Here is a 115,343-nt window from a genome sequence, read left to right on the forward strand (position 1 = left end):
TTCATGGAACAAAAGATCCGGCACTTCCTTATGAACATGGACTTGCTCTTGCAAAAGCTATTTCTCATGCTAAATTAATAGCTCTTGAAGGTACAGGACATGAAGTTCATAGTGAGGACTGGGACCAAATTATCGAAGCAATTGTAGGGGTTAGCTCTTAAAAGTAAAAAAAGAGAAATGAAGACTTCAAAGCGCTTTTTCAAGAAAGCTTTGGGGTCTTTTCATATTTCAAAATTCCTTTCTTCTACTAGCAGTTGACAAAAACGTTTTCTATAGCAAAGGGTATTTTGTACAAAAGGACCTACACCTTTTCAAGACAGCCTATTTACGATAAACTAATAATTCATGAAATATCCACATAAGGGTATTAAAGTAAGAAAATGGAGGCTTTTTATGAAATATTTTAAGGTATTTTTTTGTTTAATCTTATTACTCCTAGTAGGCATAACCGGCTGTTCTCAAAAAGAAGAAGTTACAAGCATTAATACTGTTGATGTAAAAAAGCTTAAAGAGCGTAGCGGAACTTATGTTGGAAATAATTCTAACGGGGTAGCTATCGTAAGGGACTTGCCTGGAGGAGAAACATTTAAAGAAATTGATTTACATAATAAAACGCTAAAAATAACGTATGGTACTAAAGCGGGCTCTCTTTCAGAAGTTGAAACGTTAAAATATTGGTTTGACGGTAAGAATACATTGGAGAAAAACTTTCTTTACAATGCTATTTATTTAGCAATATTAGTGCCTAATGCTCAAGGTTACAGTTTTAAAGTAGACAATCAAAAATTCTCAGTATCTAGAGAAGAAATGGAAGAGTTTATTTCTGGCAACATTAAAACTTTACCGGATAGTAATAAATTATTTGATAAAGAAGAAGCACAGCAATTTATAGATGACAATAAAAAAAAGATAAATAAAACAGTTAAATCGGCAGCTATTCGAGAACATTTTTTTAAGAATGTTCCGATAGTAAAAGAATAAAAGGTTGAGACATAACGAAATGAATCCAATCTAAAGATGAAAAACTAGTATACATGAGGTGAATCGCTGGTGACACCGCAGTTGATTTCCGTGCAAGGCTTTGCTTTCCGCGGGCGGCCGCTGAGCCTCCTCGTCGCTTGCGCTCCTGCGGGGTCTCACCTGCTCCGCTTTCCCCGCAGGAGTCTTCGCCTTGCCTTCCAATCACCAGTCGGAAAAAGCTTGGGTTAATCACTCCAAACTCTTTTTTCTATAAAGAAAGAAACCTACTACCGCTCCAAGTGTAGCTATAACTACACTAAAACGAATGAGATGAATAATAAAATCAATAAGTTTTAAATAGGTTGTTTCTGTTACACCATCACCGACTGATTCAACTTCTTTATATGGAATCACAAAGAAACCTAATGATCCTCCTAAAATAAGGCCATAGAAAAAACCTTTTTCTATAAATTTCAACAAGAAATTCTCCTCCTTTCAAACATGCTCATTTAATGAGTTATAGCATTCCCTATTACTATTAAAAGGCATTTATTTATCTTTCATAAAAAATGTTTTATCATGAATTTTATTACATATAATCTATATATTAACATATTTACAGATTAAAAAGGAGACTAACGTATAGTCTCCCTTTCTATAAAAGTTTAATAACTTTTAAAAATTGTATTTAGTTAAACAGTCTTTCAAATTAAATAAAAGCTCCAGAAAGTCACGAAGCAAGGAAGCTTTTCACAGCAGTTAAAAAAGCGGATAAGTTTCCTGCGTGCACCTCATGTCCAGCCCCTTTTATCGTTACTAATTTACAATTTGGAATGCGTTTAGAAACTTCCTGCAACTTATCTTGAGGGATATGGCTAGATCCTCCTCCTATGATAAGAGTAGGTGCAATTATCTCTGTAAGACTTCCCCACCATTTAGGATTCGGGTTGTTCAACTGTTGAAGAATTGAAGGTACAACCTCCCAGTCAAATGGTAGAGAGCCAGGAGGTTTAGAAGGAATTTCGAACTTCTCTCCTGTAAAAGGTGGAGGTGTATCTTCAACAATTAACCGTTTTACCCTTGATGGAAATGTCTCGGAAAAAAGGTAGGAGACGGTGCCACCCATAGAATGACCCATTAACGTAAAGCGCTCTAATTTCAGCGCATTTACAAACTGAAGCAAGTCATCACACATAAGTTCAAACGTATACGTGCCGGCTCTCTCGCTTCCACCGTGTCCTCTTTGATCTAAAGCTAAAAACCGATATTCCTTTCCTAATGCAGCCGCTACTTCGTCCCACGATTCTGCACTCATTCCTAAAGCGTGAAGTGCAACAATGACAGGTGCTGAAGCTTCGCCCGCCTCTCGATATTGAAATGTTAAACCATTTAGTTTAATTTGATTTACTCGCATTTTCAAATTAGATCAACTCCTAACTCAGATTTCACCAATTAAAATCTAGTTTATTAATGTTCATCTATATATTAGTGAAGGAATGAAGATTTCCTTCACCTCTTATCTTATTGGGAAAGATATCAGATTATTTTATGTATCCTGTGTAATTCTTTAGTCGGCATAATGTACCTAGAGTTTTTCACTTTCTGTACCTATATAATTTAAACCAAAAGTACTGCAAGCCAATTGAATAAACGATTGTAAAGGAAGAGACATAAATTTATCTTTATGCCAAAACATTTGTGTATAAAGGGTCGTATCCACTTTAGTACAAGCCAATTCTTTTAATATTCCTTTCTCAAGCTCTCCTTTTACCACTACTTCAGGCAATATCGCAATACCTAAATCCAACATCACACATTGCTTAATAGCTTCCACACTTGCAAATTCAAATTTAGTGGATGTACAAATACCCGCCTCACGAAACAAGTTTTCCAACACTACGCGATATGAACAACCTGATTCGGTATACAAGAGAGTCTCATTTTCAAGCTCTTCTAAGTAGATATCCGTTTTATCAGCTAAAGGATGCTGAGGAGAAGCAACAATTTTTAAGTCTTCTGCAACAAGACATTGTGTATGTAGATTTCCATCATGATGCTGAATAGGCTCCATTGTAAAGGCGATATCAAGAGTGCCGTCTAGTAGCTGCGCTCTTGTTTGTTCTTGAGAATAAATAGGTTTAAAAATCATTTTAACCTTAGGAAATTGATCCTTAAACTCTTTTAATATGGGAGGCAATCTATAGGTACACTGGCTTTCAGAAGATCCAATAATAAGCGTACCCGAAGGCTCCTCCACTCCACTTACAGCGTTTTTTGCTTCCTTAGTCAATTGAATCATTTTATCTGCGTATCTTTTAAATTCTCTACCTGCCTCTGTTAAAACCAAGCGTTTCCCAAGACGTTCAAATAAAGGCGTTTCAAGTTCATTTTCAAGAGCTTTTATTTGTGCGGTAACGCTTGATTGAGCAAAATTCAAAATTTTAGCCGTATATGTAAAATTTAAATTTTCTGCAGCTGTTTTAAATGTAATCAGTTGTTTTATTTCCATTTCCCTCACCTCTATGTAATCGGATATTCCGATTGATTCAATCGGAATGTTCATCTGTAACGATCGTTAATTTCATTATAAAATATGGTAAATCAAACCACAACATACTAAATACAAAGTGATAAGGGGAAATCATAATGAATATAAAAAAAGAAAATACAAAGGAATCGATGAGTTTAACACAAAAAGATACGAGTAAAAAAGATTTCAAATACTACTGGAATGAAATTATTCGAGCGCTTATCGTGACTAAATAATTAGAGCCAATCAATTATATGTTGCTTAAAAAAGCTATATAAATTAAATTCACGTACAAGCGTTTCAATGTAAAAACAATAGCCCGCTAATTCTGAATACCTTCAGAGTTAGCAAGCTATTAATCTAATAAATTTATAGTCATGTTTATTCGTTTGAATCCAACCTAAACTCCGCAATGTCCTTGTCATCTTGGGAGATGATAAGCGTACCTTTTATCTAACACTTCATGGTGTAATTGAGCTTCGATATGGTATTTAGAATACCTAAATCTAATTGTTAATGTTCTTGAGACAAAGCAAAATTAGAATAAATAAAAGTACTCGTGCTAATTATTATTATCCATAAATAAGCTGTTTCCTCCCTTTTTTAGTTTTAACACGTTTTTTGTACATATGATAATGTATCAAAAACGAATAGACATATTGAAAACAAAAAAGCTACTGGTATGTGGGACAGTCTCGTCCCACATACCAGTAGCTTTTTTAATTAAAAATCGTTGTATTCCTCTAAATCATCATCATCTAATGACCCAGATAATTGCTCTAGATCTGCAACCTTACCTTCTTTGAAGGTTTGGTGGCTTTCTGAAGGCTTCTCTTCTATCTCCTCTTGTTTACTCACAAACCCGTTGGACTGAGCTAATTTCTTTAATTCCCGTAGTTCGGAATTGATATGTTCAAGAAGTTCTTCTGTTCTGTGTCCTGCTTCTACTTGATTGGAAGATGAACTATGAAGGTCACGAACAATTAGAGATGAAATATAGTCCCCTAATTTTCGAGACTTTGCATATTTTGCAAGTATATCATAGACTTCATCACTCAACTGATTAGTTTTAATCGTAAAGGCGTTTTGACGCTCTGACATGGTTATCACCTACGCTGTTAGGATTTAACGGCTTTCTTCTCGGCTTGTTTCTTTTGAAGGTACCCCATGCTTCGGATTTCTAAGCCGAATAAATTTAAGTGACGGCTATCCTCAGGCACTTTATGATATTTCTCTGTGCGTTCTTCGCCAATTTTTTCACGCATGCTATTCATAATCGCTACTTCTAGTGTAGGAGCGACACCGCCACTATATACATATTTTCGGATTTTATTTGCTGGTGGTGGGGCGACATCATTTAACTTAGCTAGTAAGATCTCTACATAATCTCTTAGAGAAGATTTGATTTGAGCTGTTAAATCAATGGATTCACCTGTGTTTTCATTTTTTAGTTCAAACTTTTGTTTGCTGTAGTTATCTAAAATAAATTGATCAAAAGCGCGTAAATCGGTAAACAACTCTGGGAATTTCTCTTTTCGTAACTTATCGATATGTGCTAAGTAGGGAATACCCTCGATACTTTGGAACGATTCACGACTGTTCGCAGCCTTCAACCCTTCAGGTAAGATTACAACATCAATGGATCCTCCACCGATATCGATCATTACGGTTTCACATTCCACATATTCATTAGCATCTTCACGGTCTTGAAGCGTTAGGTCTTTCTTTAACGCAAAACGTGCGATTTCACCTTCCTTTAAACAAACACTTTCTTCCACAGATACTTTTAATTCTTTTTCAAATCCTGGGGTATGGATATAAAAAGTGTGATCACCAACAAAGCGATTTGCCATAGCCTTTTGCGCTTCACCAAACGTACTTTCTTTTTTTAGTAACCAAATTGGTAACATTGTAGAGAAATAGTCAATTTGGATGTTGTTGTCCTTTTGATCTTTTGTGTGTAACGCGTGGTAGTATGCAACGGCAGCTAAAAATGTTACGTATGGAATATGACTTGTAATTTTATTATGTAAACGATTGATATGATTGTTTGCTAATTGTTGGCTGGCGGCAATGTCACCCACTAAGAAATAACGTTCTTTTTCTTCCTCTCCAATGGTTGTAGATAATAAGATACGCTTTTTAAATTCCTCTGGTGCTGTAACAGCATCTGTGAAGAATGAATCAGCAGCTTCTTTTTGGAGTTCTACTACGTTGGTTTGGAAATCAAATAGATATCCATCTATGATATTCATATCGACTGAGTTCCCACAGTCTTTATTAAAACGTGAAATTTTCATCTCTATACACCTCTTTTTTTAGTTGAACTTCTGTTGAACTTATTATACAAAAGAAAAGGTAGATTTTCAATCCTTCAGTTCAACTGATTTATCATCAAAAACTTACACATATCAACAATTTTTTTATCTAGTTGAACTTATTTCCGGATTAGAAAAACAGTGTCAGGAAAGTTCTTTTTCGGGAATAAGAAAGTCGGAAGTAGAGATTCTGGTGAAAAAAGAGGTTGAGACAAAAGTATTTTAGATGAAGTAAAAAACGAGCTATTGATCAAGCGATTAGTAGTTTGTTTTTTTATTAAGCTAAACGCAGACTTCATTTGTTTAGGTCTTTCTAGCAGTTGATTGAAGGGGAAGACAAATACTCCTGGTGGAAAAGCGGAATGTATCAAGATAATATTTATATTCGTTAAGAGACTTAAAATCTTGTTTGACAATATTAGATAATACTCACCTTTTTTGAACTACCTTTTTCATTAATTGACTTTTATGATCTTTGTCTTTAACTATAATATAATTCTCTGTTCCTTTTACTGAATAGATTTCTGAACCAACTGTAAAATAGTTTGATTGATTATTACCCGCGGGCATTTTAGTTGCTTTGGTTTCCTTTTCTATTGTCCCTATTTGGTCTCCTATTTCTTGTGTTTGATCTAATTTATCTTCTGTTCCGTTATATTCCTTGTTTTCAACTACAACAATGATAGCAGAAGAACTCTCTGTATTCGTCCCTAAACTTTCTTGATTACATGCAGTTAGAACGATTAAATAAACTACTGACAGAAAACTAAGTGTTCTCTTCATAATAAGTGGCCTCCAGAGATCATTTATTTTCCTTACCCTTTAATTAAAATTGACATTAGAGGATATACCAAGTTCAGTGACTTATCACAATGTATTCGAAAATAAAAAATCTTAAAAGGTCTATTAAACAAATTTCTCATGATCCTCAACATAAAAATCTACATAACCGCAGCTGGAACAAACATAAGGTATTAACTCACTATAATTATGATTATTAGTTAATACGCTGCTTGGCGTTTTATTTACACCTAAACTTCCAGGTGATGATTGAATACGAGCTTTGGTTAAAGTTGAATTACATTTAGAGCACTTTTTGCTGTACATACATATCACTCCCTCTATTTCATAACATCATTTCTATTTTCTACAGTACACGCTTGTTAGCTTTAAAATTGAAAATTAGCCATATAACTTGAATAATCAAAGGGAAAATAAATGCAATCAATAAAACAATAAATGCCAACAATTTCAGCTCTAGTGTTTGGGTAACACCCGCTCCATCCACTTCTCTTGTCCAGACAACAGCTGTTCCTACGACGAAAAGTATGATCCAAATTATATTAGCTATCCACCAGGAAATCCATCGTCTTTTCACATCATCACTCCTTTCAATTTAAGCTGCATCTTTCTTTATTAATTCCCAGATAAGAGCAATGGTAGAAATAGCTCCACCTACCGCAAAGAGATAAGAAGAAAACGGTATTGTTTCATGTATGAATAAACCTCTTACTCCATAGAAACACAGGATAATAGTGCTGATTAAACCAATCATAAGCCGAATATTTTTATTAATTGTTTTCTCCCCCTTTAGGCTTCTCTTTGCACCTGATCCTTTATCATAAGTCCAAATAAAGCGAAGAAGTTCAACACAATCAGCAATCCATAATAAAAGCCAAGCCCTTCAAAAAATAAAGAAAGAATGGGAAATATTATAGTTTCAAAGCCAAACAACATAATAATAAGTCCAATTCCTTTAGCGAGCTGCTTTTCATCCTTAGGTGTAAATATCTTTCCATATCCAGCAATAAAATTAGTACTACCTTTTTTCCATACACGTTTCCCAATATAAATGATTAAACAGCTTACTAGACTTATAAATAATAATTTCAACACCAGACATTACACCTTCTTTACATACTTCAATTTAACATATATAGTGTATTTTACCATAATCAATAAACAAATATTATGTATTAAAGGTGGACTCACAAAATACAACACTGTAAAATATATACATACTAATTTTGGAGGTTTTTGTTTGTTAAACTTATGCTTAGAGCTGGGTGAGTAAGCTTCCTTAATTAATGTGTGCATAAAGGAAGCCCCATTTATGGAGTATAAAAAGCGGTAATTTAGCAAGTTGATAGGAGACTCTAAATGGATATCTTAATTAAACAAGAACTCACTGAAGAATATAATGAAACTGAAAAAGTTGTGAAAAGCGCTTTTTTAAATGAAGAATACAGCGATAAGAAAGAACATTTACTTGTGAAACGAATTAGGAAGTCAGATGAATTTATTCCTGAACTTTCACTAGTCGCATTAAATCCGAATGCAGCAGATATTATAGGCCATATTCTTCTATCTAAAATAACAATTATAGATGGTGATAACGCTACCGTTTCTTTAGCACTTGCTCCAGTTTCAGTTGCACCTCAGTATCAAAAACAAGGAGCTGGGAGCCAACTAATACACGCTGCGTTAAAACGCGCAAAAGAGCTTGGTTATCATTCAGTAATTGTTTTAGGGCACAAAGATTACTATCCTAAGTTTGGATTTAAACCAGCTACCTCATGGAATATATATGCTCCATTTGACGTGCCTGAAGAATTTTTTATGGCCATAGAGTTAACAGAAGGATCTCTAAAAAATGTGCAAGGTGTTGTACATTACTCAAAATCTTTTTCAGAGTAAGCACTAAATGATTAATTAGGTTTTACGTAAAGGCTGCCTGGAAAGTAATTTTATAGTATTTTCTATGGGCAGCCTCTTTTTTATTTACCTGATATTATTAAAGCGGTGGATTTTCCACACCTAAATGAACCCAATCTTCTTTTGGAGGCCCATAAACTCCAGCAGGTTTTAGGCCTGCTTGACGCATAAGAATGGTAATTTGACCTCGGTGATGAACAATATGTTTGATTAGTCCCATTAAGATTGTGGCATTTGATTGGGTTCTTCCGAACGCTTCTTGCGTGTGTTCTAAAGATTCGTCTGTCCATTGCTGTTCGATAATTTTAGCAGCATGAGAACTTACATTTTTAAAGGTTATAGCGATTTCCTGTGCTGAAGATGGAACGCTTGCTGTACTTTCAATTCTGTCTATACTTAATCCGAATTCAGTTAGGTAATCTGGAATATTTGTTGTAAAATGCCAAGCAATTCTCCCTAACGTACGCCCTTCAGGATACACTTGTTGTTTCAACGAATCATCTGTCAAGCTATCTAAAACTTTTTGAGTCAGCATGGCTTCGTTGTTCCATTCTTTGATAAAATCTGAAATGGTATTATACATCTAAAAGACCTCCCAATATAAATCTAATCTAAATCAATAACTAAATAATATCATAGAAGAAAAATAAGTTGGCTTATTTACTAAAGGAAGGAGACTTTATGTTATTTAAAGCTACCGCTCAAAAAACTGTTGTTTATCCTTTATTACTTTTAAATACTTTATTACTCATTCAAGCAGTTCAACATAAAGAACTTGCCTTTTTACACCTTTTGGCTATCCTTTGCTTGTTTCTTTCCCTTTTTCTCCGATATGAATTTCAGATAGACAGAGATACTTTAACCTATAGAATATATATATTATGGTTTAAAGTATATGCAAAAACCGTTAAACCCAGGGACATTAAAAGAATTGCATTTAAACGGTTAAGTTGGAAATCAAAATTAGCAGTAGTAAAAGTAGAAAACGGGTGGAATATGCGAATAACATTATTTAATCCACCAAATGTTTTTAAGGAATTAGAAACATTTGCACATGAATATGATATAGATATTAAAAAAACAGCAGATTATAAAATTCTAGAAAAAACATCTTGAATGTCACTGCGTTTTGGATACCTTATACGTATATTTTATAAAAAGACCGCATAATCAGCAGTTATTCATTTCTAATTAAGCAGCTTTTGGACCTCTTTATCGCTACAAAACATTGGTAAAGAGGCCTTTTCCTAAGCCCTCAAAGTTTAAACACTTTGCCCTCCTTACTCACATCAACCTCAAGCCCTATTTAAAAATAGACTCCAAGACCATTTGTTTTAACATTATTTGGATGTATAATTCGGGTATAACGCTTTTTAAGAGGTGATAATTCTGTATATATCGAAAAAGCTTGGCATTTTAAGCTGGTTTGCTACTTGCTTGTATTTTTTAGTTGAACCTTTCTTTATTTTGACTTCAACTGCTCCCTACAGTTTTTTACATCACGCAATGAGTGATCTTGGTGTAACTTCTTGTGGAAACTACACCTATTCAATTGCACCTCATGAAATTTGCTCTCCTCATCATTTCTGGATGAACGTATTGTTTATTATAAACGGATTGACACTTTCAATTGGTGTTTTGTACATTTCACAAAACCTAAAGAAAACGAGAAAAAGCCAACTAGCAACAGCTTTTATTCTTATATTAGCTTTAGGTAATATTGTTTCAGGCTTTATCCCGGCTGATATTAATTTATTTTGGCATTCAATACTTGCTCAGCTTGGCATGGTTACTGTTTTAGCCGGTCTTTGGATGTATGCATCATCTTTAAGCAGCGGCAAGTATTGGACTTATGGCTGCTTAGTCTCCTTACTAGTCATCCTTATACTCATTATGCTTGTATTTTTTGTTCCTATGCCTACCGGTCTGCTGCAAAGGTTATTCTATTTAGTAATCTTTATATGGGGCACCGTGCTTTCCTTTATGTTAAACAAATAATCCACTATCACTCCGTTTCATATGAGCTTACAAGACTATGTTAAACTAGCCGGAATTTCAAATAGCAAAAAGTCCATAGAGGCATTCCCTATGGACTTTTTGCTATTTTGTTAAATAAATTCTCTTAATAATTCTTTAGATTTCTTTCCGCTAAAACCAAAATAATTGCCAATAAGTTTGACGTATTCTGTGTAAGTAACTTTTCTATTTAAAGCAGTTTCCCACCATCTCTGTGGATTATAATAACGACTTCCACTAGAACAATAGGTTAATTGTATTTGGGTATCCTCAAATTCTTTATTAAAGTTTTTTTCTACCCTTTTCATATGATAGTTTGAAGAAACAACGATAGCGGATTGAAAGTGATAATTCATCATTAGCTTTTTTGTAAATTTAGCATTTTCCGTAGTACTTGTAGCGTGATTTTCTAATATAATTGAATCCTTAGGTATTCCAGAGTCTTTGGCTTGATGATAAAAATTATTCTCTTGGCCATTCGAAAGGATTAAATGAGCCGCATAGCCTTTTTTATATAATTCAATTCCTTTCTCCAGTCGATCATTATCACCACTTAACACAATAATCACGTCAGATTTTACAGGCTTTTCGTTTACCACAAGCTCTTTCCCGGCAAACAGAAAAAAAATAATCCCTAATCCTAGCAGAAATATACTAATTTTTATCCTTTTACCTTTAATTTTTTGCATATAGACCCTCATTTAAAAAGTTCACTTCATATCGTATCATAAAGCTCAATATTCATAAAAATAAAAAGGTAACCTTCAAAAAACTTTAATTCTTACCCCTTGTTCTAAGCCTTTTCGTTCTTGCTAACTAGTACTTTTTAGTTTATTAGAGAATAGACTTACTTCCTAAATAACGAGGTGCCCAGTAAGAATTGCTTAACGATGCAATAGTTACACCAGTTGAACTTCCAGCATGAATAAACTGCCCGTTTCCAATATAAATTCCAGCGTGTGAAGGACCTCCAGTAGTATCGAAGAATACGATATCTCCAATATTCGGAGTAGATGTACTTTTTCCTGACTGATACAAGGTGGCTACTGTTCGCGGTACAGTTACTCCACCTCCATTTTTAAATACATAATAAATGAAACCACTGCAATCGAAACCATTTGGAGAAGTTCCGCCCCAAACATATGGCACCCCTATGAATTTTTTAGAATAAGCCACAATATCACTAGCTGTCGCTTGCGTTGAACTATTAACAGTTGAAGAACCAGTGGCGCTAGTAGATGCGTTATTTAAGGCATTTAAAGTAGCTGGACCTACTATTCCATCCACAGCTAAGCCATGATCCCGTTGGAAATTCATAACGGCAGTTTGAGTAATTGTGCCAAAATATCCTGTTGGTGTGGCGTTAAAGTAACCTTTTTCCTTTAACAGCTGCTGTACTTTTTCAACTTCATTACTAGTCATTCCATATTTCAGAAGTGTACTGCTTGTAACCGCACTTGTTGAATTAGCTATTAACGCTTGATATGTATTAGGTCCCACCATAAAATCACTTGATTTATTAGGAGGTAATTATTTATTTTGTCATATAAAGTATAAATATACTTATAATGGTTAAATCTGTTGTTCTTTACCTCATTTATCTTTTTACTTATATGACGCCAAATCTTGAATATAATAAAACACCTTTCTATAATGGTGAACACCAAAAAGAAAGATAGGATGCCAGCGTAAAAAGACAGGAGGAATAATGTGAGCAAATTAATGTTTTTGAAGCGCCGGTTTAAATACTTACTTATTAAACTATTAAGATTAAAAGATCATTCACATAAAGTTGCGCTAGGTTTTAGTCTAGGTTCTGTTGTGAACTTTGTTCCTACCTTTGGATTTGGTCTTATACTATCCGTAGGTTTAGCCAAATTATGTAAAGGAAACAGCATAGCAGGGCTCATTGGTGGAATGTTTTTTATGTGGGCCTTTCCGTTGATGTTTTACTTGAATACAGTAGTTGGAGGATATATATTCCCAATCGATCTTGGTCAAACTTTACTTCAGAATACAGATGAAGATTTAGATAATTCACTAGAACTAGGAGCAAAAATAGGAAAGAATTTTTTAACAGGTATGATTCTTAATAGCTTCTTATTTGGAAGTATACTCTATATTGCTAGCTACTATATTATAAATCAGTACAGAGGCTTTCTCTTACACTACATCTCGAAAAAGTGGATAGTAAAAAAATCCTACTAAACAAATGGATTATTAGCTTGATTTCAACCTTTATTTCTAATTGTAAATCAATATAATTTATATAAAAAAAACCATTAACCTGAACATTTCTTCAAAAGGCATAGAGGTAAATTAGCCCATAATTGATACCTGTGGTTACCAACTGTGGGCTGAGATACAACCTTTGTGTCTGCTTTAAGATGCATATGGAGGAAATAAGGATCTGCTCTTACTCCTTTATTGAAGATAATACAGTCTGTTTCAACCATTTTTTTCGATTTCTTTGATCGATTATCCATTGATACAAACTTTGTATACCTAGTATCAAAGAGATGATGACCCCGCTAACTGCAAGGATTAATGCAAAATATTCTACAGGTACCATTTTGTATCATATCGCTCAATAGTAAACCTCATATATATTTTTCTTTGTAAGATTGCATTCAGTTTAAAAACTTAAATACAGTAAAACAGCTCCACATAAAAATAAGTAGCCATACTATGATAATAATTGAACCCGCAACCCAGTTTTTATGCCTCTCGTTTTGAATGAGATCTTCTGCTTTTATTGTGCAGTCCTCTATTACACTTTTAGGTAACATCTTCAAAGCAATCATAATTCCTAAAGGAACTATGATTATATCATCAATATATCCTAAAACTGGTATAAAATCAGGAATTAAATCAATTGGACTGAAGGCATACGCAACAACACAAGCAGTAAATAATTTGGTATACCAAGATACTCGTTCATCTTTATAAGCTAAGTATAAGATAAATAGCTGTTTTTTTAACTTTTTAGCCCACAGCTTTAATTGATTAAGCATGTTTCCTATTCTCCTTTTAGTAGGGTTTTTAAAAAAGTATATCAGGAGATGGATACTTTTATTTTGCAACTCAATAAAACATTGCATTTATCATTAATTCGGCGAGAATTTGGCTTAGCGACACTATTTTTAACTTCCCTAATTTATTGAAAAATGGTAAAAAACGTTGCTGTAGACCCACATGCAATTCGCTTGATATCATTAATTCATCTCTTATAGGTGGTGAATTTATTGAATTCTTCAAAAATTGCTTTTCTTTCTGTTATGAGTAACTCTCTTCTGGTTGTCTTAAAAATAGTTGTAGGCGTCTTTACAGGTTCAGTTGCAGTTATATCAGAAGGTATTCATTCGTCTCTAGACTTAGCAGCTTCCTTGATTGCCTTTTTCTCTGTTCGAATATCTAAAAAGCCGGCTGACAAGATCCACCGATATGGACACGGAAAGGTAGAAAATATCTCTGGAACCATTGAAACATTATTAATCTTTGTAGCAGGTATTTGGATTATCTACGAATGTATTCACAAACTCATGAACCCCGAACCAATTAAACTTCCTTTCTTAGGGATTCTTGTTATGCTGTTTGGGGCAGTAATTAATTTTATTGTCTCAAAAATCGTTCATAAAACAGCTAAAGAAACAAAATCCATGGCGATGAAATCAAATGCTCTTCACTTGCTGACAGACGTTTATACTTCACTTGGTGTGGCTATAAGTTTATTCCTTGTAAATCTCACTGGGTGGTATGTTTTAGATCCGATTATTGGAATTGTGCTAGCCATCTATATCATTATTGAGGCCTATAAATTAATGAAAGAATCATTTCCTCCTTTATTGGATGCCAGTCTATCGGAAGATGAAGAACGGGTTATCTTAAACATTATTAATTCCCACAAACAAGAGTTTATCGAATACCATAACTTTCGTACAAGACGGTCTGGTCCAAGCGAATGGATTGACTTTCATTTAGTAGTTCCATCATATTACAACATTCACAAAGCGCATGATCTATGCGACAGAATTGAGCAAGATATTCTTCGCAAATTTCCCGATTCAGAGGTGTTAATACACCCAGAACCTGAGAGTGAACGTAAAAAAACTAGTCACGTTGAAGATTACACGTGAAAAGAGTAAAAGAGAGTGTAGAAATAAAGATAGATTAATAAGTGTCATAGGCATACTGGCTATTGGCACCTACATAAAAACTATTCCTATAAAAAACCTAAACAAAAGGCCTCATAAATAAGTAGGTGCTTTTGTTTAGGTTCCATAAATCACGTACCACAATCACCTATTAATTTTTAGTCTCTATAGTATCTTATTAGTAAATTTAAAGCTATACGAATAACTGATTAATGTAATCATCTTGATTTGCTGCTAGTTTTGGAACAGCTCCAACAGGAACCCAATAATAGGAAAAGATTAATCCTGCATCTTCCCCTTCAGAATTCACTTTATATTCCCACCGTTCTGCCGTTTCTTTTTGAACTTCTAACTGAAAAACATGTCGTTCATGATACTGACTTTTACCTTCATGATGATATACGTATGTTTTTATTTTGTTCACCGATAAAAACTCCATTAACCCAGACTCTTCTTTGACCTCTCTATATAAAGCTTCTTCAATTGTTTCTCCTTCCTCTACAGTACCGGCTGGAACTTGAACTCCTGCTTCTGGATAATCTCTATGTTCGCAAACTAGTAACTCTGTATAGGGATCATTGAATCTAGTTATGTAAGCCATAACTTTTATTATAGTGGTCTTATTCTTCACATTCTCTTCCTCCTTTAATAGATACTAATTAAGAAACTTCTTTTTCAACAAACTTCTTTGGTAAATTACACATACATATGTTGGGTTGGTATAAACTCGCTTTTAAAATCTATGAGATAGACAGGCTATGATTTATTTCCAATCGTTGTTTCTAGATTCAAAAAAACATTTATCTATATGTAAATTTATGGTAATGTTTATATCATATAGCTCAAGGAGGTTAAAAATGGCTATAATGTACTTGATTGTTATAACTACAGTTGCTTGCTCACTTTTATTTTCATATAAATTGGGTAGAACCACATCCTCTTTAAAATATATAATACCTTTAATTGTAGGAATGATTAGTCTAAGTGTTGTTATCATAAGCTACTTTTACGGAGGATTAACTGGTATGGGAATTGGAGTAGTTAATTTTGCTATTTTTATAGGATCCATTATATCTATAATCATCATATCGTTAAGTGAGCTAATAAGAAGTAAAGAAAGCCCTATGAATAAATCTTAGAGCTTTCTTTGCTTTCTAAATAGATTTATTCATATTGTTTGTCCTTCTTAAAAATACCTATCAGAAGAGTAACGACTCCAATTAAAAAGAAAAGCGGTAATAATAACATCATTAATCCCACGGCAGCAAAACCATTTCCTTGATTAATACCAAACAGAATAGAAACAATCCATGAAAAGAATGGAGTTATTATTAATATAATAGTCGTTCCCCACACTATATATTTTCTTTTAGCTGACTTTCCTTGGCTTAGTCCACTCGCAAACATAAGACCTAATACTAAAACAGTTAATGCGATTCCTATTGCCATTTCATCCCCGGCTTTCTCATAAGGAAAAGGTTCTATCTTTCAACCTAGCCCCCGCTTTTTTAGCTCTAGTGCTACTATAAATATACTTGTAATGACAAGTAAGATTAACCCTTCTCCCATCGTGATTGAACTTTTTATCTGTATATCCCTTTAGCTAAATATTACCATTAAAAAAAGCAATTCACAGAAATTTAGTCAAAAAATAAGTAATGCTCCTATTTCAGAAGCATTACTTATCTTTATAGATTAATTAGTAAATCGTATATATAACCAACAGCTTTGTAAAATTTATAAAAAAACGACTATGCTTTTGCACTAGAATTATTGCTGCTTATCATGTCTTGGCTGCCAGATTTAATGCTCCTAGCTACTAGTAAACCTACTACCCCTGATATCCCTAAAATAATAAAGATGTAGTTATAGCTTGTAACAAGAGCGATAAGCGTGGACGAAATAATACTCCCGAAATAGCGAAACGTCGAGTATATGCCAGAGGCTGTACCAGATTGCTCTTTACTTACGGAATCAAGCGAGGAAACCTGCATGCTTGTTAAACCTACTCCCGTAGAAAAACCTCCAATAATTAAAGCCGCTATAAGAAAAAGAATAGATCCAACGTTCTCTAAGGATAGAAAAAGAATATTGGAGAAAATGATCATAGCAAAAGAAAATCCAATCACTTTTTTAGAACTAAACTTATTGTTTAATAATCCTCCTATCCAGCCGCTTAAAGACATTGAAATCGAAAAAACCGATAAAACAATACCAGTTTGCGCTGTAGATAAGTGAAATTGTGCCTTCATTAACAGCGGCATAATTAATAAAATTACATACATAACAAAATTGCTAAGCATGATAGATAAATTAGCGCTTGTAAAGGTGGAATTTTTGAATAAAGAAAAATCGATAATCGGGTTTTCTGCCGTATTTTCTCTTTTGATAAACAAGATTGTAGATAGAATAAATATTATTCCCATTATTAAAGCCTTAGTAAATTCCATACCGTGTGTCAACAAGATCAATAAAGAAATGCTAATTGCTAAATAAATGGACCCTTGAATATCTAAAGTGCTTGTTTGCTTTTTAACATTAAATTTAGGAATCATAACTATTCCGCTGATCAAAGCTAAGAAAAGAAAAGGAACGTTCACCCAGAATATAGCTTCCAAGTTGAAGTTTTCAAGCAGTATAGATCCTAATAATGGTCCGATTGCAGCACCCAAACCCATCCCCATTCCAAATATACCCAAAACTTTAGGAAGACGTTCTTTTGGTACCACATATCTAATGATTGCTATAGTGTTTGGAGTAAGTAAAGCTCCTCCTACTGCCTGCAGTGATCGAAAGATAATAAGGGAAATGAGATTAGTTGAAAATATACAGCCTAAAGATGCTATTAGAAAGAACACCACGCCCCATAAATAGATATTTCTGTTTCCATATAGATCTCCTAGCTTTCCAGCGATAGGCTGAGTAACAGCCATTACAATTAAATAAATAGTCACTACCCACGAAATATTTGCAAGTGGTTCATTAAAATGAGCTGATATGGTTGATAGAGCAACAGCAATCATGGTTGAATTAATTGGTACAAGAAATGTCCCAATTAGTAATGAAATAATCAAGATAAGCTCTTTATGTTTACCCAAACATTATTGCCTCCTTTTAGTGGAGAGAAATTCCTTTTATAAACGTGTTTATACTGTTTTTTATCATATCTTGATAATCTGCATGTAAGGCTTTGTCTCCGAAATTTAGTTTATACATAAAATATCCCCAATACGTACTTAGGAAAATCTCTGCTTGTGTGCAGCAATCTAATGCTTTGATATATCCTTTCTTTTGCATTTCTTCAAAGTATTCTTTTAATATTTCTTTCGTATCATTAATTTTTTTTATAATTTCTTCGTGCGCTTGTGAGAAAATTAAAGGGTCTTTTAAAGCAATTGAAATCATGTCTCGGTTATTATCAAAGTCTTTTAGTAACAGGTAACCGAAATTCGTCAAATCTTTTTCAAGCTCCCATTCAATTGATTTATCAAAAATTTCAAGCGAAAAGCTTGTTGTTTTGACAATAGCTTGAATAATGCCTTCTTTATTGCCAAAGTGGCGAAAAACCGTCAATTCATTAACGCCAGCTTGTTCTGCAATTTCTCTAGTGGTAGTACCTTTATAGCCTTTTTCTTTAAGCAGCTCTATTGTAGCTTTTGTGATCTTCTTTTTTGTTTCATCTTTTTTCATATTGATCATCCTTTATGCTTCCTGAATGTAAGTATTTACTTTCTATTAGGCAGTATATAAAGGAAAAAGAGCTGTTGTCAAATGGAAGCGAAGAGAATTATTTATTCATTTAAAAGCGTCACAATTCCATTCGTACCATCGACCATAACCATATCGCCATCTTTTAGCTTATCCGTACTTATTTTCGTACCAACTACTGCAGGAATTTCATATTCACGTGCAATTATTGCTGAATGAGAAAGAATACCTCCAGCGTCGGTGATAACAGCCCCCGCAGTTTGAAATAAAGTAGTCCAAAGTGGAGTAGTGGTCTTACATACTAAAACGTCCCCTTTTTCTAACTTGTAAAATTCCTTTGTGTTTGAAATAACTTTTACTTTTCCGGTATAGATGCCTGAAGAAGATGCTAACCCTTTAATAGAATGTTCGCTGTTCGCGTCATCTTCCTCAATAGCTCCCATATATTTCTCAGCTTCTTTCAGCTGAGCTGCTTCAGGGACTCCGAAGTATCTAGGTAAATTAGACGTTTGCTCATGTTCTACATGTTCTTCTTTACGTTTCTCAATTAATTGGGTCATGTCTACTGGATTTTCTAAAAGAGACTCTAGTTCATCAAGATATAAGAAGAAAATATCTTCTTTCACTAGAAAAACATGATGATTAACTAGTAAATTACCTAGCTTAAGTAGGAATAAACGAGCTTTTGCATCCAACATTGCATCGATATAAAAATGATGATCATCTCTTATAACGGATGCATCTAATGCCCACTGATAATATTTTTCAAACTCTTCTTTATGTTTGCTATCCGCTATCTGTTCAAGGAGTTCATTATAGTTCTGTTCACGTTTTTTGACCGTTTGTTTGAAATTCTCATCAAAGTTGTAATTGTCTTTAACATACCCTTGAATAATTGATAATGCGTGAAGAGGATTCTCTAGCCAAGTTTCTCCTACAAAATCGTGACTTACAACGTTTCGATATCCATACTGTTTTAGAAAAGTATTTAATTCAGCCATAAAGCTTTTTCCTGCTTCACTTTCCTCTAACTTTTTCACTAAAGTTTCTGTACATTCTTCTTCGAAGATCTTAGTAAGTTCCGCATTGCCTTTAACTGTTAAAGCAAGTCTAGAAAGCTCCTGATCAGTTTCCAACGATTTGTTCATTTTCCCCGTCAATAGCTCATAAACATCGTGTCCGGATTTTTTATTTGTAAGGTTTTTATAGTACTCTTCAACTATAGTATTTAAAGACATTTGAGGCATAACAATATCAAAGTGCAGATCATATGCCACTTTATAAAAATCAGCTAAACTTTGAAGAATCTCTTTTCCTCTCTGAAGGGTTAGACTTTCATAGGTAAAACTATTTAATTTGTTATAGTAAGGCAAGAATTGTTCCGTAATCATTTGATTCATTCGTTTTGTTAGGATTGGATAAATACCTTCCATCAATTCTTTATTTTCTTGGAATCTTTTATTAGAATCTCCTTTAAAAGGCTCCATTTTTGTATAGATATGACCTTTATAAAGTTTTAAATTAAGTCTATTAAACATAAACTTTAATTTTTTAAAACTAGCAGCTGTTCCTTCAGAAAATGCCGGAATAATAAATGAAGCGTACAAAGGACTAACAGCATGAGAAAAACTTGTGTCATTTAAAATCCAAAACTCTTCCATATCGTCGAAACTTAAAGATATATCTTTTTGGAAAGGAGTTAATTCTTTGGCCTCTGTTAATGTGGTAATAGCTCTTGCCTGTAATAGATATACTTGATTGTCTTGAACCCCAAACTCTATGTCTACGGGATGTTGGTAAAGAGCTTCTACTTCTTTTGTTATTTCGGCCAATTCAATGATTTTCTCGTCTGTTAAACAAAACCTTTGCTGCTCATCTTCCGTTGTTTCGATTTCTTCAACGCCTTCAGCAAGTGGAATTATCTTTACTTCCTTTAGCCCTTTTTCTTTCTCTATTTTAAAAGTTTGTTTATTAACTAGGTAAACATCAGGTGTTACTAAGCCCGATACAATGGCTTCTCCTAATCCATAGCTGGCATTAATCATCATTTCTTTTGTATTATGAGTGACAGGATTTTGACTGAATATCACTCCCGATGTTTCGGACTCAATTAACCCTTGAACAACAACTGCCATTGAAACTTCGTCAAAATTAGCATACATATTTTGAGTATATTGTTCGACTCTTTCAGTAAAAAATGAGGCCCAGCACGCTTTCACTTTACTCAAAAAATCCTCGGTACTTTTCACATTAAGATAGGTTTCATACTGGCCAGCAAAAGATGCACCTTCTAAATCTTCAGCACTAGATGATGAACGAACAGCTACCGATGTATAAGAGCACTTTAGGTTTCGAAATGCCTCTATGAGATCTGATTCAATTTCAATAGGAATTTCCCCGTGTAAAATTCTCTCGTGTATATTATCCGTTTGACGATCAATCCCGTTCCATTCGATATATCGCTTTAAAGCTTCCGTTTGAATAACAAACCCATCTGGAATCGGTAAATTTTTTCTTTTCATTTTTATAAGGTTTAAAGCTTTTGCTCCAACTCGTTCATTCGCCTCGTCCACCTTTTGAAAACTTAAGCTATACATTAAAAATATTCATCCTCCCACAAACTAATTTTAAAAAATGTAAGTAATTACTTACTTTATATTTATTTTAATTCTTTTAAATTTTTATGGTCAATAAAAAATGGTAAAATATTTAAAAAATGCATATTTAGTTGTGCTTTATTTTAATTTCACTTAAATAATATTCCTCTTTTTTATTACATTTTTTAACTTTTATTAGTCTTTTTTATTATAAAGTCTAAATAGTTAATCAATTAAAAAGTTACTAAAAGAAATGCAAAAAACCCCATCTAAATTAAGATGGAGGTTTTCCTCTTTTACAGTTGGGTTAACCATTATCTCTGAGTGCTTACAAGCTTCCACTGGCTGAGTGACAATTTTATCTTATATCCTCTAATATATAAGTGAGCGCTATCAGATTTACGAATCATATGTGAAGTCATAATCCAAACTCTCCCTTCTTATAAAACTATTTTGGAAATCTTAACCTAAGCATAGCTCAGTATTGTAAACCATTTATTAATGACAAGAAAAGATTATGTAAACATTTTAAATTACAGGGGAACCGCTCATTACTTATGTTTCAACTTCAGTAGATTTAGGTCTATAATTGAGACATTAACCATCTATAATGGTTATGTACGAGGATCAGTCTATTAGACTGATAAGCTATTATTTATGTTGGATACAATCCTTTTTAACTCCATTAAATCATCTATTACCACATCAGCCTGTGCAAGCTCAGCTGCTTGAGCAAAATCAAAATTGCACCCCACTGCCATTAAACCATTATTCTTTGCAGCATTGATATCCGATAGACGGTCTCCCACTACTGCTGCGTGCTTTACATCGTATTTCTTTATAATCGTTTTGACTAAATCTCCTTTATCGAGCGTTTGGATTTGTTGAATACTAAATGTTTCTGTTACCCACTTATCCAAATCGTAATGGTCTACAATCGCTTCTAAATATTCCTTCAAACCGTTACTTGCTATGTAAATGGAGCAATTATTTTCTTTTAAATAGCTAAAGACCTCTTTTACATTAGGGTATAAAGCGCCTTTGCCTTTTTTTATATTCTCAACTAAGCTTTTCAAAAAATAGTCATTCGTATACTTTCTTATTTCACCTGAATGAGTAGGTAATAAAGCTTCCCATACTTTGGGTAACGGTACACCCATGATTTCACGATACTTATCAACAGGAGTACTAGCATTCCACTGGTTGAGTGTACGCAAATGGTTAAAGGTATCATCAAGTGATAATTCTAAAATTTTATCTGTTTGAAACAGCGTTCCATCCATATCAAAGATTAGTGATTGCAACATTAAGTATCTCCCTCTTTCAACAGTATTTAATACGTATCTATATACAATGCCATAAAAAGGAATATGTGATTTATTAAAAATAGTAATCACTGTTCTCAGCACAAAAAGAGCACCTACTTATTTATAGGTACTCTTCTTAACTTTACATACTTTGTTTGAAATAATAAATGAAAAAGTGGCCGCTATAATCGAACTTAAAAATGGATAATTAACAGAAAAAATACTGACCGTTGAGCTACTCAAGTGCTGTGAAGTCTCAGGTACATATGTAAGTGTAAGAAATAGACCAGAAACAATTTGAAAAGCAAATAGCAACAATATAAAACTACCAATAAACACTGCATAGTTTTTCAAAAAAGCGCCTCCAGTACTCTTAATTTATAAACCTGATATTATTTTAAAAATAGTGACGCAATGATAAAACCTATAATCATTACAGTAATAAGTACACCAAGACCCTTCCATCCTAAGCTGCCTGCTAAACCAGATAGATTTCCAGCTTCATTTCTATTAAATGCATCGTTCATATTCCCAGCTGGATTTCTTTTTACCTCTTCGTGTTTTAATCTCTCTCTTCTTCTTTCAGGTGTTTCTTTATCTTCGCTCATTGTCACACCACCATTTTTAAAACATTATAACATATTATGGTTAAAATATAAAATAATGGTTTTTTAGAAGCAAAGAAAGAAACCTATAGTGACAGATCTCTTTTCCTCAACTAACTGTACACATTTCTTTTTTTAATAAGTATGAAACAACGCTTTTTAATGAAAAAGTATACAGCTCTAGTTAATATAATTACTATTACAAACACCTACATCAAAGAGATCCTCTTTATTTAAGGGGATCTCTTTAATAGCCTTATACTAGATACACATTCTTGAAGTTTTTTTGTGTAAGCTTATTTATTTAAAACCTCTTCTTTTATAATTGCTTTTTCATAGATCAATGGTTTGGTTCCTGCTTCTGGTAAAAGATAAATAAAAACAGTAAACATAAGTTGGAGGATTGAAACGACGGTCAAAAATAGAAAAAGACGTTCCTTATTCTTAAACCATATTACTAAACATAAAACTACAGATATTAACGACAAAAACAAAAAAAGAAAAAAGCTGTATAAATAAGAAACACCGTAACGATACGAAATATTTAAAAAGAAGAATACTATGTAGAGAAGTATAAAAGTTGACGGTACTACTTTAATAAAGTTGCTCAATAGAAAAATCCTTTCCCTTTATTTGTTGTAGATTGGTCGCCCTAACACTCAATTTACATAAAAGAGCAAATATTGAAAGTTACAGCAAACATGATTATATTTATTTACTTCAATTTTTATCTCTCATTTTCTTTCTTTGAAAAATGAAACTAGCTATAAACAAAAAGCCCAATAACATCGTTAAATAAAAGGTTACAGAATCACCTGAACGATTAAATTCATCTACAATGATGCCTTCTTGAAACAATAAGGCTGCTGCAATTATTAAAAAGAAAAAAGAATTGACGATTACATAACTACTTGCTTTGACTTTATTTCTCAAGAAAATTATATACACCAAATTGCATACTGAAAAAACTGCGATCAGGTAATAAATAGGCCTTAATAATGTAAATGTTTCCCCAAGCATCAGCATATTCTCCTCTATTACTATTATTTGAAATTTACTAGTCAATATATTTCATTTTGCAAATAAATGATTATTACTCATCTTAATTATTTAATTTTTGAACCAAAACCCCTCCAACTTTGTCCTTATCATCTAAAGAAAACTCAATATTGAGTTTATGAATTTTATCAAAATACCCTATTATTGTTGCTCCGGTATCTTCTCTTTCGTAATAATTTTCTCCATATGCCATAATGACATCTTTTTTGCTGTCACCAGTATGTATGCCCTTTTCCGTACCATACTTGCTGCTAATAAAGTCATACCTACTGACTTTATTATCTACAATTTTAAATTCAACATCATACTTTTCTGTACTTTTTCCGTAAATGTAGGTAGTATACGGCGGTTTCTCCGTAACCTCTATAAATTTTGGTTTCTTCTTCAAAAAACTTGCTACGTCATATTTAGCACTGCCTATTGATACTGATTTAACGTTTTCTAATTCAAGGTTTGTGCTTTTGGTGCTTGAATAGTATTTTTCTTTAGGCGTAAAAGATGGATCACAGCTTGCTAATAATAGTAAAATGAGTGGAAAGATAAACAAAAAATAATTCTTAATGCGCACTGTTAGACTCCTTTATATCGTTTGTTTTTACTCTGACTCTTGGCATTTTTAATCTATTACGTATTTTTCTTTTGCATATACAAGTCAATCGAATAGAAAACACTAACTGCAAAGTAATACATGGCAAGTATAGCTAATGTCTCATAAACGGATTCTCCAGCGCTATTTTTCACAAAAGAAAAAACAGTACGCACTACAAAGAAAACGATAGGATAGATGATAAATAGAGAATTAAATTTACGATTGACCACAACAATTAGTTCCTTTTTTTGGATATTTATGATTATTATAACATATATTTTTCTTTTTTATTTCTCTCCCACATATTCAATAAGTTTTTCGTTTACATAACACCGTTTAACAACAGGACTAAATCAAAAGAAAATCTTATTAGTAGGTCTTCTTTTGATTATCTATTCTTTTTGACTTCTTATCTACGATGAATTTTAAATGGCTAATAAAAATCAACAAGCCACAGATAACCATTAACCAGCGCGTAATCCCTTGATGTAAAGGGTCAAAAAGGTTTAATAAAGCTATTCCCAATCCTGATAACATAGCTAGATAACGTAAGATCAAGTATAATCCCCCATTCCGAGAGTGAAGAGAGTCCCCCTTCATACTTAAGTTAAAGTTTCTTACCACACCATGGACAAAATGAAATCTCAATAGTGGATGAGCCACCATCATGGATAATTAAACCGTATTCCTTGTTCGTTTTATCGAATAAGATAAGATTATCTGGACACTCAAATGGATCACTATGAATATCACACGTAAAGTTCACATGATAATTCATATAATCGCAGCAATGCTTTTTCATTCGTTTTCTCCTTACTATATCGTCATTATTGCTTTTCTCGGTAAGCTGAACAGTGGTCATCTGAAATACGATAATTTTCCTTACCGGTTGGGGCTGCTACCTCAACTAATTTATGTCCCAACCAGTCCCACACAGCTACTGTATGCAAAGATACCCATTTCAGATCTCCTCTAGCAAGACGAAAAGAATCATACCAGTTTTCAGTCGTTACTAATAGATTTTTATAAGTAAGTTCCTTTTTCCTTAAGTGTTTGATTTCCAACATGAAATCTAACATATTTTCTTCCTTAGGCACTTGAATAATTCGCGCTATAAATGTTCCGTTAGGGTTTTTTTTCGTTTTATAAACTTTTTCCCTTTCTATTTCTAACTCTGGACGACCCCTCATCTTCCTTCCCCCTGTGTGCTAACACATAATCTCTATGCTAAAAGGTTATAGCTGTTTCAGTAATTCTTCTAACTTTTCTTCAATATCTGTTTCTAAATGATTTTTTGACAAATCATACAAAGCACCTGTCCCTTTAAAATACCCACCAAAGTAATACCATAATTGAAGGTAATGAACGTATGCATCTTCTTCATCTGTAAATCCATCAAAGTTTATCGCAACTTGGGAACGATATTCTTTTTCTAGAAACTGCTCCGAACTTAGATTTGGTAGTTGGTCGCCATCAATATCTCGACACACCCATATTTTTAAGTTCTGCTTACCATCATGTTCAAATTTATTTCTATATTTGTGCTGAAGACTTTCGCTGTATGCCTCTCCTACTTCTTCCAACTTCACTATCTCTCTTTTTAAATTCTCATTTATTTCACTCTCAGGGACTAGAATGTATTTGTCATCTGCTTCCTGACCCTGTTTATCCATAAATAGCTTTTTCAATTTATCAAACAAGCTTTTCCCACCTATCTAAAAAAGAATATAAGCATGTTAAATTCGACTAAAGAAAGCTCATTTCCTTCTCTGAACTGCGTTTAGTCGTCATAACTAATATGATATCAGCTACTTCCTTACGTGTGGAATCTTTTACGAGAGTGCTGATTTTCTGACATACTTGTAATTCGCTATTCTTTACAGTGAATACATATGTTAAAGTGTAAAGTAGTGGAACGAAAGGAGTAACGACAACATGGCTCAACGAATCGTCAATATGTTTTTATCTGTTTTAGCTGCTTATGGAACGTTAATTTTAACGAAACACATGAGTATTGCAGATAATATTTTTGTGACACAGATTGTTCGTCTGATCATTTGTATTGTGGCTGTTATCATTGTGACAGGAATTACTACATACATTTTCAGAAATAAATCTTCTAATAAATAAAAGGGCAGCTATTTAGATAGCCGCCCTTTTTGTTTTCCTTAATTCTCATTTTATTTCACCCTAAAGAAATGGGGATGTCTCAAACACTCATGAGACATCCCCATTAAGGCTATACATACTTTTACGCGTTTAAAGCACGCACAAATTCTTTTGCTAGGCTGATTGTAGACTGCGGATTTTGTCCTGTTAAAAGCTTTCCGTCTACTTCAATATGATCGCTCCAATTATCTTTTGCAATAAACTCGGCGCCTAGCTCACGAAGCTTTGTTTCAAGAAGAAACGGCATGTATTTATCTAACGTTGTATCTTTCTCTTCTGAATCAGTAAACGCTGTAATACGTTTTCCTTTTACAATCGGCTCACCGTTTTTAAGCTTTCCGCCTACAAGAGCTGCCGGTCCGTGGCATACCGCTGCAATTAGCTTGTCGTCTTCAGCAAATTCTGTTAGCAAACGATGTAAGTGCGTATCGTCTGGAAAGTCAAACATTGTTCCGTGCCCTCCAGGTACAAACATACCTGCAAATTCTTGTGAACTTACTTCAGCTAATGATTTTGTAATCTCTAAAAGTTTTCCTGCTTCTTTGTCTTCGTCCGTCACATCATCTGTTAAGCTGTTAGGATCCACAGGTGATTTTCCGCCTTTTGGACTTGCTACGACTACTTCGTATCCTTCTTTTTTAAATTCTAAATATGCTTCAGAGAATTCTGTAAGCCAAATTCCAGCAAGCTCTCCATTTTCCATCGTATGTCCATTTGTAACAACCATTAAAACTTTTGAATTTCCTGCCATGATTTACTCATTCCTTTTTCATTTATTATTTACATACATGTATCATTAATAATTCATTTATCTCTTTGAATATGTTCCCCGGTATTATTTGATGAAAACATGGTAACTTTTTCTTACTAATAAAAAGAACAGGTGAAAATAATAGTTGAATTATATAGAGAAACAGGATCTTTTTTACACTTTAAAGATTAGACGGAGCCGGTTTTTTATATGCAGTGTGACAAGTCTTCACTTTAAATATTTTTTTGACATGTACACCCAATTCGATTAATATCAAATTAGATGTATATCGAATTAGAGGGAGAAGGTATTAAGCTATGCAATTAGATAAGTTGGTTAATTATCATAAAGCCGTTGGTGATCCTACCAGGATTAGAATTATTTCACTATTAAAAAAAGGGCCTCTTCACGGGCAAGCAATTGCTTACAAACTGGGGTTACAGCCTTCAACTATTACTCATCATATTTCAAAGCTAAGAGATGTAGGAATTGTTTATCAAAGAAGACAAGGAAACATTATTTATTTTTATCTAGACCTTGAAAGACTTGAATATAACTCGAAGGCTATTTTAAGTATTGGAGAGGATTCGATGGAAAATCAAGACAACCATTTACAGGATAAAGACAAATTATCTATTGTTAAAAACTTTATAAATAGTGACGGTACTTTAAAAATTATTCCAAGTCAAAGAAAGAAAAAGAACGTAATATTAGCCTATTTAATACGTGATTTACAGCACGGAAAAACGTATCCAGAAAAAGAATTAAATGAACATATTAAAAAATATCATGAAGATTATGCAACGATTCGCAGAGAGTTAATTATGCAGCATTTTATGTATAGGCAAAATGGAGAATACGAGTTAAATCCGAAAGAGATGTGGCCCGTTATTTATTAAAGTGGACGTAAAAACGTTCATTTTTTAAGCCTTATAATTCGATATATGTCTAATTAGTTTGTGTTGTTTCAAATAGAATTAAAGTAAAAATGTAATTTCCAAAATGAAAGAAGCCAACGTTTTGGTAAGCATGTGACATTAATTTTATTCTCCTATGTGTTGGCACAGCAACCATATTAGTTTGCTTACTGCTTCCCCTAAAAGCATCTGCTTTGAAAAAAAGCATAAAGTCTCTGTATGCAATAAGGATTATCCTCTACCAGTTAAATTAGTGAATAATCCTTATTTTTTAAAACTATAAAAAAAGTGTTTTAACCATGATGAGATCTATTTGTTCTTCGTCTCCCATATAAAATGAGTGAGATCCAATTTGAACAAATCCCTGTTTCTTGTAAAAAGCAATCGCATTTTTATTTTTTTCCCATACGCCTAACCAAATTTTCTTTTTATTAAATGTCGTTGCTATCTCTACTGCTTTATTAAATAAATGTTTACCAAGTCCTTGTTTTTGAAAGCTGTTACCTATATAAATTCTTTCAATTTCAAGCGCTTCTTCCCCCATCTCTTCAGACTGAGCGTCATTCATATTAACCTTTAAATAACCTGCAATTTCATGATTAACATACATAAAAAAGAATTGCGAGGACGTATTGGATAGTTCTTTTTCTAGCTGTTCGATTGTAAATGCTTTTTCTAAATAAGCTGTCATATTTTCTTGTGAATTCTGATCTTTAAATGTCTCATAAAACGTTTTATAGCTAACGTCTTGAAGATCATATACATCTTCAAGAATACACTTTTTTATATGCATCATCACTGACATGCGCCTCTCCTTTATATCATCAATAATTTCTCTTGTTTCCTTTTTTGACAAACTCCCAGTCTGTTTCGATATTTTTTCTTACTCTTTGAACTAGCTTAAGAATGGTATCTGCTTCTTCCTGGGTAAAACCTTCTAATGCCACTTTATTCGAATAATCATTTTCTCTTTTTATAAACGGGTATACGTTCTTCCCTTTTTCAGTAGGAAAAAGGTTTTTATTTTTTTTATTATGGGGATCATCTTTCTTTTCAATAAAACCATTCATTTCAAGCTTTTTTATAGCCCGAGCCGCTGTTGTGCGATCTACTTTTATCATTTCAGCTAACTTTTCCTGAATGATTCCTGGATTTTCACATATTCGCACCAAATACAAATACTGCCCTTTTGTCAGGTCATATTCTTTAAATTCTATATTACTAATTGAATCCAATGCTCTTGCTATCATGCCAATTTCACGCAGAATTTCACTCATAAAATATCTCCTTTATACATATTTTTGTTGCAAATACAATAAAAATAATCTACATTTAATGTATCTCAAAATAGTTGCATTTGCAACAAAAAATAACAAAAAGGATGATGACAGTGAAGTATGTTGTTTATGCAGGAGGAATTTTACTATTAACTCTTGGAATTGCTTTAACGATACAATCTGACCTAGGAGCTTCACCTTTTGATGCACTGTTGGTTGGACTGTCACTAAACGTAGGTCTTAGCGTTGGAAGCTGGGAGATTATACTTGCCTGTATTTTAATTTGTGGTAATTCTCTTTTAAGCAAACAAAAGCCAGAAATACTGGGACTGTTAACGGCATTCATAACAGGTCTTAGTATCGATATATGGCTTTTTTTCTTAAAGAATTGGATTACGTTCGAAAGTTGGTACAGCAAAGTATGTTGTTTCGGAATCGGTTTAATCATTATAGGAGTAGGAACCTCAGCCTATTTACATACAAATTTTGCACCTATTCCAATTGACCGCTTAACATTAATCATACAAAAACTAGCTAAAACCAATTTATTTCTTTCAAGAACATTTATTTACCTCACATTTTTACTAGTCGCAATATTTTTAAACGGACCAATTGGTGTTGGAACGTTATTAACCGTGTGTTTAGGCGGCGTGCTGCTTAATTTCTTTATGCCCATTACTCAAAAAGCAGTAGACTGCATATTACCAACATCTCATACATTAAAAAATCATATTAAAGATCATAAACGTTCCATTACGTAACTAATTCTGTCTATATCATGGTTTTCATGCACAAAAAGCGGATCTCCAGTTAGAGATCCGCCTTCTGTGTGTGATTACTCTATTTTTTTGCCTCAGCTTTAATAATAAAACGATGTTGTTCTACGTCGAAAAACCCTTGAGACTGTATAATTTGATGGATATTATACAATCCGCCGATATGTGTTTCTATATCAAAATTAGGAACTTGCCAAGGAATTGCATTTAGATAAAAAACTAGCGCCCCAATATCATAAAATCTCTGCACAGGAAACTCTTCCTTGCAAAAGATGATGTTAAAAGAATTTTGTTTGAGCTCTTCTATTGCTTTCTTTAAATTCCAATTACAAAACTCTTTATTTATCGGAACCCCTATACATTCATTGATTCGTGAACAGTCCAATCCTCCCACTTGCTGAGTGAAAAACGTGCCTCCCTTAGACAAAATCCTTCTCACTTCAGAAGCACAAAAAGCTTCGTGCTGGTTCAAAATTAAATCAAATGTACCATCTTTAAACGGTAGATTCTCGTTTTCAGTTCGTTCAACAACTGTGACACCAAATGGCTCTAACCGTTTTTTAGCGATTGGAACGTTAGGTTTGTATCCTTCGGTAGCATACATAACGCGAGGAAAAGGTTGTAACAAAGATAAAAACTCTCCTCCTCCTGTTCCCATATCTAAAGCAGCATTAGAGTTTTGAATAAGGCGAAAAGCTTCACTTCCGTATGACCACGAAAGCATATCGCTATCCATACGACCAGTACGAGTAATAATAGAAAAATCCCATCCAGTAAAATCAACATTTGTATTGTTTACAGCATTTAAAAAATGTTTGTCCGTTATCATGTTAAAATCCTCCTTTTAATAGTCAGTCAGCATTAATCATCTATCCTAAACTAGTAAAAGGCGGGCCACGAACATACAGGCAGCGTTGTTATGTTTCATATGCTAACTTATTCAAAATAACCGCTCCTTCATCCGAATTACGTATTTTTCATTTATTTGTCCATTCATATGTAATATCGGGTAGTTTCTCTTCGTTTTCACCTCCTCTTTTTATAATACTGAAGCCGTGTTTTTCGTAAAATCGCTGTGCGTTTTTATTTTGTTCAAATGTACGTAATGTTAATTTTCCATTTGATTCTGTTTTGGCTCTTTCAAGCAATCGCTGTCCGATTCCTCCTCCTTGATAATCTATATGAATGTACAGCTGGTTAATTTCATCAGCGTTATAGGCGACCATTCCTACTATTTGTTCATCTATTAACGCTAATTCAACTTTATAGTGTGCTGACAATATATGATCTAAAAAATAAATATGACGGTCAAAACTGTGCATTTCCTTTTGTCCAATCGCTTTTTCTTTACTATCTCTCCACATTTTTACCGTTGCCTCAGCAAATTGTGGATGATAGTGAACAATATCAACATTAAAATGGGCCATACATTTTCCCCTTATCTGTCATTGTGCTATTCGTATTTTTAATAACGATGTCTAGATATTCTCTTCATGTGGTTGAAGCCTGTCAAAATCTTGTTTTAATAAAGAGTACATGTACAAATCATCAAATTTTCCACACGTAAATTCATAGCTTCTTAATAGGCCTTCTTTTATAAAACCGTGCTTTTTTATTAATTTTTGTGAAGCAGCATTAGCAGGCTCTATCAAAGCTTCGATTCTCCGCAAATTAAAATGTGTAAACCCATATTTTATGACCGCGCCCAATGCCTCATTAGCAATTCCATTTCCCCAGTAGTCTCTGGCTAATTCATAACCAATTTCCGTACGGTAATGGTCATGAACTCGATTAAGAAACCCGCAGCTGCCAATAATGTCGTCTTGTTCTTTAAGAGTAATGCCCCATCTTATTCCAGATCTTTTGTTTAAGATTGATTTATACCACGCAATCTCATTTAAAGCATCTTCAACCGTTGTAAAAGGCTCTAGACCGTAGTGTTTCATTACTTCTTTGTCGGATAGGTATTTTAAAATATTGCTTGCGTCTTCTGCTACAATTTCCCTTAGTACAAGTCTTTTTGTTTTAATGACAGGAAAATGATGTGACACCTGTAATTCCCTCCTCTTATCCATTCATTAACTGGACGGATCTTTTCTCACAGCTTTATCTAATTTAAATAATGGTTAGTAAAAAAGTTCTTTTATTATTAGTGAATTCCTTTTTTAGTCATAAATATTTGTCGAAAAACACGCAAAAAAGCACGCAATTCTTCATTTCTAAATCAGAACCGTCATTTATTTTGTATTTGTTCGTTTTAAAAATTAAAGGAATAAAAGATAGAAATGAAGAATTCTTCTCCAACTAGTCTAAATGTAAAAAGTAAGGAGAACGATATGAAACTGTACGGAGATTTTGAAAAAGAAGATTGGCTAAACGTATTAAAGCTATCAGAAAAAGAGCTGCCTAATGCATTTATTATTCATGGTGAGTGGGGATTCCAAGATAATCTAAGCTTATGGAAAGAGATTTTATCTACCAATGTTCATATGCCTAAATGGAACACGGTGATAGGTAAGTTCAAAAACAGAAATATAGGGTTTGCGAATGTGTACGGCAGTCCAATGGCATCAAACATCGTACATCAATTTGCCGGCAGCGGAACCGATCTATTTATTCAAACGGGATATTTTGGAGGCTTATCTTCCACTATACAATATGGAGATATTTTAATTGTATCTGCAGCACAAATGCAAGACGGCGTATCGCACTGGTATTTACCAGACCAAACGCTTGTAGAAGCTGACAAAGAGCTAGTGGAAGCCGCCTGCAGATATTGTGAACAAAAAGGCTACAGCTATATTAAAGGACATGTGGTCAGTATGGGTGCCATGCTTATGGAGACGCATAATATGGTAAAAGAATGGTCACTTGCAGATTTTCTCGGCGTGGATATGGAGACAGCTACCACTTTAGCGATTGCTCATAAATTCAACAAGCGCGCTGTGGGCTTGTTGAATTTATCAGACCACCTTCTTCACGGCGATACTCTTTATTCGTATACAAAGGACAGAGAGTTAATAGAAAGTGAAACTGATAAAGCCATTCGCGATGTGGCTCTTTATTTAAGCAGTACATACTAAAATAGAACAAATAAAAGAAGATAACTATTCAGTTATCTTCTTTTATTTGTTTCGCAGTTTTTAACACCTTTATAGTTTGTTTATAAACAGGATTCTCTGTTGTCAGCATTTAAATTTTTATTTGTTTATTGTTTAAACCAGCTTCCAACGTATCATACAGGGCAAGTTTATAATTAATTCGTTCTAGGTGGAGATAAGTTTGCGACATATCTGCTTCTACTTTCTTTTTATGCTGAAGCATCATGTTTCTACGTTCGCTGATTGTACTTTCGCCTTTTTTATATGACTCTACATATTGCTTGATTTCAGCAAGAGGCATCCCAGTTGCGCGTAAAGCTAAAATAAACTTAACCCACTCAATATTCTGATCAGTGTATAGGCGCTGGTCATGTTCGTTTCGTTCAACAAAGGGTAAAATACCTTCCTTTTCGTAGTAGCGCAATGTAGGAGCAGACAGCCCCGTTTTTTCTTGCATGTCTCTCATTGTATAAGACATGTGATTTCACTCCTATTTTCTTCATATGCGTATCAATGGTACAAATAGAAAAAGCTGTCCAAAGAGTGAGGTTACTCTCTGGACAACTTTTGACTTAATAGGATCCTCAAATTACCATTCTTGATGTACAGGACGAATGATCATTTCGTTTACTGCCACACCAGCTGGCTCTTCGATCGCAAACGCAATCGCGCGTGCGATGCTTTCTACTTCAATCGCACCTTTATAGAATTCATCGATACCTGATTTTAAATCTGTATCCGTGATTGTTTCTTTTAGTTCTGTTGCAATCGCTCCTGGAGAAATGTTCGTTGCACGAATGTTGCTTCCGCCAGCTGATTCTTCTAGACGAAGACCTTCTGTGATCGCTTTAACCGCAAATTTGGTTGCACTGTACACGGCACTTCCAGCACCTACTGCGTGTCCAGCTACTGAAGACAAGTTAATCACATGTCCGTCTTTTTGTTCTCTCATTGCTGGAAGAACTGCTGAGATTCCGTAAAGAACACCTTTAATGTTCACATCAATCATTGTATTCCACTCATCTACTTTTTGGTTGCGTAGAAGAGATAATGGCATAAGACCCGCGTTGTTCACAAGCACATCAATACGTCCAAATGCTGAAAGCGCATCTTGTGCTAGCTCTTGCATTTGTTCGTGAGACGTTACGTCTACTACTTTGTAGATTGCTTCTCCGCCGTTTGCTTTGATATCTTCTTGTAATGCTTTCAAACGATCTTCACGACGAGCTGCTAAAACAAGCTTTGCTCCTTTTGCTGAAAGCTCTTTTGCTGTTGCTTCGCCGATTCCGCTAGAAGCACCTGTAATAATGACAACTTTACCTTTTGTGTTAGACATAATAAACATTCATCCTTTCTGTTTTAACTGATTTCTACCTTTAGTGAGAAAGCAAGTCTATGACCTGCTGTTTTTCGCTGTGTTAGCTGGTACAGTAATAGCTTATCTCCTAAAGTCAGCTTTAACGCAAGGATTTTATAAAACTTTTTCTTATTTATTATGTAAAAATGCTGCTATTAGTATCTATAGAGCCTTTTCAAGAGCTGTTTTTTTTCTGTAATTCTCTTTTCGTTTTCCTTTAATTTGTATTTACTTAATCATTTTCCTTTGTATCCCCCGCTATACATTAAAGTAAGCTTTACCTGTTACATTCTTTTTAAGGATTTATATCGGGAATAACCACATAATATATGTCTTATACTACAGATACACGCTTGTGTGCTGAAACTTACTTATTCAAAGCCAATTAAGAAGCATGCAGCACCTTCTGCTCCTTTTTTCCTTTTTCTTTAATTAGTAAGACACCTAACAACCCCATCATTGAAAACAAAATGGGAATCATAAAAGCATAATGATAGCCCACGTGCAGCGAGCGTTCAGGGAATAAATCAAGGACATTTCCGAAAATACTAGGTAATAATACGGCGCTTAAAAAGCCTCCCATATTAGCAAAACCTGATACAACTCCTACTTCTTTTACTGAAAAAGATTGACGTACTACGGCAAATGTCAAAGCGCTTGCGCCGTTTCCAAATCCGATGATAAAAAGTAAAATAACGACTAGCATGAATGAAGGTTTCACTCCCGTTAATAATAATCCTGTCCAGCTAAGCACCACAATAAGATGGACGAGTGAATAGATTTTTTTAATGGAGTTTAACCTGCTTGATATCCAGCTAATTAAAGGTCCGCCAATCATAGCGCCAAACAAACCATACATAATAAGCTGACTTGCATCAGCGCGAGATAAATGAAACACATTCATGCCATAAGGAACTCCCCAAGAGCCAATAAAACCTATATATGTACCTACTACACCAAAATGACAAAGAAATGTTGCCCATGCTTGACGAGTCGTCATTACCCTTTTTAGGATCGCCCATACGCTTTCTTGAGTCTTAACAGAGGCTTTATTTGCTTTAGCATCATCTACAAATAATCGTTTAGGTTTTATAACTAAAACGACATAAAGCAAATAAGATACCGCGATTAAAACTAGACCTATACTAAGAAAAGGAACTCTCCAGCCTGAAAAGGAGATCCACATAGATAAAGGCACGGTAGCTGATAATGACCCCACACTTCCTACCAGCCCAATTAAACCTAAAAGCTTTACAAACTCATTTCCCTTGAACCACTGACTTAAAATTAACACTAAATTGACAAAAATCATGGAGTCTCCGGTACCGACTAGCAAACGAGAAAAAATTAACACATATTCGTTGGGAGATGTGCTGTAGATAAGGCTTCCTATTCCGGTTAAAAGCGATCCGATGATAAGAAATCGATTTGGACCGTACCGGTCAGAAAGTAAACCAACAGGAATCTGAAGGCCTGCATAGGCTAAAAATTGTATACTCGTCATCAATCCTATAACGGATGCTGAAACGTGAAAATCTTTCATTAACTGCTCGGTAATAAGTCCGGGGGCTGTTCGTTGACTGACAATCAAATAATACGCTAATAAAGCGGTTCCAAAAACCACCCATCTATAACTACTTTCCTGCTTGTTCATTTTGATAGATCCTCTCATGTATAATTTTTTCTGCGTAGAAATGCTGGTGGAAAACGTTTAAGAGATGAAGATATTGATAGAATGAAGGTCTGTTTGATAAATAGGTCGCTATTGCGGACAGCTCTTCTTTTTATCCTTGTTTTTCCTTTCTATGATAATTTTAAGTTTTTAAAGGTTATTTTTCAATGAGGTATGGACTTTTAAAATATATCCTTTACTATTTCCCTTTCACTATTAGGCATCCAAGTTAGAGTTCTTCTTGTCATTTTTGGTTATAAAGCAATTCAATAAGAACCCATAAAGAACCTATATCACCCGTGTTTTTTTCAAAAGACCTCTTCTTTCACAGCTTTTCAGCTGTTTAATAAGTTGGTATAAAACTTGCATGTTCATCTATGAACACTTACTAAAGGAGGAGAACTTTATGAAAAAAGTTAAACGTAAGAAAAGTATTAAAAAGCAGGTCATTACTGGTGCTGTTCTCGCAGCATCTCTTTTACTGCCCATTTCAGCTTCTGCTGCATCTGCACCTTATACACTTTATCAAGTCGGAAGTACTGCAGACAAAGCGACTAGTACAAGCTTTGGACAAGTCTATATGGGTGGAAGCATCGATGTAGATGAAGCGTTCAAATGGATGATTCAAAAGGCAAACGGCGGAGATTTCTTAGTTATAAGAGCGACGGGTACTGATGCCTATAACTCTTATATCTACGACCTAGCAAAAAGCATAGGTAAGCCTCTTAACTCTGTTAGCACAATTGTCGTCGATGATTTAATAAGAGCAGGTTCAGACTCTTCTTTAATAGATAAGATTAATAAAGCAGAAGGCATCTTTTTTGCTGGAGGCAATCAAGCTGATTATGTAGATTTTTTAGAAGGGTCTCCCGCTCTTACAGCATTAAATAATCGTATTAATCAAGGCATTCCTTTTGGAGGAACAAGTGCTGGTACTATGATTCAAGGGGATCACATTTACGACTCTATCTCAGCAGGCTCTACAACTTTAGATTCTAAAACAGCGCTAAACAATCCTTATAGTTCTCTTATTTCCTTTACAGATTATTTGATTCAAACACCTCATAACAACAACATTCAAACAGACACCCATTTTGAACAACGAGATAGAATGGGACGCTTTTTAACCTTTCTTGCACGTAATATTAAAGATGGAGAAGAAACTGGAACAAGCGCAAAAGGGATTGCTGTTAATGAACAGTCAGCACTGTTGGTAGAAAAAGATGGTTCAGCTAAGGTCGTAACACAGCCGGGCTCTACAAATGCAGCTGTTTATCTAGCTAAAACGAATATGGCTCCTACCACTTGTGCAAACGGTCAGCCGCTGACGTTTAATAATATTTCTATCTATAAACTATTTAATGGCAGCACTTTTAATCTTTCCACTTGGACAGGTTCTGGAGGATTAGCTTATACTTTAAACGTAAACAGCGGTGTTATTACTTCTTCTACAGGAAAAGTTTACGGCGGAAATCAGCCGTAAACGGTAATTGAATAAGAAAAGGGAAGCTTGATCAGTAAAGTTTCCCTTCCTTACGCACATCAAGGATTGATTAAATGCTGTTTTGTTTTTAAATGATATAGATAATGCAGTCCTTTTTCTGTTATTTTCGTTCCGGCTCTGCCTCTGCGCTTTATAATATACTCTTTTTCTTCTAGTACATCCAAACGATTTCTCACCTGCTGTTCTGTAAGCGTAAAGCCTTTTAAATGCTGGGTGATCCACTTTCTGCTTGCTGCTTTTCCTGTATCATTACACTGTTTTATCGTTTCTAACAGGGCACGATTTTCTTGAAGTTCGATTAAGTCAACCGATTCATTTTCAACTTCATACAAAGAATGATTTTCTTTTTGACTACTAAGCCTATACTCTACGTCTTTTGCTTTCACTTCGTTGTCATCGCAGACGGTAAGTAAATACTCAATTACGCCTTTTAATTCTCTTATATTTCCTAACCATTCATGTTCGATAAGCAGCTTCATCGCTTCTGGATGGATATGCGTCCACGTTTTCGATTTGGACATAAAATGATGAATCAGTAAAGGAATATCGGTTCTTCTATATCTTAAAGGAGGAATCGTTAAAGATAATACATGTAAACGATAGTACAGATCTTCTCGAAACAGACCTTCTTTCATTTTATGTAGTAAATTGTTGTGAGTGGCTGCTATGATTCTTACATTAATCGGAATGACTCTTGTACCTCCTACCCGCCTAATTTCTTTTTCTTGAAGCACCCTTAAAAGCTGAGTTTGTAAACGCGGGCTGATATCACCAATTTCATCTAGAAAGATTGTACCTTTATCAGCGCTCTCAAACAGCCCTTTTTTGCCGCCTTTCTGCGCTCCTGTAAAGCTGGCTTCTTCGTACCCAAACAGCTCACTTTCTAGTAATGTATCGGTCATGGCACTGCAATTCACGGCAAGAAACGGTCCGTTTTTACGTGTAGAATGATTGTGGATAGCCTGAGCAAACAGCTCTTTTCCTGTACCGGTTTCTCCTTGAATCAAAATAGGATACTCAGTGGCAGCCATTTTCCGGGAAATTTCAATCGTTTTAAGCAAAGCTGGGTGTTCTCCTATAATATCTTGATAGTTATACTTAGCAGAAAATCCGTTTTTTCTAAGTTCTGACTGCGCTTTTCCTTCTATTTCAACAGCTTGATTAACACTTTTAAACGTTGCTACAGTAGTATTGCTTTTCTCAATCATCGACTTATAGATAACCATTTCGTACCCATTTATGTTAAAGTACTGACTTTTCTCATCGGACGATATAATAAACTCCACAAGGCCTTTGTTAGAAATTACGCTTTGAATCTCATGATCTATAGCATCGGAAGAAGCTAGCTGGAACAGTGATTCTAACCTTTTATTGAATAACGTAATTTTTCTATTAAAATCCACGGCAAGAATACCATCTTCTACTACGTTTACAATACTCTTTACATGAAGGTGAAGTTCTTTCATTTTCCCTTCTGCTTCTATTAGTTTTTTTTGCAGCACAATGATGTTTCGCAAATAGCGATCCCAAATAATTGAATGATTAGACTGATTAAAACCGAATGATTTTATAAGTTCAAAAATGGTCGCCATGTCAAAAAGTCTAACGCCTATATCAATTACATGCTTTACGTATGGGGGACACAAGTGAACCTCACCTGGAGAAACTGCAATTTCAACACCTTCGTAATAGGTCTTTTGCTTTTTAAAAGGGATAAACTGAACATGATTAATGCCTACTTGATAAAGAGATTCTATTAATTTAAGAGTTTCTTTATCGTCATCATTTACAATTAATACTTTTGTATGGGCAGGGATTTTCAGTAATTCATTTATATGCTTATGATGAATTGTTCTATTTCCTACAATTTCATGTGCATGCTGAACGTCTAATCTGTTCTTCATTTCATGATATATACTCTCTGATGAATAAAGAACAACATCTCCATCAATTTTTCTTGGTAATTCTTCATCAATCGCAAAGCATTCAATAAAAATATAATCGCCTAGCAACTCTTTTAATTGATTGTGTAAAATGATTCTAGTTTGCTTGCTTCCTGTTATTAAAACTAATTTCTTTTTCATCGTATGGACACCTTTCTACAGGCCTTTAACTTGACTTGCCTTCAGAGATTAGTCTTGGAATACTATACCTATCATTTTATACTTTGCTGTGCATTTCATCTAGCGGACGTTTGTCCCTTTTGTAAATAAAAATAAGTAGAAAAAAGCGCCTCCACTTTAATGGGTGGAGGCACGATATGCTAAAGTGCTAGATGCATTGAATTACTTTTTTCTCATTTAATGTCTACGTTTATTGGTTTGATATCTAAGGCTACTTTCACAATAGAGTAATCGTCTTTTTGACCGTCGGTATAAGCCCAATAGCCATTGCTTTCAGGGCTTTTTCTGAAGGTAAGCTCAAAACCTTTGCCTTGGTTAAACGCATAGCTCTTTATTTCTTTGCTCTGAGCGTTATCAATAAGATCGTAAGCTAAAAATTTCCTTAATACACCGTGCGGAGAGAAAAGACCCGTGTTTGGCCCAACCTTTTCACTGTAGTATTCATTTTTTCTAGTAGATGTTTTAGCTGGGTTTATGACGATTTCTTTTGTTGTGATATTTACTTTATCACCTGGCGTAATACAAGAGATAAGAATATTTTTGTAATCACTCGGAAATTTGTCATTTGCCTGTACCTTTGCTAAGTCAACTAGCGTAATACCGCCTCTTCCAACAACTTCTATTTGTTTTTCTTTATTGTTTACCACCATAGCAGTATCTTCATCGATGCCGTAAGAAAGCTGATTTTTATTTCCTTTTTCATATGCTGTTGCAATAAGGCGTCCTAGTCTTGCTTTGTTGTCAAAATGCTGATCTACAAGACCGTATTGGAAAAAGCCGAGCCCTTTTTCTAAATAAGCAGGACCGCCTTCTTGCTGAGCCATATCATCGTACGTGTCTGTAAATCCGTATGAAAGCGCTCCGTAGCTATCTCCGCCAGCCAGCATAGTATTACTCATAATTGCCGCTCCGGCACTCGTACCGCCAAGTACTGCCCCGTTTTTATACGTATGCCATATGGCTTGTAAAACGTTTGAGTCCGAACCATTTTCATTACGCAAGGAGCCCGTAATCAAGGTTTGATCTCCTCCTACAAACCAAATGCCTGTTAGCCCTTTAACTTTTTGGGCTAGTTTATCACTGTTCATATTTGTTTTCCAAGTCAACTCATCTTCAGAAGTTCCTTTAAAGTCGTGGTTTGAAATAGGTAAAATCTCTATATTTTCTGCCTTCACTCCGTATTTAACTAAATCACTTTTAAACTGATTAGAGGAGTCGAACTTAGTACTTGCTGCAGGAACAATCCCTATTTTGGCCTGCTTTCCTCCTGCAAGAGTAATAAACTTGTCATACACGCTTGAATTACTGCTTCCAAGCGCTCCTCCTGCAATTAAGAGATTACCTTTAATCTCGTCGTATGCAGGACTTTCAGATGAAGAAAAAGTAGGTTTTTTATACGTTAAACTAGTTTTTTTATCCGGTTGAAATTTTACGGTTTTAGGTGTAATGTCCATTCTTACATTGACAATGGAATAATCATCTTTTTGTCCATCAGTATACCGCCAGTAGCCGTTTGTGTCATTATCCTTTTGGAAAGCAATTTCGTATCCAGACCCTTTACTGTCATAAACATAGCTGTTAGCAGATTTCATTGATTTATTATCAACGAAAGAATATGATAAATAAGCCTTTAATCTTCCATACGGTGTAAAAACACCCGTAGCAGGCAGTGCGTTAAAGGAATAATATTCAAACCCCTTTGTTTCTACTTTATCTTTTGGAAATTCAAATGACTTTAAATGAAAGTTAATTTTATCTCCAGGAGATAAGTAACTGACTTTTATGTTCTCTAAGCCTGAACGCACTTTTTGCTTAGATATAAGCTTAGCTTTGCTCATATCTAATACAGCTAATCCGCTTCTTCCAACGACTTCAACCTTTTGATCTTTATCGTTAACGACCATAGCAGTATCTTCGTCTACACCGTATGCAAAGTTTTTTTCTTTGTCACGTTCAGCATTATACGCAGCTACTGCCAGTCGCCCAAGTCGTGCTCGTTCATCCATATGCTGATCAATTATGCCGTGTTGGAAAAATCCCAGCCCTTTTTGAACTGATAGAGGCTCGTATTCTTTCTTATTGTGTTGGTTTTCGTTTACATGTTTATTTTCCTTGTTTCCTATACTTTCTTTTAAAGCTCCTAGACTGTCTCCTCCTGTAATCATGACGTCACTCATAATTGCAGCTCCTGCACTTGTACCTCCGATAACTGCTCCCTTACGATATATATCCCAGATAGCTTTTAACGCTTCAGAATCGTTTCCATTATTTTCACGAAGGGAATCCACAATTTTTGTTTGGTCTCCTCCAACAAACCAAACTGCCGTTAGTCCTTTAATCGTACGGGATAACTTCTTGTCGTTCACTTGATTCTTCCAAGTCGATTCATCTTTTTGTGTGTCAGAAAAATCGTGATTGGAAACGGGAAGAATTTGAATAGAATCTGAGTTTACTCCGTATTTCACGAGGTCTTCCTTAAACTTTTCAGAAGACTGCAGCGTTGTGCTAGCAGCTGGAATAATCCCTACTTTGGCTTTTTCTTTTCCCCCAGCAAGCAAGAGAAATTTTTCATATATATCGTGATTGGATGTTCCTACACCTCCGCCGGCAATAACAAGGCTGCCTTTAATGCCCTCAGTATTTTCTTGTGCTTTTGCAAGCAGGGGTGTACTCAACGAAGAAAGTAATGTAAAGCTGATGAGACATGAAACCAGTTTCTTTTTCATTTGAAAGATCCTTTCCACGCAAATTTTAATACCCTTCTCTAATTAGCTCGTATCCTTTCCGCGATACTTTCGATAAATGATATCTAAACCCTGTTATTCAAACGTTCCTTTCACAACAGGGACACCGTCTTTTACCATTACTTTACCTTGAGCAAAAACCGTTTTAATTGTTAGCGTCTCTTTGTCTAAAAGGACTAAATCTGCATCTTTTCCGGGTTGAATATGCCCTTTATTGGACAGTTTTAATACTTTGGCAGGATTAGAAGTAATGACTTGAAGAGCTGTTTCTAACGGTACTGATTCCTCTAATACTGCATCTCGTACTTCTTGAAATAAAGAAGACACTTTTCCAACTTGAAGACCTTTATAATCTCCGTTATCATCAAAAAACGGCAGGCTCGCGTTTCCATCGGATGAAAACGTAATGCTGTCAATCGCCACTTTCTCTTCCAGCATGATGCGTAACCCTTTGCTGCACTTAACTTCGCCTTCTTCTAAAAAGTGAGGGATCGTGCTAGTCGTAAAATCTACATATCCGCCTCGCTTTGCAAATTGAATTCCTTCTTTAAACAGCTCTTCATTTCTATTAATATGTGTAGGGTGAAACTGACGAATTGGCAGGTCTGTTTTATCTGCGATTTGATTCAATAAAGATAATTTTCGTTCTCCGTCTCCTACGTGAATCTCTAATATTCCGGCTTTCCCTGATAAAATCCCTCCATTGCGGGCAGCGGAAGCCACCTTCACCAGTTCTTCAAATGTCGGTTCAGAAGAACGGTGATCGGAAATGGCAATTTCACCTACTCCGATAATTTTATCAATTAAAATAAGATCTTCTTCAATGCTATTAGTTAACGTTTTTACCGGTATTTGATAGGAACCTGTGTGAATGAAGCAGCTGATCCCTTCTTCTTCTAACCCTCTTGCTTTGGCCAGAAGGTTTTCCATTCTTCTTGTTGTACCGTCTGTTCCAAGTACACCTACAATAGTTGTAACACCGGCAGTCGTTGCATCGGTTAACATTAGTTCAGGAGTGCGTGTTTTATATCCACCTTCTCCTCCTCCGCCAATAATATGAACATGTGAGTCAATGAAGCCTGGAGCTATAATGTGATTAGCGGCATCTACAACATCAATAGGAATGGACGTATTTACATGATCAATACAATCTTTTATAAGGATGATTTTGCTGTCTGCAAGCAATATATCTTTTTTTCCTAAGTGCTGTGGTGCATATACTTCTGCGTTTTTGATTAAGGTTAACAACTTCTATTCCTCCTAGTAAGCTCAACTTACAAATTACATTTTTCTATCTCTTAAAATGGCCCGTAATTGATAAAATAAGCAATCACAACGGCTATTAGACCAATCACATATTGAATAAGGACTAACGGCAACACCCATTTTGCCCACTTTGTCCATGAAATCCCCGCAATCGCTAAACCAGCCATCAATGTTCCAGCCGTTGGGAAGATAATATTTCCGATGCCGTCTGCAAAAGAAAAAGATAATACAGCCGTTTGTCGCGTAATATCAAGCAAATCTGCAAGAGGGGTCATGATTGGCATCGTCAGCATCGCATGACCCGTTCCAGACGCTAAAATAAGATGAATCAGCGCTTGGAAGTTGTAGATTCCGATGACGCTTAAATATCCCGGAATATGTTGAATAGCTCCAGATACTTGATGAAGCATAGGGTCTACAATATGACCTTCATTTAAAACAACAAGAACTGCGCGAGAAACTCCAATAACAAGCGCTCCTCCAACTAGTGCTGCTGCCCCGTTTGTAAACGACTTAACCGTATTTTCAACAGAGAGCCTTCCAATAATCCCAATCACCACTGTCAAAATCACAAACAGAGAGGCAATTTCAGTAATGTACCACTTATATTTAATAACACCAAAAGCAAGAATTACATAGTTAACAAGAAATGCTGCCATAATCCATTTATGCTTTCTAGTTAACTTCGCATCAGAGTTTAAAAGTTTATGTGCATTAGTTATGCTGTATTTTCCGTATGTTCCTATAGAAGGACTTCTTTTCACTTTCATCGCATATCGGTAGACAAACCATACTGAAACAGCATAAACAACTACGAATAAGATGAGACGAAAGCCCATTCCAGAAAACATAGGAAGCTCTGCTACTCCTTGTGCAACACCTACTGTAAATGGATTCATAACGGCCGTAGTAAAACCAGCCGATGCGCCAATTAAAACAATAGCAGTCCCTGTTAATGCATCGAATCCAAGAGCAAGTGCCAGCGGAATTAAAAGAGGAATATAAGCTAGCGTTTCTTCCGCCATCCCCATTAAAGAACCGCCTACCGCAAAAAATAGCATCATAACAGGAATTAATAATTTTTCTCTAGTAGCAAGCTTTTTAGCCATCGTTGTAATCAATACATCTACTGTCCCCGTAGCGCTTAGTACACCAAAGAAACCGCCGATAATTAATACAAAAAAGATAATGTCGGCTCCTTCTACCATTCCTGTATGTATCGCTTTGACCATATCAAAGAATCCAACAGGTGTAGAACCAATCCATTTAAACGACTGAGGATCTACCGTTGTTCGTCCGTCTACTTCTACACGTGCGTATTCTCCGGCTGGCAAGATATACGTTAAAATAGTAGCAATCACAAGAAAGCCTAACAATAAAGCAAAAACGTTTATTTTCCTCTCTTTTTTCCGTACCTGATTTAATGAACTCATTTCCTTTTGCGGTTCACTCATTCTTCTTCTCCCCTTCATTGTGAAATAATAACTTTAAACAGACATCTCGTTCTTTAAAAGCAGCTTCCTTATCTGCAGCTACACATTGCTCCTTTCTCTTGTGTTCTTCACATATAGTACAAGCAATTTTCGTGCCAACGTATAACCGTTTAATTTTCTGAATTATGATATAATTAAAATGTGTTTTAGGTGTTAATTGGGTGTTTTTTAAAATTTAATAACGCCAATTAAGAAGCTAGTTGATAGAAAATCTGGAGCATGAAACCATTAGCTAGTTCTTTTTTAAAAAAGGGGCAAAACGAAAGATAAAAGAATTTAATCTATAGACATAAAAAAATACTACACTCAAATGGCTAGCTGAAAAACATGCGGATTACAAACTTACAAAAGTGGCTGCTACAGTAGAACACGCACTTTATCAAACGCTTCAAGATGAAGTGAAAACGAAAGATTTAGGCGGACATGCCTCTACATTGGAGTTTACAGCAGCTATTTTAGAGAAAATAAAATCCACGCAAAATTAACAGCAATTTATCCATTCTATAGAGGTGATCATAATGAAAAAAAGAAAGATTATTATGGACTGTGATCCAGGTCATGATGATGCTATTGCTATTATTTTGGCTGCCGCACGACCGGAATTAGATATTTTAGCGATCACAACTGTTTCGGGAAACGCAGAAATTGAAAAAACGACAGTGAACGCTTTGAAAGTGTGTGATTTAGTATTTTTACATAACGTGGTTGTCTCAAAAGGAGCAAGTGAACCATTGATTCGCACGCGTGAAAACGCTCCTAGCATACATGGTGATTCAGGGTTAGACGGCCCTGAGTTCCCTCCTCTGTCTCGCAGCTGGAGTGAAGAACACGGAGTAGATACTATTATACGAATGGTAAAAGAGTCAGAAGGTCCCGTTACACTTTTACCTACAGGCCCTTTAACAAACATTGCCTTAGCTTTAATGAAAGCTCCAGAAATGAAAGAAGACATTGAAGAGATTATCCTTATGGGCGGTGGAACCTTCGGGAACTGGACACCAACGGCTGAGTTTAATATTTGGGCAGATCCAGAAGCGGCTAAAAAAGTGTTCGATAGCGGCATCCCACTCGTAGTAATGGGGTTAGATATTACGCATCAAGCCGTTGCAACAGATGACGTTATTAACCAAGTCGTGAACATCGATAATAACGTAGCAAAAAAGGTCGGGGAATTATTAGCATTTTTTAAATCTGCCTATAAAGAAACCTTTGGATTTAATGGCCCTCCTGTTCACGATGTATTGACCGTTGCTTATTGTGTAGCTCCAGAACTATTTACGCTAAAAGAAGTTAATATTGTAGTAGAAACACGCGGAGAATACACGGCTGGAACAACTTCAGTTGATTTGCTTGGAGTCACAGGGAGGAAACCCAATGCTAAATTCGGTTTAACTCTTGATGTAGACGCATTTTGGAATTTAATGATTGAGGCTCTCAAAACATATTCAGCTTCGTAATGTTCATCTAGAAGATAAATTTTATAGAGGCAGCACCAGAACGTCGAGTTCACAACTTGCTGGTGCTGTCTTACGTTTATTCATACTATCTAGCTGTTTTTTTCGCTTTTTGATTGAGCATTAAAGTAATGATTGAAGCAACAATCACACCTGTAATCAAGCAGTTGGATATATCTTTATAAATTACTCCCATTACTGTCCCGCCTATAACACCTACACTAATGAGTGAAATCCGTTCTCTTTGGTTCATAATTTATCCCTCCATCTTTTTTAACAAAATATTTAATTTATGAAGAGCAAACTGCAGGTCTATTTGCTCTTCTTCATTTAATTTGGAGATATTTGTATTGAAATTACTATAAATCCCTCTCCATTTTTCTTCTTGAATATTTTTTCCTTTAGACGTTAATGAGACTAAAACTGCACGCTTATCTCGCGGATCAGGCATTTTGATTAAATATCCTTCATTTTCTAATTCACTGATAACATTCGTTAACTGTTGTTTGGCAATATTTAATCCATTACTAATTTCCTTAATATTCAAATCTCTTTTTTTCATATACATGAATTCAACTACGTGATTTTGTAAATGTGTTAATTTCACTTCATTCTTGTTTAAGTTCTTGAAGTTTTCAAATAAAACCGGTATTAAAGCGATATATTCCTTAGCCAGTTTTTCCTCCATAAGATACTCACCTTCTTTAGTAAATATATTATTACTAATTTTAAATAAAAACAATATAAATAGTTGATTTTAGTAAAAATATATTTACTAAAACCCATACACACTTCTAAAGTTATGTTATCTCGCTCTAAAAAAAAGTTTATTAATCCTATGTAAGCAGCTATTTAACGATAAAAAAAGCAAGGAAGTATACTCCCTTACTTTCTGTTTACAACTCCCGTTAAAAAATTCAAAAATACGTGTACGCCTGCTTTTACAGTTATTTCTCTTACATCACGCAGCGGATCTAGACAAACGATATCCATTGCTTGAACAAGCGGATGACTCCCAGCCGTGTATACCGCTTCAAACAATTCCTCCGTTCTCATTCCCCCTGTGGTTCCTGCTGGAACTCCAGGTGCGTAAGCAATATCTAACACGTCCATATCAACGGTTAAATAGATCATGTCTACTTCTTTGCTCAGCTGTTTTAGTACTTCTTTCACCGTATGAGTTACTCCCGCTTTTCTTGCTTGCAGTAGCGTTACATAATGAACGCCTTTGCTATCCGCATATTCCTTTAACGATTTTGAGTTGTAAAACCCGTGAAGCCCAATATTCCATACATGAGTTGCATCAATTGTGTTGCTTTCAATTAAATTTCGTATGGGTGTTCCGTTAGAAGGGCCATTGTCTTCTAAGCTTCGTAAGTCAAAGTGCGTATCAAACTGTAAAATTCCTATTTTCTGTTCGGGATGTGACTCTTTCCATCCTTTTACTAACATAGCTGTAATGGAGTGGTCTCCTCCGAGCATAACAGGCAGCGCATGCGGATGACATTTCCGCATAGACATCATCGCTTCTTTTATATACTGATGAGACTTCTCTATATCCGTTACGTGCTGTTTGACGTCACCTAAATCCAACACTGACAAGGAAGTCAAATCCGTATCATACTCAATATGATACGGATTAAAGGATTTCCAGATTTTCCTCATGGCCATTGGCGTCTCACTGGCTCCAGAAGCGCTAATGGAGGATCTTGAAAGAGGCACGCCCAAAACCGTAATATCTATCGATGTAAAGTCGACTTTGCACCCATCTTCAACTGTCTGAATCCAATCACTTACTTTTGGGTCAGAAGTACTTTGACGCTGCCAGCAAAAAGGCGGTCGATCAAGCTGTGGGTACGGATAGTTCATGTAAAACACCGCCTTCAACCACAACTTTCCCATCTTTTAATACCGTGTCTACAAGATTTACGGCATAGTTATACTGCAGCGTTTGGTAATTGGGCGCATCAAATAGCACTAAATCGGCTTTTTTACCTACTTCAATACTTCCGATTTGATCCCCTTTGCCAATGGCATGAGCCGCGTTGATCGTACAGGCTGTTAAAACTTCTGCGGGCGTCATTTTCATCGTTAAACAAGCTAAATTCATAATAAACGGCAGCGATTCCGTAGGAGAAGACCCTGGGTTTCGATCTGTAGACAAAGCAACCGGTACCCCTGCTTCGATCATTTTTCTAGCACGCGCCGGCTCTTCCATTAAAAAGAATGCAGTACCCGGCAATAGAACGGCTATAACTCCGCTTTCAGCCATTTGCTTAATTCCTTGATCCGATGCTTTTAATAAATGATCCGCAGACACAGCTCCCACTTTAGCCGCTAATTCTGCCCCGCCAAAAGACACAATTTCATCGGCGTGGATTTTAGGTTTTAGTCCGTATGCTTTTCCAGCTTGTAAAATACGCTCTGACTGTTCAACTGTAAACACACCTTCTTCACAAAATACATCACAAAACTCCGCTAGCTCTTCTTTTGCAACAATTGGTATCATTTCTTCGATAACAAAACGAACAAACTCATCTTCCTTTCCTTTGTACTCAGCTGGCACCGCATGAGCTCCCATAAAGGTTGAAACAACATCTACTGGATGCTGTTCATTCAGTTTCTTCGCTACTTTTAATTGTTTGATTTCATCTTTAAGATTTAAACCGTACCCGCTTTTGGCTTCGACAGTTGTAACTCCGTACTGCAGAAATTTATTTAAACGTTTTGTAGATTGCTTGATTAGCTCCTCTTCTGTTGCTTGTCGTGTACTAACGGTTGTTTGTAAAATTCCTCCTCCCGCTTTTAATATATCAATATACTTTGCCCCGTTTAAGCGCATTTCTAATTCTTTTTCACGACTGCCGCCAAACACAAGGTGAGTGTGGGGATCAATTAACCCAGGCGTTACGATTTTTCCTTCGGCATCAATTATATTAATAGGTTCATGGATATGCTCAAGGTATTCCCGCGCTTTGACGTCAGGCCCAACAAATACAATTTTTCCATTTTTAACGAGTACGCTGCCATTTTCAATGATTCCTAGATCTGACATTTCTTCCTCTCGTCTAGGCTGACTTCCACCTTTAACCGTAATGACTTGTTCAGCGCATTTGATATACGTAATAGTCATACGTATCCCTCCTTTTTTATTCATGTAACGCGGGAATTTGTATCCCTTTTTCTTTTGCAGTTTGAATGGCCTTATCATAGCCGGCGTCTACATGACGAACAACACCCATGCCAGGATCTGTTGTTAAAACACGTTCTAGACGTTTAGCGGCATCTTCCGTCCCGTCTGCTACTACAACCATTCCAGCGTGCAGAGAATACCCCATACCTACTCCTCCTCCGTGGTGAACGGATACCCAGCTTGCGCCTGCTGCCGTATTGACTAATGCATTTAAAATAGGCCAGTCTGCTACTGCATCACTGCCATCTTTCATTGCTTCAGTTTCACGATTTGGCGAAGCCACGGAACCGGCATCTAGATGATCTCTGCCAATAACGATAGGCGCTGACAGCTCTCCGTTTGCTACCATGTCATTAATAATTTTTCCAAAGCGCGCTCTTTCTCCGTAGCCTAGCCAGCAAATACGAGCCGGCAATCCTTGAAACTCAATTTTTTCTCTCGCCATTTTAATCCAGTTGCAAAGATGCGTATTATCCGAAAACTCACGTAAAATGACTTCATCTGTTTTATAAATATCTTCTGGGTTTCCTGACAAAGCGACCCACCTGAACGGTCCTTTTCCTTCACAGAACTGCGGACGGATGTACGCTGGGACAAATCCCGGGAAATCAAATGCATTCGCGACACCTTCATCGAGCGCCACTTGGCGAATATTATTGCCATAGTCAAAAGCAACCGCGCCTTTTCTTTGCATCTCTAACATGGCTTGAACGTGAATAGCCATACTTGCTTTTGATTGTTTTATATATTCATTTGGATTTGTATTCCGCAATTTTTCTCCTTCTGCTAAGCTGACTCCAATCGGCAAATATCCGTTAAGCGGATCATGTGCCGATGTTTGATCTGTCACAATATCTGGGATAAATCCTCGCTTTATCATTTCAGGCAAAATCTCGGCTGCATTTCCAACTAATCCAATGGACAGCGCTTTGCCCAATCTTTTTGCATCTTCAGCTAACGTGATTGCATCAGCTACACTTTCGACTACCGTATCGCAATACTTTGTTTCGATACGTTTTTCAATACGCGTGCGATCAACATCAATTCCAATGACAACGCCGCCTGCCATCGTAACGGCTAACGGTTGTGCACCTCCCATTCCTCCTAATCCAGCTGTTAACGTAATGGTTCCTTTCAAAGTTCCGTTAAAATGCTGGTTGGCACACTCAGCAAATGTTTCATACGTTCCTTGAACAATGCCTTGGCTTCCGATATAAATCCAGCTTCCTGCAGTCATTTGCCCGTACATCATTAACCCTTTTTTATCGAGCTCATGGAACGTCTCCCAATTCGCAAAAGCAGGAACAAGATTTGAATTTGCTAATAAAACACGCGGCGCATCACTGTGCGTTTTAAAAACCGCAACCGGCTTGCCGGACTGTATGAGAAGCGTTTCATCTTCTTCTAATTCTTTTAACGTATCTACAATACGATCGAACGCCTCCCAGTTACGGGCTGCTTTTCCGATCCCTCCGTATACGACTAACTTTTCCGGATGCTCTGCTACTTCGGAATCTAAATTGTTTAGAAGCATGCGAAGAGCGGCTTCTTGTACCCAGCCTTTTGTCGTTAGTTCTGTTCCACGAGGTGCTTTTATTCCACTTTGTTTTGTCTCCATTTCGTTTTCCTCCTCTATAAAAATGAAAAACTGTTAAACTAACTTTTTATTACAGTGCTAGTTCATAATTCGTATCTTGCACAAAAGTTTTGAAATCAGCTGCTAACGCCTCAATATCACGTGAGAAAATTCGATCTTTCATAATGGTTGGTACGGTTTTTCTAATTCTTGAATAAATTTTTCTTGTTTCTGAAGCAAGTTTATCCACTCCTTGAATATCGGCTGCTTGAGCCGCACAAATTGCTTCGATTGATAGAACTCTTCTTGTATTTTGGATAATTTGATAAGCATGACGTGCAGCAGTCGTTCCCATGCTGACATGGTCTTCTTGATTCGCTGAAGATGGGATAGAATCAACACTTGATGGATGCGCTAATACTTTATTTTCGGAAACTAATGAAGCCGCAGCGTATTGAGTAATCATGAGCCCGGACTCTAGACCTGGATCTGCACTTAAAAATGCGGGCAGCCCGCTAAGCTGAGGGTTTACTATTCGTTCAATGCGCCGTTCAGAAATATTCCCAAGCTCCGCCATTGCAATTCCTAGAAAATCCATAGCAAACGCAATGGGCTGCCCGTGAAAATTCCCTCCAGAAATTACTTTGCCGCTGTCAGCAAAGATGAGCGGGTTATCAGTTGCTGAATTAATCTCAATTAACAGCTTTTCTTTTACATAATTTAAAACTTGATAAATAGCACCATGAACTTGAGGAATGCAGCGCAGTGAATAAGCATCTTGCACTCTTATTTGACCTTGAGAAGTAGTTAATTGACTGCCTTCTAAGTACGAAAGAATTCGGGCAGCTACCTGCTGTTGTTCCGGGTAAGGTCTTACTGCATGTGACTCAGGCATGAATGCTTCTACAATACCTTGCAGACCTTCTAATGTCAGTGCTGCAATTCCGTCAGCAAGATCAGCGAGCTTTTGAGCTTCAAGGTACGAAACTACTCCTACAGCCGTCATTGCCTGAGTGCCGTTGATCAAAGCTAGCCCTTCTTTTGCCTGTAATTGTATAGGTTCAAGCCCTGCTAGCTTTAAAGCATCTTCTCCTTGCATTCGCTGACCATTATATACAGCTTCTCCTTCTCCAACTAGCAGCAGCGCTAGATGTGATAACGGGGCTAAGTCACCGCTAGCTCCAAGCGAACCTTGACTCGGGATAACCGGTACTACGTTTTGATTTAAGCAATCGATAAGAAGCTGCAAGGTTTCCAGTCGTATTCCGGAATACCCTTTAGCTAATGCGTTCGCTCGTAAAAGCAGCATGACTCTGCTTACTTCTAACGAAAATGGCTCTCCTAGTCCGCAGGCATGACTGCGAATCAGGTTAATCTGCAGATCAGCTAAGTCTGTTTTTGAAATAACCATATCACTAAACTTTCCAAATCCCGTATTCACTCCGTAAATTACGTTGTTGTTCGTAATGCTCTCTTCAACTAACGTTCTGCTTTTTTGTATATGTTCAACTGCGTGATCGCTAATTTTCACGGAGTATCCTTGGTAAATAACTTTGTAAATTTGGTCGAACGTCAGTGAATTTCCATCAATTTGAATAAACATCATACCCGCTCCCTTGTTAAACTGTAGACTGCCTTTTCTTTTTGAACACAAAAAGGGGCTATATCAAAGAGGAAATAAGCTCCTTTTGATATAGCCCCCTATAAACCAACCTACTTACACTATGGGCTTTTATTAATAATCAGTATTTCACTTATACATACAATCGCTAAATGACTAAATCACTATACACTTTAAGCTGTACAACTTAAAGCAACTAGGGTACCTACACTAAGTATTACGCTGAATTAATCATTTGTCAATTATTATTTAAGAAAATTTTAAATAATCTGAAATAAAATCGTTATTTCTTATAGCAGCGATGATTCACGGCTGCACAATTTTATTTTTTAAACGTTATCGGACGTTCATGTCGCTTGGGTGCGGACCTTTGCGGCGGTTGCTGTTTAATCCATTAATCTCTGCCATATCATCAGCAGTAAGTTCAAAATCAAACACGTTAAAGTTTTCTTCTATTCTAGACGGTGTAACTGACTTAGGAATGACAATTGTGTTGTTCTGTAAGTGCCAGCGCAATACAACTTGAGCCGGAGTTTTGCTATGTACTTCAGCAATTTTTTGAATAACCTCGTCTTGTAACACTTCTCCTCCTTGATCAAGAGGGCTCCATGCTTCCACGAAAATATTATGTTTGGCGCAAAACTCTTTTAATTCATTTTGAGCAAGATACGGATGGCACTCAATTTGGTTTAAAACAGGCGTTACGTCACATTCATTTAACAAGCGCTCCAAATGCTCAATTTCAAAGTTGCAGACGCCAATTGCTTTTACTTTGCCATCGTGATAAAGCTTTTCTAATGCTTTATACGTCTCCACATACTCATCATATTGAGGAGTAGGCCAGTGAATCAAATATAAATCCACATAATCAAGTCCTAATCGTTCTAGGCTTTCATCAAACGCACGTAGTGCATTTTCATAGCCTTGGTCGCTGTTCCAAACTTTTGTTGTAATAAACAGCTCTTCCCGAGGAACAGAAGATTCTTTAATCGCTTGACCTACTCCTTCTTCATTTTTATAAATCATAGCTGTGTCGATAGAGGTATATCCAACTTCAATTGCTTTTGACACTGCAGCTGCTGCTTTGTTATCTTCTACTTGCCATACGCCAAATCCAAGCTGAGGCATTTTTAAGCCGTTGTTTAATGTGACAATATTCATTTTACATGTCTCCTTTTTTGTTAAAAAGTTCAAAGTTTTAATGATGGTGCCAGCCGATCAGCATAGCAACCTGGCCCATTATAATGCCGACTGGGATTCCTACAATCATGGCTCCAAATCGAAATTTAAAAGACCATGCCCGCGGTACAAGGGAAAACAAATAAATCATACTCATCGTTGCCATGCATGTACTGCTAAAGAAACTGACGATAGTGTGTAAATTTGGCATTCCTTCTCCTCATTTCACTAGAACATTTGCGCCTTTTCAATTTCATCATTTATCTTTTGTTCTAATGCCTATGTTTTCGCAGCCGACATAGTTACATTCGTCAAAGGGTTCCGTAATCCTGCTTCAATCAGCTAAAAATACTTTACCTACGTAACTTTTTTAATTAAAACGAATATGTGCTTTTAACTGAGAAGTTGTGTATAATTTCCGTATATACAAAATAATAAGAATTTTTTATTTCAAAGAGAAACTGTACATCCTCTGTAAGGCAATCATACATATTTGCAAGAGTTAACGAAAGGAATGGATATAAAAATGGCGATTGAAAGAGTAAAAGCATATTTTAAACAATATGGCATGGAGAATCGAATTATTGAAATGGATGAGTCCAGTGCTACTGTAGAACTGGCAGCGCAAGCTTTAAAATGTGAGCCGCAACGGATCGCAAAAAGTCTTTCTTTTAACGCAGAAGGAACCGTTCTATTAATTGTGGCAGCAGGAGATGCGAAAATTGATAATCGAAAATATAAAGAAGAGTTCGGAACCAAAGCAAAAATGCTTGGAGCAAGTGAAGTAGAAACGCTGATTGGTCATGCCGTAGGCGGAGTATGCCCATTTGCCGTTAATGAAGGTGTTCACGTGTATCTAGATGAATCTCTGAAACGTTTTGTTACCGTTTTCCCTGCCTGTGGAAGTGGAAATAGTGCAATTGAATTAACAATACCCGAACTAGAAGAATTTTCGAAATGCTTAAAATGGGTTGATGTGTGCAAAGGATGGAATGAATAACTTAGGTAAATTAAGGTACAGATATACATAAAATAAATCAATCAGTACGCCAATAAGCTGAAACAGTTTTTTGTTTCAGCTCATTGGCGTACCTAAACGAATTTATGAAACAGCTTAACCCAACCTAGGTAAGAAACCCCTAAGAGAAATACAAAAAGAAATAGTAAAGGAATGTTCCTAGGGATAAAAAGCCAGCCGTCTAACGTATTCCACAGAAATTCACTTTTATTTGCTTTTCTCATCATTTTCACCTCAAGCAGATTTACTATTTTGTATTCAAAAATTCTTTTACATAGTTATATACAGTATCTTCAACTTATGACCTTTTTTCAAGAAAAACGTGCACGAAAAATGGACTGAATCTGAATCTTCTTAATGTATACCTGTTATGTACTCATTCATCGTCTTAGTTTCATCTGTAAAAAAGAAGAAGCCTACATGTTTAGATGCAGGCTTCTTCTCGTTGATTCAGTCTTTCCTTTGTTTGCCTAGTCAGGCCCTTTCGTTACGTATATCGGTTCATAACCAAAGTGCCTTGCGTGAGATACGGATATCTACTTTCAATTTGCGGTAATACATTTGCTGAAGTCGCTGTTAAGCCTTTCAAAACTAATCAGTCCCTTCAAACGCTAAGTATTTAACCTTTCACAACAACCATTTGCATGATAGCTGCTGTACTATATGTGTACCCCGTATTTATATAGTAAAACCTAAAAAAACAATTTTTTATTACATGTAATTTTCTAGACTTTATAGCAAAGAAAAGTTAGATAGTATAGGTGAAAGAAGCACGACAGCCATTAGCGCTCTACTGTTCAGATTCACGCATTCAAAGAAAAAATCTGAACTTGAAATTCAAAAAATTATTTAATGTATGGTTTCATCAATTTTTTGAAATGCATCTTCAAGTGAAGTATATCCATTTGTTTCTCCTTCGTTACCTTGAAGAGTCCATTCTTGCTTTTCGACTGCTAATTTTCCGTCTTTATCTTTTAGATAAGGTCTGTTAACCATAAACACATGATCATTCTTTTTTACTGTGTAGCCAAGATAATAGTGATTACCTTCTCCTTCCTCTTCATATACGGAGACGCCTTGAAGGTTATATTTGTTTAAAATGTCATCCATATGATGAGTCAGTTCACTTACAATCGCTTCTCTTCCTACATATTCCACATTTCATACCCCTTTTCATTTCGATTTATACTTAGCATTCCCTTGAGCATATTCAATTACACTATCTTTCAAACGTTGTATGAACAAAGCAAGTCGATATAATAGTCATTCATTACATAGTAATAAAAAAGCTACCTCACTATAATGCAACGAAAAAACATTGCTAAGTGAAGTAGCTTTTTTGTTACCGAAATCTACAGAGAAACTTGATTATAGTTCAGTTAAAATAATCGGTTCACCGTTTGTTACAACAATCGTATGTTCACATTGTGCTACAAGACTATTATCAGGTGTAACAAACGTCCAGCCGTCGTCTCCGCGTTCAATGATATGATCAGCCTTCATAGAGATAAACGGCTCTACAGCAATAACAAGACCTTTTTTCAAGAGGGCTTTATCCATTGGATCATAATAGTTTAAAATGTGGTTAGGAGCGTCATGCAAGCTGCGGCCAACACCATGACCCGTTAAGTTTTCAATAACAGCATATCCGTTTTGGTGTGCAAAGTTAGAAACAGCACGACCAATTTGATTTTGTTTTGAACCAGCTTTTACTTTTTTCATAGCTGCCCAAAATGCATCTACTGCAGCTTGACACAGCTTTTCTTTTTCTTCGTCTTGCCCAATAACAAATGAAATACCCGTATCCGAATAATAGCCATCAAGTACTGCGGATACATCCACATTTACTAAATCGCCATCTTTTAATACGCGGTCTCCCGGAATACCGTGAGCCACTTCTTCGTTGACACTAATGCACGTTACACCTGGGAAATTATATTCTTTTTCAGGTGCAGAAATAGCACCGTGTTCATCTAATATTTTTTTACCGATCATATCAAGCTCTTTTGTTGTCATACCTGCTTTTGCTTGTTTTTTCATTTCTTCGCGCGCAAGTGCAACGATACGTCCAATTTTGCGTAAACTTTCTAAATCCTGTTCGTTACCAATAATCATAAAAAAACACTTTCCTTCCTCGAAATATATATCCTATCCGATTTTATCATATTTTTATGAGGATTTTTCAAAAGACCTTTTAAGAACTAAAATGTACGATTAATTAGACTAGTAAGATATTTATCATATGTAAAAATCCTCTTCATTAACCTATGAAATTCAAAAAAGCATGCTACTTCACCGCAGCATACTTTTTTATGTTATATAAAAGCTGCCTTAGTACACGGCAGCTTTCACAATTCCTTAATCCACTGTTTCAAATTTCACTTCATTAAACAAACTAGTAGAATTCCACACGTTCAGCCCAGCATAACCTTCTGAAAAGGTAGGGTCCATTGTATCGATCACCAGCTTGCCATCGAGATAAACTTGAATGTGTTCTCCTTCAGCCATCACTTTTAGATGGTAATCCGTATTTGGTTTTAAATCCAGCTTTCCCCCATCGTCGTAAATAATGAGATCCTTTCCTATTCTGTCTCTAAACGCAATGAGCTTTATTTGATTATTCAGCACATCTACATTCGCAGCATAAGCATTGTTTGCCTGTTCATCCGAACGGAATACTAGCGCTCCTGCTCCTGTAGAATTTGAAACAGAATCGTCTAACACCTTTATTTTTGCCTCATATGTGAAATTTTTTGCTTCTTTTGATGATAAGGTAAAGGAATCTTCTTTGCTTCGTCCTTGTTTTCCGTTAATCGTATCGGCCCATAGTCCGCTAATATTCTTCCATTCAGATAAGTTTGTATCAACAGGACTTTTATTCCAAATAGATTTTAACGGATACATCTTAAGAGAATTTAATTTTACAGCCCCTCCTTTGCTGTAAAGCTTTATTTTATTGCTTGAAAGCGTTGGAAAGAGCTGGTCTGTTATTACTGCAGTGCCGTCATTGCCAAATACTTCTACAGACGACTGGTCTACAAACATATGAAGCTTAACCTTTCCGGCTTTTGGAAGCATGGGAGCAGAGTGTTTGCCTTTCACATTTTCACCAAAATCAAAACTTCCAGAGTTTGTTCGGTCAACAAATAATTGCTGCTTGTTTACGTTATAGCTGACTTTTGTATTTTCGCTGCCTTCTTTTTGAATTTGAAAACCAAATTCTTGTGCATCCGTATTTGAAACATCGAATTCTGCAATAATTTCATATTTGTTTTCCTGTATGCCTGACAGAAGATTTTTGTTTTCAGTAACCATCAGATTCTTCAACACCTTTTTTTCTTGCTTATTGCGAATTGAATCAATTGAAACAGGTATTTGTTTTAAACGAAGCCCTTTTGCTGTGTTGGTGAGTTCTATTTTTCTTGGGATTGACATAGAGCTTCTCCAAGTAGTAGTTGGAGTATTGTTGGCATATTGCCAGTTGCTCATCCAGCCTAGCCAATACTTTTCTCCGTTATCTCCTTCAACACCGCTCCAATCTACAGCAGCATAAAAGTCGGCACCATAATCTGTCCAAAGCACTTCCTCTGGCGGGTTTTCATTTTTAAATGTTTTTCCGTCAAAATCACCAACAAAGTACTGCATACCTGAACCTCCAGCTGCCGCTCCATCATTGATACTGACTTGCAGTACCCATTTTTTCTTCGTTCTGTCTCCATCAACCGGCAGTTCGAGTAAAGTAGGACATTCCCAAATTCCTCCGTTGCTTCCGTGAGTTGAATTCACCCATTCTCCTGACACTGTGTTCCAATCTGAAAGCTCTCCGCCTTCTCTTTGTTTAGCTTCCTCTGGTTCTTTTGCTACACTGTCTACTTTCTCCGGCATTTTTTCTGTATTGAATACATTCACATCATCTAGATTAATATGCCCCCATCCTCCTACAGCTTGATCAACGGCTTTAATGTACAGTACTTCTCCTATATACTTAGAAGCATCCCACACGTAGCGCTGGTACTTTTCATCTGCAAACTTTGTATTCGCTTGACGAATCAATTCTTTATCGTCGGATGCCCGGACTAAGGCTACATAGCGGTTTGTGGGGTCGTTTCCGCCTCCCATTAACAAATTAATTTCACCTGAACCGCTCAATTTAAAATAAGACGAATGTAATTCTCCAGTGGCATTATCGCCATCTTGCTTATCAGAAAAACCCCATAAATGATACTTTCCTTTTTGTTCAAAAAGACCGCTCCAATTTGCGGTTGCATCCGTTACATGATCGTTTGTGAATGCATTTCCCTTTATCGTTTTCCAGCCGGTGAGATCTCCTGTTTCAAAACTTTTATTTTTAATTTCTTTTTCATCTGTATCAATAAACTTTGTCATGTTAACGTCTTGAAACCGGACTGAAGATTGATTAACATGTAGTCCAAACAATCCTTTTGAAAAAGTTTCATCTTTTGCAGTAAGGGTGAAGTTATCGTCTATATGCAAATCAAGTTCATTTCCCGATGCAGTTACTTTTACTTGATGTGATTTGCTCGTATCAATTTTTTCGTTTGTTTCAGCAAGGACAGTTGAAATGCCATTTTGAAGTTTTACTAGTTTGATTGTATCCTTAGAAGCATCTACGCTAGCTATATATCCGTTTTTGGCTTCCGCGTCTGCTCGGAAAAGTAGCGCACCTGAACCATGGTTTTCATCTAAAAATGTCATATTTGACTCGTAAATGAACTGATCTCCCTGTTCTTCACTCATAATATATCCGTCGCTGTTAGATTTACCGATTTTTCCAGCAGCAGTATCATTCCACGTTCCAGTAATAGATTTCCAGTTAGATAGATTGGTTATGAAATTAGATTGATTCGTAAATTTAACATGACGAAAGACAGCTGTGGAATTCCATGCTGTTAATCCAAACTGACCGTTTTCAAAAGATACATCACTGCCTTCTAAAACCTGTTTTCCATTTAGCAGTATCTTAAAGTGGTGACTGTTTGCTTCTACTTTCACGTGATACGCTTGTGACGTATCCAGCCTCATTGGCTTTGAAACAACGGTCGTTACGCTTCCTTTCTCTACTTTGTTAAGTGTTAAGAGGTTCTTTTCAGCATCTAAATTGACGGTATATGCGTTTGTTGCATCTTTATTAGAACGAAAAACAAGGCCTCCTGCACCTTCGCGTCCATTCTTTTCTACAAGCATAATTTCTCCCTCTAGAGTAAAAGATTGACCTTTTTGTTCAGACAAAGTATATGAATAGGCACCGCTTTGACCGTTTGCTTGAATCCCTCCGTCAGATCCAAACTCACTTGCGTATTTCCAATTTTTCAAGTCAGGTGATGTATAAAACATGATTTTATCTTTAGCAGCTAAAGACATCACCCACTGCTTGGTTTGCTCGTGCCAAAACACTTTTGGATCGCGCCAGTCAGGAACTGGGGGATTTGGCATAACAGGATTTCCTTCATATTTGGTCCATGTTCTTCCGCTGTCCGTGCTGTATGCTAGACTTTGAACTTGCCCTTTACTGCCTGAGTGCGTAAAGATAGCTACCATCGCTTCTTTTCCAAATCCTGCGGTATTATTCCAATCGATAACGGCACTTCCTGAAAAGATCTCTCCGTTCTCATCTGGCGAAAGAGCAACCGGAAGGTGTTTCCATTTCACTAAGTCTGTACTAACTGCATGCCCCCAGTGCATAGGTCCCCAGGTGGTACCGTAAGGATAATACTGATAAAAAAGGTGGTACTCCCCGTTATAATAGACCATTCCATTTGGATCGTTCATCCAGTTCGCTTCTGGAGAAAAATGAAATTGATTCCGATATTTTTCTTGATAATACCCTGTATTATCAGCTAATACAGGGTATACAGAAAACATGCTTATGGAACAAGCGACTCCAATCATCAATAACTTTTTGACGGTTCTTTTCATCTTTCTTTCCTCCTTTATTGGCATTACTGGCTATGCAAAACATGTTCACCAGCGGATGCTAGAAGAATAGATGACTCCTCTTATTTATCAGCCTAAAAAGCCGATCCAATAACCTCCTATACCGATTAAGAAAATACCGAAAATAATAAGCAGCGGATTTGTACCTTTTCGAAGCATCCATGCTACTAATAAAGTTAGCGCTAAAGGAAGCAGTCCCGGTAAAATACTGTCGAGTACGTCTTGCACGGTTTTCACGACAACTTTACCAGAATCATCTTTGATCCTAGAAACAACCACTGGTATATTAATAGTGGTCCATTTCGAAACCAATGCTCCCATTACGAAGAGTCCTAAAATGGATGCACCTTCCGTCAGTTTTTGAATTCGATTGCCTACTAAATCTTTTAAAATTTCTGTTCCTTTTAAATAACCATATTTTAATCCATAATATTTTGTACTTAATCGAATGGCATTAATTAAGATGAAAAACAGCAGTGGCCCGGCAATATTCCCGCCTAACGCAAGAGATGCGCCTAGTGCCGCAAGAACTGGTCGCAGCGTTCCCCAGAAAATAGGGTCTCCTACGCCAGCAAGCGGTCCCATTAATCCAATTTTCATTCCGCTGATGGCTTTTTCATCAAAATCTTTTTTATTTGCCATTTCTTCTTCCATTGCTGCCGTGACGCCGAATATAGGTGCGGAAATCCATGGATGTGTATTGAACCATTCTAAATGTCGCTTTAATGCTGCATTTCGCTGTGCCCCTGGTCCGTATAAACGTTTAATTGCTGGAATCATAACATAACAGTAGCCCATTGCCTGAACACGCTCAAAGTTAAATGAACCGAGTAAAAAATTCGAGCGAATAAACATGCTAAAGATGTCTTTTTTCGTTAATCTTTTTTCATTTTCCATCTCTATCCCTCCCTTAAGTTCGCCGTTTAGGCATCTAAATCATCATCGTCATCATCATATACTTGTTCGCTCCCTGTAGCTGCTGGAACGCCTGCCGGCTGCATTTGATTTCGCTGCTGCATTACTTGCTGATAAAGAAGGGCTAAACAAAGACCTAACGCCCCAAATCCTACCAGGTTAAACCCTGTAAATGCCGCTAATAAGAACCCGATATAGAAAAAAGGTTTTAAATGAGGAATGTTCATCATATTGATAACCATGGCATACCCTACGACCACGATAATGCCTCCCCCAATTTGCAGACCTTTTGTAATAACTTCCGGAATATTTCCGAGGAAAGTTTGCACGGCGCTTACGCTGATTAATGTAACAATTAACGTTGGAATCATAACGCGGAGAGCCTGAAAACCCATAGCAGTAATATGCATAATTTCAATTCCTTTAAAGTTCCCTTCTTCCGCGTACTTATCAGCTCGATGAATTAAAAATACTGTGATGGTACGAACAAAAATGGTGAGTACTTGCCCTGCAGCTGCTAAAGCTATAGCTACCGCAATGCCTTCACCAATCCCCTGACCAGCTGTGATAACCAAAATAGTTGAAATAACAGAAGCAATAGCCGTATCAGGTGCCATCGCCAATCCAACATTCATCCATCCAAGAGCCATTAATTCCAGCGTTCCGCCTAAAATAATGCCCGTTTTTAAATCTCCAAGCACCAAGCCTACTAACGTGCAGGCAATGAGAGGACGATGGGATTGCCCTTCGTCCAATACGCTTGCGATGCCAGTTACCGCTGCAATGACTAATAATAAAATAATTTGTATGGAAGACATAAACTCATCTCCTTATTTGATTTTTGTTTCATTTCTCAGTAGTTGAATAAAATTTTCGCTAGAATCTGAGGGTAATTGGCGCAGCTCAAGCTTTACGCCTAGTTCCTGTAGTTTCTCAAAAGCATCGATATCTTTTTCGGTAACGCTTACAGATTTTGTGATTTGTTTTCGGTCATTAGCAAAACGCATGCCGCCTACGTTTACTGTCTCGATAGGCACTCCAGCTTGAACAAGAGCTACAATATCTGCAGGACTTTCAAACAGCAGCATGGCTGTTGTATCCTGATAACGAGGGCTGTGAAATGCTTTTGTCATTTTAGAAATTGAGACAGCACTTGCTTTTACATTCGAAGGAGCCACAGAAAGAATAAGCGTTTTTCGCATTTCATCCGCTGCCACCTCATCTGAAACAATGATAATTCGATCTGCTGCATTTGTTTTGATCCATCTTGTTAATACCTGCCCGTGAATAAAGCGGTCATCAATTCTTGCTAAAACGATTTTCATAATAATCCATCCTCTCCGATTTGGTTTGCTTGCTGGACTTTCTCCAAATGTTCACTGCACACTTGAAAACTTTCTTCATTCACTTGCTTTAATCTCCCTAGCATCTCTTTTAATGTAACGTGTTCCCTCATGGCTAACACTTCTAATAACATAGGCAAGTTAACTCCGGATACCATATCCGCTGTTTTGTTTTTAAGGATATAGGGAGTAGCCGCATTGTAAGGTGTACCTCCAAAAATATCGACTAGAAAAAGCACTTCATTTTCTAAGGGCATTTCCTCTAATGCTTGCTTATATTTTGCTTCAAGCGTTTGGATACCCTCTCCTTTTAGAAAAGGTACGGCTACTACGTGATTCTCTTCACCAAATATCATTTTGGAAGACCCTTCTAATGCTGGTGCGAAATCACCATGCCCACTAATAATGACTGAAATCATGTACACTTGCTCCTCTCTTTTACGTTCTACACTTATTTATTGCAAGTATCGTGCCAACAAAGAGTATTAAGCGCTTTCATTTATTTTTCAATACCTTTTTCTTTGTTGTTGATACAGGTTTCTTAAAATAAATAAACCTGTATCAAAACGTCATGCGTTTTAATACAGGTTTTTCTGTTATTTAAAAAATGGGATAAAAAAAGAAACTAGCGGCATATAAATTAAACTAGTTTCTTGGGATTATCATATGATTTTTACATTTCATCCGCAAAAATGGTGGCAATAAATAATTTTTCATCTCTTGTTAAGGTAAGTTTAAGCTTTTTTTCGACGGCTTGTAATGTTTTTTCCGTTTTTTGATAAATATTTTCTAACTGAGGAGTGATTTCTTCATCCTCCGGAAAAGCAAGAGGTTCGTTTTTTATCATTCTTTCTAAAGCAAAGGCTGTATGCATCACAATTCGAATCATAACGGTGTTGCTTAATTCCATTTCTAACTCATCTTGTACGTGATTTAACCACTCTAACAGAATTTCACTTATGAGATACGGATTAATAAATAGAAGGTACTTTCGTAAGTTTTCTTCGCAAAGTTCACGCACTACAATATTCCCTTCCGTCTTCTCCTCATCATAGCGTATCGTTTCTTTTGTAATTGCCTGTTGAAGTATTCGCTCTCCCTGCCCTTCAATAAGGACTTCTAGTGATACATGAGGCGCATCAATCTTAGGGTTTTTGGTACCTGCTGTTGCGACAATTTCATATTCTTTTTGAATTTCCCGAATGTTTGCTGCTAATTTAATAGAAGAAACGGTTAGAATTTTAATAGGCTCTTGAGATACTTTCCGTGAAATAATCGTTAAGATTTTTTCTAATTGTTTTGCTGTACCGCTTCCTGTTGTACAAATAGAAACAAGGGCTTTTTTTTTCCCAAACACATGCTGCTGCTTATCTATAAATTCCATAAAGTCTTTTTGTACCGAATCAAATATGGCATATAAATTTAAGTCTAAATAATTTACTTTTCTAACGGTGTCTAACACCATAGACGTCGTCACGTTGCTGATTGTTTTAATCTTAGTCCCTGTTTTTTGTTCTAACTTGCTTTCTAACATGGCAAGCGAGCCCATGTCTACAAGCATTAATACGCCTTCTCCTTCATCTACTTTCTTAATTCCCTGGATTAATCTATCTACAATTTCGACTGGAGATACCGTCAAAGGCACATCAATAGCTATAATAGGAGTACTTCCTAAAAGCTCCGTAGCCACTTCTACCATAGAAGTTGCCGTGCTGTTTCCATGTGCAGCAACCACAATCCCCACTCGCTTATTTTCTTCTAACGTTCGAATGGATTGAATAACCATTGTGAGATAAATGACTTCTATTTCTGGCACGATAATGTTAAACCACTTTTCAATTCGATTTTTAAAAAGCAGGGCTACCGCATATTCTTTTGGATACGTTTCGCGAGTTTCATCTATCTCCTTTGTATTTAATACGTCTACTTGTTTTTTTCGCTTTAAAAAGGATTCCATATGCATACTCAAAAAATGAATAAATCTGCGATCAAATTTACAGTTCAATTCTTTTTCTGCTAAATGTTTTAATTCTTTTGTAAGCTGAATCACGTCGTCTTCTACGAATTTCATTAAATTAGAACTCTGGCCATTTTTTTGATTAAAAAAGCTCCGAACATTCAAATGAATGTCGGTAAGAATATATTGATTGATGTCTTCTTGAGATAAACCTTCTTTTGTTAAAACATCTACTTTTTCTTCTATTAACTGATATAAATTAAATGATACGTCTTCCTCTATTTTTATTTCTTGCCTCTCCATAGCCGGAGAAATGATCGTTTTGAGATTTACATATTCAGAAATCTTTCTGCTGCGCTCCATATTTTTACTATTTGAAATCCAATCTCGTTTAATATCATCAGGCAAGTCTCTCACTGTAAGTTCCACCATATGTTTACTATCAAGGTTATTTAAAAATCCGTGTGCGCACACGAGCTGTACATTGGACTTTAACTGCCCTACATTCCCGAATTTTTCAGTGTGGATTAAAGCATTTAATACATCAATGTGGACACTTAGCTTTTTATTAATTCGTTTAGCTTCTTGTTCTAAAAGAAACGTTGTGAGACGAATCTTTTCTTTGAGAGATCGCTCTTCTAATGACGGAATATGGATAGTCATCGGAATTCTTCTTAAGAAAGTTTGCAGTAAGGCTGAACCGGGATTTTCAGTTGTAGCACAAATAATTAATACTTTAGACATTCGCTTATGATCTGTTTCCCCTAGACGATTGTACGTACCTTGATCAATGAGGTAAAAAAGCATTTCTTGACCTTCAGGAGGAAGCCGGTGTATTTCATCCATAAAGAGAATGCCTTCATTTGCTTGTTCTACTAAACCTACTTTACTTTCAGTTGCTCCAGTGAAACTCCCTTGCTTATGACCAAATAACTGAGAAAGAAGTAATTGAGGATTATGGTAATAATCAGCGCAGTTAAAGGTAATGAACGGGGCCCCTGTTTTTAACCTCTCTGAATATATAGCAAATTGATAGATTCGTTTTGCAAAAAGAGATTTGCCTGATCCCGTGGGACCTAATAGCAGCATATGTAACCCATTGGGCGGGTAAAGAACAGCAGCTTTTGCTTGAGAAATCGATTTTTTCAAACTGCCTGTGGCTCCAATCATTAATTCAAAAGGATTAGCAGAAAGTGCTTCTTCTTTTCCCCCATTAGATAGCTGCTCTAGTTTTTCCACTTCCATCTTATTCGTATCCCACTTTTGACGAAAAATGGTTTCGACAATCTCTAGCGGAGCGTAGCGAACGGGGAACATTTTAATTTTAATTACTTTTTGCATGCGGACAAGTTTGTTCAGTTCAAGACTTACATTAGATCTCTCTAAATCTAATTGTTCAGCAATTTCAATCGCTGAGCTTCCTTGTTTATGTAAAAGTTCCACTTCTGTAAACTCCTGAAAATTACTCAACAGCTGATTGTATACCTTATCAATTCGTTTCATTAGAAGCACCTTCTTTATTTTCAGTTCACGATCGGAAGTTTCTCTTTCAAAGAAATGAGACATTCCCTACTACTACAAGTTATTTCATCTACAAGTACCATCATGTCATACTAATCTATGAAAGCGTTTCAAGCCATTATATGTAAATATATTAAGTTAGTCAACCTTGCATGTCAACCGGTTTCATTCTTAAAGTTATAGTCTGTCTGAATGTTTCATTTTCTTTGAATAACTGTGAATCTGTATATACTACTTTTTCATTCTACTTAGCACTGCAGTTACAGCATATTTTTGCTTACATAATAAAACGAAAGAAAACAGCAGCAGTTGTCGCCATTTTCTTTCGTTTTTAAAAATTATTTATCTGCAGTTAATTGTCCTTGTTGTAAAATACTATTTTTCACAACAGCTGTTTTTGATCCTTTAATACTTAACAAGAAGCTAGGAGCAAACGTAGAGTGTTCCTCTGAATAGAAGCCTCTGTTTGTCATGTAACTTGTAATCACGACATTGTCTCCTTTAACTTGTGGAACTGCAAAATGTGAATACGTGAACGTTTTGTCATTAGGATCGAGGTTCATATGTAAAACAAGTCCTGTATCATTTAGCGGTTTGTATTTTCCTGTCAGCGTATTTGATACGTATCCTAGCATATATACGTCATCTTGGCCGATACCATCAATGGTCATTTTAGACCCGCGAGAATCTGTGAATAAGTACCATTTTCCATCTTTTTTGAATACATTTGCGCGTTCAATTTCATCTGTTACCGTGTTTGAGGTAATCAGTGGATCCATTACTTTTTTTAAGGTATAGTCGTTATTTAGTTCTACAATGCCTAATGCGCCGTTTGCTAAAGAGGCTTTCTTTTTATTAGAACTCTGCAGTAATTTCTCTTTTTCTGATTGGAAAAATGGATTGTTTCCACCGTAGTAAGCTCGATTGTAAAGAGAATCCTCCCCTTGATAACCATCTTCAGTTCCTGTGTTTGCTTCAAACACAAGGTATTTATGCCCTTTATCTTCTACATAGTGAGGATCTCTCAACGTATGATTATCTTCTGAACCATATGCGCCTTCGTCGATAAACTGCTGAATATTTTGATATTTTTTACCATCACCATCAAAAATGGATTTATGATCTTCAACACCTTCAATTTTTAACGTATCTGCACTTGGCTGAGATACATTTACTTGAGCTGTTGTTAAAGTTTGTTTTCCATAGTTTGTACCTGAAAAATTAGTATAGAATAAGCGTACTTTTCCGTCTGATGTTAAAGTAGCAGATCCTGACCATTCTTGTGTTTGTTTTTTCAAATGAGGGTCATTCGGTACAAATTTATCACTGTCTTTGAACACTCTTCCTGCATTTTTCCAACTGTCAATCGACTCTTCACCTATTTTTTTATAAAACACATAAATAGATGTATCATCCGCATCTTTAGGATTGCCTGCTAGCGCAAATACAACTTGGTAACCATGGTAGTTGGCTACTGTTCCGTCAGCATTTTGCAGAGGCCAGCTGTCCCATACGTCTAAGTCAATTAAATTACCCGATTTATCATACCCTTTTGCAGAGGCAATATTTTTGATTGTTGCTTTATCAAAAGCTGGAACTTTAAACTGTTCGCTTTTTTGCTGCTGAGGAATTTTCAGCATGTTATCACGTGTAATATGAGAAACTCTATAATTATTATTTGTATCTTTATGATTGCTTTCAGCTGCCCATGTTTGAGATCCAGCACCTACTAACATAGCTGCAGCAAAAGATAATGCTGTTGTTCGCTTTGCGATTTTCTTAATGTTCATCTGTTTTCTCCCTTTTGTATCATACTTTTTCTTGTGTTACTCACAAGTGATCCATTTTCTATGTATCGAGAAGTCATATCCATCTGGTGAAATAACAGAACCGGTTCCATTACCTTTCCAAGATTACTTGCATAATATTGAAAAGTCAAATAGGTAAAATGGAGTGATCATACCCTTTTTTATCCCTTTGTTTTTTTAATTTAGTTATAAAGTCTTAAATCTTTAACTTTTTAATTAAATCGGCAAATTCATCATCATATTTAACCTACTATTCTTTTATAAGCTTTTCTACAGCTGTTAAAGTACCCAAGCTTCAAGAAAATATCGTTAATGTATTTTTTGTGAAATAGTGGAATAATTTATTATATAATAGTTTCTACTGGTAATAATAAGAGACAAAAGAATTAGGTAATCTCTTTTTATTTTGATTCTTTTATACTGTTAAATTTTATGCAGCTCTTCCCAAGGAATCGCTATCATTTCAATTAATCAATCATACATTTTTCAGGAAATCAAAAAGAGCTCTTTATAAAGAGCTCTTTTTGATTTCATTTATGCTGTCTTTAAATAGCTGTTCTTATCTAAATAAATCAAGTGCCGCAGTACGTTTGATAAGGCTGATTAGACGGAGCAGACGGTGTACAATACTCTGACTGATCCGGCGATTCATATGGGCTAGAAAGCACTTCTAGAAGATCTTCCATAACGCTGTAGTCTCCTTTTTGTGCTGCATCTAGCGCTGCTTCTACTCGGTGATTTCGAGGAATGACAGCGGGATTGTTATGTTTCATAAGCTCTTCCGACTCTGCTTTAGATTGTTTTTGTCTGCCTAGTCTTTTCTGCCATAACTCCTGCCACTGTGCAAATTCTTCGCTTTCAAACAGGTCACTCTTTCCTAGCTTATTGAAAGTTAATGCACGAAATGTATTTGTATAGTCAGCTTTATAGGTTTTCATCATGGTAAGAAGCTCTTGGAATAATGCTTCATCTTCTTTTTCTTCGTTAAAAAGTCCAAGTTTAGCCTGCATACCCGCCAGCCAGTTTTCTCGATAGAATTTTGGAAATTCCGTCACGGCGTTTTGTGCTATTTCAACTGCTTTTTCTATATCTTGATCCAACAGAGGTAATAAAGCTTCAGCAAACCTCGCAAGATTCCACCCTGTAATGCCTGGTTGATTTTGATATGCATAGCGCCCTTGTACATCAATTGAACTAAATACAGTTTCTGGATCATAGGTATCCATAAATGCACATGGCCCATAATCAATTGTTTCTCCGCTAATTGTCATATTATCCGTATTCATGACGCCATGAATAAAACCAATAAGCTGCCATTTAGCAACTAGGGTAGCGTGACGCTTAATCACTTCTTGAAGCAATGATAAATATTTTTTTTCATTCTTTTCTATGTGGGAAAAGTGACGTTCTAATGCATAGTCAGCTAAAGCTTGAAGGTTTTCGACTGTTCCCCATTTTGCAGCAAATTGAAATGTGCCAAAACGAAGGTGACTGGAAGCTACACGCGTCAAAATCGCCCCCGGCAGTTCTTTTTCGCGAACAATGGATTCGCCTGTTGTTACGACTGCCAGGCTCCGAGTAGTCGGAACACCAAGGGCCTGCATCGCCTCACTAATCATATACTCACGCAGCATAGGTCCCAGAGCTGCACGACCGTCTCCACCCCGGGAATACGGAGTTCGGCCTGAGCCTTTAAGCTGAAGATCCACTCGTTCACCCGAAGGCGTAACTTGCTCCCCTATCAGCATAGCCCGTCCGTCTCCTAGCATGTTAAAGTGGCCAAATTGATGTCCTGCATAAGCCTGTGCAAGTGGGAAAGCACCTTTTGGAACACTGTTTCCAGCCAAAATGCTAACTCCTTCTTGGCTTTGCAGCTGTTCTTTTTGTAACCCTAGAGATGCGGCTAAAGAGTCGTTAAATTTGACTATTTTAGGTGAACTCACTGGATTAGGATCAAGAGGCGTAAAAAAAATGTTTGGTAACTCCGCATAGCTATTACGTAAATTCCATCCTGTTTCTTTTTGATTAGTCATCGTATCTCCTTTTCTTCTTGTGTCTTAAAACATAACTCTTTTCTTTACTGATCGTGGTTTTATAAGTGCAGCAGCCCTGCTCTATCCTGCTTTCTTTTGGGCATCTTAGAGCAGGACAGTTTCTCTTTCATTCATTATCTCTTTTACTATTATATCGTATTTGCTCGTACTTTTAATCTAAAGTGCCTTATCCATTTATATACCGCCACTTTGTTGACGAGCTATTAAATGCTCAAAAAAGAAGAAGTATTAATATACTTCTTCCTCTGTATTTTACCCCCAAATATCTTTTAAATTCCAATACGTTAACTCTTTTACGATTACGTCTCCTCCTTCAGTAAATAACTCAATTCCAAGCCTGCTTTCTTTTGGATAAATGCGGCTTGTCATGGTAGCTTGTCCTTCGTTTGCAAATACTTCGATGGAAGAACGATCCACAAATATTCGTAAAGCTAGTGTCTCACCTGCTTGCAACGCTACTTTCCTCACTCCATCTTCTTTTCCCGAGTGAGTACAGTCAAGCACTAGCTTTTGCTCATTAAGGTTATAACACATAAGCGTTTCGTCATTGTTTATTCCACAAATTTTTATTCCTACTGATGAAGCTTGGCAGTCCGCTAAATCAAATACAGCTTGTATCTCTAGCAAATCTTCATTTACTTCTACTACACAGCTTTCAGAAAGAGCTTTATTGGTTAGCATATTATATTGAGTTTTCCGAAGTGATGTCAGCTCTTGGACGGGGTTCATTAACACTTTATCCTCTCTTAAAGTTAGTTCTCTCGGAAGCGTTAGCGCACCACACCATCCATCCTCTTTCGTTGGCATATTAGCTTCCCACATGTCCATCCACCCGATTGCAATTCGTCTTCCTTTATCATCTAAAAGCGTTTGAACAGCATAAAAATCGTGGCCGTGATCTAATTCAGTAAATGACCCATGATGAAAGGTATTGGTTTCATAACTATATTCTCCAACTAAATATCCCGTTTGGAAAAGGTTGTGATAGGAATCACCTTTTGCTTCTATCCCTTGAGGAGAAATCATTAACACATGCTTTCCGTCTAACTCAAAGAAGTCCGGACACTCCCACATATATCCTAGATCTCCATCGCTTTTAGCAAGGACGCCAACATATTCCCATTTTCGTAAATTTGAAGACCGGTATAAAATAACGCGTCCCTCTTGTTTCTTTGTTGAGTTTCCTAGAATCATATACCAGAAATCCTCGTGCTTCCATACTTTAGGGTCTCGAAAATGATGAGAGCTATCTGCCGGCGGCTCCGCAATAACTGGGTTGACCTCTACTTTTTCAAAGGTAATGCCGTCTTTACTAACAGCTATATTTTGGTTTTGAAAAAAAGTATCCAGCTCTTTGTCTATATAATTATGTCCTGTATAAATTAGCGTAAGCTCTCCTTCGTTATCCACGGCACTTCCAGAAAAACATCCATCTTTATCAAATGTATCTCCAGGAGCTAAAGCAATCGGTAAATGCTGCCAATGAACAAGATCTTTGCTTTTGACATGTCCCCAATGCATCGGTCCCCAATTCTCGTCATAAGGATGATGTTGATAAAAAACATGATATTCTCCTTTATACTGAACCAACCCATTCGGATCATTAATCCAGTTCGCTGGCGCCATAATATGATACCCTAACCGATATTGATGATTTACCTTTTTCTCTGCTTCATTTAATGAACGTTGAGCTTGCTCGATTTTATTTATCGTTAACATCATCATATCCCCCTATATAATCTGCGTGTTTTCTTGTACATCTTTTCTTATAAACTTATGTTTTTTAGAGTTTAGTAGTGTAAACATGGAAATAACGTTAAATACCAAAACCATACCTCCCATAATTAAATAGGTACGGGAAAAACCTACGCTATCATATAATCCTCCCGCTATGGGTGAAAGAACTGAAGCACCTATTTGTGAAGCGAATTGGAATCCAACCAAATAAAGGATAGAAGATAGGCGCGTGTCAAAGTTAGCTGCCAAATATTTAAAGATGGCAATGAGCATAATAGGAAGTTCTAATGCATGAATAAGCTTCATCGAAGATATTCCAATTGGACCAACCACAAGTCCTGACCCAATAATACGAAATCCCATTAGAAACCCTGCTAAAATCAAACTATTTTTTGCACCGATCTTATTTACAATAAACGGTGCTGCGAACATCATTCCGGCTTCTAAAAATACTTGAAACGAATTTAAGTAGCCAAATACTTGATTACCTATCGATTCAGTAGGAAACAAAGATGCGTAATAGATAGGAAATTGCTGATCGTATACCCCATACACGCACGTAACGCCAACAACATAAATCATAAAAAACCAAAATTCCTTCAATAAGAATAAATTACCTACATCTCTCAGCGTGACGGATTCAGCTTTTTCCATTTCATAGCTGCTCATTTCTACCTTCACAGAAAAAATAATAGCCACTAGGATAACCGCTGAAACGGATGCCACCCAAAAATTAATATGAGGATTAATGTTAAATAGTTGTCCTGCAAAGAATGTAGCTGCAGCCCATCCTAATGACCCCCACATTCTAGATTTCCCGTACTCAAATTTATATTTTCGGCTGACTTTCTCTATGTATGTTTCAATCGCTCCGATGCCCGCCAAAAACGCTACTCCTAAATATAAGCCTCCAATAATAGCTCCTATCAACACATTGTATTGAAGTAACGGTCCATAAACAAAAATATAAAATGGTCCTACAAACACTAAAAGACAGCTAATAAAAAATAAAATGTGTTTCTTTAAACCTATCCTGTCAGATATATATCCGTACAAAGGCTGCATACACAATGCAAAGATAGCGTTTACAGAAAAGATTAAGCCTGTAGCTGATCCGTTCAACTTAATCTCTTGCCCTAACCAGATAGAAAATAAAGAGTAGCTCGACGACCACGTAAAAAAGAAGAAGAAAAAATATGCACTCAGCTTCCAATATAAACTTTTTGAACTTTTCATTTTAGTTACCCCTTTAGCTTAAGATATAAAATCTTTTATCTAACAAAATGAAAGCACTTTCAACTTGATTTTATGTCAACCGGTTTCATATGTCAACCGATTTCACATTTTATATTGCAAAAAGCTTGTATTAGGCGTAAAAGTGGGCTTTGTGGTATGTTTAAGTTGTTCAATAAACCGTTTACAATCCTTACATAGATTTTTATGTATCAAAATAAAACGTAGCGACTGGAAAGCTGCTCGCTTGATTGCATTTATTTTAAGGCTTTTCTATAGCAGATATATACTATAAAAGCAAGGTTTTGGAGAAATTAGGAGGAAACTAGATGAAAGCCAAAATTAGTGATGTAGCAAAAATTGCAGGTGTTTCACCGACTACAGTTTCTCGTGTATTAAATAACCGTGGTTACATAAGCAAAGAAACGCGAGAAAATGTCTATAAAGCAATGAAAGAAATTAATTATTTCCCAAATGATATTGCGCGTTCATTATTTAATAAGCGAACAAATTTAATCGGGATGATTGTCCCGCAAACGAGCAACCCTTTTTTCGGAGAGTTAGCCTTTCATATTGAAAGTATATGTGCTTCCCTTAACTACAAAGTACTTCTTTGTAACAGTCTGAATCGCATTGATAAAGAAAAAAAATATGTAGAAATGCTTATCAGAAATCAGGTAGACGGTGTTATTGCCGTTACTTATAATAGAGGTATTTTTGATTCCGAAAGTCAAAGCCTTCCTGTAGTAGCAGTCGATCATTATTTATCAAAAGATATTCCTACCGTATCTTCTGATAACTATTCTGGAGGAGAACAAGCCACGGAATTGCTTATTTCAAAAGATTGTAAGCATATTATTCATATTAACGGTCCCCTTAAACTTGAAACTCCAGCTAACTTAAGAAGGAAAGCATATGAAAACGTGATGAAACAGTACGGAAAACAGCCTATCACGTATGAGATTTCAAATACCTTTGACCGCAACATTCAGCGAGAAACTATTTCTAAGGTTTTTGAAGAACATCCGGAAGTAGATGGTATTTTTGCAAGCGATGACTTACTTGCAGCTTTAGTAGTTGCTGAAGCACAAAAAAGAGGAAAATGCATCCCAAAAGATTTAAAAATCGTGGGCTATGATGGAACAGAAGCCAGTCAGACTTTGTTACCTGGCTTAACTACAATTCAACAGCCAATCGAATCGATTGCTCAAACAGCCATTGATATTTTACTAAAAGAAATTGAAGGAGAATTTAGTAATGTCCCCCGTGAAATCTGTCTTCCTGTTAAGCTTCTAGAAGGGCAAACGACGTAAAAATATGTTTTTTATAAAATAAATATCAGTTTGTTGCATATTCTTCTTCCTTTATTCACACCTTAACGTTACAGAAAGGAGTTGAATACAATGGCAAACAATAAAAGCAGCAATAATAATGAATTATTAGTATACGGAGCTGAACAAGCAATCGATCAAATGAAATATGAAATCGCTAGCGAGTTCGGAGTAAATTTAGGAGCTGACACTACTGCACGTGCAAACGGATCAGTAGGCGGCGAAATCACAAAACGTCTTGTACAATTAGCTGAGCAACAACTTGGCGGCGGACGTTTCTAAGACAATTTCATACACACCATGACTTAAGGAAGAATGGATATCCATTCTTCCTTTTCATATATTTAATTTCCATCTTTATATAAAAATTATTATTGCTCATCTTCTTTACTGACTGATTTTGTTTTTCCTTTCTTTAGTACAGCACTGATTCCTAAACAACAGACAGCTGCTATCCATCCGGAGATGAGAAAATAAACAGAAGTATTTGCAAAGAGTGTACCTATTAAAATAAATAGGCCTCCGAGAATAATAAAAAAGACGTGACCTTCACCAATTTTTTTCACCTTCATCACCTCTCCCCTACCTGCGTATACAAACTAAGGTTCAGATACAAAAGAAACTTCTTGATAAACAAGAAGTTTTCTTACGTCCGTTTCTTTTTCAATAAAAAATAAAGGTGTTTTCTTTTTATTTATTCAACAAAACCACTCAATATTCTTCTCAATTACGTGCTATTTAATAATTTCTTCTGTTTTATACTCTTTCATAAATACATCAATAACATCTCCTGCTTCCTCGTTCTCCTCCTGCATTTGAACGAGTATTTCGTTTTGTGCATTTAATGACATTTTTTCTTATGTCTTTTATTTAAGCAAAACAAAAAAACGGCTTTTATCAGCCATTTTTTCGTTTTGCTTTTCGATTATGAAAAAGCATATTTATTTCTTTATTTGACCGTTCTCTGTATCAGGTATCATACGTTTATTGATTCCGAATGCGTAAAAACTAATGACAACGAGAGCGAGGAAAATAACCCCTACAATAAGTGAAATACGCGTTTCATCATTAAACCACATGCCTACAAGCACCATTAGTAGAAAAGCAATGGTTACATAGTTCGTTACAGGCGCAAAAGGCATTTTGAAAGGATGACTATCCATTTCAGCACCTTTAGCTTTACGGAAACGAATTTGGCTGATAAGAATAATGAACCAAGGAATCATTCCAGGAAGCACGCTAGCACTGTATACATAAACAAATACATTAGGTGGAGCGATGTAGTTTAAAATAACACCAATTACTAATCCAATCATAACAGCGAGCGTACTGTAAATTGGAACGCCGTTGCGAGAAATTTTTGTAAAGAATTTAGGTGCTTGACCGTTTACACCGAGCGTATAAAGCATGCGTCCTGCACTAAAGATTCCGCTATTACAGCCTGACATCGCTGCCGTAATGACTACAAAGTTAATGATACCTGCAGCTGCCGTAACACCAACTTTAGCAAATGTAGATACAAATGGACTTCCTAAAGAATCTAACTCATTCCAAGGATATACCGTCACGATGACGAAAATAGCGCCAATATAAAAAATTAAAATGCGCCAGATGATGCTTTGAATTGCGTTTCTTAACGTTTTTTTAGGATCCTTTGCTTCACCAGCTGTAATCCCAATTAGCTCGACTCCTTGATAAGCTGCAATAACAAGAGATAGCGCGAAGAAAAAGCCTGACCATCCGCCTGCAAAGAAGCCTCCATGTGCCCAAAGATTTGATAACCCGATTGCGTCTCCATCATTTCCAAATCCAAAGAAAATTAATCCAAGTCCCGCGATAATCATTAAAATAATTGTTACAATTTTAATCATCGCAAACCAAAATTCAAACTCTCCAAATGATTTCACTGAAACTAAGTTTGCTGTGCCTAAAATCAACATGGCGATAATACCAGGCACCCAAGCTGGTAAATGAGGGAACCAGTAATGCATATATGCTCCTACCGCTATAATTTCGGACATCCCTACGATTACAAATTGAAACCAGTTACTCCAAGCAGCCATATAACCTGCTAATGGATGAATATATTTGTGGCCAAATGTAGCGAATGAACCTGTGCTTGGTTCCATGTACAGCATTTCGCCCATAGCACGCATAATAAAGAAAATAAACATTCCGCAAATTGCGTAAGCAAGCAATACCGATGGACCTGTCCATTGAATCGTGCTTGCTGATCCCATAAATAATCCAACGCCAATTGTTCCACCAAGCGCGATCATTTGAATGTGACGAGATTCTAAGCCTCTTTTTAACTCTTTGTCTGCCATTCCATTTCCTCCTCCTAAACTTGTTATAGCTCTGTTAGGAAAGATACTTTCTGTTTCTGATGGAACAGCTGTCGTTTTTAAATCATTCCATTTTTACCTAGTACCTTTACAACTAAACTATTTTTTCTATTTTTAGCTATTCGACTGTATAATTACTTATTTTATAATAATAAATTTTCCTCAGAAATACAATTGTTTTTTTCAGAAAAACACTTAAGTAAACCATTTACCTCTGTCAAATCAGTCATCTTCGTAAAATAGTTTTTTATTTCATTATAATTAAAATTTTATGAATATTAAAATAAATATAGTCTCAGCTTGGATGCTGGAACACTCTCTTTCTCAAGGATAACGAAATGAAACCATTACTTAATCGAATAAATTCCTTTTTTCTACTTTTACGTTTTTTCTTTCTTTTCTTAGGGAAAGTATCCATAGAAAATAGAGATGAGGAGGGATTTTTCATGTGGCAAGCTGCGATGTGGGGCGGAATTTCAGGATCAGCTGTCCTTCTTGGTGCTTTGGCAGCAGTTTTTTTGCCTATCGGCAAAAAGATAATTGGTTATATTATGGCTTTTGGGACGGGTGTATTAATTGGAGCATCTACCTATGAGCTTCTTGGAGACTCGGTTCATAGCGGCGGGTTAAAAGCTACTTCTCTTGGGTTCCTTGCGGGGGCTGTCGTTTTTACTTTTTTAGACTATCTAATTTCACGTCAAGGAGCGAATAAAAGAAAGAGGTCTACAAAACAAATGGCCGCGAATACTTCTGGAATTGCTATATTTATAGGAACCGTCATGGATGCAATCCCAGAGTCCATTATGATTGGAGCTAGCTTAATTGAAAAAGCAACCGTTAGCTGGCTTCTTGTTATCGCTATTTTTATAAGTAATATTCCTGAAGGACTGTCCAGTACGACCGGTCTAGTAAAAAGCGGATTCTCTAAGAGGAAAATTTTTTTACTATGGGCAGCTGTTTTGTTCATTTCAGCTTTTAGTTCATGGACAGGCTTTGTTTTTTTAGATCATGCATCTGAGACACTTATGGCTGCTATTGCTGCTTTTGCCGGCGGTGGTATTATTGCTATGGTAGGTTCTACAATGATGCCAGAGGCCTATGAAGAAGGAGGTTCTATTACAGGATTGATTGCTGCACTTGGATTACTTGCTTCATTGATACTGGATCATTTTTCTTAATCGTCTTCATACTACTTTTATCGTTTCCAAGTAGAAAACAGAAAGCCTTCTACTTGGAGATATTTATCTCAAGCACATTATGATAAATGTGTCTTCTTAATAAATAAAATCGTAGTTCTCTCTTATTTCCTGAGTAAAAGCTTTCCAATCCGTAGCTTCAAATTCCGCATCCCGTGCTTTTAACTCTTTTTCCATTCCTTGAATCTCTTGAACAGCTTCTATTGTTCTTTCACTTCCTGGCCCTACTCTCCAAATTAATTCTTTGTATTCTTTAATTTTATCCATTAGATAACCTGTCTCTAATTCTTTATATTTAGACATATTAGCTGACTCCTTTTAGTTCATTCTTTCTTCTAAGATATCATATTTCTCCTTTATGGATAAGCCTCTCCTCTGACGTTTCTTTAACCTCAAAGATAGGAAATACAACAACAAAAAAGCAAGCACAAGTGCTTGCTTTCACTATTATTAAGGCAGTGGTTCAACCGCTACGTTCCCTACCGTTACAGCTTCTGTATATGCGTTCGTACTGCTTTGGCGTAAACGGAGATTAGCACTCCCCGCTGCACTTGGATTTAGTTGGACATTTACAACCTTTTCTCCATTTCCAGCTGCGTCCGTTGTAATTGAAAAATTGCTGCTGTATCCATAGGATGACGGCCAGCTTCCATCTGCGTTTTGGACTTTAGCAATTTGAGTTCCCGATCCGTTATATACACCTAGATTAAACGTGCTGTACGCAGTGTTAGCTGAAAGCCCGCTTACCTTTACGCGTATTTGGAATACGCCGCTCGTTGGTAAAATGGCTTGATGTTCAAATGTGTAAGCACTAGCAGTTGGTGGTTGCGTAGTTCCACCTTTATAACCATATGAACCAGATGCAAAAGTTGACGTATCGTACCATTTATACCCTGCTGTAGGTGCTGACCATGGTTCTGGCTGAGGCTCAGTGGACTGACTTGGCGTTTCCGACGAAAGTAATGCTGTAGCTTGATCCAATTGAAGTCCTGATACTTGATTCAAAGAAATATAGCTTTCTTGCTTCGCTAACCAATTGACCATATTTACAAGCAGTGTAGAATCGTCTTGTTCCTTAAATCCGTCATATGTGGTTTTAGAAGATCCTGTATCTTCTCGTTTATATTTTGGTGTAGCATCTTCAACCGGTGAAGAATCTCCTATAAAAGCAGCTTTACCTGCCCCTACTTTTGAAACAGCAGCAAAAGGACCTTCTGCTCTTCCCCCTCCGTTATACACTCCTTGATCTACAGCATTTGACCATTTTGCCGTTGTCTTAGGAAGATACACAATTCCTTTTGCTTTGTTTGGGTCCGTAATTGCAACCGTAGAACCAGCATGCATAGCAACGGTGGAAACACCTAGCGTAATACCGAATGCTTGAGAAGGAGATACAATATCATTGGCTGTCACATCACCAATGGCATTATAGCGAAAGCGAACACCAAAGTTACTTGCTAACCAGTCAGAACTTGTTACGTTTTGCATTGCCTCAGAGTTTGCTTCTTCCGTTGTCATGCCTTTTGCTGGGTTTGTCCATGCTCCACGACGGTACCCGTTAAAAACTTCTGAAGAATCCCAGCGGTTTTTGTTTCGGTCTGCATTGTAATGATCAGCAATAAAGAAGACGCTTCCCCCGTTCTGAACATATTGTAAAAGGGCAGCTTGTTCAGAAGATTTATACGGAATATTTGCTTCTGGCACAACAAACACACTATAGCCGCTAAGGTCACTGTATGTAATCGGCGTAGATTTCCGCAGCTCTTTTACATCAAACCCGCTGCCAGCCAGCCCTTTCCCAAAATCAGAAAAACCTCCGTCAATAACCCAATCTGCTGTACCCGCCGTTTGACCATGGGTATTATCAAACAAGATTTTTTTACCATTGTTTTCATTTACAACAGAAGCTTTAATTTCTGGTGCAGGGTCAGCAGCGCTTTCTGCTGATGCTGGATGAGTAGTAAAAGGCAGTGAGATAGATAAAGCTGTACACATTGTCAAAACGGCATAACCTACGCGATTATATTTTTTCCGCATATAAAATGCTCCCCTCAAATTTTTGCAACGCTTGTCTTTTCAAGAGGATTATAGCAGGTTCATTTATGATTTTTTTAAATTTATTGTAAATAATATATATTTTTTCAAAAAAGGTTCTTTATACCTTATATTTGTCGAGACATTCCCTTTTAAATATGCCCATGATTATATGTAAAATTTGTTAACGATAACGACTTGAATATTCGAGAATACTGCGCAGCATTTGACGTGTACTCTTTGATTCGTTTGCGCGTTCTTTATATTCAAGAGGACGACTAGGCGTTGACTTATTTTCTTCTTTATACTGAGAATTTTTGTGTTCTGACACGTTTTTTCACTTCCCTATCTCTATTTTATCCAGAGCAGCTCAAAGCTGCTCTTTTGTCTGTCACTCTTTTATTTGTTATGACGACTTGCTTTTGCTTTTTGAAGCTCATCTGTATGAATATCGTTTGATAAAATATTTTTATTCACATTATCAACAGGAGCTGCTGCACTGCTGCTGACTCCTTGGTTTGTGCTTTTATTTTGTTTACTCATTTCATCCACCTCCATGTGTAACGTCTATATTTTATGGAGTTATAAAAAGAAAATAAGAGGTAGTATTAGGAAAATGACTTTCTTTTCTTTTTGCTTGCATCCTCATATTGAATAAAAATAAAATCTCCATATTTAACAGAATGCACCAGAAATAAATGTTCATACTAAGAGTAGAAATTCTGCATATTCATTTTGAAAATATAGGAGGAACTAAGTGTGAGTATAAATAGAAACACACTATCCATTTTTGCTTTAGGGGGCATTAATGAAATAGGAAAAAATATGTATGCCGTTCAATATGATGATGACATCATTGTAATTGACTGTGGCTCTAAATTCCCTGACGAAAGTTTATTAGGAATTGATTTGATCATACCTGATATTACATACTTGCAAGAGAACCGAGAAAAAGTTCGAGCACTGGTTGTTACGCATGGTCATGAAGATCATATCGGAGGTATTCCTTATCTTCTAAAACAGTTAAGCCTCCCCATTTATGCAACAAGCCTTACACTCGGATTAATCGATATTAAACTGCAGGAACATCAATTATCTGCTGAGACGGAGCTTATTGAAATCAACGAAGAGTCAGAAATTACATTAGGCAATATTCCGCTTTCTTTTTTTAAAACGAATCACAGCATTCCAGATTGTCTTGGAATTGTCTTTCATACGCCTGAAGGAGCTGTTGTACATACGGGAGATTTTAAGTTTGATTTAACTCCTGTTAACGACCAATATCCAGATCTTCATAAAATGGCGAAAATCGGCAGTGAAGGTGTACTGGCTTTAATATCAGAAAGTACAAATGCTGAACGCCCCGGATTTACACCTTCAGAAAAGCTAGTTGGCAAACATATAGAAGAAGCTTTTCGTAAAGCAAAGCGAAAAGTGATTATTTCTACTTTCGCCTCGAATGTTAACCGCGTACAGCAAATTGTCGATGCAGCGATTAAAACGAACAGAAAGCTTGCGCTGCTAGGAAGAAGCATGGTTAACGTTGTATCAGTTGCCTTAGAGAAAGGATATTTAACCATTCCTGAAGGGATGCTGATTGAACCTTATGAAGTACATTCACTTGCGCCTGAACAAGTCGCTATTCTCTGCACTGGAAGCCAAGGCGAGCCGATGGCCGCTTTATCTAGATTAGCCAGCGGAAATCATCGACAAGTAGAGATTCTTCCTGAAGACACGGTCATTTTATCAGCAGGGCCTATTCCTGGCAATGAACGTAATATCTCTCGTATTGTCGACAGTCTTTTCACACTCGGGGCTCATGTGATTTACGGTTCAGGAAGCGCAACAGGCATGCACGTATCAGGACATGGCTATCAAGAAGAGCTAAAATTAATGGCTACATTGATGAAGCCAAAGTATTTTATCCCCATTCACGGTGAGTTTCGAATGCTTCATCACCACAGCTTATTAGCAGAATCCGTAGGGGTGGAAAAAGCGAACATTTTTATTATAAATAACGGTGATATTGTCGACATCAAGGGCGGAACAGCTGTTCAAACAAGAAAAATCTCTGCAGGCAATGTATATGTAGATGGGTTTGGCATTGGGGATGTTGGAAATGCGGTTTTACGTGACCGCAAACAGCTTTCAGAAGATGGCATGCTGGTTATTGTCATTACTTTAAATAAAACGGAAGGAAAAATTGTGTCGGGTCCAGATACAATTTCGCGAGGTTTTGTTTATACAAGAGACTCAGAGCAGCTATTAAAAGACGTTAATCGACAAGTGACTAAAATTGTAAATCAATTGCAAAAAGCGCACGTTCACCAATGGAACATCATGAAAAAAGAAATTAAGACCACCCTTGGACAGTTCTTATATAACCAAACGAAAAGAAGACCTATGATTCTTCCCATCATTATTGAAGTTTAATCCCTCCAGCAAAAACTGCCTTAGTCCCCACTAAGGCAGTTTTTCCCTTATAAATCCGAAGCTTAACCTAAAGTTAGAAGTTGCCTTCTGTAGTTTATGAATAGGCACTGCTTTTATATGTATGGTTAAAAGTGTTAGGTGTATTTCTTCTTTTTTACCCCATTCTATAAGAGAGATATTTCACCGCAAATATCTTGTGAAAGTATCCTATCCTTGAGGTGATTATGATGAATGATAAAAATCATGTAGATCAGCATTCAGAACTATTCCGCCACAACTGGACGAGACCGAAGCGTTCAAAGTCCCAAGTAAATGGACATACAGAGATGTCTCAAACGAACATCATCTTGCGAAGTAATGCAAAAGCTCATCGTTGGTAAGGATACACTTCAACAAAAAAAAGACGCGAACGCGTCTTTTTTTGTTATTGGCCGTCTGCCCCGCTTTGAGTTATCTTGCGAATATGACCATCTTCATAATTATTTTCTCGTAGCGCTTTTGCTTTGTCATCTACTACTTGTTTTTGATCTACTTGTGAAGAAGGAGTCTGCTTGTTTTTTGGCATGATCATAACCACCTTTTATTTTGTAATTGTACAACGTGCATAGTGTCCCTCATAAAGATTAAATATATGTTAACTAGCGGCTTCTTCTTCTTTCCACTTATGGCGCAGTTTTAAAATAACAAGGCTTATAACAATTAAAAAGCCTAAGCTTGCAAAGAAACCTGGTCTGCTTGCAGATTCTAACAGCGTACCGCTTACTGCTAGCAGGATTAATAAGAGGCCAACAGCTTGTTTTACTTTATCCCAAACGGTTTGTTTAATTAAGCGATGAAACGAAATTAAAATAAAAAACCAGTTATAAATCAGCATCAGTCCAGCTGCTGTTGTAATGTACTCATAAATTTTCCCGGGCAATAGCAAGGAAAGGACAATAGAAATAACTAATCCCGCTGTTGTTAAAAGTAAAGCCGGTAAAGGAAACTGCAGCTTTTTCTGTTTTTGTTTTGAAAACAATGCAGGAGCATCTCCATCTTCTGAAAGAGTGACAATCATTGTTGTTACGGAAAAAAAAGACGCTGACATCGTTGAGAAACCCGCAATAATCATTGCTCCATTAAAAACATGAGGAAAAAATGGAAGATGATATGTTTCTAAAGCCTTTATAAATGGACTTTGATTTCCATGAAAATCATGAAATGGCACAATTAAAATAGCTAAACTCAGTGAAACAATATAAATAATTCCAAGAAGAATAAGCATACTTCTTCCCGCTTTCGGTGCGTCTTCTTTTTTTTCTAAACGAACCGTCATGATTCCCATGACTTCGATGCCGCCGAAAGCATAAAAGGCATAAAGCAAAGCGCCCCATAAACCTAAAAATCCATGAGGAAATACTTCACTTATCGTTCGCGGCACTCCTTGTTTTGCACCTTCGTCAAGAAATCCAAATAAAGCGAGACTAGCTAATACAATAAACATTAAAATAGCAGCCACTTTTGTGACAGCAAATACATTTTCCATTCGTTCAAAGCCTTTTGTCCCAATTAATACAACACTAATGCCTAAAACAGCATAAATAGAGGCAAAGACCCACAGTGGAATATCTTCAAACCAAAAACGTGTAAAAAGAGATAAAGCCGTGAGCTGACTCCCCATGATCAGCATCTCTGAACTCCAGTACACCCATCCGCTGCTAAATCCTGCCCATCTTCCATAAGCTTTTTTAGCATAGGAGCGAAACGAACCTTTTTGAGGATCTTGAGCACTCATTTTAGCAAGCGCCTCAAATACAATAAATGTGCATACTCCTGCTAGTAAAAAAGCAATTAAAACAGAGGGTCCGGCTGCTTTTATGGCAATACTTGATCCTAAAAAATAGCCTGTGCCGATTATGCATCCTACTCCGATTAAAGACAGCTGCCACCATTTTAATTTCCCTTCAACTTGACTTCCGCAGCCTATTTTCTTTTTCACTCTATCACTCCTCACACTTCGATGTAGTGTGTGATAGTTTGAAAAATTTATGCGTAAAAAGAAGCATCTTTTCTATTATTTTTCAACGTACTGAAAACACTTTAGATTCAGCACTTCTTTTAGCCTAATTGCTGTGCGGCTTGCCAGCCGAAATATAGGCCAAACCCTATTAAAGATAACCCCGATACAACGGACACGGCAGTTAAAAACGTCGCAGCTAAGTATCGTCGAAACGTGCTTGCTAAAGCTGCCATCGCAATATCCCAGGCCAGAATTCCCGTAAAAATAGCGCAGCTATATAAGATAAGCTGTTCAGTTTCATATGTATTAGCCGCTTTTGCTAAAACAGAGCCATAAATACCAAGCCAAAAGAGAATTGTAAGCGGATTCGTTAATGACAGCAAAAAACCTGAGAAAAAACACTTTAACACAGAATCACCGTTTGTTTTTCTATGCTGTGTAATCCTCCCTGCACCCATTAGCCCCTCAACACCTGTATAAATTAATACAAAGCACCCAAACGAAAAAAGAAACGTTTTCATAAAATCGCTACTTAAAAAATGAACGGATCCAAAATAAACTACAAGCATATAAAGAGCGTCAACCGATGTTGCTCCTATACCTAAGAACCAAGCATGCAAAAAACCACTTTTAATTCCTTTATCAAGCTGAGCTGCATTGATTGGACCGATTGGCGCAGCTAATGATAGCCCTAATAATACATAGCTGAAAAAAGCCCCCACATAAATCCACCCTCTATCACTTCTAAGATTTTATAAATTGAACTATGATAAATCTATGCAACCTGCTTAGCTTGTACTACGTAATTTTTATTTTATTTCTAAATCCTTTTGTATAGCTACGAAGAACCAGCGCATGTTAACTGTAAATACTATACAGAAGGGTGAGAAGCATGAATTCATACACTCATATTAAAGAAGCATTACAATTAGCTGAACAGGCTGTTTATCAAGGGCAGATGAATTTGGATGCAGCCAATTTTCAAAAAGCTCAAATGCAGTTGAATATGGTTCAGCAGCAAATTAATGAACAAAAAGAAGCGGCGTCTGGTGATAAAGAATTAAATCGAATGGAAGAACACTTAAGACATTTACGCGAAGCACAGCAAGCTATTCAGCAAAATTTTTAATAAGAGTAATAAACATAACTGTTTTCTCACTTCCAGATAAACAAATCTGAAAAAGCTCTAAGAACACACTGCGTTCTTAGAGCTTTTAATCCTTTATCCTAAAAAAAAGAAAGGAGAAAAACTCCCTTCTTTTTTTACATTAATTATACTTTTGCCGGAACTTTAACGCCCATGATCGCTTTTGGCTCTAGATATTCTTCAATACCAAATGCTCCCCACTCGCGTCCAATACCAGATTGTTTGAATCCGCCGAATGGCGCAGCTCTGTCTTGCTCGGCATCGTTAACGATGATTTGACCAGCTCTAATGTTTTTAGCAACATAGTCAAGTGTTTCTTGGTCTTTTCCGACCGCATAGCCTGCAAGTCCATAAACTGTATCATTTGCAATTTCAAGAGCTTGCTCTAGATCATCATACGTAATAATAGTTGTTACAGGTCCGAAGATTTCTTCTTGTGCAATAACCATATCATTTGAAACGTCAGTAAAGACTGTCGGTTTAACAAAGTATCCTGTCTCTAAGCCGTCCGGTTTGCCCGTTCCGCCAGTAAGAAGCTTTGCACCTTCATCCATTCCTTTTTTAATATAATCCTGTACGCGATCCCACTGTTTTTCCGCTACGAGCGGTCCAGTTACGTTGTCTTTATCTAACGGATCACCAACTGGGAATGATGGTAGAACTTTCTTCACTGCTTCTTCAAATTTTTCTTTCATAGAGGCAGGAATGATAATGCGCGTTGCTGCCGTACATACTTGTCCTGTATTCATTGCAATGTGTGAAACTGCTATTTTAGCCGCTTCTTCTACATCCGCATCCTCTAATACAACTAGCGGTGATTTCCCGCCTAGCTCAAGGGCTACTTTTTTGATTGTTTTAGCAGCGTTTTGCATAATTTTCTCGCCTACAGCACCTGATCCTGTAAATGATACAAAATCAATGTCCGGGTGAGAACTAATACCGTCACCGATTGTGCTTCCCGTTCCGTTTACAAGGTTAAAGGCACCTTTTGGTACACCAGCTTCATCAATGATTTCTGCTAATATCATCGCTGCATACGGTGTAAGTTCTGATGGTTTTAATACCATTGGACTTCCTGCTGCGATAGCTCCTGCAATTTTAGTAGACGTTTGATTTGTTGGGAAGTTCCATGGTGTAATAAGTCCGCTTACTCCAATAGACTCTTTTACGACCTTGTAGCTTCCATGATCTTTTTCAAATGTGTAATCTTCAAGCGCATTAGCTGCTTCTTTAAAGTGGCTAAGTCCCATTTCATAGTGCACTTCTTCTGAAATTTTTAAAGGAGCGCCAAGCTCTTCAGTCATAACTTCAATAAGCTCCTGTTTGCGCTTTTCATATCCTTTTGCAATATTGCGAAGCATTTTAATTCGCTCTTCTTTTGTTGTTCTTGAAAATGTGGGAAGGGCTGCTTTAGCTGCTGCCACGGCTTTATCTAGATCTTCTTTTGTACCTAAGCTAATTTTACCAATTGATTTTTCAGTAGCAGGATTGATCACATCTGACGTTTCGCTTCCTGTTGATTCAACCCATTCTCCGTTAATAAAGTGTTTTAAATTTGTACGCATTGATTTGATCTCTCCTTTTAGTTTGTTAATTATTGAACTATGTCATCTAGTTTTTATCTACCCGCCTGTCTGCTTCTCAAACACCACTGGTATTATTTTTTGTTTCTTCCACAGCCTTATCCCTTTTCCAATCGGCTTTTTGCAGCTGAAATTTTTTTCCTCTGCAGCTTTTTAGTTCTTTATAACAAACAGAGATTGAGTCATAACGAAATCAATCCCATCTAAAGATAAACAAATGGGATAAAGGACTTAGTATGGGTTATTTGTTATTCCGCTGTTGATTTCCCTGCAAGCCTTTTCTTTCTGCGTGCGGTCGATTAGCCTCCTCATCGCTTACGCTTCTGCTTGGTCTCACTAAATGAAACTCATATTCACCATAACCACAAAAAAATCCGAACGAGTTTGATTCTCCATCAAGAATCTCGATTACTCGTTCGGATCTTCCTTCAACTAAAACACTTTTGTTCCAGCTTCTTTTTATTAACGTACTTCTTGTAAACGATGTACTGCTCTGCTTTCAATTAACGGTTCTGTCTGCTGTCTGTATTGTTGATAGTGAGGTGTTTCAATGTGAGCTTCAACATCTTCTTTGCTTTTCCATTTCTCATAAAAAACAAATGTGCCTGCTTTGTCTGTATCCTGGTGGAGAATGTATTGAATACATCCTTTTTCTTCTCTTGATGGTTCAATAACTTTTACTAACTCTGATCGAAGCTCTTCTTCTTTTCCTGGCTTGGCTTGTAAAATGGCGTTAATAATAACTTCTGACATCGTTTTTCCTCATTTCTTTTAAAAAATAGTCTCCATAAAAAGCTTCCCTCTTTTTGTATTCATTACACTGACCATCATATTTTTTGTATGATGATGGATCTCTCTAGTCCAAAACAGCAAAACATACACATTATCTACGGCGGTCTTTGTTGATGCTGTTAATAAAAAAGCCTGTAGTCCTACAGGCTTTTTTACATCTTAGTTTAATAATTGTTTCACGACTGCTTTTGCTACACTGATTGTTGACTGAGGATTTTGACCTGTTATTAGGTTGCCATCTGCTTGTACATTATCGGTCCAGTTTGGAGCAGTTACTACATTTGCACCAAGTTCACGCAGGCGTGTTTCCAAAAGAAACGGCATGAAGCGGTCTAATGTTGTTTCACGTTCTTCATCATCTGTAAACGCAGCGACATCTTTTCCTTCCACCAACGGCTTTTCATCTGATAATGTAACACCTACTAAGCCTGCGGGTCCATGGCATACAGCGGCTACTACTTTGTCTCCTTCGTATAGTTCACGAATTAAAGCATGAAGCGTTTGATTATCTGGCAGATCAAACATTGTGCCATGACCGCCTGGTAAGAAAACAGCATCAAATTTAGCACTGTCTGTAATTGTATCAAGTTTTAGGGTATTCTCTAGATGCTTAGCTGTATTTAAGATTTCTTGAGAAGTCTCTCCTTCAAGGCTGCGAGCATCCACCGGCGCTTTTCCTCCTAGAGGACTTGCTACAGTAATCGTAAATCCAGCTTTTTCAAACTCTACGTACGCTTCACCAAATTCTGAAAGCCAAAGGCCTGTTGGATGATTTTCTTTCATTTTGTCAGCCGTTGTTACGACCATTAATATATGTTTAGACATAGTAACGTCCTCCTGTAAATAAAGATAGTATTTTCTGTTTCCGCCTTACACATCATATTGTAAGAGAGGAATTACTATAATACAAATTAGAAAATATCTGCTTATCCATAAATATTTTTATAGATACTGTGGACGTCTTTGTTAATAAAGCATCTGTGAAAGAAACAATCATCTAACACCTGAACTTATTTTTTATACACTCAAAAAAAACCGCCCTTTTGAGTAAGCGCGGTTTTTTCCAGAAAAGCATAGAATCTATTTTTTATGTTAAAGAGCAGATTGAGCGTTCATTTGTTTCACGTGTTTTTCTCCCGTTTTTTTAAGACTCACCATAAAAATAAACGAAATACAGTACAGCCCCGCCAAGTACGTCATAGCTACCGTCATATCATAGCTTTGCAAAAGATAGCCGACAAGAATGGGTGACAACCCTCCGAGCGCTCTCCCGAAGTTAAAAATAGTGTTCGTTGCAGTACTGCGAACTTCTACCGAATAGTGACTGCTGATCAAGGCTCCGTATCCTGCGAACATTCCGTTTGAGAAAAATCCGACAACAGCTCCTCCTATAAGCAGCCCTGCACTTCCTTCGGCATACGAGTATAAAAATACCGCACACGCTGAAGCGAGAAGAAAAATTCCAAAAGTACGCTTCGAACCAAAACGATCCATAAATTGACCAAATGTTAGCATGCCTATAATCATTCCAACGGCTGTACTGATTGTCCAAAGAGCTGAACTTGAAACAGAGAGTCCTTGTGATTGCTGAAGCATAGACGGAAGCCATATCATGAGTCCGTTATAGCCTGCAATTTGAACGGTAGCCATCACTGCCAGAGAAATAGTCGTCATCGCCGTCTTAGGCGTAGCAAATAGTTGACGTAGCTTGCCATTATTTTTAACAACGGCTGTTTTCTCTTTTTGAGCTTTTAACCACTCAGGAGATTCGTTTAAATTTTTTCGTACGATAAAAGCAAAAATGACGGGGATAATTCCGACAAAAAACAGCGCTCTCCATCCGAAAATCGGCAGGATCAGAGAACTTAAAAGCGCCGCAAGAATAACTCCAAATTGTGCGCCAATACTAACATAAGATGAAGCTCTTCCTTGCTTATGTTTCGGCCACGCTTCTGCAACAAGAGCCATACCGATTCCGTACTCTCCTCCAGCCCCAATTCCGGCAATAAATCGTGAAGCATACACTTGTTCAACATTTGCTGCAAAACCTGTTAATGCCGTTCCGACCGCAAATAGAAGAACCGTGTAGGTAAAAACCCGCACTCTTCCAAATTTATCTGCTAAAATTCCGAAGATGACTCCGCCTATCAGCATTCCTATATTCGTAATAGAAGAAATAAGTCCACCCGTTGCTAAATCAATGTGAAATTCAGCGATAATCATTGACATAGCAAACGAGATAAACATAATGTCCATCCCTTCTAACGTCAAACCTGCTACTGATGCTACAACTGTCTTGTTACGATAATTCATGTTGTTCCACCCTCCACTGTATTCGTTCTGTATCAACGCTCTTTCTTTTTTGAAGGAATGGATAAAATAACATATGTCCATTCTCTTTTGAAGCCTCTCTGGACTTCGTTTAAAAGAGGTACGTAACGCATAAAAGCCCTTTTGTCGCAGAGGGCAAAAGGGCACAGATAGGCATAGAAGCAGTAAATAAGTGATCCGTCCTTTTCGGCCTCTCTGGACCGTCTTAAAGGCAATTATTATATTAATCATTATGTTAACACGCCGCACAAAAGCTTTCAATAAGAAAAATATCTTTTTTAAAGCAGCTATGTGCATCTCTCACTTTTTACGTTCATACTATTTTGTCCATTATTTTTAAATATGGTTAAAACCAAAACCTAACGTATCATGTTCAAAGCCTTTTTTCGGTGCACCTATCGTTCCATACACACAAACGCTAATCCATTCGTCGCTTGATCCTGAGAACTCAATTTTTCCGCGCACAATTGAAAATGTGAGTCCTACCGTCCGTAAAATATCACCTAGCTGCAGCGTTCCTCGACTAACTCCTTGAATAGCTTCAAGTATAGCATGATAAAGAGCGTGGACTTCCCGGTACGACTGGGCATTAATAATATTGTTTGTCTTGGCGCTCGTTTCAATTGCGGCCACAACTTTAGACAGCTCCATCGCTCCGACTTTTCCAACTGTATAGCTATATCCTCTCTCATTGATTTCCTTTTCAATACCTTCAGCTAGTTCCGTATTATGTAAAAGAACGAGTAAAGATGTTAATCTTCCCATTGAAAAGTCATTAACTTGTTGAAATTTATTGCTCAACTGTCATTCCCTCCCTTCTATCCCCTTATTATTTTAACAGACGGTACCTAAAAGGGTGCTGATTATTCAGCGAACGAGCGCTCACTTAAAGGGTCAGAGAATCTATGTGTACTGTCCACCACTGTTACGAAGTAGAACTTGCAACAAGTAACTCACCTTTTAGTAAGCGCTTACTTTATTGTCAAGGAAGAAATCATTTTTCTCTACTTACGTTAAGACAAGCTGTGATTCAACTTTTAACTTTCCCAGCATCTCTCTCGTCATTTTTTCTAGGTTATATTCTGCTTTAAATCCCCACTCTTCTTTCGCACAGCTGGAATCTATATGGTTGGGCCAGCTTTCAGCAATTGCTTGTCGAACAGGATCTACTTGGTAGTTCAGCACAAATTCCGGAATTGTTTTTCTGATTTCAGCTGCCATTTGTTCTGGATCAAAGCTCATGGCAGAAACGTTAAATGAATTTCGATGCTTCAGCTTAGAACCGTCTGCTTCCATTAGTTGGATGACAGCGTTTAGTGCGTCAGGCATATACATCATATCCATATAGGTTCCTTTGTCGATATAAGACGTATAGCGCTTATGTTTAACGGCTTCATAATAAATTTCAACAGCGTAGTCCGTTGTCCCTCCACCTGGAGGCGTTACGTATGAAATTAAGCCTGGAAAACGTAGCCCTCGTGTATCTACTCCAAATTTATGGTGATAGTAATCGCAAAGTAATTCACCCGCTACTTTATTAACACCATACATCGTGGTAGGACGTTGAATTGTATCCTGCGGCGTCCAGTCTTTTGGAGTCGTTGGACCAAATGCACCAATTGAACTTGGAGTAAAAAATTGGCACTTCAGCTCACGAGCTACTTCGAGCGCGTTTACTAATCCGCCCATATTTAGATTCCAAGCTAGAAGCGGCTTTTGCTCGGCTGTCGCTGATAACAGCGCAGCCAAGTGAATAACCGTATCGACTTTATGCTTTTCGGCGATCGTAAATAACGCAGTCTGATCCGTTACGTCTAAAATCTCGAATGGACCTGAAGTCACAACATCGCTCGTCGTCTTGCGAATATCAGTGGCAATAATATTTTCTGAACCATATATCTCTCTCATTTTCATTGTTAATTCAGAACCGATTTGTCCTAGAGACCCCGTTATTAATATTTTTTTCATCTCAATATCCTCCTCATGTACTGCTTAGATTCAACGTTTAGATTAATTTCATTTCCTTGCCTACTTTTTTGTAGATACGAAGTGCTTCATCTAACATTTCTTTTGTATGAGCAGCCGTTGGCATATTGCGAACGCGTCCTGTTCCTCTTGGAACGGTAGGGAAAACAATTGATTTAGCGTATACCCCTTCTTCTATTAATCTCTCACTAAAAATCTGCGTTTGATTTTCATCTCCTATAATGCACGGAGTAATAGGTGTTTCACTTTCGCCGGTATCAAAGCCCAGCTCTTTTAATCCTTGCTTTAAATAACGGCTGTTTTCCCACATTTGATCCTGCAGCTCTGTACTTGTGCTTAGAATTTCAATCGCTTTAATACAAGCAGCAGCCGTGCCTGGTGTAATAGCAGTCGAGAATAAAAACGGGCGGCTTCGTACTTTCAACCAGTCAATTAAGTCTTTTTTTCCAGCTACGTATCCGCCTACAGCTCCAATCGCTTTTGACAATGTTCCAATTTGGAAGTCTACTTTTTCAGATAAGCCAAAATGTTTGACTGTCCCCATACCGTTACCTAATACGCCCGATCCGTGAGCATCATCTACGTATGTGATTAAATCAAATTCCTGTGCGATTTCTACAATTTCCGGAAGCTTAGCAATGTCTCCATCCATTGAGAATACACCGTCGGTAATTACCATTATTTTATTATAGGCACCGGACTTTTGTGCTTCGCCTGCTTTTGCACGGAGATCTTCCATATCCGAATGTTTGTAAGGAATAATTTTTGCTTTTGATAGCCGACACCCGTCAATAATTGAAGCGTGATTCAGCTCATCTGATAAAATCGCGTCATGTTTATCCATAACTGCAGAGATGGCTGCCATATTGCAGTTAAAGCCAGATTGGTAAGCTATAGCTGCTTCCGTATGCTTAAACTCGGCAAGCTTTTCCTCTAGCTTAATATGAATATCTAGAGTTCCATTAATCGTTCGGACAGCTCCAGCTCCCACCCCGTATTTTTCAGTGGCTTCGTTGGACGCGTTAATAAGCCTTTCGTCTGTAGCAAGCCCCAAATAGTTGTTGGATGATAAATTAATTAATTGTTTTCCATCAATTTGAATCACAGGTCCATTTGGTCCCTCTACTGGATTAATGACGTTGTATAGCCCTTTATCTTTTAAATCTTCTAAATTATTATTCAAGAATTCTTTTAAACGTCTGCTTGTCATCTTCCATACCCCCTCATTGTTGTTCAACACGTCTTATAAACTTCTCTTTTCCCCATTAAAAGATTAATCTAAGCACTTGTAGTATATGAATTAAAAATCAAGTGTATTCCTGAGGAAGACAAATGTTTCTTTTGTAAGCGCTTAAAATCCAATACTTATAGAATTTATAATAATCAACAACCAAGTAAATGTCCATACTAAAAAAACAAAAAATAAGAAATTTTCGGCAATAATAAAAATCCTTCCTTCTGTTAACGATTTTTCCCGAACGTTATTAAACAATATCTTTTTTCTTTTCTCTCTTTGATAATTCTTTTAAAAAAGAGACTAATGCATAACTAATTCAACAGCTAAAAGCACCTACATTCACCTACCAATAAAAAAATCCGAACGAGTTTGGTCCTTACTCAAACTCGTTCGGATTGTCCTTCAATTAAACTACTTTTGTAACAGTCTCTTCCGTTACTTTTGCACAGATATGTTCTTTATTTTTTTATGGCCGTTTTTTACTAATAAGCATGAGACAGCAAAGCTTAGTAAAGCAGCTAAAAACGTTCCACTGTAAATAATGTGAACACCTGATGCAAGAATTTCATGCAGCTTTGACAGTTCTTCTGCCGGTACCCCGCCTGTCTCAAGCGAAGCATTCAAATTTTCTTGCCCTAATTTCTTTGCCTGTGAAAGCGTCACTAAGTTAAAGATTGTACCAAACACTGCGGAACCTAGTGTTTGACTAAATGTATTTGTAAACGTATTAAGAGCCACCGCTACTCCTCTTTTGCTGGCTGGGACTGCTGATTGAATAACTAACATAAAGATAGGCGTAATAATCCCCATTCCTAACCCAAGAACCCCAACGGCTACATAAATTAAAAATACGGGTGAGTGCGTGGAGACTAAAAACAGCATAAAACATGCCGTACTTACGATTGCCGTTCCTAGCGTAAGGATGGAGTGCGTTTTAAGACGCCCTACTAAATTCCCTGAAAGCAGTGAACCAATTGTCCAGCATACTGGCATGGGCATTAACACAAAACCGGCAGCGGTTGCACTTTTTCCCATCACTCCTTGGCTCCAAATTGGAAGGTAAACCGTAATACTAATAACTACTGACCCGACAAGAAGTGTTAATAAGTTTATAACAGATACACTTCGAATAGAAAACAGCTCAAGCGGAATAAGAGGTTCCGGCGATTTCTTTTCGATATAAATAAAGCCCATGAATGTCAGAACAGCTAGAACAAATAATCCTATAATGACCGGATCTCCCCAGTTTTGATGCTGACTTCCGGTTAACAGCGCGTATAAAAATGCAATGGTTCCAACTGAAAACGTCACCGCTCCAATGTAATCGATATAGCGTTTTTCTTTTACCACTTCTTCTTTATAGTTTACTAGAAGAACAATAAAAGCCATTAGTCCAAACGGTATATTTAAAAAGAAAATATAGCGCCAAGACAGCGTATCGACTAAAAATCCCCCAAGAAGAGGACCCAGAACTCCAGCAACTCCCCAAACTGCGCTAATCCAACCTTGGGCTTTGGCTCTTTCTTTTGCTTCTTCATACAAGTCGCCAATAATAATCATTGTAAGGGGCATAACGACCCCGGCGCCTAGCCCTTGGATTGCTCTGTAGACAATTAATTGTTGCATCGAAAAGCTAAGCCCGCAAAGTATAGATCCGATTAAGAAAATAATAATTCCAACAAGCATAACTTTTTTGCGGCCGAATAAATCCGCTAACTTTCCGTATATAGGTGTAGATACAGCGGTTGTCAGCATATAAATGGCATATACCCAGCTAACTAGCTCAATACCCGACAAATCACTTGTAATTCTTGGAACAGCCGTACTGACAATGGTTCCTTCCATTGCAGCTAAAACAGTGACAAGCAGCAGCGCTGTCATGATTCGTTTCCTCATCTCTTTCTCTCCTTGCAACTGCGGGCATACCATCGTTTTTTTTACAGAAGATAAAAGCGGTTTCAATATACTTATACCCTTTTAGCCTTTATATGTATGTGATGCTCCGCATATAGTTACTGCCATATGCAGCCAAATAATTATTTTACTATAAAATTTTTCAAAGCGATAGAGAATTTCAAAAATATGACTTTCCTCTCATTTATAAAAACATGCGTACATGATGTTTTATTTCTTTTTCAAACCACAAAAAGCATCCCGTAACAGGTGTTACGGGATGCTTTTTACGTATTTTGTATGATTAACTTAGTCGGGGATCTTTTAATAAACGTTCCATTTCTTCCATATGATTTGTTTCATCTGCAATCATATCCTCAAGTTTGACAACAAGCTCTGTTAATCCTAACTCTTCTGCTTGTTTTTTACGCTCTTCGTAGCGCTGGATCGTTTCTTTTTCAGCTCTGCTTGCTTCTTTAAGCATTTCCGTCACGTTTGAGACGTGCTTCACCTCAGCTGGCTTTGTTGTTGGCTCACCGCCAAGGTTTTTGATTTTTTCTGATAAATAAAGGGCATGCCCTTGCTCGTCAGGAATTTCTCCTTCAAAGAAAGGTTTTAAAATTTGATATTCTAGGCCGGTTACTGTAGACGCATAGTAAGTGTACTGAATAACCGCCGAATATTCACCCGCTAAATCGGTATTAAGTCCCTCTATTAGTTGTCTCATTTTCTCTTCCATTTGAATAAACACCCTTTCATTTACTGTTAGTAGGCATATACCCTTTTTAACGAGTCCTAAACCATAATAAGGTGATATTCTGCTCCCTTTTTTAAAAATAGGGAATTTACTGACTGGAACGAAAATGTTTGATTTCTATGTTCTTAAAGAAAGACGTTCCTCCTTGGGAAAAAAGTGTAATTCCTTGGTCGTTGTGACGAGGAAACACCTCGCTAGAATGTACGGTTTTTCCATCATCAATAAAGACTTCAATACTTGTTTTATCTACCAATATCTTCAAATGAACATTTTTCTTGCCTGCATCAAAGTAATCGCGGCTTTCCACATATTTTTTGCTTTGATCAGGCTGATTACTATAGCTTCTATTCACATATGAGACGTTATCTTTTGCAAAAATCCCGACATCAATGTGCCGCTTTTGATCTGCGGACTCTCGAAGTCGTAAGCCTACATTTTCTGCATCTGACCATGAAATATCTGTATCAAGCTGATAAGCTTCACCTTTTATCTTTAACTTTTTCTCTCCGTTTACTTCTACTTGCTTGAGAGAATTTGTTGAATCAGTTAGCTGATTTAATTCTTCGACAGGCTTTGATAACAGGCTGTACTGATCGTCGTCTTGTTTTGAAAGCGTAATTTCACGGGTTACTGAATCGAATCCGTTAAACCCATCTTTCATCGTTGGTGTCTTATCTGGATAATCCCAGTTGTTCATCCATGCAAAAGCGTAGCGTTTTTCTAAAGAATCCTCATTTTTACCGTCTTTAAACGTGACTGCTCCGTACCAATCAAAACCATGATCTAGCCATTGCGGCTCATCCATATCGGGAGTGAATGTTGTTCCATCGTAATTTCCTGTCCAATAAGCATAGGTGTTTGGCTTTCCGCTTTCTTTTCCATTTGCACTTGTCCCGAGAACCCACTTAACTGTCCCGTCATCCGCCTTCATTTGAAAAAGATCTGGACATTCTGTAATGCCAATATCTTTAGTAACAAATCCTCCCGTATACGTCCAATCCTTTAGATTAGAAGATTCATAAAATCCGATTTTTTCACCTTCTGACATGACGAGAACCCACTTATCATGTTCATTATCCCATATGACTTTGGGATCTCGAAAATCTTTGGTGCCTGGATTAGGCATGATAGGATTTTTGCTATATGATTTAAAGGTTTTTCCTCTATCGGTGCTATACCATAAATACTGTTCTTGCTTTTGTCCATCAGCAGAAGGCTGGGTCATAATCGCTACAATTGCGCCTTTACCAAAACCTGCTGTATTCTCTTTATCTTCTACAACGGATCCGGACCATATATCGCCATTTTTATTTGTATACTTTGGAATAGCTACTCCTTTATCTTTCCAATGAACCAAATCTTTAGACGTTGCATGTCGCCATTCCGTCCCGTTCCCTTTAGGGTAATCATGATTGTATAAGTAATAGTAATGATACTCTCCGTCAAAATAAATGGGCTTTTGAGGATCATTTTTCCATTTATCAGGCGTGCTAAAATGATACACCGGGCGATAAGTGGATTCACTTTTATTTCCTTTTTCTTTTCCTCGATCTTTTGTATCCTCTTTTTTGGATACGCCTGCTATAATGAGTCCGGCTATTACAACTAAAAGAACGGCAAGCGTTATCCATTTATAAGCACCTTTTTTCTTCAAACAAACCCCGCCTTTCTCTTTTTTGTCTACATCGAATAAAACAAAAGAAAATGGTGATTACAATCACCATTTTCTTTTGTTGCTATTGCAAAGGGCTTAGTCTTCATCCACTGTTAACTGACCTTGTTCAAGAACGCTATCTTTTACAACAGATGTTTTTGAACCGTCAATATTTACTAAGAAGCTTGGTGCAAATGTAGAGTGGTTGTCTTCATAAAAGCCTCTGTTTGTCATGTAGCTTGTAATAACAACATTATTACCTTTTGTTTGCGGTACGGCAAAGTGAGAATACGTAAATGTTTTATCATTAGGATCTAAATCCATATGAAGAACTAATCCCGTATCATTTAAAGGCTTATATTTTCCTGTTAACGTATTTGAAACATAGCCTAGCATATACACATCATCTTGTCCGATTCCATCAATCGTCATTTTAGATCCGCGAGAATCAGTGAACAAGTACCATTTTCCATCTTTTTTGAAAATGTTTGCACGTTCAATTTCGTCTGTAACTGTATTTGATGTGATAAGCGGCTTCATTACTTTTTTGAGCGTATAGTCATCATTTAACTCAATAATGCCCAAAGCCCCGTTTGCTAAAGAAGCTTTTTCTTTATTAGATCCTTCAAGAAGCTTTTTCTTTTCAGATTGGAAGAAAGGATTGTTTCCTCCGTAGTATGCTCTGTTATATAGAGAGTCTTCGCCTTGATAGCCATCTTCTGTTCCAGTGTTAGCTTCGAAAACAAGGTACTTATGTCCATTGTCTTCTATGTAATGAGGATCTCTTAGCGTATGGTTATCCCCTGTGTCATAACCGCCTTCATCAATAAACTGCTGAACCGTTTGATAAATCTTTCCGTCACCATCAAAGATTGACTTGTAATCTTCTACTCCGTCAACTTTTAACGTATTATCGTTTGGCTGAGACATGTTCACTTGAGCTGTCGTTAACGTTTGTTTTCCGTATTGTTTACCTGAATAATCCGTGTAGAATAAACGAACTTTACCATCTTTCGTTAATGTGGCAGAACCAGACCATTCTTGTGTTTGATTTTTAAGGTGCGGGTCATTCGGAACGAATTTATCGCTGTCTTTAAACACTCTTCCAGCGTTTTTCCAGCTGTCAATCGATTTGTCTCCAGCTTTTTTATAGAAAAGATAAACAGACGTGTCATTCGAATCTTTTGGATCACCTGCTAGGGCAAACACAATTTGATATCCATGATAAGTCGCCACTGTTCCGTCAGCATTTTGTAATGGCCAGCTGTCCCATACATCTAAGTCAATTGTATTTCCCGATGCATCTTTTCCCTTAGCAGAAGCAATGTTTTTAATAGTTGATTCGTCAAAAGCAGGAACTTTAAACTGATCACTGTTTTGCTGCTGTGGAATTTTCACCATATTATCGCGAGTAATATGCGAAATTCCGTAGCTGTTATTAAAGTCTTTGCTGTCGTTTCCTTTAGCAAATGTTTGGTATCCCCCGCCTACTAGTAGGGCTGCAGCCAATGTAGCAGCAGTTGTATGCTTAGCAACTCGTTTCATTTTCATATGTTTTCTCCTTTTGGGTTAGTAAAGAATATAAATTTATTAATTCAATTAGCTATTAAAAATCCGAAAACAGAACCGGTTCCGTTCAACCAAAAGATTACTTGGATAAATGACGAAAGTCAAACGTGCCAAATGTAGCTATTTCTCATTTTCATCTTTTTCATTGAGCTGTAACTAGGACCAAAGTTTACGTGCAAGAGACTTTTTATGTAACCGTTTTTCAAAAAAGGGTACGACTTTTTTTACATTCCAAACTACGTTTTCCAGCCGTTGCGTTTTATACTCTTTACACGATTAAATACTCTATCTTTCTAGCATTGAAAGCGCTATTCCTTTTTTTATGCTTTCCAATCATTTTGTTTTCATCAATATCTTGAAAAATCAGTACTCTTTTTTATTATTCGGACATGAAAACGTTCTATTCTTTTTCCTTTCTGGAGATTAGGATGATGCTAATAAAGGTCTAAAGTATGTTTTTCGAAAAAAATATTCCTTCTTTTTACCTACTTATTTTTATCTTTTTTAATGCATCATACGCCATCCCTTCTTATAAAAGAGGGAGCGTATGATGCATCTTTTTAATATTAAGAGTCTAAGCCAGTTGCTTTTCCTTCACGGCTGGAATCAGCTGCTCCAAATAAACGACCGTTTTCTTTATCAATTTGAATACCTTGAACATTTCCAATTGGGAATGGTTCATCTCCAAAATTAAACCCCATGGCTTCTAGCTCTCCTTTGGCATTCATATCCACTCCGGCTTCCCAACCGATAAGTGATCCTGTACTATTAAAAATTCTTGGTTCTTCAATCGCTTCTTTTATATCCATTCCATAGTCTAAGACATTAATAAGCGTTTGAAACACAGACCCTACAATCGTTGGTCCGCCTGGAGACCCTAAAGTGAGTACAGGTTTACTGTCTTTAAAAACGATGGTTGGGCTTTTACAGCTAACCGGACGCTTTCCTGCATCCGCTTGATTTAACCCTCCAGGAATAGCATCAAAATCAGTAAGCTCGTTGTTGAGTAAAAATCCATGGTCTTTAACCATAATTCCTGTACCAAAAGGATGTTCCACAGTTGATGTACAAGCGACAATATTGCCCCAGCGGTCAACTACCGTGAAGTGAGTTGTTTCACTAAGCTCACGTTCAGGTTCATAAGGCTGACGCACAACGTTCACTTTTTGGCCTTTCTCATAATCCCACGGGTTGCCAAAATCAACTTTCTCATTTTTATGCTTCCAATTAATTAATTTTTGACGTTCCTTTATATATTCGTCATTTAAAAGCCCTTTTAATGGAATGTCACTGTAGGCTGGATCTCCAGAGAATGCAATTTTATCTGAAAATGCAATGCGCATAGCTTCTGCAAACAAATAATACTTTTCCCACGATTTCACGTCGTACTGAGACACATCGAAGTTCTCTAATAGCTTTAAAATTTGCAGCACCGTAGCTCCTCCTGCACTAGGCATGTTGGAAGAAGCAATTCGGTATCCTTTATAATCTCCCCACACGGGTTCATCAATCTTAATCTGGTATTCTTTCAAATCTGACAGTTCCATAAAACCGCCGTACTCTTTTATCGTTGAAATAATGGCTTCTGCAATTTCACCTTCATAAAAAGCCTCGATACCTTTTTCTTGAAGAATGCGGAATGTTTTAGCAAGATCTTTTTTATTAATCATATCTCCTTCTTGCATAGGCTTGCCGTTTGGAGAATATAGCTGCTTAGCATGTTCTCCTAGTCGATAGGCATATGTTTTTAAAATATCTCCAAGCACCCAGTTTGTTTCCACACCCGCTTCTGCTGCTTTGGCAGCCGGTTCAATTAGTTCAGCAAGGGGTTTTGTTCCATACTCTTTACGAGCTGCTTCCATCGCCTTTAAAATCCCTGGAATTCCAATTGCCGTTGCATGAGTAGAACGCTTTCTAAACGGAATAACTTCTTTATTTTCATCAAGAAACATTTCAGGATAAGCTGCTTTAGGAGCCTGAGAATGCCCGTCAAAAATTTTAGTTGTTTTGCTTTCATTGTGGTATACCATAAAAAAGCCGCTGCCTCCAATACCGGTCATCATCGGTTCTCCAACGTTGAGCCCAAACTGAACGGCAATTGCTGCATCAATTGCATTACCTCCAGCTCTTAGTACCTGTTCTCCGGCGTCGGTTGCAATTGGATGGGCACTGGCTACCATTCCTGTTTTTCCAACGGCTGTTTCTCTTCTATATGAACTCTTTCCTGAACGAGATAAACTTTTGCCATTAATCATCTTTTACGACCTCCTAGTTACTTACTTTATCTGGGATATTGGTAAAATACCCTATTGCTTTTGGGATAAAACTGTTTAAATTTGTATTGATTACTGTACCTAGACCGATATCCCTAGCGTATTTTAAGCCCTTTGAAATCTATAAAACAGAAAAAGCGCCAACCCGTTTTATTTAAAGAACAGGGTTGGCGCTTTTTGCGTTTTCTAACGTTTATACACTTTTACACTTGTACCGAAGCTACTTCATTATTTACATTCAGCAGGTTATAAAGCTCTTGAAGCCTTCCAATTTCATAGGTAGAATTCCAATTTGTATCATTCTTTTTTTCCTGAGGATTAAACCAGCACGTATCAATACCGGCTAGCTGCCCGCCTTGAATGTCTGCACTCAAAGAATCTCCAACAATCAATGTTTCATGTACGGACAGCTCTTTTATACGTGAAAAAACATAATCAAAATATTCCTTCATAGGTTTTTGAAAACCTGTATCTTCTGAAACAAATACTTCTTTAAAATAAGGATATAGACCTGAGTCCTGAAGGCGCTTATATTGAGTAGCCGATACGCCATTTGTAACAACATATAATTCATAGTGACAGCTCAGTTTTTTAATTACCTCAATTGCTCCGTCAATTAGCTGATGGCCATTGTTCAAATACGTTCGGTACTCTGCTTCAAGCAGCTTTCCGTCTTTCTCTATTCCATATTCTTTACATAGAGTAGAAAAGCGAGTATTTACAACTTGCTCACGACTTATTTTATTTTCTTCAAAAGCTGTCCATAACCCCTGGTTTATCAAACTATAACGTTTTTTGCTTTCATCAGTCAGCGGAATACCGTGGTTAGCAAAAAGAAGCTGTAAAGCCTGCTCTTCGGCTGCGTTAAAATCTAAAAGCGTATTATCAATGTCAAATAGAAGCGTTCTGTATGTTTTCATTCTTCTCTCTCCCCTTCAACTAATCTATTGCTTTTTCTACTCGTATATATTGTCGTTTGCTAGACAGCTCAGTTTTTCTTTATCTTTGAGAATAATAGAGCCTTTCTGTTTTTCAATAACTCCTTGCGCTACAAATTTCTGAAGAACACGATTTAAATGCCGGTAAGTCGTTCCGATTAAATTGGCTATATCTTTTAGGCTTTCTGTTTTTTGATCCATAACCAAATGTGATTCTTCACAAAAAATAGAAAGCAAGTAGCTAGCCAGCCGCACTTCAACTGGGTACATTAAATTAAAGCTGAGCGAGTTCGATTTTGCGCAAAACTTTTTTGTGAGCATTTCCAGTAAAAACGTCAGCAGCTGTGGATCATCGCTCGCATGCTGTTTTAATCGTTTGTATGGTATACCAATTACAACTAAAGGTGAAACGGCTTCAACCGTATTCATAATATCAACATCCTGTACATACTCAATATCGCCTATCACTTCAAGGGGCTGTTTAAAGGAAAGAACAAGCGTCTTGCCTTCGGGCGATATGGTATAAACTTTAACCTTGCCTTTCACCAGTATGTACAAACAATGAGACACGTCTCCTTGAGAACAAAGACGTTCTCCTGCCTCCACATCATACAGTGACAAATGCGGTAGTAAGTCTTTCTTGAAAACTGACTCTAATCTATAAGTATTTATATACTCCAGCAGTTGTTTCTCACTCGTAATTTCCCTCATGTTTTCCTCTCCATCATAACGGTTTCTTTTTATTAAACAATAACACTTCCCAAAATAAAAAGGACATATGTCCCGAATAAAATTTTAATTTTTACGTTATGTTCATAGATCCCTTTCAAAAGAAATATATACACAAAAAAGACTCTAGCTTGTTTGCTTAGAGTCTTTTTTTGCTAAACGCTCTTTTTATTTCTCCCGTATCCAACGTAAATAAAGACGCCAATCAGCATCCAGCCGATTGAGTACATCCACGTTACCATTGATAAGTTAAACATAAGAAAGATACAGCAAAGAATAGCAAGAATCGGAATGAATGGCACAAAAGGTACTTTGAAACCGCGCTTTAAATTAGGCTGAGTTTTTCGCAGAGCCAAAATTGAAAATGAAACGGCAGCAAACGTAACAATCGCTAGCATATTTGCTAAATCCGCCAGCTGTTTTAAATCAACAAAACCAGCTACGATCGCGCCTAACGCCCCCACAAGCCATGTAGATATGACAGGCTCGCTATTTTTTCGGTTCACTTTCGCAAAAAGAGACGGCAATAATCCATCATGGCTCATTGACATCAGTATGCGGGGCACGACAAACAAATAAGCAAATACGACGGCCATAATACCAATAACCGCTCCGATAGATACAATGAGCGCTGCCCATTCTTGTCCTACACTATTGAGCGCATATGATAACGCATCGCCTACGTTTAGCTCTTTATAAGAAACCATTCCTGTTAATACTAATGCAATGACTACGTAAATGACTGCACAAACACTTAGTGCAATCAAAATACCTAGCGGCAAGTTTCTTTGGGGATTTTTCACTTCTTCTGCCGAAGTAGAAATGGCATCAAATCCGTTATAAGCGAAAAAGACGGAAGCTGCGCCTGCAAAGATCCCTTTCACACCAAAAGGAGTAAATGGGTGCCAGTTATTTGTATGAATAAAAAAGACGCCGACGGCTACAAATAAAAGAACAATACCTATCTTGATTAAAACCATTAAGTTATTTATTTTTTTACTTTCTTTTACCCCTCGTGTTAATAAAAACGACATGCATAGGACAATAAATACTGCCGGAAGATTAATGATACCTCCGTCGCTCGGTATGGCGGTTAACGATTCAGGAAGTCTAATACCAAACTCAGTAAGCACATTATTTACGTAAGAAGACCATCCGCCTGCTACAGACGCTAAAGACACCGTATAGCATCCTACAATGGACCACCCTATTAAATGCGCTACAAATTTTCCTAATGAAACATATATGTATGTATATGCGCCTCCTGAACTTGGAACAGCTGAACCAAATTCTGCATAGCACAACGCAACAAGAATACAGGCTATTGCAGAAATAATAAATGAAACGGAGACTGAGGGCCCTGCATCCCTGGCGGCAACTAGTCCTGCTATAACCAGAACTCCTGTCCCAATGGTTGCTCCTACTCCCATCAAAATAACATCAAATAACCCTAGTGTCTTAGTTGATTCTTTTGCTGCATTTTCCTCTAACAGCTTATTAACATCTCTTTTTGCAAACAGATTACTCATGATGACTAACCTCTCTTCATCTCATTACGAATGACTACTTTATAGTGGTAGATCTTTCTATATATGTAACAGTGAATTATTTTACTACATTTAATTTTCTGTGTAAAATAATTTAGTCTTTTAACTTTTTAATGATTAAAACAAAATCACTAATAATGTTTTCTATCACACCATTATGATGTACCCGAACAGACTAAAAACATGCGTTAACACCTTTCTCAAAATTAGCTTCATTCATAATTGCTTTTGTACTATACTAAAGAAAAACTTCATAGGAGCAACGTAAAAGATGAACTTATTTTATTTTCTAAAGGGGTTAGTGATCGGTTTTTCCGTTGCTGCTCCCGTCGGTCCCATTGGTATTTTATGCATCAATCGCACGTTATCTAAAGGGCGATTACACGGGTTTGTATCCGGGCTGGGAGCAGCTACAGCAGATGCTCTTTATGGATGCATCGCTGCGTTTGGCCTAACGTTCATTACAACCTTTTTATTAACCCAAAAGATTTGGCTTCAGCTGATTGGGGGATTATTTTTATGCTATTTAGGTGTACAAACTTTTCGTTCTCAACCTGCAGAGCACGCTGCTGCTGCTAAAGGAGAAGGGTTGCTTCGTTCGTATACATCCGTTCTTTTTTTAACGGTTACGAATCCAATGACAATCTTATTTTTTATTGGCGTGTTTTCTGGTGTAGGCATTAGTAAATCAGCATTTGATGTTGCTTCTGCGCTGACAATGGTTGCAGGCGTATTTTTAGGATCGGCCTGCTGGTGGCTTTCGCTCAGTTTTGCTATTAGTCTTGCCCGGTCGAAGTTTACGAATAACAGCTTGATCTGGGTAAATCGTATTTCGGGAGCGGTGGTACTGACTTTCGGGATATTTGCGTTATACAAGTTGCTATAAAAAGTCACTTGTCTCCTTTTCTGGGGACAAGTGACTTTTTTAATAGAAAAGAATAATCTTAAAAAATACCCTAAACGCTGTGTTTTCTGTATAATAGATAAATAGAAAAACAGAAAAAGTATAAAAAATGCTTGAAAACTACATACTCAATCAATAGTCTTCAAACATAATAAGGGGAAATAAAGCATGACCATTCTTCTCGTAGATGACAATCAAGTCAATCTATTTGTAATTGAAAAAATTCTAAAAGGCGCTGGCTACGATAACTGTGTGTCTCTTACGTCTGCCCATGCGCTTTTTGACTATCTTAACCTGGACGATGAGAACTCAAAAACGAATTCGGTCGATTTGATTTTACTTGATATTATGATGCCCGAAATTGATGGAATCGAAGCCTGCAGGCGAATTCAACAGGTAGAACGCTTAAAACATATTCCAATTATCTTTGTCACAGCCCTAGAAGACAGCAGCAAATTAGTAGAAGCTCTAGACGCTGGCGGAACAGATTACGTCACAAAGCCGATTAATAAAGTGGAACTGCTGGCTCGTATGCGGGTAGCCTTACGCCTTAAAGCAGAAATTGACTGGCACACGGAACATGAAAAGAAAATTCAAACTGAGTTAGATTTAGCTACGCACGTACAGCAAAACTTACTCAGCCCCCCTTTACGAGAGAAAGATATTCAAATGGAAGTTTCATATTATCCTTCTTTTAAATTAGCGGGTGATATGTACTATTGGCACAAAATTGACGAGCACCGGTACGGTATTATTCTTTTTGATATGATGGGGCACGGCATCTCTGCCTCGCTTGTTTGTATGTTTATTTCGTCTGTGCTCAGAGAAGCTATCAAGTCCCTCATAGACCCTGAGCAGGTTATTACAGAGTTGAATCGCTACATGGAATTATTGCACAGCGAAAAAGATGAAATTCCTTACTATTTCACTGCTATTTATTTAGTGATTGATACGGAAGCTAAGACAGTAGAATATGTGAATGCCGGGCACCCAGAAGGTTATATGTTAGTGGATGAACATACGCTCGTTCCTCTTCAACGAGGAAGCTGCCCTGTAGGGTTTTTTGAAGAAATGGACGTTCAGAAATCTGTTGTCAGCTTTGAGAACGATGTGCAAATTTTGCTATTTACAGACGGAGCTCTTGAATCGATGGGCCCTTGCGAAAATGAATCTGCTCTTCGTCTTCAACAACTTACTGAACAAAAATGGACAAATCCGCAGGCATTTATGAATGAAATTTTCTCAGAAGAACAAAAGTTAAATCAGCCTGATGACATGTGCGTGCTTATGATTCAAGCACAAGCATAATAAAAAAGACCTCACAAATGAGGTCTTTTTTTATTGCTTTTGATAGATGCGCTCGTTCCCTGCAAACTCGATATAAGAAGCTGCTCCCTCAGCAAAGCGAAGCGTTTCTTTATCGCCAAGTCCAAGAAACCCTTTTACACACAGGCTTTCTGAAAATAAATTATACACTTGATTTTGCAGCTGAGCTGTAAAATAAATAAGGACGTTTCGGCAAATGATGACGTGAAATTCATTAAATGACTGATCCGTGACTAAATTATGCTGAGCAAAGATAATATTTTTTAACAGCGACGGATGAAAATATGCATAGTGATGATCCGTTTGATAATATTCCGAGAAGGCATTCTTTCCCCCGGCTTGAATATAATTTTTTGTATATGACTTCATTTTACGTAAAGAAAAGGCGCCTTGTTTTGCTTTTTCTAATACATCTTCGTTCATATCGGTTGCGTAAATGACCGTTTTATCCATTAACCCTTCTTCTTCTAAAAGAATCGCCATAGAAAATACCTCTTCGCCCGTTGCACAGCCAGCGTGCCAAATGCGAATTTCCGGATAATCCTTTAATACCGGAATCACTTTTGTGCGAAATGCTTTAAAAAAGCTTGGATCGCGAAACATCTCTGTTACATTTATTGAAAAATCATTTAAAAGCTGATTCATAAATTCTTCTTCGTGAATCGCTTTTTCTAACAATCGAGACACGGTTGGAATACGTTCAATTTTCATTCGATTATAGACTCGGCGACAAATAGAAGATTTAGCGTACTGTCTGAAATCGAATCCCGTTAATCGATAAATAGCCGTCAGCAGTAAATCAATCTCTAAATCTGTTTTTTTATTCATAACTAAGTCTTCACTTAAATCTAGGTGCTTCATATCCATTTATGTTTCATACCCCGCTTAATTTACTAGCCATACACGCATAACGGAGAACAGCTGATTTAAATCTAAAGGTTTGCTGATATAATCTGATGCTCCAGCTTCCAAGCATTTTTCACGATCGTTTTTCATCGCTTTAGCGGTTAATGCAATAATAGGCAAATCAACAAGCTTTAGCTCTCCTCTGATTTTCTGCATGGCTTCATATCCGTCCATTTGCGGCATCATAATATCCATTAAAATGAGATCAAATGGTTCACTATTCTCCATCATTTCAAGACACTCTATTCCGTTATGAGCTGTCATAATGGTCATACCTTGTTTAGCTAGCGCAGTTTTTAAGGCAAAGATGTTGCGCTGGTCATCATCTACGATGAGCACTCGCTTATCTTGAAACACATTTTCATCATCTTGCAATGAAGGTTCAACTGGTTGTACAGGATGATCAATTTCAGTTATTTCTGCTTCAGGTTCAGCTTCTTCTACAGATACCGCTACTTCTTCATATGCAAAATTCACTTTTTCATAGTCAATAAGACCATTAGAGAGGCTAGGAAGATAGAGTGTAAACGTACTTCCTTTTCCTACTTCACTGCTTAGAGAAATCCAGCCGCCCAATAATTTTGCAAACTCACTGCAAATAGATAAGCCAAGTCCCGTTCCTCCGTACTTGCGGACCGTAGCTCCATCTGCCTGCTGAAACGCTTCAAAGATAAGCTGATGCTTTTCTTTTGGTATACCAATCCCTGTATCAGCTACAGCTATTTCTAGCCAGCAATCCGTATCAACTGTACGCATAGCTGTTGTAAGACGATGGTCAGCTACTCGTTGAATGGATACGGTGACAGATCCAGATTCTGTAAATTTAAATGCATTTGATAAAAGATTTTTCACAATTTGCTGGAATCTCTTTTCATCTGTGTGAATGATGTCCGGTACATCTTGTGCTTTATTAATTTTCAATTGTACGTTTTTCTGTTCAGCAACGTGGCTGAAATTACGTTCGATTTGATCTGGAAGCTCACTCATATTCATCTCAGCTAGTAAAATATCTAGTTTTCCAGACTCTACTTTTGATAAATCCAAGATATCGTTGATTAACGCGAGCAAGTCTTTTCCTGAAGAATGAATAATACGAGCGTATTCTTCTTCATCTTCAGATAGCGTTTTAGCTGCGTTTTCCTCAAGCATTTCAGACAGAATAAGAATGCTGTTAAGTGGTGTTCGAAGCTCATGCGACATATTAGCAAGAAATTCAGATTTATATTGAGAATTCAACTCCAGCTGATGCGCTTTTTCTTCTAAATCTTCTTTTGCAGCCTCTAATTCAAACGATTTTTCTTCTGCGTCTTTTGTTCTTTCTTCTAGCTGTTCATTAATCATACGCAGCTCTTCAGACTGCATTTGCAGTTCTTCTGATTGTGTTTGAAGTTCTTCAGACTGAGCTTGGAGCTCTTCTGTCATCGCCTGAGATTCTTTTAATAGACGAGCAATTTCCATACGTCTAATTACGCCATTGATAGTGAGACCAAACGTTTCAATCACTTGACTAATAAGTTCTTGCTCTAAAACTGTAAACTCGTGCAGCGATGCAAGCTCGATAACAGCAATTACTTCATCTTCAAACAAGACGGGTACAATAAAAATACTCTTAGGTTTTACGTCTCCTAATCCTGAAGTAATGAGCTGGTACGTGTCAGGTACATCGTTTATGACAAAGGTTCTTTTCTCTAAAGCAGCTTGTCCAATGAGCCCTTCGCCTATCAAAAAGCTCTCTCTTCCCGCGTCGCCTTTTCTATCTGCAAAAGCAGCTTGTTTGACGAATAAGTTTCCTTTATCATTTTCCTCTCGAACATAAAATGCTCCGAAAGAAGCTTGTGTCATTTCTGAAACCGTAAAGAGAAATTTTTCCGCAAGCTTGTCTACAGATGCTATGCCTTGGTACATCGTTACAGCATGAGCAATGTTCGTTTGAAGCCAGTTTCGCTCTTCAATATTTTCTAACAACGCGTTCGTGGCTAGCCCTAAATCTTTAATTTCATCATTAGATCGAACTTTAATTCTTCCTTTTAACTCGCCTTTTGAAGCCGTAATTCGTTTGATCGTTTGCGTAACTTCTTTAATCGTATTCACAATAGAATTAGACAACACAATAGCGATAGCAAGTGAAATAAGCGTAACGAATAACAGCAAACCGTAAAGTCCAATTTTAATTTTTTGATTTTTCTCGTCTAACTCTGTTGCTCTTGTTTCAGTCGATTTTTTCTCTACATTTCTAAAAGAAGTAAACTGGCTGCGTATATCGTCCATATACTGGCGCCCAGGATCTTTCTCAAAAAATTGCTGAAGCTCTTTTGTATTATTTTCTTTTTTTAATGCAATGGTCGGTTCACCAGCAGCTTCAATCCAGTCTTGAATACTTCCTTTAATCTTCTCCAGTTTCTCCTGCTGATTTGGATTATTATTTAGAAGCTGATACAGCGCATTATAATCTTTTTCCCAACTTGTTGCTGCACTGTTATAAGGTTCTAAGTAACTCGCTTCTCCTGTAATAATATAGCCTCTTTGTCCGGTTTCCATATCAAGCAGGTGCTTTTCAATTCGATTGGTCAGATCATGGACTTCAATATCATGATCAATGATAAAATTTCGCTCTTTTTGCAAAGATGAAATTTGACTGTTTAAAACAATAAATGCAATAAATAAACAGACAATAACAATTAAATATCCAATAATAATTTTGGATTTGATGCCAAACCTCATTTTCTTTTCCATAATGTTCCTACTTTCATTCTAGATATTCTTCTAGAAGCATTCGAAAAACATGTTTATTTTTGCCGCTGGACAATTTCACTTTCAGTACACACTCTCCACTCCATCTTCCTTTGCTTGATAAGGCTTCTCTCTTTTTCCTATCAAGTCAACATTCCTATTATACACTCTATTTTTGTACAGAAGAATATTTATTGTGCAAGAGGTGAAGATTAATTCCCCAATTAGAAATTGACGTTTTAAAACGCCACATAAAGATAAGCCCATGCCTGTACAGGCATGGGCTTATCTCATAATATATTTGTACACAATAAGGTAATGAAAAGTAATTTATGCTTTGGGGAATCACATAAATTATGACAACATAGGTATAAATACTTATATGCAAAATGCAAAGCATTCATTAATTGAATTGTACTTGGATAGTAGAAAACATTGCCACTTTTTTTAATTTAAATATATTTTTTAAACTTACATATCTACTTGCTGTACTTTTTATCTCGAGCTCTTTAACATTGCCAAAATCTCTGCGGAGCTCGCAACTCTTTTATTTTGAAGCGTTTCAGCAAGATGTGATACTTTATAAAGTGTTTCCATGCTTTCAATCGGATATTTCCCAGCTGCTGTTTCAGCAGAAAGCATCACTGCATTCGTGCCGTCCAGTACTGCCTGAAACACATCCGTCACCTCGGCTCTTGTAGGAATTGCGCTGCTCACCATTGATTGAAGCATTTGTGTCGCGGTGATCACATATTTATCGTGCAAGCTGCATTCATGAATTAATATTTTTTGGAGCAAAGGAATCCATTCATACGGTAGCTCTACCCCTAAATCTCCTCGTGCAATCATAATTCCATCGCCTTCTTCACATATTTGCTTGAAATTTTCTATAGCTTCCATTGTTTCCACTTTCGCAATCAGCTTTGGTGCATTTAGATGTTTTAAATGGATAAAATCTTTAATGTCTTTTAAATGTTCAGGGGTTCTTACGAACGAACAAGCAAGAAAATCTACTTTTTCTTTCAATAAGAATACGATGTCTTTTTTGTCTTTTTCAGTAATGGCCGGCAAACCGACGCGAGCACCTGGCAAATTCACGCCTTTATGAGACGAAATAGATCCGCCCTTTTTTACCTTTGTGACAAGTGTATCTTCTTCTACTCCTTCAACAGCCAGTTCTACTTGACCGTCATTGATTAAGATTTTGCTTCCTGTTTGAACATCCTTCACGATACCCTTATAGTCAACGCTGGCTCCTTTTTCATTTCCTGACATCTGCTCTGTATATAAAATAAAAGATGCGCCTTCTTTTAACACTATTTCTTTTGACTTTATCACTCCAAGTCTAATTTTAGGACCTTGTAAATCTCCTAAAATTTGAATAGAGGAATTTAAAGATCTTAACGTATCTATAATTGTTTTATGACTTTCATGCGACCCATGAGATAAATTCAGCCGAGCAATTGTCATTCCTTTTTCCAACAGTCTCTCTAGTACATCTTTCTTATTACTAACAGGTCCGATTGTACAGATTCTATCGATTGCCACTGCCTTTCACCATCCTTTTAATGTAGGATGCCCATTTCCATAAAAGAGATAAGCTTTATACAAAAATAGGTATATCACCACAAAAAAATGCCTCTTAGTCAATAACTTGCCTAAGAGACAGCCTTTTTATTACTTTACCCAGCTTTCCGTCACTTTCTTATTTTTAGAAATCCAGTTTTTCACGCCTTTTGTTTCGTCTTTTGCACTGTTAATTTCTGATTCTAATGATGCCAATTGATCAGCGCTAATCGAAAAATCTTTAAGCCACTTTGCTGCTTCTGGATAATCTTCCTTAAAAGCTTTTTTACTGATTGACTGTATTTTCTCAGGTCCAGTTGGATTCATCGTATTTTTGGGATCTTTTAAGTATCTGAGATTATACTTTTCAAAAGCCCAGTGCGGGCGCCATAAAGTAACAACAATAGGTTCTTTATTAGCAATGGCTTTATCCAATTCCGATAGCATCGCAGCTGTACTGCTCTCTACTAAATTCCAGTCTGTTAACCCATAGCTGGGCATGGCATGGTCTTTCGTAAGACCATTGATTCCAGATCCCGGTTCAATACTAATAATCTTTCCGTTAAACTCTTCTTTCTTATTTTTTAAATCACCTATCGACTGCGCGTCTACATAGTCGGGAACGGCTAATCCGCTGTCTGCTTGATCGTACCAAGTGCCGAGAACGTCTACTTGTTTTCCGAATCTTTTCATGTAAGAACTATGGGTAGTAGGCATCCATACGTCCAAAAATAAATCAATATTTCCTTGAGCAACTCCTGAGAAAAGCGGGGCTACGTCACTTTGAACTGCTTTAACTTTATAGCCTTTTTCCTCTAATAATTCCTTCCATAAAAACGTAACGGCTACGGCTTCGTCCCATGGTATGTACCCAATTGTAATTTCTTTTTTAGTCGTCGTGCCGCTTGCCGTATTGCTATTTCCGCATGCAGAGACAAGCAGCATGACGACGATTGTTAGCATAATAAAAGAAATTTTTTTTGAATGTTTCATCTAATCCCACCTTTATCCATTTTATTTGCTTGATTGAATATCTTGGCTTTTTCGAGTAGAAAGATGCGTTAAACGATCTAAGATAACGGCAATAATAACAACCGCAATCCCACCGATAAACCCTAAGCCTACATCCAGCATACTGATGCTTCGTAATACCTCTGCACCTAGGCCTCCCGCACCGACCATGGAAGAAATAACAACCATCGAAAGTGATAGCATAATAACTTGGTTTACACCCGACATAATCATAGGCAAAGCGAGCGGCAGCTGGACTTTAATTAATTTTTGCCATTCTGTCGCTCCAAAAGCTTCCGCTGCTTCTAAAGTGGTGTGCGGAACTTGCTGAAGCCCAAGCAGCGTCAGACGAACGGCAGGCGGCATTGCGAAAATAAACGTAGCAATAAGAGCTGTAACATTCCCTAATCCAAATAAAAGTACGGAAGGAATTAAGTAAACAAAAGCAGGCATCGTTTGCATAATATCAAGAATAGGCTTTATGACTGCCCCCACTTTGTTAAAGCGGTGTGATAATATGCCTAAAGGAACGCCGAATAAAAGTGAGATAATCGTAGAAGCTAAAACGAGAGATAAGGTCAGCATTGATGCTTCCCATAAATCCAAGCTAATAATAAGAAGTAACCCAAAACACGTAAATGCAGCTATCTTCCAATCTGTCAACCATAGCGCTAATAGAACAAAAACAAGGACAGTTACTAGCGGAGGAGAGGCTGTCAATGCCCATTCAAGGCTGCTGATTAAACTGGTCATTATCTGGTTGATTCCAGTAAATACACCTGAAAAACTATCAATCATGTAATCAACAAATGAATTTGCCCATTTATCTAAAGGAATACGAGGAATCATCGCAG

114 protein-coding genes (2 of these 114 running past the window's edge) are annotated in these 115,343 nt (G+C 36.8%); 24 read left to right on the forward strand and 90 right to left on the reverse strand.

The window, feature by feature from the left end:
- Both mle and ACWATA_RS16015 read left to right on the forward strand, forming a co-directional pair.
- Positions 1-161, forward strand: partial view of an alpha/beta fold macrolide esterase gene (gene mle, locus ACWATA_RS16010; RefSeq protein ID WP_367077333.1) — the end only. The gene continues 679 nt to the left of window position 1, outside the view; 161 of the gene's 840 nt are visible here — the last part of the coding sequence; its start codon lies off the left edge, out of view; its stop codon occupies positions 159-161.
- Between the two features lie 232 nt (positions 162-393).
- Positions 394-981: a DUF4825 domain-containing protein gene (locus ACWATA_RS16015; protein WP_367077334.1), complete on the forward strand. Its 588-nt coding sequence runs from the start codon at positions 394-396 to the stop codon at positions 979-981.
- On the opposite strand, the gene ACWATA_RS16020 is transcribed toward ACWATA_RS16015, so the two are convergent.
- From ACWATA_RS16020 to ACWATA_RS16065, 10 genes are all read right to left on the reverse strand, one after another.
- On the reverse strand, positions 953-1,186 hold the full coding sequence (locus tag ACWATA_RS16020; protein ID WP_473050225.1) for a hypothetical protein: 234 nt from the start codon (positions 1,184-1,186) through the stop codon (positions 953-955). The genes ACWATA_RS16015 and ACWATA_RS16020 overlap by 29 nt on opposite strands.
- A gap of 23 nt (positions 1,187-1,209) precedes the next feature.
- Positions 1,210-1,440 carry a hypothetical protein gene (locus ACWATA_RS16025; protein ID WP_033578563.1) on the reverse strand — a complete coding sequence of 77 codons (231 nt, stop codon included), beginning with the start codon at positions 1,438-1,440 and terminating at the stop codon, positions 1,210-1,212.
- Positions 1,441-1,690: 250 nt separating this feature from the next.
- Entirely contained in the window at positions 1,691-2,380 is a 690-nt protein-coding gene (locus ACWATA_RS16030) for an alpha/beta fold hydrolase (protein WP_473049971.1), read from the reverse strand.
- A 165-nt stretch (positions 2,381-2,545) separates the two neighbouring features.
- Positions 2,546-3,469: a LysR family transcriptional regulator gene (locus ACWATA_RS16035; protein WP_328171040.1), complete on the reverse strand. Its 924-nt coding sequence runs from the start codon at positions 3,467-3,469 to the stop codon at positions 2,546-2,548.
- Positions 3,470-4,213: 744 nt separating this feature from the next.
- Complete coding sequence (locus tag ACWATA_RS16040; protein WP_098113384.1) at positions 4,214-4,591, reverse strand: hypothetical protein; 378 nt, start codon at positions 4,589-4,591, stop codon at positions 4,214-4,216.
- Positions 4,592-4,608: 17 nt separating this feature from the next.
- Positions 4,609-5,790 carry an Alp7A family actin-like protein gene (locus tag ACWATA_RS16045; RefSeq protein ID WP_014460729.1) on the reverse strand — a complete coding sequence of 394 codons (1,182 nt, stop codon included), beginning with the start codon at positions 5,788-5,790 and terminating at the stop codon, positions 4,609-4,611.
- A 447-nt stretch (positions 5,791-6,237) separates the two neighbouring features.
- The gene (locus tag ACWATA_RS16050; protein ID WP_028413878.1) at positions 6,238-6,591 is read right to left on the reverse strand and encodes a hypothetical protein; all 354 of its coding nucleotides are present in this window, start codon (positions 6,589-6,591) and stop codon (positions 6,238-6,240) included.
- A 123-nt stretch (positions 6,592-6,714) separates the two neighbouring features.
- Positions 6,715-6,915, reverse strand: coding sequence for a hypothetical protein (locus ACWATA_RS16055; protein ID WP_080754401.1), 201 nt, complete (start codon positions 6,913-6,915; stop codon positions 6,715-6,717).
- Positions 6,916-6,955: 40 nt separating this feature from the next.
- Positions 6,956-7,186: a DUF3923 family protein gene (locus tag ACWATA_RS16060; protein WP_028413879.1), complete on the reverse strand. Its 231-nt coding sequence runs from the start codon at positions 7,184-7,186 to the stop codon at positions 6,956-6,958.
- A 212-nt stretch (positions 7,187-7,398) separates the two neighbouring features.
- On the reverse strand, positions 7,399-7,704 hold the full coding sequence (locus tag ACWATA_RS16065) for a hypothetical protein (RefSeq protein WP_028413881.1): 306 nt from the start codon (positions 7,702-7,704) through the stop codon (positions 7,399-7,401).
- Positions 7,705-7,968: 264 nt separating this feature from the next.
- Between ACWATA_RS16065 and ACWATA_RS16070 the strand changes: the two genes are divergently transcribed.
- Positions 7,969-8,505: a GNAT family N-acetyltransferase gene (locus ACWATA_RS16070; protein ID WP_473049972.1), complete on the forward strand. Its 537-nt coding sequence runs from the start codon at positions 7,969-7,971 to the stop codon at positions 8,503-8,505.
- Between the two features lie 97 nt (positions 8,506-8,602).
- On the opposite strand, the gene ACWATA_RS16075 is transcribed toward ACWATA_RS16070, so the two are convergent.
- Entirely contained in the window at positions 8,603-9,106 is a 504-nt protein-coding gene (locus tag ACWATA_RS16075; RefSeq protein WP_028413883.1) for a DinB family protein, read from the reverse strand.
- Between the two features lie 98 nt (positions 9,107-9,204).
- Between ACWATA_RS16075 and ACWATA_RS16080 the strand changes: the two genes are divergently transcribed.
- Positions 9,205-9,639 carry a diguanylate cyclase gene (locus tag ACWATA_RS16080; protein ID WP_328172433.1) on the forward strand — a complete coding sequence of 145 codons (435 nt, stop codon included), beginning with the start codon at positions 9,205-9,207 and terminating at the stop codon, positions 9,637-9,639.
- Positions 9,640-9,912: 273 nt separating this feature from the next.
- A complete protein-coding gene (locus tag ACWATA_RS16085; RefSeq protein WP_473050226.1) occupies positions 9,913-10,521 on the forward strand; it encodes a DUF998 domain-containing protein in 609 nt (202 codons plus the stop codon).
- Between the two features lie 110 nt (positions 10,522-10,631).
- Here ACWATA_RS16085 and ACWATA_RS16090 read toward each other — a convergent pair whose 3' ends face one another.
- Complete coding sequence (locus ACWATA_RS16090) at positions 10,632-11,228, reverse strand: YdcF family protein (RefSeq protein ID WP_155017166.1); 597 nt, start codon at positions 11,226-11,228, stop codon at positions 10,632-10,634.
- A gap of 145 nt (positions 11,229-11,373) precedes the next feature.
- Positions 11,374-12,042, reverse strand: a complete 669-nt coding sequence (locus ACWATA_RS16095) for a C40 family peptidase (RefSeq protein ID WP_473049973.1) — start codon at positions 12,040-12,042, stop codon at positions 11,374-11,376.
- Positions 12,043-12,249: 207 nt separating this feature from the next.
- Between ACWATA_RS16095 and ACWATA_RS16100 the strand changes: the two genes are divergently transcribed.
- Positions 12,250-12,747 carry a DUF2062 domain-containing protein gene (locus tag ACWATA_RS16100; protein ID WP_140450585.1) on the forward strand — a complete coding sequence of 166 codons (498 nt, stop codon included), beginning with the start codon at positions 12,250-12,252 and terminating at the stop codon, positions 12,745-12,747.
- 422 nt (positions 12,748-13,169) lie between these two features.
- On the opposite strand, the gene ACWATA_RS16105 is transcribed toward ACWATA_RS16100, so the two are convergent.
- Entirely contained in the window at positions 13,170-13,553 is a 384-nt protein-coding gene (locus tag ACWATA_RS16105) for a YkvA family protein (RefSeq protein ID WP_473049974.1), read from the reverse strand.
- A 231-nt stretch (positions 13,554-13,784) separates the two neighbouring features.
- On the opposite strand from ACWATA_RS16105, the gene ACWATA_RS16110 reads away from it, so the two are divergent.
- Positions 13,785-14,675 carry a cation diffusion facilitator family transporter gene (locus tag ACWATA_RS16110; RefSeq protein WP_028413890.1) on the forward strand — a complete coding sequence of 297 codons (891 nt, stop codon included), beginning with the start codon at positions 13,785-13,787 and terminating at the stop codon, positions 14,673-14,675.
- A gap of 211 nt (positions 14,676-14,886) precedes the next feature.
- Here the strand turns inward: ACWATA_RS16110 and ACWATA_RS16115 are convergent, their stop codons facing one another.
- Positions 14,887-15,324, reverse strand: coding sequence for an NUDIX hydrolase (locus ACWATA_RS16115; protein ID WP_028413891.1), 438 nt, complete (start codon positions 15,322-15,324; stop codon positions 14,887-14,889).
- 226 nt (positions 15,325-15,550) lie between these two features.
- Here ACWATA_RS16115 and ACWATA_RS16120 point away from each other — a divergent pair, with 226 nt between their 5' ends.
- Positions 15,551-15,832: a YesK family protein gene (locus tag ACWATA_RS16120; RefSeq protein WP_028413892.1), complete on the forward strand. Its 282-nt coding sequence runs from the start codon at positions 15,551-15,553 to the stop codon at positions 15,830-15,832.
- A gap of 25 nt (positions 15,833-15,857) precedes the next feature.
- On the opposite strand, the gene ACWATA_RS16125 is transcribed toward ACWATA_RS16120, so the two are convergent.
- The 13 genes from ACWATA_RS16125 to ACWATA_RS16185 all read right to left on the reverse strand — a co-directional run bounded on the left by ACWATA_RS16125 (position 15,858) and on the right by ACWATA_RS16185 (position 26,258).
- On the reverse strand, positions 15,858-16,142 hold the full coding sequence (locus tag ACWATA_RS16125; RefSeq protein ID WP_028413893.1) for a hypothetical protein: 285 nt from the start codon (positions 16,140-16,142) through the stop codon (positions 15,858-15,860).
- A 302-nt stretch (positions 16,143-16,444) separates the two neighbouring features.
- Positions 16,445-17,791, reverse strand: a complete 1,347-nt coding sequence (locus tag ACWATA_RS16130) for an MFS transporter (RefSeq protein WP_154989175.1) — start codon at positions 17,789-17,791, stop codon at positions 16,445-16,447.
- 16 nt (positions 17,792-17,807) lie between these two features.
- The gene (locus ACWATA_RS16135) at positions 17,808-18,383 is read right to left on the reverse strand and encodes a TetR/AcrR family transcriptional regulator (protein WP_261765756.1); all 576 of its coding nucleotides are present in this window, start codon (positions 18,381-18,383) and stop codon (positions 17,808-17,810) included.
- Positions 18,384-18,484: 101 nt separating this feature from the next.
- Positions 18,485-20,998 carry a PEP/pyruvate-binding domain-containing protein gene (locus tag ACWATA_RS16140; protein WP_367077345.1) on the reverse strand — a complete coding sequence of 838 codons (2,514 nt, stop codon included), beginning with the start codon at positions 20,996-20,998 and terminating at the stop codon, positions 18,485-18,487.
- 635 nt (positions 20,999-21,633) lie between these two features.
- Positions 21,634-22,305 (reverse strand): HAD hydrolase-like protein, encoded by a 672-nt coding sequence (locus ACWATA_RS16145; RefSeq protein WP_154972761.1) that lies wholly within the window; start codon positions 22,303-22,305, stop codon positions 21,634-21,636.
- Between the two features lie 392 nt (positions 22,306-22,697).
- Positions 22,698-22,913, reverse strand: coding sequence for a DUF6366 family protein (locus ACWATA_RS16150; protein WP_034265158.1), 216 nt, complete (start codon positions 22,911-22,913; stop codon positions 22,698-22,700).
- A gap of 717 nt (positions 22,914-23,630) precedes the next feature.
- Positions 23,631-23,930, reverse strand: a complete 300-nt coding sequence (locus ACWATA_RS16155; protein ID WP_028413899.1) for a hypothetical protein — start codon at positions 23,928-23,930, stop codon at positions 23,631-23,633.
- An 82-nt stretch (positions 23,931-24,012) separates the two neighbouring features.
- The gene (locus tag ACWATA_RS16160; protein ID WP_430079894.1) at positions 24,013-24,537 is read right to left on the reverse strand and encodes a hypothetical protein; all 525 of its coding nucleotides are present in this window, start codon (positions 24,535-24,537) and stop codon (positions 24,013-24,015) included.
- Positions 24,538-24,593: 56 nt separating this feature from the next.
- The gene (locus ACWATA_RS16165) at positions 24,594-24,788 is read right to left on the reverse strand and encodes a hypothetical protein (protein ID WP_430079896.1); all 195 of its coding nucleotides are present in this window, start codon (positions 24,786-24,788) and stop codon (positions 24,594-24,596) included.
- A 139-nt stretch (positions 24,789-24,927) separates the two neighbouring features.
- Complete coding sequence (locus ACWATA_RS16170) at positions 24,928-25,116, reverse strand: hypothetical protein (RefSeq protein ID WP_376185209.1); 189 nt, start codon at positions 25,114-25,116, stop codon at positions 24,928-24,930.
- A 49-nt stretch (positions 25,117-25,165) separates the two neighbouring features.
- Positions 25,166-25,420 carry a DUF6980 family protein gene (locus tag ACWATA_RS16175; RefSeq protein ID WP_430050865.1) on the reverse strand — a complete coding sequence of 85 codons (255 nt, stop codon included), beginning with the start codon at positions 25,418-25,420 and terminating at the stop codon, positions 25,166-25,168.
- Positions 25,386-25,748, reverse strand: a complete 363-nt coding sequence (locus tag ACWATA_RS16180) for a hypothetical protein (RefSeq protein ID WP_028413904.1) — start codon at positions 25,746-25,748, stop codon at positions 25,386-25,388. The genes ACWATA_RS16175 and ACWATA_RS16180 overlap by 35 nt, the downstream gene beginning before the upstream one ends.
- A gap of 45 nt (positions 25,749-25,793) precedes the next feature.
- Positions 25,794-26,258, reverse strand: coding sequence for a hypothetical protein (locus ACWATA_RS16185; RefSeq protein WP_367032735.1), 465 nt, complete (start codon positions 26,256-26,258; stop codon positions 25,794-25,796).
- Positions 26,259-26,493: 235 nt separating this feature from the next.
- Between ACWATA_RS16185 and ACWATA_RS16190 the strand changes: the two genes are divergently transcribed.
- Positions 26,494-26,688 carry a hypothetical protein gene (locus ACWATA_RS16190; RefSeq protein WP_013056341.1) on the forward strand — a complete coding sequence of 65 codons (195 nt, stop codon included), beginning with the start codon at positions 26,494-26,496 and terminating at the stop codon, positions 26,686-26,688.
- A gap of 121 nt (positions 26,689-26,809) precedes the next feature.
- Here ACWATA_RS16190 and ACWATA_RS16195 read toward each other — a convergent pair whose 3' ends face one another.
- Positions 26,810-27,478 carry a type 1 glutamine amidotransferase domain-containing protein gene (locus tag ACWATA_RS16195; protein WP_473049975.1) on the reverse strand — a complete coding sequence of 223 codons (669 nt, stop codon included), beginning with the start codon at positions 27,476-27,478 and terminating at the stop codon, positions 26,810-26,812.
- 317 nt (positions 27,479-27,795) lie between these two features.
- Between ACWATA_RS16195 and ACWATA_RS16200 the strand changes: the two genes are divergently transcribed.
- Positions 27,796-28,377: a DUF2087 domain-containing protein gene (locus tag ACWATA_RS16200; protein WP_028413907.1), complete on the forward strand. Its 582-nt coding sequence runs from the start codon at positions 27,796-27,798 to the stop codon at positions 28,375-28,377.
- Between the two features lie 295 nt (positions 28,378-28,672).
- Here ACWATA_RS16200 and paiA read toward each other — a convergent pair whose 3' ends face one another.
- A complete protein-coding gene (paiA, locus tag ACWATA_RS16205) occupies positions 28,673-29,200 on the reverse strand; it encodes a spermidine/spermine N(1)-acetyltransferase (protein ID WP_033578540.1) in 528 nt (175 codons plus the stop codon).
- 19 nt (positions 29,201-29,219) lie between these two features.
- Positions 29,220-29,672, reverse strand: coding sequence for a MarR family winged helix-turn-helix transcriptional regulator (locus ACWATA_RS16210; protein WP_473049976.1), 453 nt, complete (start codon positions 29,670-29,672; stop codon positions 29,220-29,222).
- Between the two features lie 113 nt (positions 29,673-29,785).
- On the opposite strand from ACWATA_RS16210, the gene ACWATA_RS16215 reads away from it, so the two are divergent.
- The gene (locus tag ACWATA_RS16215) at positions 29,786-30,433 is read left to right on the forward strand and encodes a YczE/YyaS/YitT family protein (RefSeq protein WP_473049977.1); all 648 of its coding nucleotides are present in this window, start codon (positions 29,786-29,788) and stop codon (positions 30,431-30,433) included.
- Positions 30,434-30,512: 79 nt separating this feature from the next.
- On the opposite strand, the gene ACWATA_RS16220 is transcribed toward ACWATA_RS16215, so the two are convergent.
- The 3 genes from ACWATA_RS16220 to ACWATA_RS16230 all read right to left on the reverse strand — a co-directional run bounded on the left by ACWATA_RS16220 (position 30,513) and on the right by ACWATA_RS16230 (position 32,499).
- Entirely contained in the window at positions 30,513-31,277 is a 765-nt protein-coding gene (locus tag ACWATA_RS16220; protein ID WP_155010263.1) for a class I SAM-dependent methyltransferase, read from the reverse strand.
- 148 nt (positions 31,278-31,425) lie between these two features.
- Positions 31,426-31,875: a GNAT family N-acetyltransferase gene (locus ACWATA_RS16225; RefSeq protein WP_033578537.1), complete on the reverse strand. Its 450-nt coding sequence runs from the start codon at positions 31,873-31,875 to the stop codon at positions 31,426-31,428.
- Positions 31,876-31,926: 51 nt separating this feature from the next.
- Positions 31,927-32,499: a GNAT family N-acetyltransferase gene (locus ACWATA_RS16230; protein ID WP_098627314.1), complete on the reverse strand. Its 573-nt coding sequence runs from the start codon at positions 32,497-32,499 to the stop codon at positions 31,927-31,929.
- 285 nt (positions 32,500-32,784) lie between these two features.
- Between ACWATA_RS16230 and ACWATA_RS16235 the strand changes: the two genes are divergently transcribed.
- On the forward strand, positions 32,785-33,531 hold the full coding sequence (locus ACWATA_RS16235) for a phosphorylase family protein (RefSeq protein ID WP_033578535.1): 747 nt from the start codon (positions 32,785-32,787) through the stop codon (positions 33,529-33,531).
- 109 nt (positions 33,532-33,640) lie between these two features.
- On the opposite strand, the gene ACWATA_RS16240 is transcribed toward ACWATA_RS16235, so the two are convergent.
- The 3 genes from ACWATA_RS16240 to ACWATA_RS16250 form a co-directional block, all read right to left on the reverse strand.
- Positions 33,641-34,027, reverse strand: a complete 387-nt coding sequence (locus ACWATA_RS16240) for a MerR family transcriptional regulator (RefSeq protein ID WP_033578534.1) — start codon at positions 34,025-34,027, stop codon at positions 33,641-33,643.
- A gap of 111 nt (positions 34,028-34,138) precedes the next feature.
- Entirely contained in the window at positions 34,139-34,885 is a 747-nt protein-coding gene (locus tag ACWATA_RS16245; RefSeq protein WP_098113404.1) for an SDR family oxidoreductase, read from the reverse strand.
- 406 nt (positions 34,886-35,291) lie between these two features.
- Positions 35,292-36,560, reverse strand: coding sequence for an MFS transporter (locus ACWATA_RS16250; protein ID WP_033578532.1), 1,269 nt, complete (start codon positions 36,558-36,560; stop codon positions 35,292-35,294).
- 424 nt (positions 36,561-36,984) lie between these two features.
- Between ACWATA_RS16250 and ACWATA_RS16255 the strand changes: the two genes are divergently transcribed.
- Entirely contained in the window at positions 36,985-38,061 is a 1,077-nt protein-coding gene (locus tag ACWATA_RS16255; RefSeq protein ID WP_033578531.1) for a cyanophycinase, read from the forward strand.
- 59 nt (positions 38,062-38,120) lie between these two features.
- Here ACWATA_RS16255 and ACWATA_RS16260 read toward each other — a convergent pair whose 3' ends face one another.
- The 4 genes from ACWATA_RS16260 to ACWATA_RS16275 all read right to left on the reverse strand — a co-directional run bounded on the left by ACWATA_RS16260 (position 38,121) and on the right by ACWATA_RS16275 (position 45,669).
- A complete protein-coding gene (locus ACWATA_RS16260; RefSeq protein WP_033578530.1) occupies positions 38,121-40,166 on the reverse strand; it encodes a sigma 54-interacting transcriptional regulator in 2,046 nt (681 codons plus the stop codon).
- Between the two features lie 212 nt (positions 40,167-40,378).
- Positions 40,379-42,931 carry a cyanophycinase gene (locus tag ACWATA_RS16265; protein ID WP_473049978.1) on the reverse strand — a complete coding sequence of 851 codons (2,553 nt, stop codon included), beginning with the start codon at positions 42,929-42,931 and terminating at the stop codon, positions 40,379-40,381.
- Between the two features lie 93 nt (positions 42,932-43,024).
- Positions 43,025-44,197 carry a beta-aspartyl-peptidase gene (gene iadA / locus ACWATA_RS16270; protein WP_028413918.1) on the reverse strand — a complete coding sequence of 391 codons (1,173 nt, stop codon included), beginning with the start codon at positions 44,195-44,197 and terminating at the stop codon, positions 43,025-43,027.
- Between the two features lie 50 nt (positions 44,198-44,247).
- Positions 44,248-45,669, reverse strand: a complete 1,422-nt coding sequence (locus tag ACWATA_RS16275) for a YfcC family protein (protein WP_154991506.1) — start codon at positions 45,667-45,669, stop codon at positions 44,248-44,250.
- A gap of 389 nt (positions 45,670-46,058) precedes the next feature.
- Between ACWATA_RS16275 and ACWATA_RS16280 the strand changes: the two genes are divergently transcribed.
- Both ACWATA_RS16280 and ACWATA_RS16285 read left to right on the forward strand, forming a co-directional pair.
- Positions 46,059-46,193 (forward strand): hypothetical protein, encoded by a 135-nt coding sequence (locus ACWATA_RS16280; RefSeq protein ID WP_258524438.1) that lies wholly within the window; start codon positions 46,059-46,061, stop codon positions 46,191-46,193.
- 33 nt (positions 46,194-46,226) lie between these two features.
- Entirely contained in the window at positions 46,227-47,165 is a 939-nt protein-coding gene (locus tag ACWATA_RS16285; protein ID WP_154991507.1) for a nucleoside hydrolase, read from the forward strand.
- A gap of 85 nt (positions 47,166-47,250) precedes the next feature.
- Here ACWATA_RS16285 and ACWATA_RS16290 read toward each other — a convergent pair whose 3' ends face one another.
- The 8 genes from ACWATA_RS16290 to ACWATA_RS16325 all read right to left on the reverse strand — a co-directional run bounded on the left by ACWATA_RS16290 (position 47,251) and on the right by ACWATA_RS16325 (position 54,942).
- Positions 47,251-47,415: a hypothetical protein gene (locus ACWATA_RS16290; protein WP_165573357.1), complete on the reverse strand. Its 165-nt coding sequence runs from the start codon at positions 47,413-47,415 to the stop codon at positions 47,251-47,253.
- A gap of 3 nt (positions 47,416-47,418) precedes the next feature.
- Positions 47,419-47,850, reverse strand: coding sequence for a MarR family winged helix-turn-helix transcriptional regulator (locus tag ACWATA_RS16295; protein WP_033578526.1), 432 nt, complete (start codon positions 47,848-47,850; stop codon positions 47,419-47,421).
- A 197-nt stretch (positions 47,851-48,047) separates the two neighbouring features.
- On the reverse strand, positions 48,048-49,031 hold the full coding sequence (hutG, locus tag ACWATA_RS16300) for a formimidoylglutamase (protein WP_154991508.1): 984 nt from the start codon (positions 49,029-49,031) through the stop codon (positions 48,048-48,050).
- Positions 49,006-50,295, reverse strand: coding sequence for an imidazolonepropionase (gene hutI, locus ACWATA_RS16305; protein ID WP_155017160.1), 1,290 nt, complete (start codon positions 50,293-50,295; stop codon positions 49,006-49,008). Before hutI ends, hutG begins: the two co-directional genes overlap by 26 nt.
- A 16-nt stretch (positions 50,296-50,311) precedes the next feature.
- Positions 50,312-51,973, reverse strand: a complete 1,662-nt coding sequence (gene hutU / locus ACWATA_RS16310; RefSeq protein WP_154972749.1) for a urocanate hydratase — start codon at positions 51,971-51,973, stop codon at positions 50,312-50,314.
- A 49-nt stretch (positions 51,974-52,022) separates the two neighbouring features.
- Positions 52,023-53,534, reverse strand: a complete 1,512-nt coding sequence (gene hutH, locus ACWATA_RS16315; protein WP_154972748.1) for a histidine ammonia-lyase — start codon at positions 53,532-53,534, stop codon at positions 52,023-52,025.
- Positions 53,535-53,888: 354 nt separating this feature from the next.
- Positions 53,889-54,713, reverse strand: a complete 825-nt coding sequence (locus ACWATA_RS16320; RefSeq protein ID WP_028413925.1) for an aldo/keto reductase — start codon at positions 54,711-54,713, stop codon at positions 53,889-53,891.
- Between the two features lie 37 nt (positions 54,714-54,750).
- The gene (locus ACWATA_RS16325) at positions 54,751-54,942 is read right to left on the reverse strand and encodes a hypothetical protein (RefSeq protein WP_033578521.1); all 192 of its coding nucleotides are present in this window, start codon (positions 54,940-54,942) and stop codon (positions 54,751-54,753) included.
- A gap of 315 nt (positions 54,943-55,257) precedes the next feature.
- Between ACWATA_RS16325 and ACWATA_RS16330 the strand changes: the two genes are divergently transcribed.
- Positions 55,258-55,731 (forward strand): YbaK/EbsC family protein, encoded by a 474-nt coding sequence (locus ACWATA_RS16330; RefSeq protein WP_034267780.1) that lies wholly within the window; start codon positions 55,258-55,260, stop codon positions 55,729-55,731.
- Positions 55,732-56,598: 867 nt separating this feature from the next.
- Here the strand turns inward: ACWATA_RS16330 and ACWATA_RS16335 are convergent.
- The 12 genes from ACWATA_RS16335 to ACWATA_RS16390 form a co-directional block, all read right to left on the reverse strand.
- Complete coding sequence (locus tag ACWATA_RS16335; protein WP_028413927.1) at positions 56,599-56,907, reverse strand: DUF5634 family protein; 309 nt, start codon at positions 56,905-56,907, stop codon at positions 56,599-56,601.
- Between the two features lie 210 nt (positions 56,908-57,117).
- Positions 57,118-57,864 (reverse strand): type I methionyl aminopeptidase, encoded by a 747-nt coding sequence (gene map, locus ACWATA_RS16340; protein WP_014460782.1) that lies wholly within the window; start codon positions 57,862-57,864, stop codon positions 57,118-57,120.
- A gap of 243 nt (positions 57,865-58,107) precedes the next feature.
- Positions 58,108-61,686: a glycoside hydrolase family 32 protein gene (locus tag ACWATA_RS16345; RefSeq protein ID WP_155017159.1), complete on the reverse strand. Its 3,579-nt coding sequence runs from the start codon at positions 61,684-61,686 to the stop codon at positions 58,108-58,110.
- Between the two features lie 87 nt (positions 61,687-61,773).
- Positions 61,774-62,601, reverse strand: coding sequence for a mannose/fructose/sorbose PTS transporter subunit IID (locus ACWATA_RS16350; RefSeq protein WP_013056298.1), 828 nt, complete (start codon positions 62,599-62,601; stop codon positions 61,774-61,776).
- Between the two features lie 26 nt (positions 62,602-62,627).
- Complete coding sequence (locus ACWATA_RS16355; protein ID WP_028408130.1) at positions 62,628-63,437, reverse strand: PTS mannose/fructose/sorbose transporter subunit IIC; 810 nt, start codon at positions 63,435-63,437, stop codon at positions 62,628-62,630.
- Between the two features lie 12 nt (positions 63,438-63,449).
- Positions 63,450-63,944, reverse strand: coding sequence for a PTS sugar transporter subunit IIB (locus ACWATA_RS16360; RefSeq protein ID WP_028413929.1), 495 nt, complete (start codon positions 63,942-63,944; stop codon positions 63,450-63,452).
- The gene (locus ACWATA_RS16365) at positions 63,941-64,381 is read right to left on the reverse strand and encodes a mannose/fructose/sorbose PTS transporter subunit IIA (RefSeq protein ID WP_028413930.1); all 441 of its coding nucleotides are present in this window, start codon (positions 64,379-64,381) and stop codon (positions 63,941-63,943) included. Before ACWATA_RS16365 ends, ACWATA_RS16360 begins: the two co-directional genes overlap by 4 nt.
- 254 nt (positions 64,382-64,635) lie before the next feature.
- The gene (locus tag ACWATA_RS16370; RefSeq protein ID WP_367032752.1) at positions 64,636-67,422 is read right to left on the reverse strand and encodes a sigma-54-dependent transcriptional regulator; all 2,787 of its coding nucleotides are present in this window, start codon (positions 67,420-67,422) and stop codon (positions 64,636-64,638) included.
- A 356-nt stretch (positions 67,423-67,778) separates the two neighbouring features.
- Positions 67,779-69,230 carry a glycoside hydrolase family 68 protein gene (locus ACWATA_RS16375; protein WP_033578516.1) on the reverse strand — a complete coding sequence of 484 codons (1,452 nt, stop codon included), beginning with the start codon at positions 69,228-69,230 and terminating at the stop codon, positions 67,779-67,781.
- 590 nt (positions 69,231-69,820) lie between these two features.
- Positions 69,821-71,281 (reverse strand): protein adenylyltransferase SelO, encoded by a 1,461-nt coding sequence (locus ACWATA_RS16380; RefSeq protein WP_311265171.1) that lies wholly within the window; start codon positions 71,279-71,281, stop codon positions 69,821-69,823.
- Between the two features lie 273 nt (positions 71,282-71,554).
- Positions 71,555-73,012 carry a glycoside hydrolase family 32 protein gene (locus tag ACWATA_RS16385; RefSeq protein ID WP_034266694.1) on the reverse strand — a complete coding sequence of 486 codons (1,458 nt, stop codon included), beginning with the start codon at positions 73,010-73,012 and terminating at the stop codon, positions 71,555-71,557.
- Between the two features lie 21 nt (positions 73,013-73,033).
- Positions 73,034-74,275 carry an MFS transporter gene (locus tag ACWATA_RS16390; protein ID WP_028413935.1) on the reverse strand — a complete coding sequence of 414 codons (1,242 nt, stop codon included), beginning with the start codon at positions 74,273-74,275 and terminating at the stop codon, positions 73,034-73,036.
- Between the two features lie 326 nt (positions 74,276-74,601).
- On the opposite strand from ACWATA_RS16390, the gene ACWATA_RS16395 reads away from it, so the two are divergent.
- Positions 74,602-75,585 (forward strand): LacI family DNA-binding transcriptional regulator, encoded by a 984-nt coding sequence (locus ACWATA_RS16395; protein WP_028413936.1) that lies wholly within the window; start codon positions 74,602-74,604, stop codon positions 75,583-75,585.
- Positions 75,586-75,675: 90 nt separating this feature from the next.
- A complete protein-coding gene (locus ACWATA_RS16400) occupies positions 75,676-75,885 on the forward strand; it encodes an alpha/beta-type small acid-soluble spore protein (protein WP_013058452.1) in 210 nt (69 codons plus the stop codon).
- 89 nt (positions 75,886-75,974) lie between these two features.
- On the opposite strand, the gene ACWATA_RS16405 is transcribed toward ACWATA_RS16400, so the two are convergent.
- The gene (locus ACWATA_RS16405) at positions 75,975-76,175 is read right to left on the reverse strand and encodes a hypothetical protein (protein WP_028413937.1); all 201 of its coding nucleotides are present in this window, start codon (positions 76,173-76,175) and stop codon (positions 75,975-75,977) included.
- A gap of 369 nt (positions 76,176-76,544) precedes the next feature.
- Positions 76,545-77,930 carry an amino acid permease gene (locus ACWATA_RS16410; protein WP_028413938.1) on the reverse strand — a complete coding sequence of 462 codons (1,386 nt, stop codon included), beginning with the start codon at positions 77,928-77,930 and terminating at the stop codon, positions 76,545-76,547.
- Positions 77,931-78,394: 464 nt separating this feature from the next.
- Here ACWATA_RS16410 and ACWATA_RS16415 point away from each other — a divergent pair, with 464 nt between their 5' ends.
- Positions 78,395-79,126: a ZIP family metal transporter gene (locus ACWATA_RS16415; protein ID WP_274863567.1), complete on the forward strand. Its 732-nt coding sequence runs from the start codon at positions 78,395-78,397 to the stop codon at positions 79,124-79,126.
- A 96-nt stretch (positions 79,127-79,222) separates the two neighbouring features.
- Here the strand turns inward: ACWATA_RS16415 and ACWATA_RS16420 are convergent, their stop codons facing one another.
- From ACWATA_RS16420 to ACWATA_RS16435, 4 genes are all read right to left on the reverse strand, one after another.
- Positions 79,223-79,447 (reverse strand): hypothetical protein, encoded by a 225-nt coding sequence (locus tag ACWATA_RS16420; protein WP_028413940.1) that lies wholly within the window; start codon positions 79,445-79,447, stop codon positions 79,223-79,225.
- A gap of 147 nt (positions 79,448-79,594) precedes the next feature.
- Positions 79,595-81,181, reverse strand: a complete 1,587-nt coding sequence (locus tag ACWATA_RS16425) for a type 1 glutamine amidotransferase family protein (RefSeq protein ID WP_274863566.1) — start codon at positions 81,179-81,181, stop codon at positions 79,595-79,597.
- Between the two features lie 181 nt (positions 81,182-81,362).
- The gene (locus ACWATA_RS16430; RefSeq protein ID WP_155017158.1) at positions 81,363-81,509 is read right to left on the reverse strand and encodes a hypothetical protein; all 147 of its coding nucleotides are present in this window, start codon (positions 81,507-81,509) and stop codon (positions 81,363-81,365) included.
- A gap of 68 nt (positions 81,510-81,577) precedes the next feature.
- Entirely contained in the window at positions 81,578-81,721 is a 144-nt protein-coding gene (locus ACWATA_RS16435) for a hypothetical protein (RefSeq protein ID WP_165635728.1), read from the reverse strand.
- A gap of 216 nt (positions 81,722-81,937) precedes the next feature.
- Between ACWATA_RS16435 and ACWATA_RS16440 the strand changes: the two genes are divergently transcribed.
- Positions 81,938-83,611 (forward strand): ribonuclease J, encoded by a 1,674-nt coding sequence (locus ACWATA_RS16440; RefSeq protein ID WP_033578509.1) that lies wholly within the window; start codon positions 81,938-81,940, stop codon positions 83,609-83,611.
- Positions 83,612-83,838: 227 nt separating this feature from the next.
- Positions 83,839-83,991: a YpzG family protein gene (locus tag ACWATA_RS16445; RefSeq protein WP_014460817.1), complete on the forward strand. Its 153-nt coding sequence runs from the start codon at positions 83,839-83,841 to the stop codon at positions 83,989-83,991.
- 44 nt (positions 83,992-84,035) lie between these two features.
- Here ACWATA_RS16445 and ACWATA_RS16450 read toward each other — a convergent pair whose 3' ends face one another.
- From ACWATA_RS16450 to ACWATA_RS16460, 3 genes are all read right to left on the reverse strand, one after another.
- Complete coding sequence (locus tag ACWATA_RS16450) at positions 84,036-84,176, reverse strand: hypothetical protein (protein ID WP_013082476.1); 141 nt, start codon at positions 84,174-84,176, stop codon at positions 84,036-84,038.
- 69 nt (positions 84,177-84,245) lie between these two features.
- Positions 84,246-85,589 (reverse strand): amino acid permease, encoded by a 1,344-nt coding sequence (locus ACWATA_RS16455; protein ID WP_028413943.1) that lies wholly within the window; start codon positions 85,587-85,589, stop codon positions 84,246-84,248.
- Positions 85,590-85,708: 119 nt separating this feature from the next.
- On the reverse strand, positions 85,709-86,332 hold the full coding sequence (locus ACWATA_RS16460) for a LysE family transporter (RefSeq protein ID WP_155008593.1): 624 nt from the start codon (positions 86,330-86,332) through the stop codon (positions 85,709-85,711).
- A 170-nt stretch (positions 86,333-86,502) separates the two neighbouring features.
- On the opposite strand from ACWATA_RS16460, the gene ACWATA_RS16465 reads away from it, so the two are divergent.
- Complete coding sequence (locus ACWATA_RS16465) at positions 86,503-86,739, forward strand: hypothetical protein (RefSeq protein WP_033578506.1); 237 nt, start codon at positions 86,503-86,505, stop codon at positions 86,737-86,739.
- 143 nt (positions 86,740-86,882) lie between these two features.
- On the opposite strand, the gene ACWATA_RS16470 is transcribed toward ACWATA_RS16465, so the two are convergent.
- The 15 genes from ACWATA_RS16470 to ACWATA_RS16540 form a co-directional block, all read right to left on the reverse strand.
- Positions 86,883-88,322, reverse strand: a complete 1,440-nt coding sequence (locus tag ACWATA_RS16470; protein ID WP_049163757.1) for an aldehyde dehydrogenase family protein — start codon at positions 88,320-88,322, stop codon at positions 86,883-86,885.
- Between the two features lie 480 nt (positions 88,323-88,802).
- Entirely contained in the window at positions 88,803-89,093 is a 291-nt protein-coding gene (locus tag ACWATA_RS16475; protein WP_098627159.1) for a putative quinol monooxygenase, read from the reverse strand.
- A gap of 198 nt (positions 89,094-89,291) precedes the next feature.
- Positions 89,292-89,957 (reverse strand): type 1 glutamine amidotransferase domain-containing protein, encoded by a 666-nt coding sequence (locus ACWATA_RS16480; protein WP_028413948.1) that lies wholly within the window; start codon positions 89,955-89,957, stop codon positions 89,292-89,294.
- Between the two features lie 267 nt (positions 89,958-90,224).
- Entirely contained in the window at positions 90,225-91,445 is a 1,221-nt protein-coding gene (locus tag ACWATA_RS16485; RefSeq protein WP_325076366.1) for an MFS transporter, read from the reverse strand.
- A 354-nt stretch (positions 91,446-91,799) separates the two neighbouring features.
- Positions 91,800-92,264, reverse strand: a complete 465-nt coding sequence (hutP, locus tag ACWATA_RS16490; RefSeq protein WP_028413950.1) for a histidine utilization transcription antiterminator HutP — start codon at positions 92,262-92,264, stop codon at positions 91,800-91,802.
- Positions 92,265-92,471: 207 nt separating this feature from the next.
- Entirely contained in the window at positions 92,472-93,431 is a 960-nt protein-coding gene (locus tag ACWATA_RS16495; protein ID WP_325076367.1) for an L-threonine 3-dehydrogenase, read from the reverse strand.
- Positions 93,432-93,468: 37 nt separating this feature from the next.
- On the reverse strand, positions 93,469-94,659 hold the full coding sequence (locus tag ACWATA_RS16500; protein WP_028413952.1) for a glycine C-acetyltransferase: 1,191 nt from the start codon (positions 94,657-94,659) through the stop codon (positions 93,469-93,471).
- A 462-nt stretch (positions 94,660-95,121) separates the two neighbouring features.
- Positions 95,122-96,582 (reverse strand): MDR family MFS transporter, encoded by a 1,461-nt coding sequence (locus ACWATA_RS16505; RefSeq protein ID WP_473049979.1) that lies wholly within the window; start codon positions 96,580-96,582, stop codon positions 95,122-95,124.
- Between the two features lie 301 nt (positions 96,583-96,883).
- Positions 96,884-97,318, reverse strand: a complete 435-nt coding sequence (locus ACWATA_RS16510; protein WP_016763580.1) for a ferritin-like domain-containing protein — start codon at positions 97,316-97,318, stop codon at positions 96,884-96,886.
- A 106-nt stretch (positions 97,319-97,424) separates the two neighbouring features.
- A complete protein-coding gene (locus tag ACWATA_RS16515) occupies positions 97,425-98,990 on the reverse strand; it encodes a glycoside hydrolase family 32 protein (RefSeq protein ID WP_165635723.1) in 1,566 nt (521 codons plus the stop codon).
- Positions 98,991-99,086: 96 nt separating this feature from the next.
- The gene (locus ACWATA_RS16520; RefSeq protein WP_028413955.1) at positions 99,087-100,541 is read right to left on the reverse strand and encodes a glycoside hydrolase family 68 protein; all 1,455 of its coding nucleotides are present in this window, start codon (positions 100,539-100,541) and stop codon (positions 99,087-99,089) included.
- Between the two features lie 584 nt (positions 100,542-101,125).
- Entirely contained in the window at positions 101,126-102,814 is a 1,689-nt protein-coding gene (gene ggt / locus ACWATA_RS16525) for a gamma-glutamyltransferase (RefSeq protein WP_473049981.1), read from the reverse strand.
- A 221-nt stretch (positions 102,815-103,035) separates the two neighbouring features.
- Complete coding sequence (locus tag ACWATA_RS16530) at positions 103,036-103,752, reverse strand: YjjG family noncanonical pyrimidine nucleotidase (RefSeq protein WP_165635721.1); 717 nt, start codon at positions 103,750-103,752, stop codon at positions 103,036-103,038.
- 36 nt (positions 103,753-103,788) lie between these two features.
- Positions 103,789-104,481 carry a Crp/Fnr family transcriptional regulator gene (locus ACWATA_RS16535; protein ID WP_432231653.1) on the reverse strand — a complete coding sequence of 231 codons (693 nt, stop codon included), beginning with the start codon at positions 104,479-104,481 and terminating at the stop codon, positions 103,789-103,791.
- A gap of 173 nt (positions 104,482-104,654) precedes the next feature.
- Complete coding sequence (locus ACWATA_RS16540) at positions 104,655-106,028, reverse strand: amino acid permease (RefSeq protein ID WP_473049982.1); 1,374 nt, start codon at positions 106,026-106,028, stop codon at positions 104,655-104,657.
- Between the two features lie 289 nt (positions 106,029-106,317).
- On the opposite strand from ACWATA_RS16540, the gene ACWATA_RS16545 reads away from it, so the two are divergent.
- Positions 106,318-106,932, forward strand: coding sequence for a LysE family translocator (locus ACWATA_RS16545; RefSeq protein ID WP_028413960.1), 615 nt, complete (start codon positions 106,318-106,320; stop codon positions 106,930-106,932).
- A 186-nt stretch (positions 106,933-107,118) separates the two neighbouring features.
- Positions 107,119-108,258 (forward strand): SpoIIE family protein phosphatase, encoded by a 1,140-nt coding sequence (locus tag ACWATA_RS16550; protein WP_028413961.1) that lies wholly within the window; start codon positions 107,119-107,121, stop codon positions 108,256-108,258.
- A gap of 30 nt (positions 108,259-108,288) precedes the next feature.
- On the opposite strand, the gene ACWATA_RS16555 is transcribed toward ACWATA_RS16550, so the two are convergent.
- The 5 genes from ACWATA_RS16555 to ACWATA_RS16575 all read right to left on the reverse strand — a co-directional run.
- Positions 108,289-109,143 carry a CheR family methyltransferase gene (locus tag ACWATA_RS16555; RefSeq protein ID WP_028413962.1) on the reverse strand — a complete coding sequence of 285 codons (855 nt, stop codon included), beginning with the start codon at positions 109,141-109,143 and terminating at the stop codon, positions 108,289-108,291.
- An 18-nt stretch (positions 109,144-109,161) separates the two neighbouring features.
- Positions 109,162-111,915 (reverse strand): CHASE3 domain-containing protein, encoded by a 2,754-nt coding sequence (locus tag ACWATA_RS16560; RefSeq protein ID WP_367077353.1) that lies wholly within the window; start codon positions 111,913-111,915, stop codon positions 109,162-109,164.
- Between the two features lie 492 nt (positions 111,916-112,407).
- On the reverse strand, positions 112,408-113,460 hold the full coding sequence (locus ACWATA_RS16565; RefSeq protein ID WP_047751329.1) for a pyruvate kinase: 1,053 nt from the start codon (positions 113,458-113,460) through the stop codon (positions 112,408-112,410).
- 129 nt (positions 113,461-113,589) lie between these two features.
- Positions 113,590-114,471, reverse strand: coding sequence for a glycine betaine ABC transporter substrate-binding protein (locus ACWATA_RS16570; protein ID WP_098113427.1), 882 nt, complete (start codon positions 114,469-114,471; stop codon positions 113,590-113,592).
- Between the two features lie 21 nt (positions 114,472-114,492).
- On the reverse strand, positions 114,493-115,343 hold the 3' portion of the coding sequence (locus ACWATA_RS16575) for an ABC transporter permease (protein ID WP_028413966.1). Its footprint extends 13 nt past the window's final position; 851 of the gene's 864 nt are visible here — the last part of the coding sequence; its start codon lies beyond the right edge, outside the window — the gene reads right to left on this strand; its stop codon occupies positions 114,493-114,495.

The sequence above is a fragment of the Priestia sp. USM5 genome, assembly GCF_058323215.1.

Coding starts and splice junctions, on each gene's coding strand:
- ACWATA_RS16445 (WP_014460817.1), top strand. CDS start 83,839: ATGAATGATAAAAATCATGTAGATCAGCATTCAGAACTATTCCGCCAC.
- ACWATA_RS16015 (WP_367077334.1), top strand. CDS start 394: ATGAAATATTTTAAGGTATTTTTTTGTTTAATCTTATTACTCCTAGTA.
- ACWATA_RS16210 (WP_473049976.1), bottom strand. CDS start 29,672: ATGAGTGAAATTCTGCGTGAAATTGGCATGATAGCAAGAGCATTGGAT.
- ACWATA_RS16045 (WP_014460729.1), bottom strand. CDS start 5,790: ATGAAAATTTCACGTTTTAATAAAGACTGTGGGAACTCAGTCGATATG.
- ACWATA_RS16480 (WP_028413948.1), bottom strand. CDS start 89,957: ATGTCTAAACATATATTAATGGTCGTAACAACGGCTGACAAAATGAAA.
- ACWATA_RS16175 (WP_430050865.1), bottom strand. CDS start 25,420: ATGACCACTGTTCAGCTTACCGAGAAAAGCAATAATGACGATATAGTA.
- hutI (WP_155017160.1), bottom strand. CDS start 50,295: ATGACTATTACGTATATCAAATGCGCTGAACAAGTCATTACGGTTAAA.
- ACWATA_RS16035 (WP_328171040.1), bottom strand. CDS start 3,469: ATGGAAATAAAACAACTGATTACATTTAAAACAGCTGCAGAAAATTTA.
- ACWATA_RS16350 (WP_013056298.1), bottom strand. CDS start 62,601: ATGGAAAATGAAAAAAGATTAACGAAAAAAGACATCTTTAGCATGTTT.
- ACWATA_RS16530 (WP_165635721.1), bottom strand. CDS start 103,752: ATGAAAACATACAGAACGCTTCTATTTGACATTGATAATACGCTTTTA.
- ACWATA_RS16050 (WP_028413878.1), bottom strand. CDS start 6,591: ATGAAGAGAACACTTAGTTTTCTGTCAGTAGTTTATTTAATCGTTCTA.
- ACWATA_RS16425 (WP_274863566.1), bottom strand. CDS start 81,181: ATGCGGAAAAAATATAATCGCGTAGGTTATGCCGTTTTGACAATGTGT.
- ACWATA_RS16535 (WP_432231653.1), bottom strand. CDS start 104,481: ATGAGGGAAATTACGAGTGAGAAACAACTGCTGGAGTATATAAATACT.
- map (WP_014460782.1), bottom strand. CDS start 57,864: ATGATTATTGGTAACGAACAGGATTTAGAAAGTTTACGCAAAATTGGA.
- ACWATA_RS16370 (WP_367032752.1), bottom strand. CDS start 67,422: ATGAAACGAATTGATAAGGTATACAATCAGCTGTTGAGTAATTTTCAG.
- ACWATA_RS16225 (WP_033578537.1), bottom strand. CDS start 31,875: ATGGCCCATTTTAATGTTGATATTGTTCACTATCATCCACAATTTGCT.
- ACWATA_RS16435 (WP_165635728.1), bottom strand. CDS start 81,721: ATGAGTAAACAAAATAAAAGCACAAACCAAGGAGTCAGCAGCAGTGCA.
- ACWATA_RS16200 (WP_028413907.1), top strand. CDS start 27,796: ATGCAATTAGATAAGTTGGTTAATTATCATAAAGCCGTTGGTGATCCT.
- ACWATA_RS16220 (WP_155010263.1), bottom strand. CDS start 31,277: ATGATAACGGACAAACATTTTTTAAATGCTGTAAACAATACAAATGTT.
- hutH (WP_154972748.1), bottom strand. CDS start 53,534: ATGTTTATTCAAATTGATGGAAATTCACTGACGTTCGACCAAATTTAC.
- ACWATA_RS16265 (WP_473049978.1), bottom strand. CDS start 42,931: ATGAAAAAGAAACTGGTTTCATGTCTCATCAGCTTTACATTACTTTCT.
- ACWATA_RS16070 (WP_473049972.1), top strand. CDS start 7,969: ATGGATATCTTAATTAAACAAGAACTCACTGAAGAATATAATGAAACT.
- ACWATA_RS16395 (WP_028413936.1), top strand. CDS start 74,602: ATGAAAGCCAAAATTAGTGATGTAGCAAAAATTGCAGGTGTTTCACCG.
- ACWATA_RS16510 (WP_016763580.1), bottom strand. CDS start 97,318: ATGGAAGAGAAAATGAGACAACTAATAGAGGGACTTAATACCGATTTA.
- ACWATA_RS16500 (WP_028413952.1), bottom strand. CDS start 94,659: ATGACAAGCAGACGTTTAAAAGAATTCTTGAATAATAATTTAGAAGAT.
- ACWATA_RS16570 (WP_098113427.1), bottom strand. CDS start 114,471: ATGAAACATTCAAAAAAAATTTCTTTTATTATGCTAACAATCGTCGTC.
- ACWATA_RS16360 (WP_028413929.1), bottom strand. CDS start 63,944: ATGAAAATCGTTTTAGCAAGAATTGATGACCGCTTTATTCACGGGCAG.
- ACWATA_RS16135 (WP_261765756.1), bottom strand. CDS start 18,383: ATGAAAAAAGATGAAACAAAAAAGAAGATCACAAAAGCTACAATAGAG.
- ACWATA_RS16040 (WP_098113384.1), bottom strand. CDS start 4,591: ATGTCAGAGCGTCAAAACGCCTTTACGATTAAAACTAATCAGTTGAGT.
- ACWATA_RS16420 (WP_028413940.1), bottom strand. CDS start 79,447: ATGTCTAAATATAAAGAATTAGAGACAGGTTATCTAATGGATAAAATT.
- ACWATA_RS16560 (WP_367077353.1), bottom strand. CDS start 111,915: ATGGAAAAGAAAATGAGGTTTGGCATCAAATCCAAAATTATTATTGGA.
- ACWATA_RS16365 (WP_028413930.1), bottom strand. CDS start 64,381: ATGATTTCAGTCATTATTAGTGGGCATGGTGATTTCGCACCAGCATTA.
- ACWATA_RS16555 (WP_028413962.1), bottom strand. CDS start 109,143: ATGGATATGAAGCACCTAGATTTAAGTGAAGACTTAGTTATGAATAAA.
- ACWATA_RS16470 (WP_049163757.1), bottom strand. CDS start 88,322: ATGCGTACAAATTTAAAACACTTTATTAACGGAGAATGGGTTGAATCA.
- ACWATA_RS16410 (WP_028413938.1), bottom strand. CDS start 77,930: ATGGCAGACAAAGAGTTAAAAAGAGGCTTAGAATCTCGTCACATTCAA.
- ACWATA_RS16290 (WP_165573357.1), bottom strand. CDS start 47,415: ATGAACCAAAGAGAACGGATTTCACTCATTAGTGTAGGTGTTATAGGC.
- ACWATA_RS16080 (WP_328172433.1), top strand. CDS start 9,205: ATGTTATTTAAAGCTACCGCTCAAAAAACTGTTGTTTATCCTTTATTA.
- ACWATA_RS16465 (WP_033578506.1), top strand. CDS start 86,503: ATGAATTCATACACTCATATTAAAGAAGCATTACAATTAGCTGAACAG.
- ACWATA_RS16505 (WP_473049979.1), bottom strand. CDS start 96,582: ATGAGGAAACGAATCATGACAGCGCTGCTGCTTGTCACTGTTTTAGCT.
- ACWATA_RS16550 (WP_028413961.1), top strand. CDS start 107,119: ATGACCATTCTTCTCGTAGATGACAATCAAGTCAATCTATTTGTAATT.
- ACWATA_RS16095 (WP_473049973.1), bottom strand. CDS start 12,042: ATGGTGGGACCTAATACATATCAAGCGTTAATAGCTAATTCAACAAGT.
- ACWATA_RS16195 (WP_473049975.1), bottom strand. CDS start 27,478: ATGGCAGGAAATTCAAAAGTTTTAATGGTTGTTACAAATGGACATACG.
- ACWATA_RS16295 (WP_033578526.1), bottom strand. CDS start 47,850: ATGGAGGAAAAACTGGCTAAGGAATATATCGCTTTAATACCGGTTTTA.
- ACWATA_RS16105 (WP_473049974.1), bottom strand. CDS start 13,553: ATGCTTAATCAATTAAAGCTGTGGGCTAAAAAGTTAAAAAAACAGCTA.
- ACWATA_RS16495 (WP_325076367.1), bottom strand. CDS start 93,431: ATGAAAAAAATATTAATAACGGGGTCTCTAGGACAAATCGGTTCTGAA.
- ACWATA_RS16090 (WP_155017166.1), bottom strand. CDS start 11,228: ATGCAAAAAATTAAAGGTAAAAGGATAAAAATTAGTATATTTCTGCTA.
- ACWATA_RS16475 (WP_098627159.1), bottom strand. CDS start 89,093: ATGTCAGAAGTTATTATTAACGCCATTTTACAAGCCAAGCCAGGAAAA.
- ACWATA_RS16180 (WP_028413904.1), bottom strand. CDS start 25,748: ATGAGGGGTCGTCCAGAGTTAGAAATAGAAAGGGAAAAAGTTTATAAA.
- ACWATA_RS16055 (WP_080754401.1), bottom strand. CDS start 6,915: ATGTACAGCAAAAAGTGCTCTAAATGTAATTCAACTTTAACCAAAGCT.
- ACWATA_RS16540 (WP_473049982.1), bottom strand. CDS start 106,028: ATGAGTAATCTGTTTGCAAAAAGAGATGTTAATAAGCTGTTAGAGGAA.
- ACWATA_RS16415 (WP_274863567.1), top strand. CDS start 78,395: ATGTGGCAAGCTGCGATGTGGGGCGGAATTTCAGGATCAGCTGTCCTT.
- ACWATA_RS16260 (WP_033578530.1), bottom strand. CDS start 40,166: ATGAAAAAGAAATTAGTTTTAATAACAGGAAGCAAGCAAACTAGAATC.
- ACWATA_RS16375 (WP_033578516.1), bottom strand. CDS start 69,230: ATGAACATTAAGAAAATCGCAAAGCGAACAACAGCATTATCTTTTGCT.
- ACWATA_RS16400 (WP_013058452.1), top strand. CDS start 75,676: ATGGCAAACAATAAAAGCAGCAATAATAATGAATTATTAGTATACGGA.
- ggt (WP_473049981.1), bottom strand. CDS start 102,814: ATGATTAATGGCAAAAGTTTATCTCGTTCAGGAAAGAGTTCATATAGA.
- ACWATA_RS16150 (WP_034265158.1), bottom strand. CDS start 22,913: ATGAGCGAAGATAAAGAAACACCTGAAAGAAGAAGAGAGAGATTAAAA.
- ACWATA_RS16390 (WP_028413935.1), bottom strand. CDS start 74,275: ATGAAAAGTTCAAAAAGTTTATATTGGAAGCTGAGTGCATATTTTTTC.
- ACWATA_RS16190 (WP_013056341.1), top strand. CDS start 26,494: ATGGCTCAACGAATCGTCAATATGTTTTTATCTGTTTTAGCTGCTTAT.
- ACWATA_RS16405 (WP_028413937.1), bottom strand. CDS start 76,175: ATGAAGGTGAAAAAAATTGGTGAAGGTCACGTCTTTTTTATTATTCTC.
- ACWATA_RS16345 (WP_155017159.1), bottom strand. CDS start 61,686: ATGAAAAGAACCGTCAAAAAGTTATTGATGATTGGAGTCGCTTGTTCC.
- ACWATA_RS16325 (WP_033578521.1), bottom strand. CDS start 54,942: ATGCCAAATTTACACACTATCGTCAGTTTCTTTAGCAGTACATGCATG.
- ACWATA_RS16520 (WP_028413955.1), bottom strand. CDS start 100,541: ATGAAAATGAAACGAGTTGCTAAGCATACAACTGCTGCTACATTGGCT.
- ACWATA_RS16140 (WP_367077345.1), bottom strand. CDS start 20,998: ATGTATAGCTTAAGTTTTCAAAAGGTGGACGAGGCGAATGAACGAGTT.
- ACWATA_RS16320 (WP_028413925.1), bottom strand. CDS start 54,713: ATGAATATTGTCACATTAAACAACGGCTTAAAAATGCCTCAGCTTGGA.
- ACWATA_RS16245 (WP_098113404.1), bottom strand. CDS start 34,885: ATGTCTAACACAAAAGGTAAAGTTGTCATTATTACAGGTGCTTCTAGC.
- ACWATA_RS16155 (WP_028413899.1), bottom strand. CDS start 23,930: ATGCTTGGGGAAACATTTACATTATTAAGGCCTATTTATTACCTGATC.
- ACWATA_RS16285 (WP_154991507.1), top strand. CDS start 46,227: ATGAAAAAAAGAAAGATTATTATGGACTGTGATCCAGGTCATGATGAT.
- ACWATA_RS16075 (WP_028413883.1), bottom strand. CDS start 9,106: ATGTATAATACCATTTCAGATTTTATCAAAGAATGGAACAACGAAGCC.
- ACWATA_RS16275 (WP_154991506.1), bottom strand. CDS start 45,669: ATGAGTGAACCGCAAAAGGAAATGAGTTCATTAAATCAGGTACGGAAA.
- paiA (WP_033578540.1), bottom strand. CDS start 29,200: ATGTCAGTGATGATGCATATAAAAAAGTGTATTCTTGAAGATGTATAT.
- ACWATA_RS16240 (WP_033578534.1), bottom strand. CDS start 34,027: ATGTCTTATACAATGAGAGACATGCAAGAAAAAACGGGGCTGTCTGCT.
- ACWATA_RS16355 (WP_028408130.1), bottom strand. CDS start 63,437: ATGTCTTCCATACAAATTATTTTATTATTAGTCATTGCAGCGGTAACT.
- ACWATA_RS16450 (WP_013082476.1), bottom strand. CDS start 84,176: ATGCCAAAAAACAAGCAGACTCCTTCTTCACAAGTAGATCAAAAACAA.
- ACWATA_RS16120 (WP_028413892.1), top strand. CDS start 15,551: ATGGCTATAATGTACTTGATTGTTATAACTACAGTTGCTTGCTCACTT.
- ACWATA_RS16485 (WP_325076366.1), bottom strand. CDS start 91,445: ATGAATTATCGTAACAAGACAGTTGTAGCATCAGTAGCAGGTTTGACG.
- ACWATA_RS16545 (WP_028413960.1), top strand. CDS start 106,318: ATGAACTTATTTTATTTTCTAAAGGGGTTAGTGATCGGTTTTTCCGTT.
- ACWATA_RS16125 (WP_028413893.1), bottom strand. CDS start 16,142: ATGGCAATAGGAATCGCATTAACTGTTTTAGTATTAGGTCTTATGTTT.
- hutU (WP_154972749.1), bottom strand. CDS start 51,973: ATGGAGACAAAACAAAGTGGAATAAAAGCACCTCGTGGAACAGAACTA.
- ACWATA_RS16330 (WP_034267780.1), top strand. CDS start 55,258: ATGGCGATTGAAAGAGTAAAAGCATATTTTAAACAATATGGCATGGAG.
- ACWATA_RS16235 (WP_033578535.1), top strand. CDS start 32,785: ATGAAACTGTACGGAGATTTTGAAAAAGAAGATTGGCTAAACGTATTA.
- ACWATA_RS16145 (WP_154972761.1), bottom strand. CDS start 22,305: ATGTTGCAATCACTAATCTTTGATATGGATGGAACGCTGTTTCAAACA.
- ACWATA_RS16380 (WP_311265171.1), bottom strand. CDS start 71,281: ATGACTAATCAAAAAGAAACAGGATGGAATTTACGTAATAGCTATGCG.
- ACWATA_RS16255 (WP_033578531.1), top strand. CDS start 36,985: ATGAAAAAAGTTAAACGTAAGAAAAGTATTAAAAAGCAGGTCATTACT.
- ACWATA_RS16250 (WP_033578532.1), bottom strand. CDS start 36,560: ATGAACAAGCAGGAAAGTAGTTATAGATGGGTGGTTTTTGGAACCGCT.
- hutG (WP_154991508.1), bottom strand. CDS start 49,031: ATGAACTATCCGTACCCACAGCTTGATCGACCGCCTTTTTGCTGGCAG.